103 protein-coding genes and 4 tRNA genes (1 of these 107 running past the window's edge) are annotated in these 115,343 nt (G+C 47.9%); 27 read left to right on the top strand and 80 right to left on the bottom strand.

What is annotated here, in order from left to right; translation table 11 throughout:
- Positions 1–1,073, top strand: a 1,073-nt coding sequence (locus tag PHG53_01710) for a hypothetical protein (GenBank protein MDD5380343.1), incomplete at its 5' end; no start/stop codon positions are given.
- Positions 1,074–1,491: 418 nt separating this feature from the next.
- On the opposite strand, the gene PHG53_01715 is transcribed toward PHG53_01710, so the two are convergent.
- From PHG53_01715 to hflX, 32 genes are all read right to left on the bottom strand, one after another.
- Complete coding sequence (locus PHG53_01715; protein ID MDD5380344.1) at positions 1,492–2,913, bottom strand: DUF4139 domain-containing protein; 1,422 nt, start codon at positions 2,911–2,913, stop codon at positions 1,492–1,494.
- Positions 2,914–3,103: 190 nt separating this feature from the next.
- Positions 3,104–4,690, bottom strand: a complete 1,587-nt coding sequence (locus PHG53_01720) for a secretin N-terminal domain-containing protein (protein MDD5380345.1) — start codon at positions 4,688–4,690, stop codon at positions 3,104–3,106.
- A 40-nt stretch (positions 4,691–4,730) separates the two neighbouring features.
- The gene (locus PHG53_01725) at positions 4,731–5,471 is read right to left on the bottom strand and encodes a hypothetical protein (protein ID MDD5380346.1); all 741 of its coding nucleotides are present in this window, start codon (positions 5,469–5,471) and stop codon (positions 4,731–4,733) included.
- Entirely contained in the window at positions 5,458–6,285 is an 828-nt protein-coding gene (locus PHG53_01730) for an AAA family ATPase (GenBank protein MDD5380347.1), read from the bottom strand. The genes PHG53_01725 and PHG53_01730 overlap by 14 nt, the downstream gene beginning before the upstream one ends.
- 32 nt (positions 6,286–6,317) lie before the next feature.
- A complete protein-coding gene (locus PHG53_01735) occupies positions 6,318–6,890 on the bottom strand; it encodes a GspMb/PilO family protein (protein ID MDD5380348.1) in 573 nt (190 codons plus the stop codon).
- Positions 6,891–6,905: 15 nt separating this feature from the next.
- On the bottom strand, positions 6,906–7,541 hold the full coding sequence (locus PHG53_01740; protein ID MDD5380349.1) for a hypothetical protein: 636 nt from the start codon (positions 7,539–7,541) through the stop codon (positions 6,906–6,908).
- A 1-nt stretch (position 7,542) separates the two neighbouring features.
- Positions 7,543–8,646, bottom strand: a complete 1,104-nt coding sequence (gene pilM, locus PHG53_01745; protein ID MDD5380350.1) for a type IV pilus assembly protein PilM — start codon at positions 8,644–8,646, stop codon at positions 7,543–7,545.
- A gap of 459 nt (positions 8,647–9,105) precedes the next feature.
- Positions 9,106–10,899, bottom strand: coding sequence for a hypothetical protein (locus PHG53_01750; GenBank protein ID MDD5380351.1), 1,794 nt, complete (start codon positions 10,897–10,899; stop codon positions 9,106–9,108).
- A 32-nt stretch (positions 10,900–10,931) separates the two neighbouring features.
- Positions 10,932–11,639: a hypothetical protein gene (locus tag PHG53_01755; GenBank protein ID MDD5380352.1), complete on the bottom strand. Its 708-nt coding sequence runs from the start codon at positions 11,637–11,639 to the stop codon at positions 10,932–10,934.
- A gap of 2 nt (positions 11,640–11,641) precedes the next feature.
- Positions 11,642–12,181 (bottom strand): prepilin-type N-terminal cleavage/methylation domain-containing protein, encoded by a 540-nt coding sequence (locus PHG53_01760; GenBank protein MDD5380353.1) that lies wholly within the window; start codon positions 12,179–12,181, stop codon positions 11,642–11,644.
- 377 nt (positions 12,182–12,558) lie between these two features.
- The gene (locus PHG53_01765) at positions 12,559–14,139 is read right to left on the bottom strand and encodes a pilus assembly PilX N-terminal domain-containing protein (protein ID MDD5380354.1); all 1,581 of its coding nucleotides are present in this window, start codon (positions 14,137–14,139) and stop codon (positions 12,559–12,561) included.
- Between the two features lie 15 nt (positions 14,140–14,154).
- The gene (locus PHG53_01770; GenBank protein MDD5380355.1) at positions 14,155–14,619 is read right to left on the bottom strand and encodes a prepilin-type N-terminal cleavage/methylation domain-containing protein; all 465 of its coding nucleotides are present in this window, start codon (positions 14,617–14,619) and stop codon (positions 14,155–14,157) included.
- A gap of 9 nt (positions 14,620–14,628) precedes the next feature.
- Positions 14,629–15,006 carry a hypothetical protein gene (locus PHG53_01775; protein ID MDD5380356.1) on the bottom strand — a complete coding sequence of 126 codons (378 nt, stop codon included), beginning with the start codon at positions 15,004–15,006 and terminating at the stop codon, positions 14,629–14,631.
- 545 nt (positions 15,007–15,551) lie between these two features.
- Positions 15,552–15,971 (bottom strand): prepilin-type N-terminal cleavage/methylation domain-containing protein, encoded by a 420-nt coding sequence (locus PHG53_01780; GenBank protein MDD5380357.1) that lies wholly within the window; start codon positions 15,969–15,971, stop codon positions 15,552–15,554.
- A 145-nt stretch (positions 15,972–16,116) separates the two neighbouring features.
- Positions 16,117–16,536, bottom strand: coding sequence for a prepilin-type N-terminal cleavage/methylation domain-containing protein (locus PHG53_01785; protein MDD5380358.1), 420 nt, complete (start codon positions 16,534–16,536; stop codon positions 16,117–16,119).
- Between the two features lie 156 nt (positions 16,537–16,692).
- Positions 16,693–17,904 carry a type II secretion system F family protein gene (locus PHG53_01790; GenBank protein MDD5380359.1) on the bottom strand — a complete coding sequence of 404 codons (1,212 nt, stop codon included), beginning with the start codon at positions 17,902–17,904 and terminating at the stop codon, positions 16,693–16,695.
- Between the two features lie 113 nt (positions 17,905–18,017).
- A complete protein-coding gene (locus PHG53_01795; protein ID MDD5380360.1) occupies positions 18,018–19,787 on the bottom strand; it encodes an ATPase, T2SS/T4P/T4SS family in 1,770 nt (589 codons plus the stop codon).
- Between the two features lie 361 nt (positions 19,788–20,148).
- On the bottom strand, positions 20,149–21,324 hold the full coding sequence (locus PHG53_01800; GenBank protein ID MDD5380361.1) for a uroporphyrinogen decarboxylase family protein: 1,176 nt from the start codon (positions 21,322–21,324) through the stop codon (positions 20,149–20,151).
- A 147-nt stretch (positions 21,325–21,471) separates the two neighbouring features.
- Positions 21,472–21,624, bottom strand: coding sequence for a hypothetical protein (locus PHG53_01805; protein MDD5380362.1), 153 nt, complete (start codon positions 21,622–21,624; stop codon positions 21,472–21,474).
- A 37-nt stretch (positions 21,625–21,661) separates the two neighbouring features.
- A tRNA-Val gene (locus PHG53_01810) sits at positions 21,662–21,735 on the bottom strand.
- A 120-nt stretch (positions 21,736–21,855) separates the two neighbouring features.
- Positions 21,856–22,350, bottom strand: coding sequence for a prepilin-type N-terminal cleavage/methylation domain-containing protein (locus PHG53_01815; GenBank protein MDD5380363.1), 495 nt, complete (start codon positions 22,348–22,350; stop codon positions 21,856–21,858).
- A 15-nt stretch (positions 22,351–22,365) separates the two neighbouring features.
- Positions 22,366–22,782 (bottom strand): type II secretion system protein, encoded by a 417-nt coding sequence (locus tag PHG53_01820; protein ID MDD5380364.1) that lies wholly within the window; start codon positions 22,780–22,782, stop codon positions 22,366–22,368.
- Between the two features lie 29 nt (positions 22,783–22,811).
- The gene (locus PHG53_01825; GenBank protein ID MDD5380365.1) at positions 22,812–24,008 is read right to left on the bottom strand and encodes a type II secretion system F family protein; all 1,197 of its coding nucleotides are present in this window, start codon (positions 24,006–24,008) and stop codon (positions 22,812–22,814) included.
- Positions 24,009–24,103: 95 nt separating this feature from the next.
- Entirely contained in the window at positions 24,104–25,198 is a 1,095-nt protein-coding gene (locus PHG53_01830; GenBank protein ID MDD5380366.1) for a PilT/PilU family type 4a pilus ATPase, read from the bottom strand.
- A gap of 80 nt (positions 25,199–25,278) precedes the next feature.
- A complete protein-coding gene (locus tag PHG53_01835) occupies positions 25,279–27,201 on the bottom strand; it encodes a GspE/PulE family protein (protein ID MDD5380367.1) in 1,923 nt (640 codons plus the stop codon).
- On the bottom strand, positions 27,198–27,860 hold the full coding sequence (locus tag PHG53_01840; protein MDD5380368.1) for a hypothetical protein: 663 nt from the start codon (positions 27,858–27,860) through the stop codon (positions 27,198–27,200). Before PHG53_01840 ends, PHG53_01835 begins: the two co-directional genes overlap by 4 nt.
- Before the next feature lie 34 nt (positions 27,861–27,894).
- Positions 27,895–28,431: a type 4a pilus biogenesis protein PilO gene (gene pilO, locus PHG53_01845; GenBank protein MDD5380369.1), complete on the bottom strand. Its 537-nt coding sequence runs from the start codon at positions 28,429–28,431 to the stop codon at positions 27,895–27,897.
- Positions 28,432–28,496: 65 nt separating this feature from the next.
- Entirely contained in the window at positions 28,497–29,207 is a 711-nt protein-coding gene (locus PHG53_01850; protein ID MDD5380370.1) for a hypothetical protein, read from the bottom strand.
- A gap of 30 nt (positions 29,208–29,237) precedes the next feature.
- Positions 29,238–30,266, bottom strand: a complete 1,029-nt coding sequence (locus PHG53_01855) for a type II secretion system protein GspL (GenBank protein ID MDD5380371.1) — start codon at positions 30,264–30,266, stop codon at positions 29,238–29,240.
- A 292-nt stretch (positions 30,267–30,558) separates the two neighbouring features.
- Positions 30,559–31,626 carry an NAD(P)-dependent glycerol-3-phosphate dehydrogenase gene (locus PHG53_01860; protein MDD5380372.1) on the bottom strand — a complete coding sequence of 356 codons (1,068 nt, stop codon included), beginning with the start codon at positions 31,624–31,626 and terminating at the stop codon, positions 30,559–30,561.
- 179 nt (positions 31,627–31,805) lie between these two features.
- A complete protein-coding gene (locus PHG53_01865) occupies positions 31,806–33,335 on the bottom strand; it encodes an alpha-L-arabinofuranosidase C-terminal domain-containing protein (GenBank protein MDD5380373.1) in 1,530 nt (509 codons plus the stop codon).
- A gap of 535 nt (positions 33,336–33,870) precedes the next feature.
- A complete protein-coding gene (gene hflX / locus PHG53_01870; protein ID MDD5380374.1) occupies positions 33,871–35,187 on the bottom strand; it encodes a GTPase HflX in 1,317 nt (438 codons plus the stop codon).
- A gap of 288 nt (positions 35,188–35,475) precedes the next feature.
- On the opposite strand from hflX, the gene rpsU reads away from it, so the two are divergent.
- Positions 35,476–35,664 carry a 30S ribosomal protein S21 gene (rpsU, locus tag PHG53_01875; protein ID MDD5380375.1) on the top strand — a complete coding sequence of 63 codons (189 nt, stop codon included), beginning with the start codon at positions 35,476–35,478 and terminating at the stop codon, positions 35,662–35,664.
- A gap of 59 nt (positions 35,665–35,723) precedes the next feature.
- Here the strand turns inward: rpsU and PHG53_01880 are convergent, their stop codons facing one another.
- On the bottom strand, positions 35,724–37,388 hold the full coding sequence (locus PHG53_01880; GenBank protein MDD5380376.1) for a hypothetical protein: 1,665 nt from the start codon (positions 37,386–37,388) through the stop codon (positions 35,724–35,726).
- A 75-nt stretch (positions 37,389–37,463) separates the two neighbouring features.
- Positions 37,464–37,805 carry a helix-turn-helix transcriptional regulator gene (locus PHG53_01885; GenBank protein ID MDD5380377.1) on the bottom strand — a complete coding sequence of 114 codons (342 nt, stop codon included), beginning with the start codon at positions 37,803–37,805 and terminating at the stop codon, positions 37,464–37,466.
- Between the two features lie 256 nt (positions 37,806–38,061).
- Between PHG53_01885 and PHG53_01890 the strand changes: the two genes are divergently transcribed.
- A tRNA-Ser gene (locus PHG53_01890) sits at positions 38,062–38,147 on the top strand.
- A gap of 26 nt (positions 38,148–38,173) precedes the next feature.
- Here PHG53_01890 and PHG53_01895 read toward each other — a convergent pair.
- The 5 genes from PHG53_01895 to PHG53_01915 all read right to left on the bottom strand — a co-directional run bounded on the left by PHG53_01895 (position 38,174) and on the right by PHG53_01915 (position 44,120).
- Entirely contained in the window at positions 38,174–38,860 is a 687-nt protein-coding gene (locus PHG53_01895) for a hypothetical protein (protein ID MDD5380378.1), read from the bottom strand.
- Positions 38,861–38,897: 37 nt separating this feature from the next.
- On the bottom strand, positions 38,898–40,097 hold the full coding sequence (locus PHG53_01900; protein MDD5380379.1) for an MltA domain-containing protein: 1,200 nt from the start codon (positions 40,095–40,097) through the stop codon (positions 38,898–38,900).
- Positions 40,098–40,282: 185 nt separating this feature from the next.
- Positions 40,283–42,115: a YgiQ family radical SAM protein gene (locus PHG53_01905; protein ID MDD5380380.1), complete on the bottom strand. Its 1,833-nt coding sequence runs from the start codon at positions 42,113–42,115 to the stop codon at positions 40,283–40,285.
- A 373-nt stretch (positions 42,116–42,488) separates the two neighbouring features.
- Entirely contained in the window at positions 42,489–43,256 is a 768-nt protein-coding gene (locus PHG53_01910; protein MDD5380381.1) for a zinc-dependent peptidase, read from the bottom strand.
- A 9-nt stretch (positions 43,257–43,265) separates the two neighbouring features.
- On the bottom strand, positions 43,266–44,120 hold the full coding sequence (locus PHG53_01915; protein MDD5380382.1) for a protein-L-isoaspartate(D-aspartate) O-methyltransferase: 855 nt from the start codon (positions 44,118–44,120) through the stop codon (positions 43,266–43,268).
- Between the two features lie 205 nt (positions 44,121–44,325).
- Here PHG53_01915 and PHG53_01920 point away from each other — a divergent pair.
- From PHG53_01920 to PHG53_01955, 8 genes are all read left to right on the top strand, one after another.
- Positions 44,326–44,397, top strand: a tRNA-Gly gene (locus PHG53_01920).
- A 179-nt stretch (positions 44,398–44,576) separates the two neighbouring features.
- Positions 44,577–46,121: a trigger factor gene (gene tig / locus PHG53_01925; protein MDD5380383.1), complete on the top strand. Its 1,545-nt coding sequence runs from the start codon at positions 44,577–44,579 to the stop codon at positions 46,119–46,121.
- Positions 46,122–46,160: 39 nt separating this feature from the next.
- Positions 46,161–46,814: an ATP-dependent Clp protease proteolytic subunit gene (locus PHG53_01930; GenBank protein ID MDD5380384.1), complete on the top strand. Its 654-nt coding sequence runs from the start codon at positions 46,161–46,163 to the stop codon at positions 46,812–46,814.
- A gap of 15 nt (positions 46,815–46,829) precedes the next feature.
- Positions 46,830–47,462, top strand: coding sequence for an ATP-dependent Clp protease proteolytic subunit (locus PHG53_01935; protein ID MDD5380385.1), 633 nt, complete (start codon positions 46,830–46,832; stop codon positions 47,460–47,462).
- A gap of 25 nt (positions 47,463–47,487) precedes the next feature.
- Entirely contained in the window at positions 47,488–48,075 is a 588-nt protein-coding gene (locus PHG53_01940; GenBank protein MDD5380386.1) for a hypothetical protein, read from the top strand.
- Between the two features lie 692 nt (positions 48,076–48,767).
- On the top strand, positions 48,768–50,285 hold the full coding sequence (locus PHG53_01945; GenBank protein MDD5380387.1) for a hypothetical protein: 1,518 nt from the start codon (positions 48,768–48,770) through the stop codon (positions 50,283–50,285).
- A gap of 3 nt (positions 50,286–50,288) precedes the next feature.
- Entirely contained in the window at positions 50,289–50,564 is a 276-nt protein-coding gene (locus tag PHG53_01950; protein ID MDD5380388.1) for a hypothetical protein, read from the top strand.
- A gap of 265 nt (positions 50,565–50,829) precedes the next feature.
- A complete protein-coding gene (locus tag PHG53_01955; protein ID MDD5380389.1) occupies positions 50,830–61,623 on the top strand; it encodes a glycoside hydrolase family 88 protein in 10,794 nt (3,597 codons plus the stop codon).
- Between the two features lie 33 nt (positions 61,624–61,656).
- Here the strand turns inward: PHG53_01955 and PHG53_01960 are convergent, their stop codons facing one another.
- Together PHG53_01960 and PHG53_01965 are read right to left on the bottom strand one after the other, a co-directional pair.
- On the bottom strand, positions 61,657–63,894 hold the full coding sequence (locus PHG53_01960; GenBank protein ID MDD5380390.1) for an HDOD domain-containing protein: 2,238 nt from the start codon (positions 63,892–63,894) through the stop codon (positions 61,657–61,659).
- Positions 63,895–63,968: 74 nt separating this feature from the next.
- Entirely contained in the window at positions 63,969–64,541 is a 573-nt protein-coding gene (locus PHG53_01965; protein ID MDD5380391.1) for a response regulator, read from the bottom strand.
- A 580-nt stretch (positions 64,542–65,121) separates the two neighbouring features.
- Between PHG53_01965 and PHG53_01970 the strand changes: the two genes are divergently transcribed.
- Both PHG53_01970 and PHG53_01975 read left to right on the top strand, forming a co-directional pair.
- The gene (locus PHG53_01970) at positions 65,122–65,781 is read left to right on the top strand and encodes a hypothetical protein (GenBank protein MDD5380392.1); all 660 of its coding nucleotides are present in this window, start codon (positions 65,122–65,124) and stop codon (positions 65,779–65,781) included.
- Between the two features lie 87 nt (positions 65,782–65,868).
- A tRNA-Phe gene (locus PHG53_01975) sits at positions 65,869–65,941 on the top strand.
- A 386-nt stretch (positions 65,942–66,327) separates the two neighbouring features.
- Here PHG53_01975 and PHG53_01980 read toward each other — a convergent pair.
- Positions 66,328–66,516, bottom strand: coding sequence for a hypothetical protein (locus tag PHG53_01980; protein ID MDD5380393.1), 189 nt, complete (start codon positions 66,514–66,516; stop codon positions 66,328–66,330).
- A 178-nt stretch (positions 66,517–66,694) separates the two neighbouring features.
- Here PHG53_01980 and queA point away from each other — a divergent pair, with 178 nt between their 5' ends.
- The gene (gene queA / locus PHG53_01985; protein MDD5380394.1) at positions 66,695–67,741 is read left to right on the top strand and encodes a tRNA preQ1(34) S-adenosylmethionine ribosyltransferase-isomerase QueA; all 1,047 of its coding nucleotides are present in this window, start codon (positions 66,695–66,697) and stop codon (positions 67,739–67,741) included.
- Here the strand turns inward: queA and PHG53_01990 are convergent, their stop codons facing one another.
- The 3 genes from PHG53_01990 to PHG53_02000 are packed head-to-tail and all read right to left on the bottom strand — an operon-like array spanning position 67,742 to position 71,821.
- Complete coding sequence (locus PHG53_01990) at positions 67,742–68,872, bottom strand: xylose isomerase (GenBank protein MDD5380395.1); 1,131 nt, start codon at positions 68,870–68,872, stop codon at positions 67,742–67,744.
- A gap of 1 nt (position 68,873) precedes the next feature.
- Positions 68,874–70,370, bottom strand: coding sequence for an FGGY family carbohydrate kinase (locus PHG53_01995; protein ID MDD5380396.1), 1,497 nt, complete (start codon positions 70,368–70,370; stop codon positions 68,874–68,876).
- Positions 70,371–70,393: 23 nt separating this feature from the next.
- Complete coding sequence (locus PHG53_02000) at positions 70,394–71,821, bottom strand: UDPGP type 1 family protein (protein MDD5380397.1); 1,428 nt, start codon at positions 71,819–71,821, stop codon at positions 70,394–70,396.
- A gap of 531 nt (positions 71,822–72,352) precedes the next feature.
- Between PHG53_02000 and PHG53_02005 the strand changes: the two genes are divergently transcribed.
- The 6 genes from PHG53_02005 (at position 72,353) to hisD (ending at position 81,193) form a co-directional block, all read left to right on the top strand.
- On the top strand, positions 72,353–73,321 hold the full coding sequence (locus tag PHG53_02005; protein ID MDD5380398.1) for a type II secretion system protein: 969 nt from the start codon (positions 72,353–72,355) through the stop codon (positions 73,319–73,321).
- A gap of 457 nt (positions 73,322–73,778) precedes the next feature.
- A complete protein-coding gene (locus PHG53_02010; protein ID MDD5380399.1) occupies positions 73,779–76,244 on the top strand; it encodes a hypothetical protein in 2,466 nt (821 codons plus the stop codon).
- 345 nt (positions 76,245–76,589) lie between these two features.
- A complete protein-coding gene (locus PHG53_02015; GenBank protein ID MDD5380400.1) occupies positions 76,590–78,557 on the top strand; it encodes an aconitate hydratase in 1,968 nt (655 codons plus the stop codon).
- Positions 78,554–79,072 carry an LOG family protein gene (locus tag PHG53_02020; GenBank protein ID MDD5380401.1) on the top strand — a complete coding sequence of 173 codons (519 nt, stop codon included), beginning with the start codon at positions 78,554–78,556 and terminating at the stop codon, positions 79,070–79,072. The genes PHG53_02015 and PHG53_02020 overlap by 4 nt, the downstream gene beginning before the upstream one ends.
- A 1-nt stretch (position 79,073) precedes the next feature.
- On the top strand, positions 79,074–79,871 hold the full coding sequence (locus tag PHG53_02025; GenBank protein ID MDD5380402.1) for a hypothetical protein: 798 nt from the start codon (positions 79,074–79,076) through the stop codon (positions 79,869–79,871).
- A gap of 11 nt (positions 79,872–79,882) precedes the next feature.
- Positions 79,883–81,193, top strand: a complete 1,311-nt coding sequence (gene hisD / locus PHG53_02030; GenBank protein MDD5380403.1) for a histidinol dehydrogenase — start codon at positions 79,883–79,885, stop codon at positions 81,191–81,193.
- On the opposite strand, the gene PHG53_02035 is transcribed toward hisD, so the two are convergent.
- From PHG53_02035 to gltX, 7 genes are read right to left on the bottom strand one after another with little or no spacing between them, the layout of a single operon-like run.
- Positions 81,190–81,993, bottom strand: a complete 804-nt coding sequence (locus PHG53_02035; GenBank protein ID MDD5380404.1) for a prolyl oligopeptidase family serine peptidase — start codon at positions 81,991–81,993, stop codon at positions 81,190–81,192. The genes hisD and PHG53_02035 overlap by 4 nt on opposite strands.
- A gap of 1 nt (position 81,994) precedes the next feature.
- The gene (alaS, locus tag PHG53_02040) at positions 81,995–84,724 is read right to left on the bottom strand and encodes an alanine--tRNA ligase (protein ID MDD5380405.1); all 2,730 of its coding nucleotides are present in this window, start codon (positions 84,722–84,724) and stop codon (positions 81,995–81,997) included.
- Between the two features lie 28 nt (positions 84,725–84,752).
- Entirely contained in the window at positions 84,753–85,805 is a 1,053-nt protein-coding gene (gene recA / locus PHG53_02045; GenBank protein MDD5380406.1) for a recombinase RecA, read from the bottom strand.
- A 29-nt stretch (positions 85,806–85,834) separates the two neighbouring features.
- Positions 85,835–86,401: an RNA 2',3'-cyclic phosphodiesterase gene (gene thpR / locus PHG53_02050; GenBank protein ID MDD5380407.1), complete on the bottom strand. Its 567-nt coding sequence runs from the start codon at positions 86,399–86,401 to the stop codon at positions 85,835–85,837.
- A 13-nt stretch (positions 86,402–86,414) separates the two neighbouring features.
- Positions 86,415–87,317 (bottom strand): PfkB family carbohydrate kinase, encoded by a 903-nt coding sequence (locus PHG53_02055; protein MDD5380408.1) that lies wholly within the window; start codon positions 87,315–87,317, stop codon positions 86,415–86,417.
- 3 nt (positions 87,318–87,320) lie between these two features.
- Positions 87,321–87,710: a hypothetical protein gene (locus PHG53_02060; GenBank protein ID MDD5380409.1), complete on the bottom strand. Its 390-nt coding sequence runs from the start codon at positions 87,708–87,710 to the stop codon at positions 87,321–87,323.
- The gene (gene gltX / locus PHG53_02065) at positions 87,700–89,337 is read right to left on the bottom strand and encodes a glutamate--tRNA ligase (protein ID MDD5380410.1); all 1,638 of its coding nucleotides are present in this window, start codon (positions 89,335–89,337) and stop codon (positions 87,700–87,702) included. The genes PHG53_02060 and gltX overlap by 11 nt, the downstream gene beginning before the upstream one ends.
- 135 nt (positions 89,338–89,472) lie before the next feature.
- Between gltX and PHG53_02070 the strand changes: the two genes are divergently transcribed.
- Positions 89,473–91,170, top strand: coding sequence for a glutamine--tRNA ligase/YqeY domain fusion protein (locus PHG53_02070; GenBank protein MDD5380411.1), 1,698 nt, complete (start codon positions 89,473–89,475; stop codon positions 91,168–91,170).
- Entirely contained in the window at positions 91,131–91,661 is a 531-nt protein-coding gene (locus tag PHG53_02075; GenBank protein ID MDD5380412.1) for a hypothetical protein, read from the top strand. Before PHG53_02070 ends, PHG53_02075 begins: the two co-directional genes overlap by 40 nt.
- 57 nt (positions 91,662–91,718) lie before the next feature.
- On the opposite strand, the gene PHG53_02080 is transcribed toward PHG53_02075, so the two are convergent.
- From PHG53_02080 to PHG53_02115, 8 genes are all read right to left on the bottom strand, one after another.
- On the bottom strand, positions 91,719–92,078 hold the full coding sequence (locus tag PHG53_02080; GenBank protein ID MDD5380413.1) for a sulfite exporter TauE/SafE family protein: 360 nt from the start codon (positions 92,076–92,078) through the stop codon (positions 91,719–91,721).
- 29 nt (positions 92,079–92,107) lie between these two features.
- Positions 92,108–92,911, bottom strand: coding sequence for an indole-3-glycerol phosphate synthase TrpC (trpC, locus tag PHG53_02085; GenBank protein ID MDD5380414.1), 804 nt, complete (start codon positions 92,909–92,911; stop codon positions 92,108–92,110).
- 1 nt (position 92,912) lies between these two features.
- The gene (locus PHG53_02090; protein MDD5380415.1) at positions 92,913–93,719 is read right to left on the bottom strand and encodes a methyltransferase domain-containing protein; all 807 of its coding nucleotides are present in this window, start codon (positions 93,717–93,719) and stop codon (positions 92,913–92,915) included.
- A gap of 8 nt (positions 93,720–93,727) precedes the next feature.
- Positions 93,728–94,120, bottom strand: a complete 393-nt coding sequence (locus PHG53_02095) for a DUF1844 domain-containing protein (protein MDD5380416.1) — start codon at positions 94,118–94,120, stop codon at positions 93,728–93,730.
- A gap of 39 nt (positions 94,121–94,159) precedes the next feature.
- Entirely contained in the window at positions 94,160–94,645 is a 486-nt protein-coding gene (gene smpB / locus PHG53_02100; GenBank protein MDD5380417.1) for an SsrA-binding protein SmpB, read from the bottom strand.
- 176 nt (positions 94,646–94,821) lie between these two features.
- The gene (locus PHG53_02105) at positions 94,822–95,454 is read right to left on the bottom strand and encodes a hypothetical protein (protein ID MDD5380418.1); all 633 of its coding nucleotides are present in this window, start codon (positions 95,452–95,454) and stop codon (positions 94,822–94,824) included.
- A 347-nt stretch (positions 95,455–95,801) separates the two neighbouring features.
- Positions 95,802–96,404, bottom strand: coding sequence for a LuxR C-terminal-related transcriptional regulator (locus PHG53_02110; GenBank protein ID MDD5380419.1), 603 nt, complete (start codon positions 96,402–96,404; stop codon positions 95,802–95,804).
- Between the two features lie 381 nt (positions 96,405–96,785).
- Entirely contained in the window at positions 96,786–97,142 is a 357-nt protein-coding gene (locus tag PHG53_02115) for a DUF4870 domain-containing protein (GenBank protein ID MDD5380420.1), read from the bottom strand.
- Positions 97,143–97,364: 222 nt separating this feature from the next.
- Here PHG53_02115 and zupT point away from each other — a divergent pair, with 222 nt between their 5' ends.
- Positions 97,365–98,153 carry a zinc transporter ZupT gene (gene zupT, locus PHG53_02120; protein ID MDD5380421.1) on the top strand — a complete coding sequence of 263 codons (789 nt, stop codon included), beginning with the start codon at positions 97,365–97,367 and terminating at the stop codon, positions 98,151–98,153.
- Positions 98,154–98,171: 18 nt separating this feature from the next.
- Here the strand turns inward: zupT and PHG53_02125 are convergent, their stop codons facing one another.
- From PHG53_02125 to PHG53_02220, 20 genes are all read right to left on the bottom strand, one after another.
- Positions 98,172–99,119 (bottom strand): dihydropteroate synthase, encoded by a 948-nt coding sequence (locus PHG53_02125; protein ID MDD5380422.1) that lies wholly within the window; start codon positions 99,117–99,119, stop codon positions 98,172–98,174.
- Positions 99,120–99,122: 3 nt separating this feature from the next.
- A complete protein-coding gene (gene metF / locus PHG53_02130) occupies positions 99,123–100,004 on the bottom strand; it encodes a methylenetetrahydrofolate reductase [NAD(P)H] (GenBank protein ID MDD5380423.1) in 882 nt (293 codons plus the stop codon).
- Positions 100,005–100,556: 552 nt separating this feature from the next.
- Positions 100,557–101,180, bottom strand: a complete 624-nt coding sequence (locus PHG53_02135; protein ID MDD5380424.1) for a hypothetical protein — start codon at positions 101,178–101,180, stop codon at positions 100,557–100,559.
- A complete protein-coding gene (locus tag PHG53_02140) occupies positions 101,177–101,476 on the bottom strand; it encodes a DUF2089 family protein (GenBank protein ID MDD5380425.1) in 300 nt (99 codons plus the stop codon). Before PHG53_02140 ends, PHG53_02135 begins: the two co-directional genes overlap by 4 nt.
- A 30-nt stretch (positions 101,477–101,506) precedes the next feature.
- Entirely contained in the window at positions 101,507–101,950 is a 444-nt protein-coding gene (locus PHG53_02145) for a DUF3887 domain-containing protein (protein MDD5380426.1), read from the bottom strand.
- Between the two features lie 235 nt (positions 101,951–102,185).
- The gene (locus PHG53_02150) at positions 102,186–102,938 is read right to left on the bottom strand and encodes a hypothetical protein (GenBank protein MDD5380427.1); all 753 of its coding nucleotides are present in this window, start codon (positions 102,936–102,938) and stop codon (positions 102,186–102,188) included.
- A 75-nt stretch (positions 102,939–103,013) separates the two neighbouring features.
- Positions 103,014–104,066, bottom strand: a complete 1,053-nt coding sequence (gene thiE, locus PHG53_02155) for a thiamine phosphate synthase (protein MDD5380428.1) — start codon at positions 104,064–104,066, stop codon at positions 103,014–103,016.
- Positions 104,067–104,373: 307 nt separating this feature from the next.
- Positions 104,374–104,748, bottom strand: a complete 375-nt coding sequence (locus tag PHG53_02160; protein MDD5380429.1) for a DUF134 domain-containing protein — start codon at positions 104,746–104,748, stop codon at positions 104,374–104,376.
- A gap of 22 nt (positions 104,749–104,770) precedes the next feature.
- Complete coding sequence (locus PHG53_02165; GenBank protein ID MDD5380430.1) at positions 104,771–105,517, bottom strand: MBL fold metallo-hydrolase; 747 nt, start codon at positions 105,515–105,517, stop codon at positions 104,771–104,773.
- A gap of 80 nt (positions 105,518–105,597) precedes the next feature.
- A complete protein-coding gene (locus PHG53_02170; GenBank protein ID MDD5380431.1) occupies positions 105,598–106,053 on the bottom strand; it encodes a PaaI family thioesterase in 456 nt (151 codons plus the stop codon).
- Complete coding sequence (locus PHG53_02175) at positions 106,043–106,381, bottom strand: NifB/NifX family molybdenum-iron cluster-binding protein (protein ID MDD5380432.1); 339 nt, start codon at positions 106,379–106,381, stop codon at positions 106,043–106,045. Before PHG53_02175 ends, PHG53_02170 begins: the two co-directional genes overlap by 11 nt.
- 16 nt (positions 106,382–106,397) lie before the next feature.
- Positions 106,398–107,294 carry an ATP-binding protein gene (locus PHG53_02180; GenBank protein ID MDD5380433.1) on the bottom strand — a complete coding sequence of 299 codons (897 nt, stop codon included), beginning with the start codon at positions 107,292–107,294 and terminating at the stop codon, positions 106,398–106,400.
- Positions 107,295–108,146, bottom strand: coding sequence for an ATP-binding protein (locus tag PHG53_02185; protein MDD5380434.1), 852 nt, complete (start codon positions 108,144–108,146; stop codon positions 107,295–107,297).
- 1 nt (position 108,147) lies between these two features.
- A complete protein-coding gene (locus tag PHG53_02190; GenBank protein MDD5380435.1) occupies positions 108,148–108,516 on the bottom strand; it encodes a NifB/NifX family molybdenum-iron cluster-binding protein in 369 nt (122 codons plus the stop codon).
- Between the two features lie 51 nt (positions 108,517–108,567).
- Positions 108,568–108,882, bottom strand: a complete 315-nt coding sequence (locus PHG53_02195) for a ferritin family protein (GenBank protein ID MDD5380436.1) — start codon at positions 108,880–108,882, stop codon at positions 108,568–108,570.
- A 59-nt stretch (positions 108,883–108,941) separates the two neighbouring features.
- The gene (locus PHG53_02200; GenBank protein ID MDD5380437.1) at positions 108,942–109,502 is read right to left on the bottom strand and encodes an arginine decarboxylase, pyruvoyl-dependent; all 561 of its coding nucleotides are present in this window, start codon (positions 109,500–109,502) and stop codon (positions 108,942–108,944) included.
- Between the two features lie 124 nt (positions 109,503–109,626).
- Positions 109,627–109,989 (bottom strand): DUF5320 domain-containing protein, encoded by a 363-nt coding sequence (locus PHG53_02205; GenBank protein MDD5380438.1) that lies wholly within the window; start codon positions 109,987–109,989, stop codon positions 109,627–109,629.
- Positions 109,990–110,036: 47 nt separating this feature from the next.
- On the bottom strand, positions 110,037–110,258 hold the full coding sequence (locus PHG53_02210; GenBank protein ID MDD5380439.1) for a hypothetical protein: 222 nt from the start codon (positions 110,256–110,258) through the stop codon (positions 110,037–110,039).
- Between the two features lie 11 nt (positions 110,259–110,269).
- On the bottom strand, positions 110,270–111,148 hold the full coding sequence (locus tag PHG53_02215) for an ARMT1-like domain-containing protein (GenBank protein ID MDD5380440.1): 879 nt from the start codon (positions 111,146–111,148) through the stop codon (positions 110,270–110,272).
- Positions 111,149–111,326: 178 nt separating this feature from the next.
- A complete protein-coding gene (locus PHG53_02220; GenBank protein MDD5380441.1) occupies positions 111,327–112,049 on the bottom strand; it encodes an RNA pseudouridine synthase in 723 nt (240 codons plus the stop codon).
- A 253-nt stretch (positions 112,050–112,302) separates the two neighbouring features.
- Between PHG53_02220 and PHG53_02225 the strand changes: the two genes are divergently transcribed.
- The 4 genes from PHG53_02225 to PHG53_02240 all read left to right on the top strand — a co-directional run.
- Positions 112,303–112,998, top strand: coding sequence for a PEP-CTERM sorting domain-containing protein (locus tag PHG53_02225; protein MDD5380442.1), 696 nt, complete (start codon positions 112,303–112,305; stop codon positions 112,996–112,998).
- A gap of 218 nt (positions 112,999–113,216) precedes the next feature.
- Complete coding sequence (locus tag PHG53_02230) at positions 113,217–113,819, top strand: DUF2179 domain-containing protein (protein ID MDD5380443.1); 603 nt, start codon at positions 113,217–113,219, stop codon at positions 113,817–113,819.
- A gap of 16 nt (positions 113,820–113,835) precedes the next feature.
- Entirely contained in the window at positions 113,836–114,798 is a 963-nt protein-coding gene (locus tag PHG53_02235; protein ID MDD5380444.1) for a glycosidase, read from the top strand.
- A 21-nt stretch (positions 114,799–114,819) separates the two neighbouring features.
- Positions 114,820–115,343: the 5' portion of a PIG-L family deacetylase gene (locus tag PHG53_02240; protein MDD5380445.1), read on the top strand. 97 nt of this gene lie beyond the right edge of the window; only the first 524 of its 621 coding nucleotides appear in the window; its start codon is at positions 114,820–114,822; the stop codon falls past the right edge of the window.

Consider the following 115,343-nt stretch of genomic DNA (forward strand, 5'->3'; position numbering starts at 1 on the left):
CACTTGGAGCAGAAGAGCCGAACCAAGCTGTAAGAATTATTCCAGATGAGGAAGTGCCGGCAATTCTTGAACTGATAGCTAATGCCATCCGCGGGAATTACGAGCAAATCAAAACTTGGTCTGGAGAGATAGACGAAAAAATAACTTGGTTAGACACAGGAGAGAAAGTAAAAGAGATTTTTGAATTGACCGAAGAAACAGGAAAACTGCCAGAGGCTATTTTGCAAAAGGCAGAAGACAAAATTACGTTTGCAGTTGATGCAAACAAAAACCTTGTCTATGTCGATAAATTTCGAGAGAAGAACCAATTTCTTAATCCTGTTACTGGAGTCAATCTTGGAAGGAAGTCATCGCATCCTATTCAGTCGACCAAAATTGCCACGCCTAGTTATATTGTCGAGGCAAGACCCTCTAGTTTTGAAAAAAGTACCGGCCGTCTACTTTATAATAGGGCAGAAAAAAAGCCATTGAAACGTGAGCGGCAGACAGAGTGGTACAAATTATCGGATATTGGGGACCCGAGGAGAGCATTTTTCCCTGGTGCTGATTTTACCTGGGATACTCTCAACAATTTAATCAAAAGAATCAATAAGTATGGAATCATAGAGTTTAGTGGTTACAGATTAAAAATAGAAGAGCACAAAAAAGGTGATAATATCGAATATAAAATCATAGAGCCGGCGGTAGTGAACATGGAGCAAAGCAGGCCTGAGCACTACGCAATATTAACCATGGTATTTTCCAGCCGGGATGGCTTCAATATGACATACTGGGATGCCGCCACCGGAAGCGGTATGGTATTTCTAAAACATACCTGGGAATATGAGCTTGTGGACGGCATCTATTTGCCCAAGAGGAGGATAATAAAAACTTACGACACCAATGGAACAGTAACTGATGAATATGACTTTACTTACAAGAATAATAAAGTAAATCAGGGAATACCGCCCGAGACATTTACCTATAAAAATCTCGGCTTAAAAGACGGCGACAAATTCATCGATAAAATCGCAGGCAAGGAATATAAATATCAAGACGCCAATCTTGTCTTTGTCGCAGATGTAAACAAATAAGAAGCTAAGTACAGCCGCCATTTTTAATTTATCCCTCCACGTTCTCTGTGAATTCTGTGGCTAAAAAATCAATCAAAAACGCAGCTACCTTTTGACAAATCCGCAAATTCCGTAAATTTTTTTTAATCCTTTTCCCACATCGAGTTACGGGGGCCGAGCGACAAGCAACGAGCTCATTTTTCGCATCAATCGCGCAAGTTCCTTCAATTGTAGAGAAGCAGTCTCTCTATAAAGGAATTACTGATGAGCGGTTTCAAATAATCAATTAATACTGTTTGTAATTTGCTTTTCTTTTTTTCTCTGTGCTCTCTGTGGCAGACACGGAGATTTTCTGTTTATAGGAAAAAAATCAATCAAAATTATTAAATTACGCAAAACGAACCCAATTTATGGCGAGCAAACCCGAACCAATTTTTCCTCACCACGTCTGCGTGGCGGTATATTGGAGCGTGGCGGTCGAATCGGCCTCGATTTTCACTTCGAATCTGGCGGTATTGGCATCGCGTTTTTCGTAGTTATGCGTATTTTTGTCGATTGTCCAGTTCACCCATTGCGGAAACTTTTCATCGACAAAAACCGTAATCGGCTCAGCTTTTCTGTTTCTAAGCTCGATTTTATGTGTCTCTCGCGTCATACGTCTGTCGTGCTGGCTATCGACCTGCGTATATTCAGCGACCACGTCGAAGGCATTGCCTATATAAAGCAGCAGCTTTTCCTTGTTGGGCGTATGGTCGATTCTGTCCTCACCAACAAACTCCAGACTCTCATCGGCAGGGTCTTTCTTGAAGACGCGAACCTTGCCCTTAGGCAGCGCGATGCCGAGATTGTTTTCTTTTTTATTTTCAAACTCAAGCTTTATCTGAACCTTGCTGCTTTGCTGTCCCCTGCCATACATCTGCTGCCCGCCGCGTTCATAAATATAAAGCTTCTTTACCGGCACGCCCAAAGCAGGAGTGATAAACTCAACCTGCTTAACCTGATTATTGTTTATGGTGCTCTTTCTGCCGAGAGTGTACATATGGTATTCCATAAACGGCTTTTCCTCGAAGCCGCCCCCCGCCGCTTCCGCCGCCATTTTGAAAACCATATCTCCTCTCGGACGCTGCGGTTCAGCGACTCTTCTGACATCGCCGGCAATCAGTTTTATGGTCGAATCCTTGTAAGTCGCGCCGCTTTTGTTATCGATTGTCACCCAGCCGGTGAAATCAATCTTTGTCTCGTCGGCGTTCAGGACCGCCGAATAATCGGCGTTCCAGTTGATTTGCCCGGTGGTATAGGTTACCTGGCAAAGCTGGTCGCCTTTTTCTTTCGCGTTCGCAAGCCAGACCAGCGTCGGCCTGGTGACCAAATCATCGGGCATTTCTTTCAGTGAAATCTCTTCTATGCTGCTTTTGTCTAAAATCTCGATATCATTTGCCTGGCTTTTCAATATTAAACTGTCGCCCATTGACGCTAAAAGCTGGCCGGTCGATTTCCTGCCCGGGTCGGCGCCGCTGCCCTTTAAGACAGCTGTAACATTTTTATCGATATAGCGTTTGAGCAGACTATCGGTATTGACGAGGTCGTACTCGTAGTTCTGTTCGAGAACAGACACCGCGCCTGGCGCGGAGAGGCAGCGGAAATTTACGCTGGTCGGGTCAATCGCCGAGGCGACATCGGTAAACTTGGCCGTATTGAGGCCCTTCTCGAAAGACATTTGCCGGGATTCCCTTACGACCGCGAAATTGTCGTTATAAATCGTCAGAGCCGTTCCCTGTTCATTCGCTTTCTGCGGTGCTGCGAAACCGGCTGAATAGACCATTATTAAGGCTATTGCTGAAAATATTATTCGCTTTTTCATGTTATTTGCCCCTTAAATTTTAATGAGTGTCAGATTTTCAGATGGCATTGTCGCACAGTTTTTGCTGCGCGTCAAGGCCGTTAGAAATTCCGTAACGAGGTGATGATACGATTTGTGCCGTAAATAAAACCGCCCCTCGGAAACTGCCGAAGGGCGGGGTTAATAGTTCCACTATTGGCTGCTTAGCAGGTCAATCTTCTTCCGGCTTTTTTGCGGCCTTATTGTCGGCTTTCTCGGCTCCGGTATAAGTAATTTTCGGATCACCAAATTCGGTTGCTTTAAAGCATTTGAGTTCGTCCGGCGAAAGAGTCGGCTCGATAACAATCCTCGGCGTTATGAAAATAAGCAGCTCGCTGGTTACAGTTTCTTCGCTTATATCCGAAAACATGCTTCCCATAACCGGCACATCGCCGAGGAACGGTACTTTTTTAATTGTTTGGTTAACCGTCCTCTTGCGAAGCCCGCCAATCACGACAGACTGACCGTCTCTTACCAGCGCTTTTGTGTCAATTCTACGGGTGTCAACAGTAGGCACAGTCCCCAGGGGCGTAGCAGCGGCTTTTGATCCTTTTTCCGTAACAACGCCAAATTCCGGGACTATCTGTAATCTTATCATACCACCTCTTGTAACATGCGGCGTAACCTTAAGTTTAGTACCGACTTCTTTAAATTTGACAGACGTCAGCGAACCGCCGGCGGAGGTATCGCTTTGCTCGGTATAGGGAATTTCACTTACGATCTCGAAATCAGCAACTTCATTATCAAGCACCAGAATATGAGGGTTAGCAAGAAGCTTGGCGCCAACATTTTTGCTCAGAAGGGCCAGCGTTATCTCTGCATTAACCGAATCGAGAAGACCAATGCGTATGGTACCACCGGCATCCACATCAAACGTGCCGCCCACATAGGGATTACTTTTTCTATAGGCGTAATTCTCTACACCGCTCGCAGTTCCGGCGTCACTATCCTGCCAACTCGTGGCCGTTGTTTTAGTATTAACGTTAGTTGTGCTGGTTTTAAGAACTTCGTTAAAGGTGTCCACCTTACTACTCTCCGTTATCGGGTTGTTTCGGCCGAGGCTCCAATCCGGCGAGAGGTCGAAACCTTCTGTGGTTTGTATGTCATAGATTCTTACCTCGACCATTACCTGTGGTGTGATGCGGTCAATTTCGTCGATGAAGGTATCTATGGCCTTGATTGTGCTTGAGGTATCGGTAACGATTATATTACTGGTACCGGGGTTGGATGATATTGAACCTCGCTTTGAAATAAATTTTTTCAAAGCATTTTCGACTTCTGCAACATCTGCGTAGGTAATCCGATAAACCCTGTTATCAAGGATTTCGCCCTTTTGAGCAATTTCATCAACGGGTGCTATTCTTACCATATTTCTGTCTATAACACTGCCATATCCGTGCACAGCAAGAATATTATCCAGCGCTTCTATCAGCGGCACATTTGTAAGTTTAGCGGTTACATTGCCGGTAACACTGGGGCTTTTGATAATATCTACGTTCGCTTGCTCACCCATCATCCTTATGACATCTTCAATAGGTGTGTTGATGCAATCGACGCTTATTGGTTTGAGCATTCGCTGCTGAAGAGTCGTTTGGACATGCTCCAGCGTGGTTTGGTCAACGGGCTGGGTTATTGTGACCTCCATTTTATTCGGGTCCCCATCACCATTCTGGGCAACAGCGATAACGCAGACCACAATAACGAATGCAAGAACCGTTAAAAACCTCAATCCCTTATAATTTGTATCAGGGCTTCTCATAATAATTCCTTTCCAGGTCGGTTGTTAAGCAACACTCTTCCTATCGTTGAACATTTTGTATCCACTTTTTGTTGTTTGCCTCAAATTCAACGCTATTTTCATTTATTTTCGTGACGACTACATCCAATATTTTATCTCCCTGATGCACTATCTGGTTGCCAATAAGCGCAGACGGATTATCCCGGCTATAGACAATTCCTTTCACGACTAACTCACCTGTCCCTGTCTGGCCCGCGACTGAGCCGAATTGCATAGGGTCACGAAGTGTTGTCGGATAGGGACTCGGAATCTGCCAGTCAACTTTACTATTAGAACCGCCAGCAACCCTTACCGGCTCGAATGTTTCAGCCCCAGTTATCTTTCGCGAAGGTACACTAAAAGCTCGAATAAACAAGAAAATCAAGACAATAAAGAGAACAGGAGCCAATATCACCATCATCTTTTGCTTTGCGGTAATAACTCCCTGTTTTGACGCAAAGAGCTTGTTTTGAACCTGCTCGAGGGTCCGCCGCCAGGAGATTTTCTCCACAGCTTTTTTGACTGCTTTTATGATGGTATTGGCCTTAGATTGCTCGGCCGGAGCCGCTTTGGGCGACGGCTGCAAAGGCTGCTCGAATTTCGGCTTCGTTGGAGTCATATGGCTCGGAGCAGGCGGTTTTTGAGCGGGTGGTTCTGGCGCAGGCACAGCAGAAGGCCGCTGCGCGCCGTCGTTCTTTGGAAGTGACACTCCATTAAAAATCGCTGAGACTTCCTTGTGCAACCCTGCCTTATACTCTAACATTGCCTGCCTCCTCAACCAAAGCCCCGCCGATGTTTATCTCCTCGGCTAAAGCCTTACCATTGATTATCTCATCAGCCAAAGCCCTGTACTCAACAGACCCCCTGCCTCCTGGGTCGTAAGCAAAAATGGACTCACCGGTACTTGGGGCCTCAGCCAGTCTTACACCCCTGTGAATAACCGTATCAAATACCAAATCGCCGAAAAACTCCCGCATTTGCTGCTGAATCTGCTTGCTGAAAATAATCCTGTCTTCAACAAAAGTCAGCAACAAGCCCAGGATTTTCACATCACAAGGATAGAAATGCGTTCTGATAATGTTCGCGGTCTCGAACAATTGTTTCAGGCCTTCCATTGCATAGTAGTTGACCTGAACCGGCACAACGACATCGGTGCCGGCCACAAGTGCATTGAGCGTCAACAGGCCAACCGACGGCGGGCAGTCAATAACACACATTTCATATTCGTTGTCTATTGTTTTGAGCTGCTCGCTCAAGACTAATTCTTTTTTGGGTACGTCGGCCAATTCAAGCTCTGCACCCGAAAGCAAGATATTGCTTGGTGCCAGGCCAAGTCCCTCAACGCTGGTGTCTGTTATAACTCCAGAGATTGGGATTTGCGTTTTGGTAAGGACATGATAAATGGTCTTGTCAAGAGTTTCGGGGTTACAGCCAAGTCCAAGTGTGGCGTGGCCCTGGGGGTCAAGGTCAATTATCAGCGTCCTCTTGCCTTTCCCTGCAAAGGCAGCAGCAAGGTTCACCGCAGTAGTTGTCTTACCACAACCGCCTTTCTGATTTGCTATTGTTATTGTTCTCATTTTTACTTTACCTCAAGAACTTACCGATTCTTTTAACTGTCCTGTGTCCTTCTGACAAAAACCACCAAACTCATCTTAACTTGACGGTCTGCACTGTCCTTATATGAGCGAGTTATTGCGAAACTATCTACAAAGATGACCGGCCGATGCCTCTCCAGGGCATTTAGTAAGGCAGCAAACTGGTTAAAATCCGTCGTTAAGAAGTTAACCTCAATCCGACTCTCAAATATGTATTTATCAGACTCTGTCGGGGTTCTGTTGTCCCTTTTATTAGTTTCAATGCTAAATGAAGTAACTTCTTTCGCATTGGCGATTTGACTTATATCGAACGTTACATCAGTCGAATCTTCGAAATCAACAACAAAATCCTTCAATTTATCCCGTAACTGTTCGATTTGTTCATTCAACTGAACCTGTGTCTCCTTCTGTGTTGCTCTCAGCGCGGAGCTGTACATCTGTTTTTTCTCTTCGAGCAGCCTGTTGAGCTGTTCTTTGCTATTCTTCTGCGGCGCCAACATGAGCATATAGGCAAAGAAAAACAATACGAAGCAACTCATCCATGCCAAGGCTACTTTCGTAAGATATTTTCTGTAAACTGACTTCATAAAAACCTGCTACAACTACGGTTTAAAAATGCAATCTATCTCGTAAGAAACAACCTCTTTGCCTTCAAAAGTGTCGGTTTTTTGCGAAATTACGACATCCTCAAGCTTCGGTGCAAGCAAAGCTGAAAGGCGAAGACGGTCCTTGAAATCCCTGACCGCTTTGTCATTGTCGGCCTCCGACCTTCCGCTAACACTCATCTGTAATGTGCTTGCCGGAACGCTGACATCAATCATCGTGTTTGGGTCATCCATCTGTGGAACCTTTTTGGTTGCAGAGCGCTGCTTTACCTCAAGCTTGGTCAAGATCATTGAATCGGGCATACTCTCTACCACAGTCGCCAGAACAGGCGACCATTGAGTATGCCTGCCGGCAGAGGACAAAGCTTCTGATAAACAGTTATTTATGCTGTTTTTCTCCCTCTCGAATGATTCCTGCAGTTTCACAGCGTCCGACAATTTGTCAACGTACCTTTCGCAATTAACTATTGCCTGCCTTCTCGATGAGATGATAATTCTATCACTCATATAAAACCCGAGCATTATCATTGCGGCAAAAATGGGCACTGCAAACGCCACGGCGGCTATAATTAAACCCCAAGGCCCGCTCCTTATCGGAATACCCTGTCCCTTTAATAAATCCATCGTGAACATATCAGACCGCCCTCATCGCAAGACCTGCCGCTACCACCATCTCAGGCCCATTTTTTTTGAGAATGTCTCGACAGTTTTGGTTTCCATCGCAGGACGCTTTCTCAAGCGGATTCCACAACACAGTTCTGGCAGGAAGACGTTTATCCAATAACTCGACAAACCTCTTGACCGGAGCAAAGCCACAGACAAATATTTTTTCAACAACGGTTGATTTCTCCTGAGCCGTGTAGTATCGCAATGTTTCAGTTACATCGACAATCAATTTCTGACAGCCCTTCTCTAAACTGTCACCGAGATCTATTTCTGGTCCCGCCGGATTTTCACTGCCGAGCAGGGTTTTCCTGACAGCGTCCGTTGAAACATCCTTTTCAGCGGCAATATCTCTAACTATTGTCCCGCCGGCGCAGGCTATATCGCGAATAAACGGCACAGCATTAGCCCCCATAATTGCCAGAGTTGTGTAAGTGTTGCCGATGTTCAAAATAGCTGTTGTCCGGCCGGCTTCGGTTTTTTCGTATTTACTGAAGCAATTCAAAAGTGCCAATCCGTCAACATCCATCAAAACACAGTCCAGAGATGCTTCCTTGACAAGTTGTTTCTTTCTTTCTATCAGCTTATTCGTCGCCGCTACTAATATGCCACAGATATTATTCTCTCCACCAGGCACCAATTGGTAATCAACGGCACTGTCGTCAACGTTAAACGGACAAACCTGCGAAGCTTCAAGCATAACCGCTCCCTGGGCTTCTTCGGGCGGCAATGAAGGAAACTTGAAATAGCGTACTGCGACTTCCGGGCCGCTTACGCCGCAAACAGCCAATCGCGTCTGAACCCCGGCTGACTGAAGACATTCGCTAATTGCCCTGACGATGTTTATTTCTTTTTGCTTGCTGTTGGTTTCCGTTCCATTGGCAATGTCAGCTATGCCGGCTGCGGTAACGACGTAGTTGGTATCATCCTTGTGCAACTGGATTATTCTGACCGTGGAAGAGCCAATATCAAGCCCGAGGACTTGCAGCTTCTCAATGTCAAATGCTCGTCTCCAATCCAGGTTTCTGGCTCTTTCAACCGAAAGATTAAATAATCGTTTCAAATCCAAGTTCATAAATCCTTCAACCAAACCCCAGCACTTATCAAGCGTGAGCATAAGCTCAACAGGTGCCAGACAAAAAATCCCGGAATAGAATTTCCCTCAACATCCCTATTTCTCCCACAATATCGCTATAATCCAACTCCGAACGCATAATACATAGTTCTTCATCGGCTTAAAAAAGCGGGTGTTTTACTTAGAAATTACCACACACGGGTTTCCATAGGTTAGTGTCGTGATTTTAGCGTGTGAGGTCTTATAAGTATCGTGGTTTTAGCCTGCAGATAAAGATTTCGAACATCAAGCAAGTCTCTATCGCATCAAGGATTGCAAAATCGAACACCCGCAAGGGACTTAAAGGAGAGCTTTTGAAAAGTTATCGGTCGTGGGGTTTAATGGCACATAGTTTTGGGTTTCCGCCAAGCTGGGCCCTCTTTTTCTACCCGCAATCTGTCAGGATTTCGCTGCTAATTATTAGTCGCCTAGTCGATAATCATGCCAGCCGGCAGGTGCAGGAATATATTTACCTCTCAACCAGATATCGCCCGGCAAAACACCTTCGAGCAATCGTTCATCCGAATAATAATATTTAAGGAAACCATCGTAGCCAATCACACCGACGACCCCTCTCGCAGCTTCGGCAATAGTTCCTCGTACAATAAGGTCGTCCTGAATCCCGCTCTCTTCCTTTCTACCGCCGTAACCGTTCCAATAGACATTTTCAGCCCCCCATCCTCCACCGCCGACCGTCAGAGACGTCTCCACTACCATCGGGTCCGGCAAATGTCTTTCGTATATTTCGGCGTCCTGCCAGACTGTTCGCCGATTTCGTCCTCTGCCGGTTGTTACCCATATGCCGGCATCATGCCGACCAATAGGAACGTAATCATACCCGAAAACTGTCCTGGGTGGGCCGGGATAATCGTTGGTCCAGTCTTGGTCATAACTGGACATACCCGGGTCAACAACTTTTATTACGCCCTGAGCAATCAGTCCCAGTACGTTGGGATTATCCATTGTCGGTCTGCCGTTGGCATCGTGCGGGCCATCAACTACTACAGAGTCAGCAACCCAGATATTGTCTGTTGCTATGACGGTAATCTTGCCTTTTACCACCTGGTCACCACCGTGGGCGGCTTCATCACCACCAATAATTACACTACCGTCAACAAAAATCTGACCGCCCGGTTCAGATTCCACCCCGCCAAATGATTGCGATACGTATGTTTTCTCCACTGGTATGGTGGTCCTCTGGCCGCCGTGAGGCTTATAATGATAGGCGTAAATATCATACCTTTCAGACCGCCTCCCATCGGTGCCGGGCTGGATTTTAAAATCCAATGTCTTGTAGTCTCTATTCCTCTGATAACCACTGACCGTACAATCATCGGTTATACGGATTTTGCCAACACCGTCTTCGACAAAAAATTCGAGCTGAACAGCGGGGTTAGGTCTGCTGACCGGCGCATGTGCCACCGGCGTGAACTTGTATTCGTCTTTTGTGCTGTCTTCGAAGCGATCGACCTTGGTCTGGATGGAAGCTTCATCTGTTATTCTGCTCTCAGGCTGGTTAAAATAAATCCCACCGTCGAAAAGCCCTATTACAGATGTGTATTTATCCGAGCCGCCATCGGTATATCTTGACTCACCCATAGCTACAGATTGCAAAAATTGCGGGCTGCCCGATATATAGATGTCCCTGTAATCCGGATGGTCATGCAGGTTGTTAATGTGCAGCGGCAGGTCAATTATTTCATTGGAAGCGAAGTATACCTCCATAGTGCTGGTACCTCCGCACAGAATTCTCGACATTCCCATATCCCAGCCGCTCGCCGCCTGAAGCACTAAAACGTCCACCGTCCTGTTGAAAGTGCCGCTATGGCCGTTGGAAATAACCCTGTAAACGGGACGGCTTCCTGAAAATGTAAAAAGCGAGATATGATAATCACAATCGCCGTCCGGGAAATTCAGCACACCGGTTGTTCCCGGCACAGCATCCTGCAGCGCACTTAGCATATCCTGCTGCTGGCCCATCCAAAAAATTGCCTTTTCATAACCGGCCTCAGCGGCGAGCATCGCGGCCGTCTCGTTTCTCAGCAGGAGTGCTCTGTGTCTGACTCCGTAAGCGATAGTCAACAGACCCACTCCCAAAGCTGACAAAACAACCAAAGACACGACGACCAGAAAAAGAACCGAGCCCTCTTGTTTCCTCCGGAAGAAGGAAATGGGACAGTTTTGAGTTTTGCGTTTTGAGTTTTGAGTTCTCATGATATCCCAGCTTCGACTAACTTTCTAAATACTTACCTTGGCCATATATTTCGCAACAACGTAGCTGTCATGACCTTGACAGTCTCACCGTCTGCGGGATCTGTCAGAGTAATATTAATTCTGACCGACCCCTGCCCCACGCCGTTTAAGGTTGTGTGGCTGAAAGCACCGATACCAGGATTAGTGCTGACATTTTCTGCAAGAACCGTCGTGGTTATATTCGAGGTATTTCTGCTACCGCCGGCCAGCACGGCCCCCGGCGGATACGGGCCGTAGTCAACCTTCAACAGGCCATCTTTTACATAAAAGAGAGCATAAGCTGTCGCTGTCTTTGCAACATTCATCACCCCGTGGCTGTCGGTTTCGTCGAGATCAACATCCCAGTATTTGAACTCCACCGCATTGCCGGACACCACCTCCTGCGGGTTCCCTGTACTCGGCACGGCGGGTGTAAAAGTGCTACCATTTATGTTATAGATTATGTAACTAAGACGGTTGGCCTTTCTTCCCACACTGCCGAATGCTATCGTAACATCATAGGCTTGCAACCTTATTTCCCTGTTGGCGGAGGTGTAGGCTTTCTGCCAGGTCCGATTGCCAGTAACAAGTAAGCTCCCAATCGCCAACACAATTATCAAGCTGATGACCATAGTAATAGCCAACTCGACCAAAGTAACACCGGAACGGAACCTGTGTCCCATATTTCGTACCTCGTATCCTGCATAAATCCGATTTTGCATTTTTACCCGCCTGATGCATCAAGACGAACATAAGTAGTCAGAGCAAGAGATAAAATATTCTCCAGGTAACTTTCCGGAAACGTCATATTCCCATGGTTGTCGATTTCTCCAAATCTCACTACAACAGCAAGCTGCCGCAGTTTTATTTCTGCTATGGAGTCGTCAGCAACGTCCTCCCATCTGAGCGTAACCAGCATCGGCAAGCCATCAACTACGATAGCATATGCATAATTATGCAGTGGACTGCCCAATCCCCCACCGTGTCCCTGACTCCATTGGGAGGGTATGAATAAGCGGGGTGAAAAGCCCAGTCCCAGCGCAGCCAAGTCATAATCTTCTGAGCCGCCGGTGCTCTTCCAGTCTTCGAGCAGTAACAGTGCGGTGCGCACAGCAATGGTTTCCGCACGGGCTATCCGGACGTGTCCGACGGTATAATATTGACTACCCAAAGCGCCTAAGGCGGCTATGGATAGAATGGCCATAGCCAGCATTACCTCAATCAGGGTACCTGCCGACGCAAATTTGGGTCGCTTAACAGTCATAATCTAACTCCGAACGCACAATGCATAGTTCTTCATCGGCTTAAAAAAGCAGGTGTTTTATTTAGAAATTACTACTCACGGGTTTCCACAAATTAGTATCGTGATTTTAGCATGTTAGGTCCTATAAGTATCGTGGTTTTAGCCTTCAGATAAAGATTTCGAACATCCGGTAAGTCCCTATTGCATCAAGGCTTGCAAAATTGAGCAACTGCGAAGAAATTAAAAAGGGCTTTTGAAAAGTTATCGGTTGTAAGGTTTAAGGGGATGCAGCTTTCTATTTCTATCAGCAATCTGACGTAATTTATCCGTTTATTATCAGTCGCTTGCTCGACAATTACGTCAACCTGGAGATGTCTCGCCGTTTGCATATATTGGCTTTATGGCAATTCTTCCCAGTCTGTTAGTTCGCCGCTGAGAATAATTCCAGTTCCTTTTGGAAGGCCAGGCGGCTGCGTACTCCGGTCCCAGACCCGGTCATCATAATTAACTATCATCTGATAATGCTTTAGAGTGTTAACTTCTGTTGAGGTCAGAACTGCTCCCGTCACGGAGTCATACCATTTGTTGGTTGAAGGGTTATAGCGGGCCGGCCTGCGTTCATCTACCCAACGCCCCCACCTGTCCCGATACCTATCCGTGTACCAGTCCCGCTCAATCGAAACGTTGTTCAATGCGGAAAGGTTACCCATGACCGTAAAGCCGATCTTGGGTTCCTCCAATATGGTGGTGTCAATGGCGGTATTGTAAAGGAAGTCATTGGCTGCGAACATCATTGCCGAGACATAGCCCACAGTTCCATTAACAGGGTCGCCGAAATAGATGTTGCCTCCTTTGATAAGCTTACCCGAACCGTTGTATTTGCCTAACGCCACCAGACCCAGCATGCTGTCTGCATCTGCATACTGCAGATTATCGCAGAGGTGGATATTTCCCGTCGCGACGATTGTCACTTTTCCGTCAATCAAAAACCCTTTTGTCTTGTCGCTGTGAACCCACAAATCGCCATCCACGTAATAGACCCTGTCGGCGCCCATGTGCAGGGGCGTTGCCCCGGTAAAGGGAGTCCCGTCTATGAAGCCGCTGGACGGCTCGAAGAAGTAGTCATCCACGTTTATCGTACTGGCGCATGCGGCCCTTCTAGTTCCGTCGCTTGGATTTATCTCAAAGACGTCTCGCAGTTCATTGCCGGCCGGCAGGTATCCTTGAGTAACGCCTGCGTCTGCAAAGATTTGGCTGACATTATGCGTATTATTTACGGCATAGTCCATACCCACTAAGTCGGGAGAGGCCTGCTGCCCGGAGTGCTCGGCAATATCTCCGGAAATCGTCGCGCTGTCATAGAGATTAACTTTACCAGTGGCGCTAACGTCTCCATTAAGCCCATAGGTATTGGGAGTGGGGGCGTGATCGACCTTGCTTTGCTCGTACAAAGCGACATCGCCGTCAACAAACATATTTCCGTTAACTATATCTTTGCCGCCCTGTGACAAGAGGACGGGCTGTCCCCATTGGTTTACCCCCATACTCTGAACGGGATTGCCTGTTCCCCTTAACATAAGCGTCCACGCCGATCCGCCCGCGCCGCCGGCGTATATGGCGTTTTCGTATGGAGGAGCAAGAAAGGACACCGTTACCTGTATTCTTTTTACCTGTCCCATTACTGTTCCGGTTGCAACAGCACATGGTTCGCTCCCGCTAATGTCAAAATCAACGCGGTAATTTCCTTCTCCCAACGCTGTCTCTGGAATGCTTGCAAATTGTCCACTTGCGGCGAATACTCCCAATCCTGCTTCAGCTAAGTAGAATGCCTTGGCCTTGTTAACATCCTTCCGAGCCAATACTGCCTCACTGTCAGCTATACTAAGCACGGAGAACCCTAAAATGGTAAGGATAAGAATAAAGACTATCACTGCAACAAGCACTATACCCTTGTTGGATTTTGACACTCTGATTTTCATCTCACACCACCATCCCTAATTTCGTATCATTACTGTTGATACAAAATACGTTTGCACATCACCATCTTGCAGCCCGAGGTCTATTGTTACCGTATCATTCACATCATCCACATTAAACTGTAAATTCTGCACATCATCCACTATAGCAGATGGCGGGCCTGGTACCACCTGGCGTTGAAGCGTATCTTGTCCATTGTTCAGCTGAAATCTTGTGGTGTTCCCTGCCGCGTCTGTTACTCTTATGGCCTTGCCGCCGGCTTCCAGTTTCACATCCGCTGCACTTTTAATAGATTGGCTCATTACAAGCATAGCGTACGAAGCGTCCCTTTGCAGATTTACCTTTTTCCAGGCTTCATTCCAGAATGTCTGACCTCTAACTATAATTATGCCGGTTGCGAAAATTATAATAGCGCTTGCTATAATCCCAACCAAAAGTTCTGTAAGAGTGAAACCTTTTCGTGATTTTGTTTTCATTTTCATAGAATACACCTAAGGAGCAATGCAAGTGACTATAGTTACATCACGTGATTTATTTCCATGCAGCCAGCTGACAGTAACTGTGACCTCTTTATAAGGGCCGGCACTCACCGTGTTCACACTCCGGTTGTAAGATGCATCGTCTAAAGCAATAGGACCATCCGTTGTGGTGCCTGCTGGTATGCTGGCATAGTCGCCTGCTTTTAACTCTTCTAATTTCTGAGCAGCCAGGTAGGTGGCTGCGCGATAATGTTTCTGCAGACTAATATCGCTTTTCCCGAAAACAAAGAGAAAAGAACTTCCTGTTATTGCAACCATAGTGATTAAAATGGCTGTCATTACTTCAACTAAAGTAGATGCCGCCATCTGCCTGCGTTTTTTAACGGTCATAATCATTTTGCTTCCACTTTCACAAACAGCAGGGCTTTGTGCCTCCTGTTTTGTTTAATAAGGAGGCAGTGATCGCCCTCTTTCAGTTGATAAGAAAATTAGAATAATGCACACTGAAGGGTTTTCCTCTCTTTATGTCCTTCCTAATTAAAGTATACGCCGGAAAACCATCAAAGCAAAGTTGTTTGTCACAGAGAGCCAATTTTGCCCCAGATGCGTTGAGCATTCTTAACCCCCATCATTGGTTCACCCCTGTGCCGTTATAGGACCCGCCGGAAATAGCGGATTTGTCCGCACCTTTCAGGCAAAAGGGAACCCAGATAAAAACGGCGTCGGAAACACAAGAGTTTTTCATCCTTCGTAATAAAGCCAGCGTGCTATTTAATCAAAGATGGCTATACGACCATAGCCATCATTACTTCAATCAGAGCAACTGCCGCCGCAGATTCGGGCCGCTTAACAGCCCTGTCCTCTCTATCAGTTGCTCTAAAATAAGACCTTATTTATAGGCGCTCACTTATTCAGAATAAATATACAATAAGCCCTTACGGCGTTTCCGTCCAAGTACCTGCCTGATTCAGTGTAATCGCACTAGGACTTGTGATGCCTGTACCAGTATTGGTGGCCCTGATTGTAAATGTCAACTCAGGGTCAGCCCCTGCCGTAAAAGCCGAGGTTGTAACCGAATAATTGGCAATGGTGAAATGCGTCCCGTGAAGGTCGCTGGCGCTGAATCCCAGGGTCGCCAGCGTTGGTAAATTTGCTCCATACGTTCCAGCCGCACCCTTCTCAGCAGAATAGGCACGCAGCGATGCGGCGATGGTGCCCAGCGCGGCCTTTCCTTCCGACCACTTGGCTGAATCAATTCGGCCCCGCATAATCGGAATTGCCACCGCTGCCAAGACGCCGACGATGAGAATAACCACCATCAGCTCTATCAGCGTAAAACCTTTTCTGCTTCTCACTTTGACTTCTCCAAATATCGCTTCACTCACTCTTACTTCGATTTAGAGCAACTGTTGCAGCGGATTTGGACTGTTTAACAGCCCTGTCCTCTCCCTTCAGTTGCTCTCAAATAAGACCTTATTTGCAATTCAAACAGAATAAACCTTACGGCGTTTCCGTCCAAACACCTGCCTGACTCAGTGTAACCGCAGAAGGACTTGTGATGCCTGTACCAGTATTGGTGGCCCTGATTGTAAATGTCAACTCAGGGTCAGCCCCTGCCGTAAAAGCCGAGGTTGTAACCGCATAATTGGCAATGGTGAAATAAGTCCCGTGAAGGTCGCTGGCGCTGAATCCCAGGGTCGCCAGCGTTGGTAAATTTGCTCCATACGTTCCAGCCGCACCCTTCTCAGCGGAATAGGCACGCAGCGCTGTACCTATGGTGCCCAGCGCGGCCTTTCCTTCCGACCACTTGGCTGAATCAATTCGGCCCCGCATGATCGGAATTGCCACCGCCGCCAGGATGCCGACGATGAGAATAACCACCATCAGCTCTATCAGTGTAAAACCTTTTTTGCTTTTCATTTTGATTTCTCCTAAAAAATGTCTCAAGATTATAAGTTTCTACCCTTTAGTTTTTCGCTTCATCTATCGGTCAAATTCACCAGTGACTGTACTAGTTTTTCGACTTTACTTATCGCCTTTTCCCTAACAATGCCAAGGTCCGCTTCTGCTGCCGGGCTAGCTTGCCATGTCCGACATTGTGAAAATCGGCAGATACATCGCAAGAACTACCACCAGCACAATCGCTCCAACAGTTACAATCATTATCGGCTCAAGCATACTCGTCATGAAGGTTATTGTGGAATCAACCTTTCGTTCGTAATGGGTGCTGGTTCTTTCAAGTACTGATGCTAATGAGCCGCTTTCTTCGCCTACCTGTATCATTTTGATGACCATATTAGGGAAAAAGCCGACTGCGGCCATACTCAAGGAGATGTTTAAGCCTCCGACAATACGTTCTTTGGTTCGTGTTACGGCCGACTTTATAATTTCGTTATCGGTCATTCCGGAGAGAATATCGAACACATCAAGCACCGAAACGCCTGCTGCCACCAAAGTCGACATCGTTCTGCAGAACGTTACAATAAATGCCTGTTTGATTACCTTGCCAAATAAAGGTATGGACAGAACGATTCTGCTGAAGAAATGATGGCCTTTTTGGGTCTTGGAGGTTAAAACCGCAAAAACTATCACGAAAAGAATGGAGCCGATAATGTAGTGGAGGTTGTGTTGTAGAATACTGTAAACCGCCATGAAGCCCCTGGTAAAAGCGGGCAGTTTACCGCCTATCTGGTCAAATATAACACGGAATCGCGGAATAATAAAAGCCATAATGAATATGACTATCAGCACTATAAATCCGAGCACAAAAATGGGATAGGCTATTGCACCTTTAACTTTTCTTGCCAATTTATCGCGGCTATCAAAATACTCCGCCAGTCTGCGCAGCACCTCCGAGAGATTACCGCTGGCCTCTCCGGCTAATATCATCGCATAAGCCAGCCGGTTAAAAACCTTCGGATATTCCAAAATACTGTTCGAAAAAGTCTCTCCCTTAAGCATTTTTTCCAAAATCTGTTTTAATATTGTTCGAAGCTGCAAATTGTCCACGTCTTCACTAATGGTCTCCAAGGCCGTGGGAATAGCAACTCCTCCCTCTACCATTGTGGTCAACTGCCAGCAAAGTGCTGCCAAGTCCGCCGATTTGATTCGCTTGCTGAAATCTGTCAGGTGCTTTTTTGGGGTGTCCACCGCTATCTCGTTGACAGAGACAGGAGTAAGCCCCTGTTCACGAAGCCAGCCAAGTAAATCATTTGAGGAAGAAGCATCTTTGAAGCCTTCCTTGCGCTGCCCTGACGAATCCCGAGCGATATATTTGTAGTTTTTCATTTATCAGACCTTACCTAAAATTGCCTGGCATTAATTCGCTGCTTTAAGGCTTCCTCGCAGCTATATATTATCGGCGTCTAAAAACCTCAAGTTCACTAAAAAATAGAGCCTTATTATTTCACTCCTATGTCTTCCGTAAATGCCGTGCTAAGGACTTCTTCTGCGGTAGTTAAGCCATTCATCATATTACTGATGCCGCTTTCAAATAACCCGCCATAACCCTTTTGACGGGCCGCTGCTCTAATTTCTCTTTCATTTTTGCCGTTAATGATCATTTCGCGAATATCTGAATCCATTACGAGGAACTCAAAAATCGGCAAACGCCCCTTATACCCTGTGTTCCCACAGGCGCCGCAGCCCTTTCCGTGATGAAAGACAGTGTTTTTGGCCTGCTCCGGGTCAATTTTCAGGCGTTTAAGAACATCCGGGCTGAGCTCGACTGGCTCTTTGCATTTCTCACAGATTTTTCGAACAAGTCTTTGGGCAACGATTAAGTTGAGCGTTGAAGCCAGCAAATACGGCTCAATTCCCATATAGATAAACCTGCTTATCGCACTGGGCGCATCGTTGGTATGGAATGTGCTCAGAACCAGGTGGCCGGTCAAAGACGCTTTTATTGCGATTTCAACCGTTTCTTTGTCCCTGATTTCACCTATTAAAATTATGTCCGGGTCCTGTCTCAAGATTGCCCGCAAACATGTCGCAAAATCGAGATTGATTTCCGGCTTGATTTGAATCTGGTTAATACCGGCCAGACGGTATTCAACCGGGTCTTCAACCGTGGTAATGTTTTCCGTCGGGTCCCTCAGGTAATTTAACGCCGCGTATAATGTGGTGCTTTTACCGCTGCCGGTCGGCCCGGTGACAACTATGATGCCGTGGGGCTGAGACAATGCGGTTTTAAATTCTTCGAGACGTTTTGGTTCAAACCCCAGCTGGTCAAGGTCATGGCTTGCCGCTGCTGAATCGAGAATTCGCATCACTATCTTTTCGCCGTATATTGTCGGAATTGTCGAGACTCTGACATCTATATCTCTGCCGGAGGCTCTTACTTTTAATCGGCCGTCCTGGGGCAATCTGCGTTCAGCAATATCCATATCTGAGAGAATCTTAATCCTGGCAGTCACCGCGGACTGCATTTTTCTGGCCGGCGGAACCATATCACGAAGGATACCGTCAATTCGCATACGAATCATCATCGACTTTTCCTGCGGCTCGATATGAATATCACTTGCTCTGCTTTTGACCGCCTGGCTTAGTAACAAGTCAACAAAACGAATCACAGGTGCTCTCGCTGCAGCTGCTGCGCTCTCTGCGTCTGCCTCCTGGGCCTCATCTGTAACCGACGTCACCTCGCTATCTTCACTAACTCCGACAATGTCGCGGAGCTGTTGTTCCTCGACATCAGAACCATGATAAATCACCTCTATCGCCTGCCGAATTTCCTTGGGCGAACTAATTACTACTTTAATTTGACGTTTTATTTTCAGCGAGATTGTATCTATCGCTACAACATTAAGCGGGTCTGCCATCGCCACGATAACGTTGCCATCTACCTCACCAATCGCCACAAGACAAAATCGTTTGGAGATAGCCTCAGGTAACATTCGAGCGATACTCATATCTGTCTTGGTAATATCATCGAGGCGGATATATTCCATTGAGAGATGTTCGGCCAGGGCCGTGGTAATATCTTCTTCGCTCAGCATTTTCCGTCGAACCAATACCTCGCCGAGTCGGCCGCCATGCTCTTTCTGTTCGTTTAACACCTCAGTCAGCTCTTCGCGGGTCAAAAGCCCTTTGGATACGAGTAGTTCGCCAAATAAAATGTCGGCTTTAGTTTTAAAGGTAGTGGTACTGGAAATTTCTTGCGCGGGTTTCATTCAATCTCCTCTTTCTGTCGCCATTCAATAAGCTCTTTTCCAGCAAAATAAGTTTTTCCCGATAAATTGCAAATACGCAATCAGCAGGCGTTTTATTTTTACTTAAATCTTCGTGGTAAGAAGCTCAACATAAGAACTGGAAGCTTCTTCCCTGCCCGCCGCTTTATCGTTTAAAGTATAATAAACAAAACATCGGAAGCAAAAAACCGCCGCTTCATCCGAAAATAGCAAATAACCTTGCCGGAAAAAGATTTATCGCCGTTTATGGGCAGGGGACGCTTTTATGGGACAGTTGATACATAATTCTTCGACGCTGATACAATCGATACCACAGTTACTATTGTACTTAAAGGCACAATAGTTACGCCCCCTGTGGTTTCGTTCGCTTTTTTCTCGTTTTCAATTCGCCCCCGATTTCGCCGCGCCGTTTTCTGATTTTTTCCACATCAATTGGATATGTTCCGTATACGTGGACCGTTTCGTACATTGTTACCGTGTTCTCCGGTGGAATCATACCTCCGACTTCGCCGGAAGACCCTATTAATATTCCCCCCTGCGGACCGATTTCTTCTATCAATTCCAATGTTTCATCTTCAACGTCGTAGATGTTCCCCTCCGGCAGTGTAACTGCACAGCACACATTTCCAAAAAGCAGTTTGTCTGGATATCGCCTTCTTATTTCGAAAATATCGTTGCAACCCTTCCTCTCTATCGGCTCAAGGCCGTCAGCCCCGAATTGCTCGAATATTATCGGCAGAAGCTCGCCGTATCTCCCGTCGCTGTGAAACAAAAACTTAAAACCTTTCTCTTTAATCGGTTCGCTAATCCATCTCCACCGCGGCAGTGCCTGCTCTATTATAAACTTCGGGCTGAATATCGGCCCTGTATCGCAGGCAATGTCCTCACCCATAAACAGCATCGGGGCCGACGCATTCTCTGCAAACACCTGTGCGATATAAGCCGAAAACCTGGCGGCGCAATCCATAATCTGCGAAACAAGTTCCGGAGCATCGTAAATCGCCGTCATAAAAAGCTCCATACCGGCATAAGTGTAAGCATCATTCACAGGCCCATCAACTGCTCCGACAAAGACAAGGTCGTAATAATCAAAAACCTCTTTTATATGTTTAATAAATGGTGCATACCATTTCTTGACTTCTTCATATTTCGGAATTCCGGGCATATTTTTCTCGAGCTCTTTCAAATTCGAGAAAGGTCTTCTCGTAATCCAGTCCGCCCCTCCCCTTCGTGTCACCTCCCATCCGTCCGGATTCACCCCCAGAAAGCGTCCCCAGTTCTCAATCTTTGACCTAACCCACGATTTTACAGGGTCATAAATCTGGTGTGTAGCATCCAGCCCCATTCCCTTGAAAGCTTTGGCGTTTATCTCAACTATCTGTTCGAAAGCATACTTTTTCGATTCATCGAAGCCGCCGTATCTTGCCAGCAATTCTCTACTAACCATAAAATCATAAGTTAATATCCTGTCGGTTTCCTCCCGGTTAATCGCTTTCACAAATCTTTCGTAATTACCCATCCTGTCCGCTCTTTCCCCTCACAATACCCCTGACATAAAAAAATATCCACCGTCACCGGCGGTCCGAAACCCTAAACTTCACTTTCCTATCTGCTGGTACCGGCTGTAGCACTAAAGACGCTGGATATTCTTAATTCGATAGTTTTCTTATTTCTTCTCGGGGGCGGGGGCCTTCTCACAGGCCTTTGTCTCCGGGGCCTTCTCGCACTTCTTCTTCTTCTTTTCGCAGCAGCCCGTTGTCATCATTATTCCAAAAGCAATTACCACTGCCGCCAGAATCACAACATATTTCGCCTTCATTTAGTTCTCCTTAAAAGTTTACATTAAGTTTGTTCAATGGGCGGTATTGGACTCGAACCAACGGCCTCCTGCGTGTCGAGCAGGCGCTCTAACCAGCTGAGCTAACCGCCCCTTAAGTCTTTATACTATCATTAAACAAACAAAAAAAATCAAGACTTTTGTTAGAAATGTCCCATTGCAGATTTACCTTGCTGATGTAACACTTGCTATGAAAGCGACTTACAGCAGTCATCACTTCAAATTTCTTCTGACTACCGCCGCCGCTGAAACGGTCCGTTCAATATCACCGCTTGCCACCGTTATGGAAATCTGAACGCTCTTAATATCCGCCCCGTCATCCGTGGGAGTCTTGACAAAAGTCATAGCGGTGATATTGCTGCACAATACATAATCGGCCCCGGTAGCATGGTCGTGGAGATACAGCTTTTTATCAGCGCTATCGTAACGGTATGTCACTTCGGAACCATCGGCACATAACAATTTACATCTGTCCTCGCCCGTAACAGCGGGGTCAACCAAACCCGTCCGAACCTGAGTTGTTATTCGAAAAAGCGCCTGTCTGGCTTTGTTGATTGACTCAAAGACAGCCTCGTTTTGACGATAATTTATGAGCGAGGCGTTAAAAGCCACAACCACAGCAGCAAGCAATATGCCCGCCACCGCCAAAACAACCAGTAATTCCACAAGAGTAAAACCTGCGGCAGATTTAGCCGGCCTGGTTAACATAAACACCCCTCGCCTTTATTCATCAATATCAGCCCGAAGCCATCTCGCTGAGCTAATTTCCTTAGAGTTCAAAAAAACTTTTACAGTTACTCTGATAAAGCCGCTGTCGTAAGCAACAGCTTGTTCGAAGTTGCTTTCGCTTACGTTTTCAATAACAATTTGCTCGCTGAACGCGGCGAAAGCATTTAAACTTCCGCCGGTCGCATTTATCGGCGGCGAAAACGTACCATTCAAGCCGGATAAATTATCGTATCTGACCGAGATAGAACGTTCCCTTACCTGCTCGATTAGAAACTCAGCGGTCGATAAATCCGCCGCACCAGTATTAGCCTTTGTGAATGAACCATTGGCCGCAACCAGAGCCGCTATTGCAACTCCGACCAACAGTATTGCAATCAATACCTCAATAAGTGTAAAACCATTCTTTCTCATAATAGCACACAGGTTAATTGCGCTCTCACCTATCTCCCCATAACAGCGCTGGACATCTTAAATATCGGCAGAATAATGCTCATCGCGATAAAGCCGACCAAAATACCCATCAAGACTATCATTATAGGTTCAATCATTGAAACAGTAGTTTTGATAACGGTTTTGAGCTCTCTTGCGTAATACTCAGAAACATCACTGAGGACCTCTCCCAATGTACCCGAATCCTCACCCGTTTTTATCATTTGTACGACATTGGTCGTCATAAGATTATACCGAACGAGGCTCGATGCGATTTTCTTCCCCTGCCGTACCTGCTCATAGACCGCAAGCCACATATCCCTATAAAGGACATTTCCCGATATTTGAGATGTTATCGAAATAGTATTAAGAATGGGCACTCCGGCCCTGCTCAGGACTCCCATCGTGTGCAGGCTCCTTGTTATATAAAGACTTTTGCAGAGCGTTTTGACGAGAGGTAGCACCAGCTTGGTCTTGTCCCACCAATACCGGCCGGTATTGGTAGTAATAAAGTACCAAAACCCCATAAGCACTCCGCCAACAACCATTAGAATAAAATACCAGTAACCCCGCAAAAATTCGCTGCCGGCCATTAAGACTTTGGTGGGCCCCGGCAGTAAATGTTCCTTGCCTGCAAATATCGCCGTGAACCTCGGCAAAACAAAGCACAGAAGGAAAATAGTCACAAATGCCGCCATAGCCGCTATGATAACCGGATAAATCATCGCCCCTTTAATCTGTGAGCGTGTCTCGGCCTCCTGGTCCAGATACTCCGCTAACTTTTGCAGCATTGTGCTGAGAGAGCCGGAAACTTCCGCAGCACCGATCATATTTATATAAAGATTACTGAATACTCTCGGATGCTCTGCAAGCGCCTGTGAAAAACTTCTGCCCGCTTCAATCTTGGCTTTTAAATCGGCGATTACCGCCACAAATTTCCGGTTCTCAAGTTGGGCGGCTATTAACTCCAGCGAATCCTGAATGCTTATCCCCGCCCGAACCATAATTGCAAGCTGATTAGTGAAGTTCAGAATATCCTTACTGCTCGGTCCGAACTCAACCCTGAAGCCCTGGATTTTTTTCAGTATGCTCTCCTGCAGGTTTGCGGGCTTCCCGTCCTGCTTTCGTTCATGAAGTGTCTGAACGGGCCGAGGATTTTCCACAGCAACCGCTGCACCTTCATAACTTTGCGAAAAATTTCCGGACATGTTCTTCAAGCCCCCATTTTTTAATCTACAAAAGGCCAGCTCGTAAAATGCCGTCCCTCCATTTACTGTGCATTACATAGGCCTAAATCAGCCGCTTATCGCAAAGGCGACTGAATAACTTCAGACCGCTCCATAGGCACGAGCGACTTCTCCATCTTTCCGGGATTAGTCGACTTCGTAATTGCCTCACATCTGTCTATGAGACCTTTGGAGTACATATCAATGATGCTGTTATCCATATTCAGCATACCAAGGCTGCGGGAAGTCTCAATAATATTAGGTATTTCGTAGATTCTGTTTTCACGAATGCAGTTTCTTACCGCTATGGTACACAGCAAAATTTCCGTGCAAGGCACCATCCCCGGCATATCTATCCGCCTAAACAGTGTCTGCGAGATAACGGCCTGCAGCGTATTGGCCAACATCGCGCGAATCTGGTCCTGCTGATTTGCAGGATAAATATCTATAATACGCTCGATGGTCTGAGGCGCGCTCATAGTATGCAGCGTGCTGAAGACAAGATGCCCGGTTTCAGCGGCAGTAATTGTCGAGCTGGTAGTTTCGAGGTCGCGCATTTCGCCGACCATAATAATATCGGGGTCCTGCCGTAACACATGCCGCAGGCCCGATGCAAAATCCGGACAGTCATCGCCGATTTCACGCTGCTCTATCATACTCATTTCGTTTTCCAGCAAATATTCGATAGGGTCTTCCAGCGTAACTATACGTTTTTTATATTTTCTGTTTATCAATCCTACCATTCCTGCCAGCGTCGTGCTTTTACCGGAACCGGTATGGCCCGTCACCAGAACCAATCCTCTCGGCAGGTCTGTTAACTCTTTAACTATCAGCGGCAGATGCAAATCATCTATCGCAGGAACCTGATTTGGAATCACTCTGAACGAAATTGCTATCGTATCGCGCTGGTAATGGGCATTAACACGGAACCTATGGCCGTCCTCAATGGTCGTCGAGAAATCGATGTCCCTCTTATCTTCAAGTTTTTTGAACTTGTCCAGCCCAACCATATCAAGAACCATTTCTTTTGCATCTTCGCTGCTGACAACAGGGAAATCCATCTCTATCAGTTCCGTATTTCTCCGCAATATAGGCGGCATCCCGACGTTGATATGCACATCGCTTGCTCTTTTTCCTATCGCATCCGCCAATATAGCTTTTACATTTGTCATATCACAATCTCCTTTTGATAAACAAACACCGTTTCACTCCCTATACTTCTGTTTTATTACCCGATATTTTTGAAGGAAATCTATTCTCCGCTTTGGCTATACATTTTGGTCACTCGCAGCACCTCGTCTATTGTCGTCAAACCGTGCTTTATTTTTGTCATCCCATCGTCAAACAAACTTGGCTGTTTGCTTTCGTAAAATATCCGTCGCATGTTGCCCAAGGATGGGTCTTTGTTAATTACGTCTCTGAATTTTTCGTCAACAACTAAAAGTTCGTAAATACCCACTCGGCCTGCGTAACCTGAGCCCCTGCAATAATCACAACCGGCGCCGTGAAAAATCTGGTCATGGTCAATCCCTGCACTCTCCATATATTTGCGCATATTTTTCGGGACATGATAAATCTGCTTGCACTTCGGACAAATCTTTCTTACCAGCCGCTGAGCCAGCACTGCATTCAGCGATGCTGCTATCAGGTAAGCATCAATACCGATATCGACCAGTCTTGTAACACTGCTGGCTGCATCATTTGTGTGCAGCGTCGAAAGCACTAAATGTCCCGTCAAGGCCGCTCGCACGGCTATTTGAGCCGTCTGGCTATCTCTAATTTCGCCTATCATTATGACATCCGGGTCCTGACGTAGCAAACTCCTCAGTGTCGAAGCAAAATCGAGACCAATTTTCTCGTTGACCTGCACCTGGTTGCAAAAACCAAGCTCATATTCCACCGGGTCTTCGACCGTTGAGATGTTCAATTTATCACCGTCCATCTGGCACAGAGCCGAGTACAGCGTAGTACTCTTGCCCGAGCCTGTAGGACCTGTAACAAGCAAAATCCCGTTGGGCAGCAATACTTGCGCATTAAAAGCAGCCATTACTTTAGGCTCCATACCCAACTGCTCAAGACCGTGTAGAATCGATTTGCTGTCAAGTACGCGGATAACTACTTTTTCTCCGCGATTTGTCGGCAGTATCGAAACCCGCAAATCAATCCCTCTGCCGCCGACAATAATTGAAATTTTCCCGTCCTGCGGCAGCCGCCTCTCGGAAATATCGAGATTGGACATAATTTTAATGCGCGAAACAACCGCGGAATGCATCTTTAGCGGCGACTGCATTATCTCGAAAAGCACTCCGTCTATACGGCATCTTATTCTCGTAAACTTGTCCTTCGGCTCAATATGAATGTCACTGGCGCCGTCACTTACAGCTCTATTAATCAGATAATTAACAAACTTAATGACAGGTGATTGACCTGCCATTTTTTCGAGGTCTTCAAAATCTTTCTCCTGGTCCGCAACGACCTCCACATCCGTCATATCACTAATGATATCGTCAAAATTGTAATCGATTTTTTCATCCTTGAACGAGTCGCACACCGCCTCAATAGCTTCGGAGCTGCACACTACGACCTTCAGCTCCATACGTGTTTGCCTCTTCACATCTTCTATCGCAAAAACATTCGCAGGCTCGGAGGTTCCAACAACCAAAATCTCTCCTTCGGCTGAACCCTTTTCTATCGCAATCGGGCAAACATAATTATCCCTTATGAAATCGATGTCGAGCTTCTCGAAAGCTTCTTTATCCACGTCTTCCGGCTTTATATGCCGAAACTCCAGACCATACAGCGAAGCCTTTGCTTCCAAGATATCATCAGCGCTGATTAGCCCTGTTTTCAGTAGTATCGCTTCGGCATCGGAAGCCGATTTTATTCCGTTAGAGACAAACTCCTGCCGCAGGCTGCTGTGCACCTCAGGCGTAAGCTTACCCATATCCAGCAGGACATCCGCGATATCGCAAGCATGTGATTCGCCGGCCTCTTCCGGGCTGTAAAGATTGCTTAGCCCGCGTATCAGATCGTCCGCACTCCCATCCTGCGACTTATCGCAAGAGCGGGTCTGTCCATCTGCGGTTTCCATATCCAATCCGTCGTCGGCAGATTGTGAATTGGTTTCCGGCCTTTTAGAATTCCGTTTTCTCTCAAATGTAAAAGGTGGTTTCATTCCGACAACTTCAATATTATTTCCACACCATCCGATTCAAGTAAAACCGTACTATCACCGATTTTGCAAACTTTGAAACCTCTTATTGAATCTCCCTCGTAAAGTCGTTTATCGTCAATCACACAGCACTTTCCATTGTCAGTCGCCAGAATGCTCAAAAGCTGCATATCCCTTGTTTGTTGTCTCAACTGCTCCTGCCTCATACCGAAACTTCCATCTTCAGTATCGGGCTTTTCCTCTAAGCCGCTCAGTAATACCTCATGCTTAAACGGATTTTTTACCAGTTCATCGACTCTTATTTGCTGCACGTCCGAAAACTCATAAAATTTCTTAACGACCTCATCCATCCGGTTAAACATTTCTGACCTAATGCCTGTAAGCTGTGCAATTGCCGTCTCAATCTGCGCCCCTTCAGTGTCAACCTTTCCCGTGGATGCTGCCGCTGTTTGGGGTGAGCTCTTTTTTATCATAAACCATAGGAAAAACAGGCCTAAGACAAACAGGCCCCCAAGCAATATCGTACTTCTGCGAACACTTTTTTTGTCCCGGGCCTCTACAGTAAGATACTCCTGCTGCGCCCCTGACGCATTCCCATCCGCTTGAGGACTCTCCTGCCCTGACGGTTCCCCTCGCCCATTTTCTCGCATGAAAGACAACATAGAAAACTCCACTCCGCCTGCGGCGGACAATTTTTTAACCGGTTTTACTCTGGAAAAATATGCTCACTACAAAATCAACTGCTATTTGCCCCTCGCTTTTCTCCTGTTTCACCAACTCAAGCTTGCGTACTTTCATTATGCGGGGAAGTTTCTCAAGCTCTAAAAGGAACGAATAAAACGAATCAAAATCTCCCTCCAATTTCATTTCCAGGAGCTGCTCGACGTACCCGCTATTATCTTTTTTCTCCAGCCTCCGGATTGTCCTGCACTTTACCCCCTGCTTTTCCCCGATAACGGTTATGTCCCCAAGAACCTTGTCGATTTCAATCGTAGGCGGCAGCTTGCTTTCAAAAAATTCTACCGCCTCTTGTAATTGTTCAAGCTGATGACTTAAGTCTTCTGCCGCCGCGGTGGCCTTTTCAAATTCGGACAAATTGGCCAATTTCGTCGCAAGCCGGGCTTTCTGCTCGGTCAAATGCCTGTTGGCCGGCTTAATCATATATTGGTACGCAGCGTAAGCCACCCCGACTAACAAAACGAAAAACACAGCTTTTCTTAAACCGCTCGTCATAATTTTGCCTCTTCGCAACTGTTATCGATAACAGGTCTGCACAAAACAGCAGCCCGCTTCAACAATCAATAAACCGCCTCCTCACGTTTGGCCCTGATCCCATCGACATCTTCTGTGGTAGGATGGATGTCTTTTCTAAGCATTGCCGTCAGCTTAAATTGTCTGAATACGATGCCTCCGATTAGGCATTCTTTCGATTCCACCAGCGCTACATTGTCCAGCAATCCGTCGGAAGCGGACAACTGCTCAATATAGGCCGCGACCTGAATGTCACTGGGAGCAATGCCCTCAATATCTATCCATGTCTCCAGCAATTTTTCCGGCGACACCTCCGGCTGAACCTCCGCTGCCTGTTTAGCTTTTGCCTGCTCGTATTTATTAGCTCTTGCAGAGCGATTTACTGTCTTAGGCGCTTTTTGAACAACGTTCAGCCGCAAAAGCGATACCCCCCTCGGCAAGTCATTCGTCAACGACGCCAGCAGAACGCTTCGCGGCACCGGCTCAAGCAATTCCGCCGTAGTAAGGGCCGTCTTTATCATTGCTTTGCGATTTGTTTGAAGCTCTTCGAATTGCTTTATGGCTTCTTTGGCACGGGTCATCTTGGCATTTACAAGTTTTTCCTTTACACCAAGAGCTCCCTGCCGCACCTTGATAGTCATAAAAACACCACCAAATGCTGCCATCACCACCGTGAACAGCACAAGATACATCAGGTTTGTTCTCCGGCATTCCCCGCTTTGAATGTAATCATCAGGTACAAGATTTACGTTCAGCATTTTTTACATCCATCTTCTCTTATCAGGTTCTTAAGATAAGCTAAGCCCAAAGGCGGTGGCCCAATTAACCTCGCATCCCCTTCTGTCTATCACTAAGCCGTCGACATTTGCCTCTTCCACTGCCGTCAGACAATCCCCCATCTGTGCCGGCATTTCCATTTGCTTCGCTATCGTCGTACACACATCTCTATCGATAGTATGACTAAGGAAAATCAAACGCTCTATGTGAGCATCTTCGTACATCAAGCCGAAACGCCGCCTGCAGCCGGTCAATTCCAGCACTAATTTTGCTGTCATTTCATCGGTAGCGCCGCCGTTGGAAGCCGGCCGAAGCTGCTTTGTCCCTACTGGTATCGAACAGGCAAAAAGCGGATTCTTATGACGGCAAATTACAACATTCGTATAACTCGTATCTATATTGAGCAGCATCACTATCGCTTCGACATCAGTTTTACGTCTGCCGAAAAATCTGACATAGTTGTTCGTCAGTGCCGTCGGCCAAACAGCAATAGACTTAATTTGAAGATTCGCCTCTTCGTATATCGCCAGATGCCTGTCAATTTTCTTCCGCTCGACTGCTACTACCATAACATTATCATCCTCAGCGGGAAGGTACTTTATCATCGCATCATCAGCCTCGAACGGCAGTTTCTGTTTTATCTTCGAAAAGAGAGCGTCCTCCAGTTTGTCCTTCTCTATCTTCGGCATTTTCATATGGTCAATAAACACCTCGCTTGCCGGCATAGCCGCTATTACGTCTCTACCGTGAAATCTGCCGCCCGTTGTCAACTCACGTATAGCTTCGATTGCCCATCTTTGCCAATTGCTGCTGCCGAACTCTATATTCACCGGCCGATTCTTACTGCCGGCCGCAACCAAAATTGCGCCTCTTTTGTTTCGTTCAAATTGGACCGCTGTCAGAGCGTCGTTTCCAATATCCATACCAATCGGGGTCCATTTTGCGGAACTCAAAATACGGGAAATAGCGCCCGGCAGCTCTGCAATACGTCGCAGAACAGGAACGCCTGAACCCGAACTGTTTTTCAGAAACCTGAACATATATATAAACCTCTCCCGCAAAAACTGACCGCAACCTTATTCGCAGAGTATTGCGAAACGGAAACCAGCCCAACCCCTATTTTTGGCCAAGATATGGCCAACTAAAATATATGAAACAGACCCCCTTCAGCCAAACAGCGGCAAAAAGTTAATTCTACGCCCTATAAAATGTGCGTTTTCAACCGCGTTCTTTCCAAAACAGCGCGCAGAAAAATCATAAAAATTTAAAAAATTAAAATAAACGTTATAGGACGTGTTTTTGTGTGTCTGTTTTTCGGTTGTTACAAAGAAGCTATTCGGCCTTGAGCTGACGCTTCATTAAATCAGCAATCGCCGCCTGCACCGATTTGCCCTCAAACAGTATTTCATAGATAGCGCAAGTAATCGGCATCTCAACATTCTTTTGCCTGCCGAGAGCAACGACAGATTCGCAGGTAGCGATACCTTCAATAACTGAATCAGTTGCTTTTTTGGCCTGCTCTACGGTTTGGCCCTTACCTATTCTTTCGCCGAACGAGCGGTTTCTCCCGCTGAGAGAAATGCAGGTTGTCACCAAATCGCCTAGCCCTGCTAACCCCGCGAATGTCTGCGGCCTTGCTCCGCAGGCAACACCCAATCTGGTTATCTCGGCAAGTCCCCTGCTCAATAGCGCAGCCTTCGCGTTATCGCCGAGCCCCATCCCGTCCACAATTCCCGCGGCGATAGCGATAATGTTCTTCATCGCGCCTGCTAACTCAACGCCGACAACATCTGTGTTGGTATAAACGCGCAGCCAATTAGTTGAAAAGGTGCGTTGAACCGCCTTGGCCAACTGCTCATCGCTGCACGCAACACAAGCCGTCGCCGGTAGTTTTCTTGCTAATTCATCGGAAATGGTCGGCCCGCTCAGCACGACACATCGCACATCCCCGCCCAGCACATCAGCTAAAATCTCACTCGGCCGCATCAGCGTATCATTCTCAATGCCCTTGGTTACCGAGACAATAGGAACTCCTTTGGGGACATAATTTTTGAGCCTGCCCCAAACTTCACGCATAAATTGACACGGCACAGCCGACACAATCAAATCGGCATCGGCCATTATGCGATTATCATCGCTCTCGAATACAAGGTTTTCCGGCAGTTTATAGCCGGGCAGGAATTTTTTGTTTTCACGGCCTGACTCTATCTGTTTTAACTGCTCACAGTCATAACCCCACATCCGAACTCGTATTGCGTATTGCGTATTGTGTATATCGTCTGACTTTGGTTTTTTCTCGGCGGTCTTTGCGAACTCTGCGGTTGATGCTTTTTCGCAGAGCAGCATAGCCAAAACAGTGCCCATCGCACCATCACCGATTATGGAGATATTCTTGAACATAGAGGGAATTATACGGCCAAACGCAGGAATTGCAACGTAGGTGTTCGTATTTAGCCCCGCAATTTATTGCGCGGGTTACAGAGCCGCGCACGTAAGTAAGTGGCCTTGCCACATCAAAGGCGCGGTAAATTCTAATTTCCAAAAGCCCCCTTATCAAAAAAATAGGTGGCTGTTCCTGCTTACTTCTTTATTTTCACCTTTATTTGCACAAATGAATGTGCCGGGAAAGAGTAGGTTATCTTTTTCCCTTCAACCGACAATTCCGCTGTTTTCGGAATGTATTCTTCCTTTTTATCAAAAATAAAATCCTCATAAATATCTTGTCTATTAACCACACTTGCCGCAGCCTCACCGGAAAATGTTCCGGAAGTGCTGAGAATTTCAGTCTCGATTGATTTATCTTTATGCCTGTTTACGACATTAATGAATAGTGTATCATTTACATCATTAAAAACGGCTGTTGCATCGAGGTAGGCAATACCCTTACATTCATTTGTATCATAGGTATCGCAGTCTGTGAAAACGTCAACTGACCTGCCGTGACAATTGTTTGAAAATAATTTGAAAGTGTGGAATAACGGAGTTTTAAACAAACCTTTATCTTTGTCAAAACTCAATAATGAGGTAAAAAGCGTATAGTTTGCCATCTTAACGACATCGGCATGACGGATGAATGCGTTAAAGTATTGCCCGGCTGCGAGCACCGGAAGCATACCTTTTCCAAAGGCGCCGTATTCATCCACTGACAAATAAATCGGCTTATCCAGCCCGTACCGTATCCTGACTGTTTCGATTTGCGAGGCGACCATAGAAATCTTCTCTTCGAGGTCTATCGCCCGCTGACCGACATAAACATAATAATCGTCCGAAGGGTCCCAGTAGCGGTGAACGGAGATGTAATCTGCAAAGTCTCTCAATTCATTTATAACTTTCCAGTTCCAGTCGACATATTTCCCCGTCGCTTCATAATTGGATGCCCCGCAGGCGACCAGCTTTATACTCTTATCCGTATTCCGCATCGCTCTGGCCGCCACTTTCGCGATTTTGCAATAGTCCTCCGCGTTCTTATACCCTATAATCCACGGCTCGCCGTCCACCTCGTTGCCAAGGCACCAGTACTTCACGCCGAACGGCTTTTCATTTCCATACTTTTTCCTCAGGTCCGCATAGTAAGTGCCCGGCTCACAATTACAATATTCGACCCAGTAGCGGGCATCGTCGACGGTTCCCGTTCCGAGATTGATGCAAACGACATTTTCAGAGCCGATGGACTTGTTCAGCGCAATCCATTCATCGGTCCCCACATGGTTGTTTTCAATACCGTCCCATGCCAGTTCTTTGCGCACCGGCCGGTTTTCTTTAGGCCCTATCCCGTCCTGCCAGTTGTATCCCGCAACGTAATTTCCGCCAGGCCAGCGCATATTGGTTATCCCAAGTTCCTTCGCCGCTTCGATGTATTCCCTATTGAATCCGTTTTCATCAGCAAGGTCGGATTCGGGATTATACAGCGGCCCATAAAGCGTATTTATTGGTGTGTTGCCTTCCAGACCAAGCATTTTAGGGGAAAATGTAATGGGTTCCATAAAGACCCCGTAGATTTTCGGGTCAATCTCTCCGATTGTTCTGTCAACATCGATTTTGATTTTTGCTGCCTGAGCGAATGAAGAAAAACCAAGGATAAGCAATAAAATAAACAATACTTTTTTCATATTTCCTCCGAAAGAATATATTTCCCCCCATTTTACCCGCAAATTTTTCCCCCGCAAACATTAAAATTTGCTGTTGCGTCCTCCAGTTCGGCTACTTTACGCAATACTAAAAAATCAATCAAATGCGCAAGTAGTTGTTTGGTAAAATCTGAAATTTCGTAATTTTTTCTATCTCTTTAACTGCAACGACTTAGCCAAAACCGCACATCCAAAAACCCCACAATTTTCGCATCAAACGCGCATGTTCCTCCAACAGTAGAGAGATAGTCTCTCTTGAAAGGAATTGCTAATGAGCGGTTACCAATAACCAAATAATACTGTTTATAATTTACTTCTCTTTTTTTCTCTGTGCTCTCTGTGGCAGACACGGAGATTTTCTGTTTACAGCAAAAAAATCAATCAAAACAACAAAATTATGCAAAACGAACCCAATTTCCAAAATGCCAGAAATGAACCTAACCCCCTGTTCGACAATAACTAACAACTACGAACAACGAACTACCAACTTCGAAAAACGAACCCAAACGAACCCAATTTATCCAGAGATAGTTTCAATGGTTTCGGGGTGTAGTCTTTGCAGGCCGGGCATCTGGTTTCGGCCAAGTCTGACTTCAATCAGAACAGAACCCTCGTTATATTCCTCTTTTAAGACCTGCCCGTATGCCCGCAGAAAACTCTGGACTTTGCCGTTCGACTGGCTGCAGCAGACCCGCAGCAGAATTTCTCCGCCTCTATATTTCACCGCTACGGCCTCGCTTAATTCTTCCAGGCCGAAGCCAGTTTTAGCTGATATGCAGACCGCATCAGGAAAAAGCGTCTGGAGCATTTCAACATCGCCGATTTTTCTGACGGCATCGACTTTATTGAGGGCCTTCAAAATCGGCTTTTCCCCGCAGCCGATTTCCGCCAGAACTTTATCCACAGATTCAATCTGCTTGAGCACCTCGGGACTTGCCGTATCGACGACGTGGATAAGCAGGTCGGCGTTGACGGCCTCTTCGAGCGTCGCCTTGAATGATGCGACTAACTGGTGGGGCAGATTTTTCACAAAACCGACCGTGTCGCTGATAAGAACATCCACGCCTTTGACCGGCGTCCATTTTCTTGTCCGCGTATCGAGTGTCGCAAAGAGCCGGTCCTCGACATGGACGCCCGCATCGGTAAGGGCGTTGATAAGCGTGCTTTTGCCGGCGTTGGTATATCCGACGATACAGGTTTTGAACATTCCTTTTCGGCCGTCAATCTCACGGACTCTGCGCTCGTCGATATTATCAAGCTCGCGCTTGAGGTCTATGATCCGTTTGGAGACAATACGCCTGTCGATTTCCAGCTGCTGCTCGCCCGGCCCTCTTGTCCCTATGGCGCCGACCGCGCCGGCGGCAGTCGCTCCGCCCACGCCCGCTACGCTGTCTAAGTGCGACCACATACCAGCCAATCTCGGATAGGTATATTCAAGCTGAGCCAGTTCAACCTGAAGCTGAGCCTGTTTGGTTTGTGCCCTGGTGGCGAAGATGTCCAGAATCAGCTCGCTGCGGTCGAGGACCTTGATATGGATAATCTCCTCAAGCTCGCGAATCTGGGCAGGCGACAGGTCGTTATCGAATATAATAACATCAGCCTTGAACCGCTTGACCCGCTCGGCAAGCAGGTCGGCTTTGCCTTTACCTATGTATGTAGTCGGATTGATTTTCCGGATTTTCTGCTGAAATCTGTCTACGACAACCGCACCGGCACTTTCCGCCAGCGCCGTAAGTTCAACCAAATCATCCGAATCGCTGCGATGGTGCAGGACAGCGGCCACTAAAATAGCCCGTTCTTTCCTGACTCTCAGCGTCTCGCGCAATTTTTCCAATTAAAAACGCCTCCAAAACCACTTTTGCACATTATTTTAGCACATTTGCCAATATTGCTCAATAATATCACGGCACCCGGCAGATTTGCACGTTTTTTGAGCGTATAATCGCCGTTTTTAGCCCAAAAAGGCCGTTTTTGCATAAAAAACCGCTGACAAACATTTTTTGGCTTGAAAAAAACCAAAATCTAAATTACAGTAACAATTCTTATTAGTTTTGACGAATTAGAAATACGATGTTTTTTTCCCTTTGTTTGGATTTTTAGGGATTGAAAGGGTCCTTTTGATATGCTCAAAGTAAAATCGCGTACAGGCGAATCAGTTCAGCAAATGATGAGACGCTTTAAAAAGCTGTGTGAAAAAGAGGGTCTAATCAGAGATATGAAGCGTAATGCTTACTACGAGAAGCCCTCGGAAAAAAACCGCCGGCGTATGCGAAAGGCCCAGCGAACTGCAAGCTTCAACACTGATTACTAACGCAATTCCCTTTCACAAACTCCTACCGCAGTGATAAACCCAGTCTGCTTGTCTGTATTTTATTTTTGCACCGGCCAGAATACAGCATCGCCTTCATCGGCCCATAATTTGACTTTACCTTTTTCATCGCGATACACCTGCCCACTGTCATCTTCGAAATTAAAGCCCACACTGTATAACGTGAAAGTGTCCGCAGTCCTTTTGTAAACCAGCGGCTGCTCGGTGAATGGGTCGATTGGCATTTCTTTGATATACCCGGACTGCTGAAGCTCAGCTAAATTCTCCGGATATTGTCCTTTGTCGATTTTGAATCGCAGTGCCGCAATAATGACCGGTGCTGACTGGACGTTGGCCTTGACACGATAACTCGTTTTATACACCGAGCCCAATGCCGGCGCCCAGATATTCAGGAAAAGGTTTCCTTTAATCATAGATTCAATCTGCTTGTTTAAGTCAATCGATTTAAGTTTCAATTCAGCAGGACTCTTTTTTGATATCTTTTCAAAAAAGTCATAATACTCATCGGCTTTCTGCTTTGTCTGAGCCTTATTCGGATGGAAAAACAAAACTCTCGTTACTTCCGAAATTTCACTTAAGATATCCTGTGAACTTTCAGAACTATCTTTTCCTCCCGCTAAAGCTTCCATAACAGGCAGGCGTCGAAGATAGAGGTGCCCACCGCCAAGCCGGTCTTCGGTAAAGCACCGCTGGATTTCGTCATCTACCGCCAATTTCTCAAATAGCAGCCGTATCCCGAACTCCTGGCCAGCCTGGGCCTCGGCAAAATCCGTTTGTAAAACAGCTAATTCTTCATTGCCGACAGGGTAAAGGCTTAGTATTTCACGGATGTTATTAGCGGCCTTCGCCTGAATTCCCATACCAACAAGTTGTTCGACAAGAGTCTTTTCTCCCTGACCTGCGAGCCTGCCGAACTTATAGCAGATTATCAGGTCGTCAAAGGCCTGTGAATATTCTCCTTTGATGGCTTGAATCTGCGCCCGGAAGCAAAAAGCTGCGGTTAGATGGCGAAACTTTATAAGATTAGGGAAGAGAACCTCCACCATTGAGTTGTCGTTGTCCTGGCTGTCACTTGTCTTGTATTGCTGCCAGAAATAAGGCTTTTCAGTGCCTTGAGCAATGAGATTTAAACTGTCGGAACAAAGCTGTACCCAATCCTTGATTGCTTGACGCTCAGTTTCATTTGCATCAAAGAAACTTTTTTGCCGAAAGCCGCTTTCATCCTCCGGCATGTTCGGACATGTGGCTGCCGCCTGCTCAAAAAGCGGCGCTGCGTTCAAACTCTCATCGGCAACGGGAGGGGTGAGGCGATTAAACTCGGCAACGTAATCAACAGTTATCGCCGGTTTGCCGGTAAGGAACCATATAGTATAGACGGCCAAAAACAAAATCAGCACACCTATAGTCTGTAATGTCCTTGCGACAACCGTTCGCCAGAGAGGCCGGCAGCGTTTTTTGGCCCGGCGGAGTAAAACAGCAAGCAATTTCGCATCGCCGAAATCTTCGATTAGCCGCCGGGCCTTTTGTTCTTTTTCCTCATCTGTTTTGCAGTCTCGCAATTCATCCTCAAAATGCGCCGCCAGCTCCGCCTGAACATCCAGCCGGACTTTTTTGCGATACCGCATCTTTTTTATTACGAGCTTTATATACTCCGCAGCACAGGCAGGAAGATTTTGCAATTCGCTGTCTTTAAATTTATTTGCCATCGTGAACCTCTCCATAGAAAAATTAAATCCGCCTTTAGCAAGACCTCACCAAGGGTGGGACGGCAATCCGCAATTTCAGGCAGGGGAAAGCACCCGGCCGAAGACAAGCTTCAGGCCAGCGTTCAGCTCCTTTAATTGCCCTCTTTGCTCCGCAAGCTGGGCTTTGCCCTTGCTGGTGATGGAGTAATACCGCCTCTTCCGGTCGGAGCTGGTTTTCTCCCACCTGCCCCTGATAAGTTTTTTTGCTTCGAGATTGTAAAGCAGCGGATACAGCGTCCCTTTACCAAGAGACAATATTTCGCCGCTTCGCTGCTCGATGGCCTTACCCAGCTCGTAGCCATACATTGGACCGCGGGAGAGAATCTGCAGGACGACCACCGGGGCGATACCTTTTAACAACTGAGCTTCAAATTTCATTCCCGGACTCCTTTCTTCAGCCATGTCTTTTACGGTTTTACACTTAGCTTTGTTTCGATTAGTATGTTATACAAACTATGTAATGTCAACTAAAAAATAGGAAAATATTTATAATTCTTCAAAAATTGGCTTTGGGCGGGTTAGGCTTAATTTGCTTGCAAAACAGCTGTTTTTTCATAGAATAATCGAAAATCTGCCGATTAGTTAAGTAGAATCACACCAAATGAGATGCAGGGCACAGGCGGCAGGTTATTGTGGAGCAGTGGCTGAGCGGCTGAAAGCGACGGTCTTGAAAACCGTTTTACCCTTAGGGTAACGGGGGTTCGAATCCCTCCTGCTCCGTTCTTCACTGCTGTTTTGCCTTGTTGCTACTCGTACATATCCGGCACAGTTTCCGGATATAGCTGCCCGCTCGGACTTATCTTAAAAACATAAATAAGTCCTTTTCTAAGCTTGGAGTACACAACGTTACCGTAAACTGCTTTGATATCGTATTCCCTCAGCCTGTCTGAGTTGTTCGCCAGCTCCCACACATTAGTCCAGAACAGGCTTTTTTCTTTTTCCGGCAGCAAATTCAGCAAGTCTTTGTATCTTTGAGGTTCTTCGCCCGGCTCTTCTATCATCAGGCCGTTCTCCGGAGCGGTATTTTCACCATATACCCTCCGCCACAGGTACAGCGCCTTTTCCTCCCCGTCCATTACCATCTTGTCGCCGAATTTAACAACCAGTGCATCGAAATGCACTATGTCGCCTTCGATTGCGTAAGTTTTTTCGAGCACCTTCTTTAGCTTGTCTTCTCTGGCGGTTTCAACGAACTTTATATTTGTGAACAATTTGCCGTCGCGGTTTTCCTGGGAAATTACTTTTGCATAACCGATTTGGTCTTCGAATGTCAGGTTGGTTATCGCTGTTTTGAGCTGTTTATTCTCAGTTAAAAGCTCGCGTATAGTAGCGGCCCCGTAGAACCAGCCGCGTCCCACATACACTATTGCAGCAAGGCACGCCAAAGCCGCTATATAGAAAGTAACTTTCCTTATGAGCTTAATAACAGCCATTGATAATGCCCCTTTTCAGCCTGGCTTTGACGCTTTATTATTTGGATGCCTGCTTCAAAAACAGGTAATACAGCTTTCCTTCCTGGTACGTCTGCCCCGCAAGCTTGCCTGCCGTATCTCCAATGCCCATATAAACATCACATCGCCCGGGCGCGCGGATTGCGCCGCCCGTATCCTGGTCAAGCATAAACCCGGTGAAAGGCCGCATAACAACACTGCCTCCCTCCTCTCTCGGCAGCGTAGTAGATATAAAGGTCAGGCTGCCGCGAGGAAAGATTGATTTGTCCGTAGCAATTGTTCTCATCGGTGTTACAGGCTCGTTCAAACTGCCGCGGGGGTCTCCCTCCTGCTTACTGAAAAAGACGAATCTCGGATTCAGGCGGGTATAATACGAGACCTCGTCGGGATGCTCCTTGAAGTACTTTATAATTGCGGCCAGGCTCAATTGCGAGCTGGATATCTTGCCGTCTCTGACCATAGCTTGCGACATACTTTTATATTCGTGGCCGTTATGTGCAACATAGCCTACCGTCACCAAATTACCATCCGGCAGTCTTATTTTGGCTGAGCCCTGTATGTGCGCTATGTACGCTTCGAACGGGTCGGTCAGCCATATTAACTCCCGCCCCCTGAGCAGCATCGCATCTTCAATAACGGCCCGCGGCGGGTACGGCGTAATACTGCCGTCAGCCTCGCGCCGCCCGAGCACTGTGCCGTTAGCATCTTTGACCAGATTCTCCGGCTGTTTATACAGAGGATACTTGAAACGGTCGCCGGGTGTGAACGACCCTTCAAAAATCGGCGTATAATAACCGGTGAATAGCACTGTGCCGTTGTCGTCGCAACCTACCGACATATAAACATCAAACTTGTCCCTGATGGCTGCGTTCAAATCCGAACCTTTCACACCCGAACCCAGCAACGCCGAGAATTCTTTCAAGCTGTCCACTGCTATTTGATGGCTTATATCGCCGACAGGGAAGAACCCCTGACTCGACGGCTTGCCGAGGTAATTAAGACTCCTTTCTGCTGCCGGCTTTAAACCCTCAACATTAAAACAGGCTAAAGTAAAATCGGGTATCTCCGACGGATTTGTTATCTTGCGCAGCGCCGGCTGACCCGGCAGCAGGGGTTTATTGTATGGCGGCTTAACTGCCTCTTTCTTCATGGGGGCTTTGCACCCGGTTATGACTATTGCCGCTGACAGCAGTAAATAAAGCAAAACTTTGGTTTTCATAGTCTTCTGACTCCAACTACCGTATGTAATGTAACAGTTTACTCCAGAACCATAATATTCGACCATATTGACCGAATTTGAGCAAGTTTTTCTTGGATTTCTTACAGCTTCCTGAATATTGCTTTTTTAAGACCGATTGCTAAAATCCTGCTCTTTTATCTTTATCTTTTAAGAAATGGTAACAATCAAAATTCGTAATCTTTTTGGCCGGATTCGCAGCGCCTTCTATGTTTTTGCAGAGAATCAATTTTGCTGATTAACTCGGCCCGGCCCTGATTCCGAAGAAAACCGGCTACCCTCTTTTCGTTTTTCTCTTCACAGTATTGCAGCAACGCCGCCTGAAGTGTCTTTTCCCTGTGCCCCTTCGGGATAAAGATTTTTTTGCCTTTTGTGTCGAGCCCTGATACATACATCGCTGTCGAGGTAGTCAGCGGTATGGGGCTGAAGTCCTGAACCTGGCGGGGACACCACCCTCGCGAGACTAAATATTCCGTAAGTTTAATCGCGTCATCGGCCGTGCATCCCGGATGCGCGCTTATAAAATACGGCACAAGGTATTGCTCTTTGCCCGCCTGGCGTGACACCTCCTGAAAATATACCTCGAACTCTTCTAAAAGCTCGAACGAGGGTTTACCCATCAGCTCAAGCACCCTCGGACAATAATGTTCCGGAGCGACCTTAAGATGGCCGCCCACAAAATGCCGGGCCAGCAGCTTGATATATTCCTTGTTCTGAAGCGCCAAATCGTGACGGATACCTGAAGCAACATATATATTCGTTCGAGCAGACTGACTGGCCTGCCATTTCAGAAAAGATTCCATCATTTTTATTAGTTGCCCGGCGTCGGCTTTAAGATGTTTGCATACAGAGGGAACAAGGCAGCTCGTCCTTCGGCAGTCACTACCCTGTTCGCATTTCATTCCATACATATTGGCCGTCGGACCGCCTATATCGCTGATGGTGCCGCGAAATTGTTTGTGCTTTTTCAGGCAGTCCGCCTCTGCCAATAAACTGCCGATTGAACGGCTGCTGATATATCTGCCCTGGTGGAAATAAAGGGCGCAAAACGAGCAGCCGCCGAAACATCCTCGATGGGCCGTTATCGAAAAACGTATCGGCTCAAGGGCGGGTACGCCCCCCGCTTTGTCGTAACTCGGATGCCAGTTCCTCGCAAAAGGCGCATCATACAGCTCGTCCATTTCGAACTCGCTCAAAGGTTCGGCCGGCGGCATCACGACAATCTCACCGGGTTCCTGGTCTTGTATTACGGGAAGTCCTTTCGGATGCGCCTGCGACTGGTATGACTTTTGGCACGACATTACCAAACTATGGTCGGACTCCTGCTGCGACAACGAGGGCAGACGAACGGCGTTCTCCGGCATTGTCGTGTCACGCCTGACCGGATATGCCGTCCCCGCAATTCCTGCTAAATCATTAATCGACCCGCCGCTGCTCAGCCGTTCCGCAATTTCTTTAATTGCTCTTTCCGCCATGCCGTGAACTAACAAATCAGCTTTGGCATCGATTAAGACGGACCTCTTGAGTTTGTCTTCAATAAAGTCGTAATGGGTAAGTCTGCGAAGACTGGCTTCGAGACCTCCTAAAATCAAAGGAATCCCCTTAAACGCCTCGCGCACCCGCGCCGAATAAACAAACAGCGGCCGTCTCGGACGTAACCCCAAGACCCCGCCCGGACTATACACATCCCTTTTTCGCCGATGCCCCATCGAAGCATAGTCATTGAACTGCGAATCTATCGTCCCGGACGTAATTCCCCAAAACAATCTCGGCGGCCCCAGGCTCCGAAACGCATCCGCGCTCCGCCAGTCGGGCTGTGCGAGTATCGCTACTTTGTAACCCAGCTTCTCCAGCCATCTGCCTATCAGCGTAACCCCGAAAGAGGGATGGTCAACATAAGCATCGCCGGTAACAAGAATAATGTCCGCCTGTTTCCACCCGCGCTGACGCATCTCTTCAGGAGTAGTTGGAAGAAAAAGATTTGAATTATTAATGCCCATTTCAAATATATAATAGCATTTTCGGCTGTTTGTTCAAGATTTGCAAGTTTGACGTGCGGCTTCGACCAGGCCGGGCCGAAGCCCGCGGCTAAGGAATCACAGCGATTGTTTTATTGCTGATGAGGGATACATAAAATAAGTGGTTTTACATATTCCTGAAAAGAGTTCTGACGTTGGTCCGACGTCCTGCCCGGCGTTTATTGCCGATTGTCCTGCGGCCCTTACTGGTCCGCATCCGGGCCCTAAAGCCGCTCTTCCGTAATTTCTTGATTTTGCTCTTGCGATGGTTTTGCATAAGTATTTCCTATATGAACGACGATTTATTTTATCTTATTTTTACAGGTGCGACATTATAACGTTATTTAATTTTGTTTCAAGTTAAATAGCTGACAGGGTCCTGATGGTAAAACTGCTTTAACTCGTTATAAAGCTGCGGATGAATCTCTTTCAGCTCTCCGGGTTTTTCAAAAAAGAACTCCGTTACGACTGCGAAAAACTCCGCCGGGTTAGTTGCGCCGTATTTATTTAAAAAAGTCGGCTGGCGCTGAGCAGCCGCGCGCCTGAGCTTTTCGTAATCTTTTTGCAGCACGCGCGCCCACGCAATATAGCTCGATCTGTTTTTAAGAACGGCCGTGCCGTCTCTTTTGCCGCCGCAGCTTTCGATTTGATGCGCGAACTCGTGAAACACGACATTGTGACCATCGTTGACATCGGCAGTATCGTGCTTTATGTCATCCCACGACAGGACCACCGGCCCCCGGTGCCACGATTCCCCTCTAAGCGCCTGCGGCTCCTCAGATACTACCCCGCCCGGTAAATGTTCGACCCGCCGTGCTACAAAAGCCCGCGGATATACCAGTATCGTGGAAAGCCCCGGATAATAATCGGTTTCCCGATGCAGAAGCAGTATGCACGCCTGCGCAGCTATAGTAACTTTTACCTCATCGGTTATTTTGAGTCCCCGGCAGCCCTCGAACCGCTTCTCGCCCATAAATACAAGTATATGCCGCCGCAGCTCAGCTTTATCTTCGGACGGCAGCCTGCCATATAGCGGCACGTTCTTTTCAATAATCCGCAGCCACCCCTCAGGAAATTCCCGATTGCCGAGCCGCTTTCGTCGCCATCTCTTAAACAAGAACATACGATGTGATTATTTCTCCGGCTTTGTTACCTCGCCGGTCATCGGAACAAATCTAACCGGCAAAACATTCTTCCTGCTGAGATTGCCATTGCCGTCCTTTGTTATCAGAACCAGATATTGAAAACCTGATGCGGTCTCATAAGGCAATATCATCCTGCCGCCCGGGGCCAATTGCTTTATCAGCGGCTCAGGAATGCGCTCTGCCGCCGCCGTACCGATAATGGCGTCAAAAGGCGCCTTCTCCGGCCAGCCGAAATACCCATCGCCGGCCCTGACAAACACGTTCGGGTAACCCATCTCTTTCAGTTTTTCTTCCGCCCGTTTAGCTAATCCTTCGACAATCTCAATGGTATAAACTTCCGCGGCAATCTCGGCACAAATCGCCGCCTGGTAACCGGAGCCGGTGCCGATTTCTAATACCCTCGAAGCAGGTTCAAGCCTCAACGCCTCCGTCATAAATGCCACGATGTATGGCTGGCTTATCGTCTGGTCGAAACCTATCGGAAGCGGATGGTCGGCGTAAGCAAAGTCCTGCTTGCTGCCTGCTACAAATGCATGTCGGGGCACAATTCGCATCGCCGTCAAAACGTTTGGTTCTCTGACGCCCCTCGTCTGAATCTGCTCCGCAACCATTCTCTCCCGCTCTTTTACCCGTTCCGCAAAAGCAGGATGCGTATGCGTCGGCCGCGCCGCCTTCTTCTCTTCTGCAGTTTCCTGCTTCTGGCTTACACTAATCGGCGCCTGGCTTGGCACAAAACCTTTGTTTTGCGAATCACAGGCGGTTGTGAGAAAAATAACCGCCCCCGCCAAAGATAGCCCCGCATAAACCCCTGCCTTGAACAATCTCACATACTTTGTGCTCATTTTACTGCCGATTCTTATTTCATAACCCGTATAGACAGCTACTTTGGTTATAACGACGAGTTAATTATCCCCTCAATTTCCCCCAAACTCAAGCCGGAAATTTGCCGGTTTTCTCTGCTCTAACCCTGTTTTTTACGCCTAACTTTCGCCAAAAAGCCCTTGCAGACCCGGCAAACCTTCTCTATAATAAATAAAAACAACGAACGCGGGTGTAGCTCAGTGGTAGAGCGTCACGTTGCCAACGTGAATGTCGTGAGTTCGAGCCTCATCACCCGCTTTACGGAACTTTTCAGTAAAGGATTATAGAGTTATATAGTATCGGCGAGTTATCGGCTAATAGTAGTTTGGCGTCGGTCGCCGGTATGTTTGAAAAATACTGAAATCTGGCTAAGGGAAATCGTTTTCTCGATGCCTTTTTTATTTATTATTTTAAGCTAGTTGTGCGGGAGCATTGGAATGGCCAAAGAGCAGGAAACCACAGAATTGAAAAACACGGTTAAAATCGAAAACGCGGGACCTTGTAAGAAAAAAATCACCATAGAGATTCCGGAAGAGACGGTAAAAAAAACCACGGACGAGCAGTATGAGACTTTGCGCAAGGAAATTACGCTGCCGGGCTTTAGAAAAGGCAGGGCGCCGCGCCGGCTTCTGGAAAAAAGGTTCGGCAAGGAAACAACAGAGCAAATTAAACTGAAATTATTGGCCGACGCAAGCGAGTCAGCCCTTAAGGATAATAAGCTGGATATTCTTCGCGAGCCGGATATTGATTTCAAAAAGGTAGAGCTGCCGGCCACGGGGCCGCTGAAGTTCGACTTCGAGGTCGAGGTAAGGCCGGAGTTCGATTTGCCGAAGCTCGATGGCATCCCGGTAGAAAAGCAAAAGCTGAAAGTCACAGACGAGCAAATCGAAACGGAGATTGAGCAGCTGCAAAAGTGGTCGGGTATATGGACGCCGAGAGACGGCGGAAAGGTTGAGCTCAACGACCAGATAATAGCTGATGTAGTGCTGAAAACTGAAGGCGTCGAGGAAGAACAGAAACTTAATAATACCGAGATATATGTCAGGCCGAGTGGTTTTGTCGGAGCAATCCCGGTAGAGAAGCTGGACGAGCTTCTTGTGGGCGCCAAGACCGGCGATACAAAGAAAACGAGTGTAGAGGTACCAAAAACATATTTCCAGCAAGAGTATCGCGGCAAAAAAGTGGATGTCCAAATTGCAGTCAAAGAAGCGAAATGGCTCAAACCGGCGGCGATGGATGAAAATTTCTTCCAGAGAGTCGGCGTCAAAGATGAAACCGAGCTGCGGGACAAACTGCGGGCCAGTCTCCAGGCCCGGCTGGAGCAGCAGGTCAGAGGCGAGATGGCTGAACAGATTTACAAATATATGCTCGACAACACCAAACTTGACCTGCCCGTAGATGTAGTTGCAGAACAATCTAACGCACTGCTGCAGAAACAGTATTCCAACCTAATGATGAGAGGGATTGGCCGCGAGCAGATTGAAGAGCATATGGAACAACTCAGGGCAGGCAGCGAACAGCAGGCAAACGAGCAGCTCAAAACATTATTCATAATGGCTAAAGTCGCCGAGAAATTCGAGATCGAGGTAACCGACGAGGAAATTAACGGCCATATCGCACAGATGGCTGTTCAGCGGGGACAGCGACCCGAAAGAATGAGGGAAGAGATGAATCGTGACGGCTCTCTGGCGCAGTTTAAGCTGCAGGTCAGGGAAGATAAGTGCATCGCCAAACTGCTCGAATCAGCCAGGATAACGGAAATCGAACCCCGAAAAGTAACCAAAAAAGCCGAGAAACCGGCCAAGGCGGAGAAGGCGGCTAAGCCGGCGAAAACAACTGCGGAAGAGAAACCGGCTAAAACAGTTGCTAAGAAGCAGGCCAAGAAACCAGCACCAAAAGCCCATGCACCGGAGAAAAAACCGGCTCAAAAGCACAAAACTACTACCCAAAAAAGCAAACCGAAGGGCAAAAAAAACCGATAAGGTATATGGGTATTGATAATCAATTGAAGGAAGCAATAAATGTTCATTGAACGTCCCGAAAAAAGGGTCTTGAAACCCCAGGAAGTGCTTGACCAGTACGGCCCAGGCAGCCAGTACCAGCGATATCGCCAGATGAGTCTCGATGATATGCTGCTGGATAACCGCATCGTTTTTCTCATCGGCGAGATATCATACGCCCGGGCTGCCGAGGTCATCATGAAAATGCTCTACCTCGACAACCTCAAGCGCAACAGCGAAATCAGCTTATACATAAATTCCCCCGGCGGCAGCGTTGACGACACGATGGCTATTTACGACACCATAAGTTTCGTCGGCTCTCCCGTTGCGACTTACTGCATCGGCAGGGCGCAGTCCGGCGGAGCAGTCGTCCTCGCGGCAGGCACAAAGGGCAGACGTTTCGCGCTTCCGCACGCAAAAGTTATGCTCCATCAGCCGTGGGGCGGCGTCAGCGGACAGGCGGCCGATATCAAAATCCAGGCGGAGGAAATCGGCAAGGCCAAAATTATGATTAATGAGATTCTTTCGAAGCACACCGGCCAGCCGGTTGAGAAAATCGCCGCTGAGACCGAAAGAGACAGATATATGACCGCAGATGAAGCTCTGAAGTACGGCCTTGTTGACGAGGTCCTCCACGAAGTTGAAGATGATAAGAAAGAAAAAACTAAAAAATAAAACGGAACACCAGATATGACAATGAATCAAAATTTAGTGCCAATCGTAATTGAAAAAAGTGGGCGCACCGAACGTGCCTACGATATTTATTCCAGGCTGCTCAAGGATAGAATTATCTTCCTCGGCGGAGTGATTGATGACGACGCCGCGAATTTAATTGTCGCCCAGATGCTGTTTCTAAGCAATGAAAGCAGCAAAACAGACATCCATTTTTATATCAATTCGACAGGCGGCTCAATCACCGCAGGCCTTGCGATATACGATACGATGCAGTTTCTGCGATGCGATGTCTCAACTTACTGCATCGGACAGGCGGCGAGTATGGCGGCGGTGCTAATGTCAGGCGGCAAGGCCGGCAAGCGGTTCGTTCTTGCCAATAGCCGTGTTCTTCTGCATCAGCCGTTAATCGCGGGCGTACTGGAGGGCCCCGCTACCGATTTGGAGATTGAAACGAAGGAGATATTGCGTCTGCGCGCCAGGCTTTATAATATAGTGGCTAAGCATACAGGCCAAAGCCCGGAAAAAATAGAAAAGGATTGCGACCGAAATCTCTGGTTGGAAGCGGAAGAAGCAATCAGCTACGGATTGGCCGATAGAATACTGCAGAAAGCGCCTGAAATCGTCAGGAACCCGGAGCAAAACGGTTAAAAAACGGATTGAAAGGTATATGCAGGTGAGAAAAATAATCTTGGTCGGATGTCTGTTCGCTATCGCCGCCGGCTGCGAGGGCAGCAAGCCGGCAAAAGGGGCCAAAACACTCCAGCAGGAAAACGCGGAGCTGAAAAGCCAAATCGAGCAATCCAAATCAGAAAACGAGCAATTAAAAAGCCAGGTCCAGATTCTCTCTAAATTGCCGTCTGAGGCCAGGATTGAAGACCTTTACGACCTGCAAAAAATCAAGATTACCAGGTACACTAATCTTTATGATAAAAATAAAGACGGCAAGAAAGAAAAGCTGCTTGTTTATATACAACCTATTGATGAGCAAAGAGATATAGTAAAGGCAACCGGCGCGGTGGATGTCGAGCTTTGGAACTTAGACAAAGAGGCTGGCGAGGCAAAATTGGGCGCCTGGCACGTAACGCCGGATGAGTTGAAAACCCTTTGGTGTGCGACACTTATAACAATTAATTACAGAATGAGTTTTGACGTGGGCGATAAAATCACCGGCAAGGAGAAGGAGCTGGTAGTTAAAGTAACCTTCACCGATTATACGAGCGGGAAAGTATTTAAAGAGCAAAAAATAATCCGGCCACGCTAAAAAAACACAATTTCTAAGGGGGGTCATTTCTGGCAATTTGGGGGATTTGGGAAATTTAGGGTAGCACTAAACGCGCAAGTTTGCGTTTTTTGGCAGGTAGAAAGTGGTAGAAATTGCTAAAAATTGCTAAAAGCGCGCGCAAAAGTGAGACAAAATGCGCGTAAAATGGTTGAAAATTGCAGGGAATTTTTACCCCCCTGCGCGAATTGTTCGAAGTGAACAATCCGCGGAAAATTTCAAAAAACAAGCGACAAAATTCAAATAAATTCCAATCACCAAGATACAAAATTCAAAACAGAAATTAGCCGTGAAGATAAATTAGGTGTAGATTGCCCAAATTAACATTGGGGCTTTTTAATCACAGATTACACGACGTTTCTCAAGAATTTTTTTGGCAACTGGGGACAAGGGCGCATAATATATATAGAGCGATTGCGATAATGCTCGTTGTTTTCATTTAAGAGCAGGAGGCGATAATGAAAACATACGGCGTAACACTTCGATTTTTCAAAATTCCACCGCGGGGAAGTTGCTACACACAATGTCTGCGCATTTTGGAAAAAAAGTTTACTGTGCAGGCAGTGGGTGGGTTTAAAAGGAGGCGAGGCCAATGAAAAAACAAGCTGTGATTGTGAAAGAGTATTGTATGGGCATTAAAGATTATCAACAGTTTGTTTTGAAAGGGTGGAAAAATGGAAACTGTAAAAAGACTGACAATTTGTTTTCTGGTATTGGGCCTTTCGGCCTATTCAGTGCAATCAGCCGGCGCGGAGCCGATGGGGACGGCGTTTATCTATCAGGAGCAACTCTACGATTATAATTATCCTGCCGACAGCAATTATGATTTTCGGTTCACGCTGTATGATGCAAATAGCTACGGCAACCAAATAGGTGATGACGTGAACGTGGCTGATGTGAATGTAATCGATGGTTACTTTGCAGTTAAACTGGACTTTGGGGACGATGCGTTCGATGGCGATGCTCGCTGGATAGGGATTGGTATTCGGCCGAGTGAGCAGAATGACCCCAACGGCTATGCCGTCCTTGAGCCAAGGATGGAAGTGATGCCTACGCCGTATGCGCTTTATGCAAAGAGTAACGCGGGCAGTGATAACGACTGGATGGTCTCGGGGAACGATATGTATTCAATCCCCTCAGGCAATGTCGGCATCGGGACTACAAACCCTGTCTCCAAGCTGAGTGTCAACGGAGACATCAGAGCGGCTTCCGTTTACAAGATAGGCGGCAGCACGGTCCTGTCAGTTCCAAACTCGAATACGCTCGTAGGTGTTGGTGCTGGTCGGGATACCACAGGCAATTACAACACATTCTCAGGATGCCTGGCAGGCTTCCGCAACACGGCGGGCGGTGGAAACACATTCCTGGGATATATGACGGGATTTTTAAACGACACAGGGAATGGAAACACATTCTCAGGATATCAGGCGGGCAACTCCAACAAGACAGGCAATTACAATACATTCTCAGGATATCAGGCAGGATATAAAAGCACAGGTTCTGGAAATGTCTTCATTGGGCACAAAGCGGGATACAACAACGAAACCGGCTCGGGCAAACTCTACATCGCCAATTCAGATATTAATCCCCCTTTGATTTATGGCGATTTCAGCACCGGCAACGTCGGCATCGGGACAACGGAGCCGGGAGCAAAATTAGAGGTGGCAGGACAGATTAAGATTGCCGGCGGCACTCCGGGAATAGATAAGGTTCTCACATCTGATGCCAGCGGTCTTGCAACTTGGCAACCGATCCCTGATTCAGGCATACCTTCAGGAGTTATTGTGATGTGGTCAGGATCAATAGACAGTATCCCGACTGACTGGGTTCTTTGCGACGGCAAAAATGGTACGCCTGATTTAAGAGAAAGGTTTATTGTAGGTGCAGGCGGAGATAATCCTGACGTGAATGGTCCCACCGATGGTTACTCGCCTGGGGCACATGGCTGTGATGATCAATGGAAACATAAGTTAACCGAAGCCGAAATGCCAGCACATACACATACATATACATACACGACGTATTATACTCTAGCTGATAATGTTAAACGTGATGGTGGAGAAGGGTATTGGAGATATACGAATTCTGCTGGTGGAACAACGTCGAGTGTAGGTGGAAACCCTGACGGCAGCACCCAGCCACATGAGAACAGGCCGCCGTATTATGCGTTGGCGTATATTATGAAACTGTAAAGTTTGGAAGCTAAAAAAGGCAAAAGGGCTGCGATGGGTATGCTCGCAGCCCTTTGTTCAACAGCACAAATTCGGCTTATGTCCTGCGTTTTCGCAGCAAAGCCAAGCTACCTAAGCCGAGCAGGGCAGGCCGGTGGGCTAACCATTTTTGAGATTGCCACGGCCTTCGGCCTCGCAATGACAATTCTGCGCTGCGCCAGCCGGAGGCGGTGTGAGCAGCGGCGGGGAATATATTCTTCGCGGGACAATGGGTCAGTCGAACGCTGGCCGTTGAGGTAAGAGCAGCGTTTAGCGGATAAACGACGAGAGATTTTATCCGCCTTCGCTAAAGCTGCGGCGAGACAAGTTTGCTTGGCAGAAGGACTGAGACTGTGGTTTCGGAGCCGGGGGCACCTGTTATGGGAAGTGAGCCGGTGTTTAATTAAATCCGGCTGGCAGTGTGAAAAAGGCCTATTCCGCAGCCAAAATCAGCAATTTGGGGAAAATCCTTGTTATTTGCGAGAAAACTACGTATAATTTGTTAATAAACCAATAAGGAGGTAAAATGATGAAAAGTGTAACACACTCCAAGGGAGCTATCGTTTCAATAACAATCTTAGTAACCATCCTTTGTCTTAGCCAGCCGGCGTTTCCCGCTGACCGTGTAGCGGGTAATATGATGCTGATAAACGATAACGGCGGATGGTGCTGGTATCAGGACGACAAGGTTGTTTACGATCCTGTCGGGCGCAATGTCCTCGTGAGCACGGCGGCGGAAGAGCATGGTTTCGGCGGAGTCAGCGGAACACGCCTCAATGATATGGATGCCACTACATTTAATATCGACACAGGGACGCGGACGCGGACACTTGCGCACGAGTTCGGCGGCGACGACCATAATATGGGGGCATTCTGGATACGGCCTGACGGCAGGTATCTGCATATATATTGTCAACATTACAATGACCCGCAGGTAACCTACCTGCGCCTGGCCGACAACCCGCACGACGGAAGCAGCTGGGGCAGCGAGTACACCTATAACTGGGAGACCATCAGCGGCCTGACTGATACTCAGTCCAGCAGTTATACCAATGTTTACTATCTTTCCGGCGAGGGAACCCCCGGAGTTGGACGATTGTATAATATCATTCGAGTATTTACGCGAACTCCTTGCATCTCTTACTCGGACGACCTGGGCCAAACGTGGCAGTATATGGGGCAGCTTTGCAGTCCGGCAGGAGGTTCGACTTATTCCAATTTCTATCACAAGTTCAGAAGCAACGGCGTTGACCGGATAGACTTTATAGGCGTTGAGAACCACCCGCGTGACAACAATAACAATGTCTATCACGGCTATATCAAGAACGGCAAGAGCTACAACTCTTACGGGGTTGTAGTAGACGACAACCTTTACGACCAGAGCGCTCCCTCCGTGCAGGCATTTACGCCGATATTTATCGCTGATACGACTATAGACGCCGATTCATATCACACAGGCTGGAGTAATGAGATGGAGCTTGATAAAGACGGGCATCCTGTTTGCCTGTATCAGACCCGCCACGGCACAGAGCCATGGGGTAACAACAGCGGCAGCTGGGGCAACATCGGCGCTGCAGACCACCGTTTCTTTTACGCACGTTTCAACGGCTCAACCTGGACTTCTACAGAGTTATGCAAAATGGGTGGAGGGCTTCACCTGCCCGAACAGGATTACATCGGCATGGGCTGTATTCATCCTGACGACGCCAACATTGTCTATGTCGCAACACAGTTCGACCCTCGCGACGATTCAGAAAATGAGTATCGTGAGATATTCAAAGGCGTGACTTCTGATAACGGCTCGACGTGGAACTGGACACAACTCACATTCGATTCAACAATTAATAATACCCGTCCGGCAGTTCCTCAATGGGACGCCGACAATACAGCGGTTGTCTGGACAAGAGGTAATTGGGGACAGGACAATTATGAAGATTATGACCTTGTAGCTGTTGGAATGATAGAGGAAAAAGATGCGACACTAGGTTTAGTCAATTATATCGACGCCGGCACGAGCAATACAACAGAGTCAGACGGTTCGGCATTTTCGCCGACCGGTCCGAGCGGCAGCGCAGGGACAGCGGACAGCCAGTGGCACGAATACACAGGATACGGCAACGGAGGAAGCTGTTTCACGGCCGGTGACGGCGGGACGGAAAACGTTCCAACGATAAAGACCACAATAACAGGTTTGTCAGACGGGACGTATGACGTGTTCGCATACTTCTGGTGCGACCCTGCCCAGGACTGGGGAATAAGAGGCGGATTTGCATCTGATGTGGATAGTATGCTGTGCTTCAGCAGGCAATCGGCTCAATTTGCCGAGGCATCGCAATTCTCCGGTTCTGTAACAGTTACGGGTACCGGGGTCCAGCTTTACCGGGTTTATATCGGCCGCAAGACAGTGAGCGGAGGCACGCCGGTCGTTGTTTATCTTGATAACTACGACAGTGTTTACAATTCCAATGCACCTACCCGCACGACATACGACGGGGTTGGAGTGGCCAGCATCAGCTATGTGGAAGATGTTAGCCCGCCTGAGCCGAATGTTATGACATGGGCTTCTGTGCCTACGACAACGGGCCCAAGTACAATTACAATGACTGCAACGACGGCTACGGACACCAGCCCGCCGGTGCAGTATTACTTCGAATGCACCACTGACGGCGACGCTAATAGTGATTGGCAGACAAATCCGACCTACGTTGCTACAGGTTTGACGCCGAGCACTGAATATTCATTCAGGGTCAAGGCACGCGACAGTTCTGCGGCCCAGAATGAGACGGGCTGGTCGAGCACACAGTCTGCAACAACCGACTCGCCGGACACAACGCCGCCTACGCCTGACCCGATGACATGGGCGACGGTGCCGACGGCAACAGGGGCGTATTCGATCACGATGACGGCGAGTACCGCCACGGATGTCTGCAGTCCTCCCGTGCAGTATTACTTCGAATGCACTACCAACGGCAGCAAAACAAGCGGGTGGCAGACGAGCGCAACTTATTCACCGAGCAGCCTTAATCCATCAACTTCATATTCATTCAGGGTCAAGGCACGCGACAGCGCCGCCGCCCTTAATGAGACGGGCTGGTCGAGCACACAATCAGCAACTACGCAGGCACAGCCTACAAACATCACACTGCTCGGTTCGTGGGTGACTGGCTTATCTCATACAAAAGAATCAGGCAGTAACCGTGCTTTGATATTCATCGCACATGGTGAACGCTCCGGTACAATGAACCTAACCGCTGTAACATACGGCGGGCAATCAATGACAAAGGTCGTTGACAGGTACTACTATTCCGGAAACGGCGCTTATGCCGCAGCATATATTCTTAAAGAGGCTGGTGTTGCCGCCGCAACCAACAGTAATTTTGTTGTTACCTGGGATACTACGCCGACGGAAGTTAAATACGCCAGCGTATTCCTTTCTAACGTTAATCAAACAACCTCTACCGGAGCAACCGGCTACGGTGAAGGTACAAGCAACCCAGTAACGACCCCTGCACTTGCAACAAACAGCGGCGATATGGTTCTTCTCGGGGCCACCTGCGGCAACTTAGGCACATATACAATGAACAACAGCTTTACTTTAGGTGTTAATCAGTCCTCCACTTCGTCTACCGGGGCAACCGGTTATAAATCTGCTACCGGAGCATCTGAAACGCCCAGTGCAACACATAGCAGCTTGAACCGCCAGGTGCTTATCGGCTTCGTAGTTCAGGGAGGAACACCTCCTCCATTGAATATTGCCAGTAATCCGTATCCGGCTAACGGGGCAAGTAATGTTTCTATTTCCACCAGTTTATCGTGGGATGCTCCTACAGCATATACGCCGACCAGCTACGATGTTTACTTCGGAACCGACACTACTGCTCACAATAATCCTAAATACACAGTTGGTACGAATAGTTACGACCCGCCCGACGACCTTTTAGAAGGGACAACATATTACTGGGCGGTCGATTCGAACAACGCAGGGACGATATATACCGGCGATGACTGGAGTTTTACGACTTATGAACCAATAGAGATTGGTGACCTCGTGGCAAATTATATATTAAGCCAGACGCTTTCAACATATTATGCATCCGCTTGTTCATACTATGGAGTGATGATATATTCTGAAGTAACAGGGGATACCGATCTCAAGAATAGCGTCATTGCAGCTTTCCCTTCTACTTATTACACAGGTGCAACACTGCCGCCGGAAGGCAGCGTAGACGAAAATATCTACGGGATACTTCCATTTGAGCTATACCGCCAGACGGGCGATGCCAACTATCTTACATCGGCACAATATTTAGCTGACGAGGAATTTAATCCTCCACGTACTGACGGTCTGAGCGAATACTCACGATTCTGGGTAGATGATTTGTATATGATTGGTTCACTTCAGGCCCAGGCATATAAGTCCACAGGAGATCCTAATTATGCCAACCGTGCTGTTACCCAACTTTTGGGGTATATGGGAGAGGTGGAACAGTTACAACAGTCTAACGGTCTTTTTCATCATACCCTAAGCGCTCCATTTTTCTGGGGACGAGGTAATGGCTGGGCAGCAGCGGCTATGACAGAGGTCCTTTTGAGTATTCCAGAAGACCACCCGGATCGCGCACAGTTGCTTACTAAATATCAGAACATGATGGCCGGCTTGGTTGCGTGCCAGGGTCCGAGCGGGATGTGGTATCAGGTTCTTGATATGGGCAGTGACCCGCGCAACTGGTATGAATCATCTTGTACAGGTATGTTTGTCTTCGCACTGGCAACAGGAGTAGAAAAAGGATGGCTTCCTGAGGTTCCATATAAGCAGGCCGCTTTGGATGGATGGGCCGCACTGGCAAATTATGTGGACGAACAAGGTCGTGTTTTACAAGTCTGTCCAGGAACAGGTGCAAGCTCCGATGTGGCGGTTTACTTAAACAAGGTACCGGATAATACTGGCAATCCTCATGGTCAAGCAGCGGTTATCTGGGCAGCGAAAGCAATGGAATCTACGCCCAGCGACACAACACCTCCTGCGCCCGACCCGATGACATGGTCCTCGGTTCCTGCGGCAACAGGACAGACTACAATTACGATGACCGCGACGACCGCTACAGATGCCAATAGTCCACCGGTAGAATATTACTTCGAATGCACTAATGACGGCAGCAAGAGCAGCAGCTGGCAGACAAATCCGACATATGTTGCTTCCGGTCTTAACGCGGGTACTTTGTATTCATTCAGGGTCATGGCACGTGACAGCGCTACCACCCCGAACGAGACGGGCTGGTCGAGCACACAATCCGCGACCACCGATCCGCCTACACCTGATACAACACCTCCGACACCCGACCCGATGACCTGGGCAACGACACCAACAGCAACGGGCTCGAGCACAATTACAATGACTGCGACGACCGCCACCGATAGTGAAAGTCCGCCGGTAGAATACTACTTCGAATGCACTAATGACGGCAGCAAGAGCAGCGGCTGGCAGACAAGTGCAACATACGCAGCTTCAGGTCTAACCCCGGACACTCTTTATTCATTCAGAGTCAGGGCACGTGACAGCGCTACCACCCCGAACGAGACGGGCTGGTCGAGCACACTATCCGCTACCACCAATCCTACACCCGATACAACACCTCCTGCGCCCGACCCGATGACATGGTCCTCGGTTCCTGCGGCAACAGGACAGACTACAATTACGATGACCGCGACGACCGCTACAGATGCCAATAGTCCACCGGTAGAATATTACTTCGAATGCACTAATGACGGCAGCAAGAGCAGCAGCTGGCAGACAAATCCGACATATGTTGCTTCCGGTCTTAACGCGGGTACTTTGTATTCATTCAGGGTCATGGCACGTGACAGCGCTACCACCCCGAACGAGACGGGCTGGTCGAGCACACAATCCGCGACCACCGATCCGCCTACACCTGATACAACACCTCCGACACCCGACCCGATGACCTGGGCAACGACACCAACAGCAACGGGCTCGAGCACAATTACAATGACTGCGACGACCGCCACCGATAGTGAAAGTCCGCCGGTAGAATACTACTTCGAATGCACTAATGACGGCAGCAAGAGCAGCGGCTGGCAGACAAGTGCAACATACGCAGCTTCAGGTCTAACCCCGGACACTCTTTATTCATTCAGAGTCAGGGCACGTGACAGCGCTACCACCCCGAACGAGACGGGCTGGTCGAGCACACTATCTGCAACTACCGACTCGGCGCCCAGCGTATCCATTGACCTTGTAGCCGGTAATATGATGCTGATAAACGATAACGGCGGGTGGTGCTGGTATCAAGACGATAAGATTGCTTACGACCCCACTGCCGGCAATATCCTCACGAGTACCGCTGCAGAAGAGAACGGTTTCGGCGGAGTCGGCGGAGCAAGATTAAATGATATGGATACCACTACATTTAACATAGCCACAGGAAAGCGCACGGTGAGACAAGCGCGTGATTCCGGCGGCGGCGACGACCATAATATGGGCGCCTTCTGGATAAGGCCTGACGGCAGGTATCTGCATTTGTATGCACCGCATTACAGTTCTTCAGGTCAAACCTTCTACCGTCTGGCGACCTATGCGAATGACGGCAGCGTCTGGGGCAGTGAGCAAAACTATGACTGGGATACTATCAGCGGCATTAGCGGGGGCACGCTTTCTTATACGAATGTTCACTACCTTTCGGGCGAGGGGACCGGCAACGGCCGATTGTATAATATCGTGCGCTGGAATGAGGTCACTCCTAACATTTCTTATTCGGACGACCTTGGCGTTACGTGGCAATATATGGGCAGACTTAACAGTCCCGTAGGAGGCGCGACTTATTCCAACTTTTATCACAAATTCAGGGGCAACGGGGTTGATCGGATAGACTTTATCGGTTGTGAGCAGCATCCTCGCAATTACAATAATAGTGTCTTTCACGGCTATATCAAGGGAGGGAAGGGATACGACTCTTACGGTAATGTAGTAGATGACGATCTTTTCGACACGGATGCTCCCTCCATACAAGCATATACGCCGGTATTTACTGCTGCTGATCCGCAGTTAGCCGACACATATCATACAGGTTGGACTAATGAAATTGAGATAGACAAAGACGGTTATCCGGTTTGCCTGTATCAGACCCGCTACGGAACGGACCCATGGGGTAACGGCAGCGGCCAGAATACCATCGGTGCGGCGGACCACCGTTTCTTCTATGCACGTTTCAACGGCACCGCGTGGACTTCTACAGAGCTATGCAAAATGGGAACCGGGCTTCATGAGCCTGAACAGGACTACCTCCCAATGGGCTGCATACATCCTGATGATGCCAACATAGTTTATGTCGGAACACCCTTTGATCCTCGTGACGATTCGCCGCTCGAGCACATTGAGATTTTCAAGGGTGTAACGAGCGACAAAGGTCTAACCTGGGACTGGACACAAATTACAACCAATTCAACAGAAGATAATATCCGTCCTGCTATTCCCAAATGGAACGCCAACAACACGGCGGTCTTCTGGACGAGGGGTGAATATCCCGGCCAGGAAAACTACGACTTTGTAGTTGTGGGAATGCTTGAGGAGCAGGACATGACATTGGGTTTAGTCAATTATATTGATGCGACCGAGAGTAACACCGAAGAGTCGGGCGGTTTGCCGTTTACACCGACGGGCCCAAGCGGCAGTGCCGGTTCTGCCGATAACGAGTGGCACGAATACACAGGCTACGGCAACGGAGGCAGCTGTTATACAGCCGGCGACGGCGGAACCGAAAACGTTCCCACGATAAAGACAACAATAACCGGTCTGGCAGACGGGACGTATGACGTGTTCGCATATTTCTGGTGCGACCCGGCCCAGGACTGGGGCGTGAGGGGCGGCTTTGAATCAGATGTGGATAGTATGCTGTGCTTCAACAAGCAATCCTCTCAGCACGCAGAGGCATCTCAATTCTCCGGTTCGGTCGACGTTGTTAACGGCGACTACATTCTTTATCGCGTTTATATCGGCCGAAAGGAAATAAGCGGAGGCGGTTCGATTGATGTTTATCTTGACAACTATGACAGTTCTTATACTACTAATATACCAACCCGCACAACGTATGACGGTGTCGGAGTAGCCAGTGTTTCCTATATTGAAGACGTTACGCCGCCTGAGCCGAACGCTATGACATGGGCTTCTCTACCTAGTGCAACCGGTCCGATGACAATTACAATGACGTCAACCACAGCTGTAGATGACAGCCCGCCCGTGCAGTATTATTTCGAATGCACCACCGACGGTGACGCTAACAGCGGCTGGCAAACAAATCCGACATATGTGGCTTCAGGTCTAAACCCGAGCACTCTATATTCATTCCGGGTCAAGGCACGTGACAGTTCGCCTGCCCAGAATGAGACGGGGTGGTCAAGCACACAATCAGCAACGACTGATCCACCTGATACTACACCGCCGACGCCTGACCCGATGACGTGGTCTTCGACGCCAACGGCGACAGGACAGACTACAATCACTATGACTGCAACAACTGCTGCTGACAGTGAGAGTCCGCCGGTGCAGTACTACTTCGAGTGCACTAACGACGGAAGCAAGAGCAGTAGTTGGCAATCGAGCACGACATACGTTGCCTCCGGTCTCAACGCGGGCACTTTATATTCGTTCAGGGTCAAGGCACGCGACAGCGCCACGGCTCAGAATGAGACGGACTGGTCTACAGAGGAATCTGCAACAACCGACCTTCCGGATACAGTACCGCCGACACCTGACCCGATGACGTGGTCTTCAGTGCCAACGGCGACAGGTTCGAGCACAATCACGATGACAGCATCGACTGCTACGGATGCGGATAGTCCGCCTGTTGAGTATTATTTCGAATGCACCAATGATGGCACCAAAACCAGCGGCTGGCAGTCAGGTACGACATACGTCGCTTCAGGCCTGACGCCGAGCACTTTGTATTCGTTCAGGGTCAAGGCACGCGACAGTTATCTTATTCCCAATGAGACAGGCTGGTCGAGCACGCTATCAGCAACTACCGACCTGCCTCCGACAGATATTGAAATCCTCGGCTCGTGGGCGACAGGTTTATCCCATGCAAAAGAAGCCGGCAACAGCCGGGCTTTGATTTTCATTGCTCATGAAGAATCTGCCAGTGGTCTTGACCCAAGTTTGACTTCCGTAACATACGGCGGGCAGGCAATGACCAAGGTTATTGAAAGGAGTGCCGTCACCACTGGCTACGGGAATTACGTTGCGGCATTTATACTCGACGAAGCCGGCGTAGCTGCTGCGAACAGCGGCACGTTTACTCCCACCTGGAGCGCTTCGACGAGTTCTATCTCGTATGCAAGTGTATTCCTTTCCAATGTTGACCAGACAACTTCCATAGGAGAATCCGCAAGCAATGGAACGACAAGCGGTACGGACCCAATCTCGACAAGTCCGCTTGCTACAAATGACGGGGATATGGTTATTCTCGGTGCGACCAACGCTAATAACGGCTCATATACATTAGGCGGCGGCTTTACAGAAGGGACCGACCAGTCGGTTGGGACTAGTGGGCACACAGGTGTAACCGGCTACAAGTCCGCAACGGGCGCAGCCGAGACACCAAGCGCAGATCACTCGAGCACAGTTACCCGTCAGGTTATTATTGGATTTGTGCTCCAAGCTTTGTCAGGCGGCGGACCTGTTACCCGGACGCTGGCGGTTTCTTCTTCAGCGGGCGGCACAGTAACCACGCCCGGCATAGGTGACTTCGACTACACGAACGGTACCAACGCAAGTATCGTTGCGTCTGCTAACGCCAATTATCATTTCGTGAACTGGACGGGCACCGCGGTAACGGCAGGCAAAGTAGCCAGCCCGACTTCGGCCAGTACCACTGTTTTAATGGATGCATCTTATAATGTGGTAGCCAACTTCGCTATAGACACATTCACTCTTGATTACGCGGCAGGCGCGGGCGGAAGCCTGACAGGCGATACCTCACAGGTGGTCAATTACGGCGGCAATGGAACTGCTGTAACAGCGGTACATAATATCGGCTACCACTTTGTCAACTGGAGTGATTTATCTACGGACAATCCGAGAACAGACCTGAATGTAACAGCCAATATAAACGTAACGGCCAACTTCGCTATTGACCAGTATACGGTCTCCGCTTCAGCGGGCACCAACGGCAGTATCGTTCCTTGGGGCGATGTCACGATAAACTACGGAGGCAACCAGATGTTCACGGCCAACGCGGACCTGGGTTATGAGGTCGACGAGTGGACTGTGGACGGCAATCAGGTCCAATCCGGAGGGACTACCTATACAATATATAACGTCACGAGCAACCATACAGTAGCCGTGACATTCAACCAGATTATCCTCTCGATTTCCGGCTATGTGGTAGAGCAGGACGGCAGTACGCCGGTCGAAGGGGTGCTGATGGAGACAGGCGATGTTAATACTTTAACCAACGCCGACGGCTTCTACGAACTGCCGGTCAATTACGGCTGGTCGGGCCAAGTCACTCCTTATAAAGAAGGATATATCTTCGCGCCGGACAGCACTATATATACCAATGTCACACAGAACCAGAGCAGTGACGATTACACAGCGACACTGATAACCTTCAGGATTGCGGGCATTGTGCTTGCCGACGACTATATCACGCCCCTGAGCGATGTAAACGTATCGGCCGAAAACGGCGGCGGGCCGTGGACAAGCAGATACGGCGGCGGGGCAACGCTGACGGACGCAGACGGCTATTATGAAATCGTTGTGGACTACAACTGGTCGGGCAATGTCACGCCCGCCAAAGAGGCCTACGTCTTCGCGCCGAACAACAGAAGCTATGCAAACGTAAAAGAGGACTGGATGACGGACCAAAGCTACACCGGGACTCTGCTGACTTATAAGATCAGCGGTTACATAAAGAACGAATGCGACGAGCCAATAGAAGGGGTTATGGTCGATGCCAACAACGGCGGCAACCAAGATACGACCGATTCAACCGGCTTATATGAGGTATGGGTCGATAGTTTCTGGTCCGGAACGGTAACACCGCACAAGCAACATTACATATTTGACCCGAACCAGATGGATTATTCTAATGTACAGGCAGATATAGCCAACCAGAACTACGCCGCATATAACGTTTATGACCTCGATTGCGACGGCTTAATCGGCTGGGGCGACGTCGGCGTAATGGCTGATAACTGGCTGTCGAGCGGCCCTGACATTCCGGGTGATTTATACAAGGATGAATACAACATTGTCGATTTCCTGGATTTTGCCGAATTCGGTTCAGTCTGGCTGGCAAATTAATAATCCATTAGAATCGACGGTAACGATACTAATTTATAATTTGCAGGGCAGGAGAATTGTTACGGTGGTACCGCTGCCGGGGCTGCTTGTTATGGAAAGGGAGCCTCCGTTTAACTGGATGAGCCTGGCAGCGTGAGCAAGGCCCATCCCCCGCTTTCGGCCGGCAGGTAGATTAGAGAAAAAGGGGAACATCGCCTTTTGAAGCGTCTGCTCATCCATTCCGCAGCCGAAATCAACGATTGTCAATTTTACAAAGCCGCCGGAGGGGTCTGCAGAGGCAGAGATTTTTACAGGGCCGTAACTATCGGCGTAAGACTGGATAGAATTACAGATGACATTCGCGATAGCCGATGCAACCTGAGCGGAATCGGCGAAAATGTTTTTGATGTCCCCAACAACTTCAATCCTCGCATCGATGCGCTCCACACCAGTTTTGCGCGATGCCAACTGTATGGCTTCATCAAGTATCTGCCTGTGAGACGTCCAGGTCTGGTGAGGCGCCGGCGGGCTGGCAAAGACAAACAGGTCATCGATAATCGCGGTAATTTGGCCAGCGTTTTTCCGGATTTGTTCGAGTATTTGTTTTTTCTGGGGGTCGGTCTCGCCGGCAGCGAGCATCTGTGCCCTGCCTGATACGACCGAGAGCGGATTATTCAATTCGTGGGCAGCGCCGGCGGCCATTTCAGCCAAGGCATCCAGAACATCCGTGTTACCCGCAGTCAAGCGAGACGGCGTCTGTATGTCGGCGGGCGGGCCGGCGAGTGACTGCGCAAACTGCTCAGCAAACCGCTGCCAGCTTGCGGAGGCAAAAGCCAAGCCTAACACAGCCCCTGCGATGGAGGCGGTAGTCTTAAACTTTTCCTCGAACTGCTCCGTTTCCACGGGATAGTGAAGCTCGAAGACAATCGCTCCAACTGCTTTATTGCCGGCGAGCAGAGGGAGTAATTTCGTATGGCCCAGGTCGAACTCGACATTCAATTGCTCAAACAGCCAGCCGGTGTAATCGGCAGCGTTAAGAATTGCGAAGCTATTTGAAATTGCCTGCGGTATCGCCGATGCATCAGTTGGGGCTTTCAGCAAGACGACCTTTGTCCGCGACGGACTTTCCACAACAACGGCTTTGAGGTACTGAGGATTATCCGGCGGGACTAAATATAAGCAAACCGAACCAGCCTGGTAAAACTTCTGCCAGCGGACGGCGAAATTTTCCGCTACGTCAACCGGACTATCATTCGAATCCAGGCTCAGCAGAAACTCTTTTGTAAACTCGAAATGGTTTAACGCGGTCTGCAGGAAACTGTTTTCGAGCGCCAATTCCGACTGCTTCTGCGCCAGCTGGTCGGCGGCAGCGTGAAGGGCGCTGCAATATTCATCGGCGGTAACCGGCGAATCCAGACCCAAAGCCTCTACTTTTTCTGCGATCTTATCCGCGAGAGGACTACGGATTTGCTCTAACTGGTCGGGGGTTATCGCCAGAAGCTGCGCTATTTTGTCCACTGAATCAGGCGTGTCGAAACTTCCCGACAGGCCGATGCCACACTGCCGGGCGATTAAATCGGCCAACTGAACCACCTGTGCGATTTTCGCTTCGGGCATACTTTGAGAGATTAGATTAACGTCGCTGTGGTGGAGCCAAATTGCGAGCATAATCTGATTGGGCAGGCGCCACTTTGCAGCGAGTCGTTTGCCGAGGATTGTATGGTCGAGGCCGAGATGTTTTTGCTCAAGCGTTCGTGAGCAGGCCTGCTGCGATTGCGCCTGTTCGACGATGGCGGCAAAACTTCTCGGCATTGCCTCATCAAGGGCGAGCTTTCCGATATCGTGCAGCAGGCCGGCCGAATACGCCAACTGCAAATCCATTTGAGGGGACAAAATCGCGGCGATATCTTCAGCACAACAGGCGACGGCAAGGCAATGTTCCACAAGCTGTTCTCTGAACGATACCCTGCGTTCATCCCTGCTGAAAGCCGGATAAACCCTGACAGACAGAAGGGCCTGACGAACGGCGTGGGCAGGCAGTTTGTCAATCGCCCGGCGAACTGAGAAGCCCTCGCCGGGACTGTTTAAACCCTTTTTGTTCATAAGTGAAAGAATGGCGGCAGCAAGAGCCGGGTCTGATTCGACTGTTTCAGCCAAGTCCGAGAGCCGGGCCTGTGAGAGATGCGAAAGAAATCGTGCCGCAATGCAAGGCAAGGCCGAAAGGGAATTGAGGCGATGAATGACTAATTCAACCTGATGAGCAACTGTTGGGTCAGCGATTTTCCCCGGCATTTAGTTATATCCTCGTATTCAACTATTAATTTTAATCACTAACCCGTAACCACCAACTAAATACCATTTAACCACTATTGGCTTTTCAACTGCAGAGCAGCCGCGATTTTACCGGTAAGCTCATCTATATTAAACGGTTTTTTTATGAAATCCTCGGCGCCTGATTTCAATAACTGGTCGATTTCATCCCGTTTTACAACGCCGCTTACGATAATAATTTTGATGTCCTCGAAATCAGGATTCTTTTTTATCGTCTGGCAGACAACGTTGCCGTTGATATCCGGCAACATATAATCGAGCAGTATCAGGTCGGGGCGGAACAACTGGGTGGATATTCCCGCTTCGTAGCCGCTGGATGCGGTTTTGGTTTCGAACCTGCCGTCCCGAATGAGAACATCGACTATAAGCTCAATTATTTCAGCATCATCATCAACGATAAGAATTTTCTTTTTGCCGGACTCGAGATTATCGAGGGGGATATCGTTTCCCTTCATAAATTTGATGAGACTCTGACGCGGAATCCTGCGGAATCTTGAGCCTGGAACGCGAAAACCCTCTATCTTGCCAGCATCAAAACATCTGATGACTGTCTGCTGACTTATTCTGCAAATATCGGCAACATCGCCGGTTGTAAACAACTCCTTCATGTTATCTCCTCCTCTTTTTGACCAAACCTGCCGGCATAAAACCTCTCTAAATTGCCTTAATATCCTAATTTAACTATCAGAACATAGGTTTGTCAAGCATAAAAAACACTGAAAAACCCAATTTTCTGCTATTAAAGCCTAAATATTATCAGCCGTTGGCATACCCGCATTATTTTTTATTGACGGAGGTTGTGTTTGTTGGTATATTGTAAATGTTGCGAAGGCGACTATGCCATAACCAATATAAGGCTGATAAGCCAATAAAGGAACATCGCAACAGGGAGACGGGCGATGAAAAGCAATATATAAAAGCCTAAGTCTCCCTTTTTATGCGCATCGCATTTCCCAAAGGCGACCAAAGCACAAATATAAGTCCGAAAACACAAACAAATCGAAACGCCAAGACATTTATCAGCAACCAGCTTTAACAATCTCAACGGCCCTGAAACTTAAACCAATTGCTTATAGGGCTACGCTGCAGCGGGCTTTTTAATAAGTTTCTGACCTTAAAGGCAGCCTTTTATTAAGCCGAATTAAACCGTGGAGTCGTCGTAAACTTAACTATTTAAAGTAAATTCCAATGGACCATAAACAACGATACAGAAGGTTGCGTCTGCTTATCAGTAAACTCAACAAAGAACGCAAAAAGCAGGCGAAAAAAACTGACATACTCTGCAATGACCTGATTGCAGCCCAGAGAGACTTTATCAAGAGATTAGATACCATCGGTTTTACGGCGAATTTCTACGAGGCAATCGCCGGGGCAACCGAGATGAGCAACCTAATACTTCTGGCCAGCAAGCTCATTAAAGACGAAACCGCCGATGCAAATGTTGCTTTCTTCCTGCTTCAAGCAGACCCGCTTCGACCCGCGTCGAGCGAGGCAGGCAACTTTGAGCTGCATATATTCGAAAGCACCCAGCCGATACTGCTGGAAAAACAGGGAGTGGAGAATTGTTTCACGCCCGAGGTGGTGGACAACATCTGCAAGTCAAATAAAATATGCACTCTCGAAGATATGTTCGCAATGGGGCTGCAGGGTAACCTAACCCGCCTAAATGAAATCTCAGCGGCTACAATCCCGCTCAACCAGGCGGGGCCATCGCTGGGTTTTATACTGATTTACCGCCCTGTGCAGAACAAACTGACCGCCGGGGAGCTAAACAACATAGCGGCCATATCGCCGGGACTGTCCCAGGCAATCGCCTCCTGCCGGGCGCTCTGTCCATCAGCCGATTAAAATTTCGCCGGAGACAGCCGGTTTTCCGGCAGTTCACCTCTAATTTTCTTGCAATATCAGTTTTTTATGCTAAATTCAGGCGCAACCGGGTAGGTAGCTCAGCTGGTAGAGCAACGGACTGAAAATCCGTGTGTCGGCGGTTCAACTCCGCCCCTGCCCATTGCCAGCTACAAGACTGAGAATTTGCCTGGTAGTAACTTGGGGCAAAATCGGCCTTGGCGAGGCTAAAAATGGGGTAAATTAGCGATAATTTTGAAAAATTACAAAAAAAACTTGCAAAAATACCGCCGGGAGTTTATAATAAGTGGCGTAAGATATATAGTTCTTTTCTTCTTATTGCATCTTGGCTTGCTGAGGCAGTGTAGATTTTTATAACCTTGTTCTATATTCTTTTAATGGACAGCTGCCTCATAAAAGCTGGAGTTTTTAAAAACTCCAGCTTTTTTTATTGGTTTATGGTAAAGGGCACTCGGCATCTGCCGGTAGATATGCAACTATCTCTTTAAGAGGATTAGACAACAAGCAACCATCGTAGCGAGACTTTAATCACGCGGATTTGTTTATCAAGGCGGCCAAAAGGATATGTCTTAATCTGTCAACGCCGAGATCGTCGAGGTAGCCGTCGGTAAAATCCAGCTTAAATCGACCATCGAAATTTCTGATTCGTCTTTTAAGCTCGTCCCTGTCTAACGAGGCGATTGAAGTTGCTGTCTGTTCAAATCTTTCCGAAGCCATTGGCTCAAACTCCTGAAAAACCGTTTTCTTAAGATTGGATTCGCTGCTATCAGCATCGTCAATAATGCAGGGCCACTTTTGCAGGAAATGCAACGAGTACTATACAAATATACGAACCGGTTCATTAATTTGACTGAATTTTTTTGTCATTTTGCCGACGGTCTGATAATCTTCAGTTATGAAAACGGATAAGCTGGATTATTACCTGCCCGCCGAATTAATCGCCCAACAGCCGGCGGATGTTCGAAGCGAGTCGAAACTGCTGGTTTTACAACGCTGCAGCGGCGAGCTTACAGACAGCGTTTTCAGCAAAATCGGTGATTTTTTAATAAGCGGCGACTGTCTTGTGCTCAACGATACAAGGGTCTTGCCTGCCCGGTTTTTCGGCCAGCGCGGCAGCGGGGGCAAACTCGAAGCACTATTTTTAGCTGAGCGCGGCGGCGTGTGGGAAGTTATGCTAAAAGGTGCCGGCAAAGTCAAACAAGGCGAAACTATTTGTCTAAAAGACAAAATGGAAAACAATTTTTGCGAAGCAGAAATACTCGATAAAGGAAGCGAAGGCAAATGCCTGCTGAAGATAAAGGCAGACGCAAATGCCGAGGCTATCCTTGAAAAAATTGGTTTTCCGCCGCTGCCGCCATATATCAAACGTGGCAGAGACCGAGAGCAGGCAGCGATAGATAATCTTCGGTACCAAACGGTTTACGCACGGCATAACGGCGCCATCGCGGCGCCGACAGCCGGGCTGCATTTTACAGATGAGCTAATCGAGCAATTGAAACAGGCCGGCATCCGCTTCGCGTATATAACGCTGCACGTCGGCGAAGGAACGTTCAAGCCGGTCACCACAGACAACCTTGAAGAGCATAAAATACATCAGGAGCAATTCAGCATCGACGAAGAAAATGCGCAACTAATAAATGCCGTGAAAGAAAAAGGCGGAAGGATAATCGCGGTGGGCACGACTTCTGTGCGAGTTCTGGAAACAATTGGAGGCGGGTCAAAAATCAAGGCCGCCGCAAGCGCAACGAGCTTGTTTATCAAGCCCGGTTATACATTCAAAGCAGTCGATGCGATGATAACGAATTTTCATCTGCCAAAATCGACGCTTATTGCGCTTGCGGCGGCCTTTTCAGGTCTGGAAAATATACTAACCGCGTATCAGCATGCCGTTGAGCAACGATACCGTTTCTACTCCTACGGCGACGCAATGCTGATAATTTAATTACTTATACATATTGTCAAAATGCTTCTGGGCGTTTACCACCGCGCCGCGCATCATATCTTCGGCTTTGGCGGTTTCTCGCTGGGCAAGAGCAGCCATCAAGGCCTTCGTGTCAAGCTCTTTCGCAGCTTTCTCGCAGGCTTCCCAGCTCAATAAGCTTCTAATTACTCTGTCGATTCCCTGTTTGGTATTGTCATAGGCGCGGGTCTGCATATCGTGGCCCATCCAGCGATTGAAGCCGGCCTGCTGGAGAAGCCCGGCAATGGCGATATTAAAACCATTTATTCTGGCGCCGTTATCGATATCATACTTGCCTGGGCCGCCGAGAATTATGCCGTCGTTGTAACCCTGGCTGTTCAGATGCATATGCACCATCATACCGTTGTCCAATTCCTCGACGGTGTCGTAAACGTGGTCGAGACCAATCATTTCCGAATGGCCGAACTCCTTGTTCACGCCTTTTTTCTCTACGGAGACGCCGAACTCCTTTTCTATTTTCCTCCAGAACGCTATCGCGCTTGCCACTGTAGGAATCAGCATCGCGGGATGTCCCTCATTGGGCTTGGGTTCGAAACCTATGTGAAGGTTACCGCCCTTTTTCTGTTCGTATTTGCACAGGCCGGCAACACTTTCCTTGAGGTTTTGATACATCTGCCTGATGCCTACCGTAGCGATGTCGTATCCGAATGAGCCGTTCCAGATTACAAATGCCGGCGCCTTTTTGATGTCCGGGTGCCATGCCTTTTTCAAAGTACCGTATGCCAAATCTACTGTTTTTGTACCCAGCTCTTCTGCTGCTTTGCGCTCACTGGGGTCGAGCGAAGCGATACCGCCGTAGGCGAAATGACTGTGCGCGCCCGGGGTTATCATCGCCAGATACAACTTGTTGTCCACCAGCGCATCAGCGACAGCGGCGGCGTTTTTATCATTGACCTCGGAGTCGTAGTGCATTTCGATACCGAGCTCGATATTGTCCGGAATATTGGGCCGAATTTTGTCAGCCACCAGCTTAATCATTTCCGGTGTGCCGAACTCGCCGCCCCATTCAGGTCTCATATCGCCGGGAACAAAACCGCCTTTGCCCGGATTAAACGTCCATCTGCAAATACTGTGTAAAGATTTACCTGCCATTTTAACTGCTCCTTTCCATTTGATGTTTCAAAACAAGCTCCCATTTCTCGTAAGCCTGTTTATACGCTTCTGATAATTTATTGTTTGGTTCAATTTTCTTAACCGGTTTAAGCCCTGCAAAAGCGGCCTCCGGACTCTTATAAATACCAGCGCCTATTCCAGCACCTCTGGCGGCGCCCTGCGAACCGTCAGTATTGTAAAGTTCCACAACTGATCCGGTAATGGTCGCAAAGGCCTCTGAAAAAATGGGGCTGAGGAACATATTTGCGTGACCTGCCCTGACAGTTTTTGCATCGACGCCGACCCGACGCATTATACCAACACCATAGTTCAAAGCAAAGACAATTCCTTCCTGTGCCGCCCTCAAAAGATGTGCCCTGCTGTGGAGGTTAAAGTTCAGGCCGTGAATAGATGCGCCCGGGTCTTTGTTTTCCAGCGTCCTTTCAGCCCCGTTTCCGTATGGCAGGACCACAAGTCCATCGCTTCCAACTTTAACGCCGCCGGCCAATTCATCCATTTTCGGGTAATCCAATCCATCGGTTGCATTATGTTTTAGCCAGCTATTCAGGATTCCTGTGCCGCTGACGCACAATAGTACGCCATATCTTGGTTTTTGCTGGGTGTGAGTAACGTGAATAAAGGCATTGACTCTCGACTTGCTGTCGTAATCGCTTTTTTCGGTGATTCCATAAACCACGCCGGAGGTGCCCGCGGTTGCCGCTATCTCGCCTGGGTTGAGGACGTTCAGCGATAACGCGTTATTCGGCTGGTCGCCCGCCCGATACGATATTTTGGTGCCTGCTTTTAATCCAAGCTCATCGGCGGCAGCTTTCGCCAACTCGCCCTGCACGGAGAAAGTCGGCACCGCCTCGGCAATCAAATCTTCTGAAATTCCATAGTAGTCCAGCAGAAGTTTGGCAAGTTTATGTTCCTTATAATCCCATATTATCCCTTCGGACAGGCCGGAGAAAGTCGTCTTTATTTCGCCTGTCATTTTCATCGCGACATAGTCGCCGGGCAGCATCATTTTGTAAACTTTGGAATAAATATCCGGCTCATTTTCCATAACCCATTTTAATTTCGAGGCGGTAAAATTGCCGGGCAGGTTAAGCATAGTCTCGAGGCACTTTTTCTCTCCGATTTCCGCTGCCGCTTTTTTAGCGAGCTGCACGGCCCTGCCGTCACACCAGATTATCGACGGCCTGAGCACCTCTTTATTTTTGCCCACGATGACCAATCCGTGCATTTGATATGAAATCCCGATTGCCTTAACATCAGCCGCATTGAAATCGGTCTGGGATTTAATCATCTGTGTCGCCTTGACGACGTGCTCCCACCACATACTCGGGTTTTGCTCGGCCCAGCCGAACTTCTTGGCGATGATTTCCATTTCTTTCTTTGGCGAAGTTGCCGCCGCCAGGGCTTCCCCCGTTTCAGCATTCATCAACGTGGCTTTAATCGAGGAGCTGCCGACATCGTATCCTAATAATAACGTCATTTATATAACCCCTTTCTTTAAAATCAGGCCAGGTAAACCCTGTCCATCGGTTTAATTTCGGGTATTTTACTCAGCTTCGTTTTAATGTCATCTTTTTCCAATGCGAAACTCGGCGCAATCTCGATAAGACAATCAGCCTCGCCATTTGGCTTTCTTGGAACAGCTACGCCTGCCGATTCGAGCCAGGCGGCACTACGGGCCACAATCATTTCTCTGGCACTTTCGACACTGTCAACGCCGGCGTCGTTCTTGACAGGAGCAAACTCCTCACTTCGCAGGGTCTCTAAAATTATCGACTTTGAGGCCAGAGACAAGGCATCAAAAACAAAGCTTTCCAATTTTACACCATTTGGCCTATCAGGTTCAACAAAATTCCCCTGCCGGTCGATATGCGGAATTTCCTTTACGGCCTTGTGCAGGGGCAAGGCAAAACCGCCTGCATTGAGCTTTTCAACGAAATCGCGATTGATAATATGGATGGCGATACTGCCGAGTCCGAAGACCAAAGAGCCATCGGGGTTCCGTTTTCCCGCGAGCTCGTCGGGTAAATCGCTATATTCGATGACAGTTACCCTGCCGTCAACCAAAGCGAAGTTGCCCACCTTCTCTTTCGGCATGGTTTTTATCACCGCCTTTGAGGACATCTCGGCCTTGTCGAGGGCATGCAGGCCAATAAAAAGCGGGTCGAAAATATTTATGAGGGGATTATCGACCTGGAAATAGCTTATGAACTCTACGCCGCGTCTTTTCATATCCTCGACAGCCCCGCTTTTATAAAGCGCTTTCAAGCTTCCGCCATGCCCGTCAGGTGCGCAGGCAATAGTATCCTTTTCAGCCAGGAGGATTTCGCCGTCGAAATTAAAACTTGGCAACGTGTCCTGCTGAAATATAAAGACATCTTTCTCGTTCAAGCCGTAATAATCATTTGAACGAAAGATTTTTTTAATCTCGGCGCAGTTCATCGGGCTGGCCATAATATACCAGGGGCAGGCGGTTCGGTATCTTTCCGAAGCGGCGGCGAGCATCTCGGCGAAGATTTCGAACAGCGTTTTGTTTTTAACAGGGGTGATGGGAAAATTTCCCTTTGGTCCGTCAAATCCGAGTCTTGTTCCCTGACCACCTGCAACGACAAAGGCAGCGACCTTGCCGGCCGATATCAACTTTCCACCTAATTCTTTGGCTTTGCTATAGTTACGTTCCTGCTTTTGGCCAGCCGGAGTGAAACTATAAAATGGGGCGGGGGTAAAATCCGTAGATTCGACAGCAGAAGCAGGGTTTTTAATGTATTTAGCCACCCATTGGTCTATTTCCGAAAAATCGAGCCTCTCAATTTGCGCAAGCAAATTCTGCCTCTGGACCGGGTTTATCTGCTCCCAAAACGCCAAAAGATGGCCCTGGTTGTGCTTTTTCAGCAGTTTCTCTGTTTTTTCAAAAACTTCCTTGTTATTCATATCTACAGTTCCAAGCCTAAAAACAGGGATTTTAAGCGAATTGTGGAAAAATTCAAGAAAGTTAAAGAAATTGACGAAATTAACTTGACAAAAAAGTTATCGGGTGTTATTGTTTAAACAGAGGTAAGTAGGTTTGAAAAACCTTTTATCATAACTTAAAAAAGCTATCATAATTTATGTCGTTCATCATACCTCAAACCTACCTGCCAAGAAAGATTCTTGTTTCAGCTTGATTTGCGCCATTGAACGTGAAACAACCTTGAACGCAGAAAGAAATACCTTGTAATCTTTGTTGGTAACATTCGGTTTTATAAATGTGAACCGGTTGCTCTCGAGCAAAAAATAAATAGTAAACCAAGGAGATTCGCAAAAACAACGTCTTTATACTTTTACATTGCAGGGGCCGGTGTTTTGAGACCTGATGCAAAACGCGGACCCAAAAGTCAGCTGCATTTATTTATTAAGATATAATCCAAGCGGGCTTAAGAGTGACTGGGCTCGTGAATCTCAAAAAAGTGAAGGAGAATAAAAATGAAAAAGAAAGGTTTTACATTAGTTGAGCTGCTGGTCGTTATCGGCATTATAGCAGTGCTGATGGGCATTCTGCTGCCCGCTCTTAGTGCGGTGAGACGAACCGCCCAACGAGTGGTCTGCGGATCGAACCTCGCCGGTATTGGCAAGGCCATGCTGCTCTACGCCAACGAGTACAACGGAGATTTTCCGCGTGCAGGCGCTGTAACCGAGTTCTGGGGCGACGCCGGAGTAATAGACTTATGGCTCGACCAAGAGGGTGCCCAGTATGGCGGAGATATGGGAGTAACCATTACAGCCAGCCTTTATCTTTTGGTAAAGTATGCGGATGTGACACCAGCCCAGTTTAACTGCAAGGGCGACGGTGGAAACAGAGAGTTTAAACTTTCTGACGTTAAAGATACTCTGCCTGAGGCTGTTGATGATGTTACCGATGCCTGGGACTTCGGCGGACAGAATGATTATGCCACCGGCGACTACTGGCCGGGCAATTATAACAGCTATGCTTATCAACACCCCTATTACAACGATACTATCACCCCCGCCATGTCATTTCCACTTCGTGCGGATAGTAGCCCAGCCTGCCCCACGGCCGCAGACAGGAATCCTTACTGGGACAGGAATGCTACTTCTTATATTGGCGGCAGTGCTTGTATAGGAGATGATGCAGGACCAGACTGCGAAGACGGATACAAAGATGATTTAAAGACGGGTAATTCGGCGAGTCACCAACGGGATGGGCAAAATGTCCTGTATGTTGACACCCACGTCAGGTTTGAGAGATTTCCTAATGTCGGCATCGGCAAGGACAATATCTGGAAAACCTGGGATACTCAGGAAATTCCCGATACTCCCGATAAAGAGTGCGGTGAAACACCTGAATGCAACGAAGATGGCGGCACAGATGGATCTCATGCACCAAAGCATGAAGAAGATGCGTTCCTCGTGAGTGAGACTAACGCTAGATAAGATCAACAACTGACTATGGTTATGAGCGGCCTTGTGCGGAAGCACGAGGCCGCTTTTTTATTGGGTGAAGATGGTGTTAAAATGGGTGGTTTGAGCAAGATGGGGTAGCACCAAACGCGCAAGTTCGCGTTTTTAGGTGGGTGTAAAGTGGTAGAAATTGCTAAAAATGTACTTAAAAGTGTGAAAAATGCGTAGAAACGGTCAAAAAATGTATGAAAATATGCGATAATTTTGCACCCCCCTTGCGCGAATTGTTCGAAGCGAATAATTCGCGGAAAACTTCAAAAAACAATCGACAAAACTCAAATAAATTCCACTTGCCAAATTGCAATATCTAAAAATAAAAATTTACCTAAATTAACAGGAAGTTTTAGCATTAGCAGTCAACCTTTTGACTGCGATATATGCTAAGGAAATTGGGATGAGGGGCGTTTAACTGACTGTTTATTGGCAGTTAATGGAGAAGGAGGAAATTTTTAAGAAAACGGTTGCATTTTGGGGGATCGGTGGGTACAATATTAGCAGAGCGTATATATTATGCAACAATTGGCAAGAAGCTTTCTTTCGTATTAGCTGTGTTGTGATGAAAGCAGGAAGAGGCGTTCCGGCTTTTTCAGACAAGGATTTCCAGGAAATAGCAGTTTTTCTAAGCCTTTGCCATTTTGATAAAAGGAGGCAGATTATGAACTATGATGAGCAAAACTTTTATGTCAGACGGCAAAAGAAAAGACACGACAGAACGTTTGCGCCCTTGATTAGTGCTAAAAAGGCCATGTCTATTATTGATGTGGTTTTCGACTCTCAACAAGCAGCTTTTGATGGTCCCGGCAGATTGATTAGATTAGACAAGTTAGATTATAAAGATGGGAAGTTTAGCGATAAGGAAATTATCCATGCATTGTTCTATAGGGATTATTATGTAGACCCAAATATTTATGCCGGTATAGATGCTGATCCGAAAAGCAAAGTAACGGAAGATGAGTTTTGTGCCCGCATGGTAAGTGATGTAGGTTTGAATGAGAATCAGCTATATTTTCTCTTGGGGGAAATTGGGTATGGTAAGAGTGCTTTTGTAAATAAGCTTTTGACGAATTATGGAAGAGAGTGGTTTGTTAACAAAAACCTTTTTTTTATACGAGTAAGCGCTTACTACCTACAGGAAGAACACGAACAAAGCTACGCTTATTTGTTTGAGGAGTTTGTAAGGAAATTAATTGGGAAAACCATAAAGGTTGTGAGAGATGCCGGTTGGGCATCCACTATGGGAGAACATTTTACAAAACTTTCAGAGGTACAGGATGGTCCATTAACACCTAAGTTGGTTGCCTTGAGAGAGTTTATAGAGAGAAGCCAGAAGGAATATGGTCTGCGTTTTTTGTTTGTTGTGGATAATATCGATTATATTTTTCATTTGGACGATGAAAAATTATTCTTGCCTGAATTTAAGGATAACCCTCCGGCATTCAACAGTATTACCCATTTCTTGAATTTATTTAAGGATGGCACTAAATTGGGCAAACTGGGGGTTAACGTTCTTTTGGTTTTGCGCCCTGATAGTTATAGCGTGCTTAAAGAGACCAGCATAACAGATAGTTACGAGCCATTCCCGGATTTATACCAGGATAACCATGCTTACTTTTTGGATAAACCAGAATTATCGAAGGTTGTTCAAAAGCGGATAGAGATGACAAGACGTATCTTGGATATTGTGCCTGCTGGGGTCAGCAAAGCTGTATTCGCATCTATTGTGGCACCGCTTAGAACATTCTTTCTTACCAACAAACCTCAAATAGATTACAAAAGAGCATTAATGGATGTTTTACCAGAGTTGGGAAGCTATGGCTTGAGGGATGTCGTGGAATTTTGTGCCAGATATGCTTGGGTTCGAGGAAGGGCTATTCAATGCGAAACGGCGATAAATAGATTTTTGGAACATTTTCACGCCGGCTTGATTGCATTTATATTGAAAGGGTATAGTCGGTTTAGCCAAGCACATACGCGCTTTCCGAACATTTATCTTACCAAAGAAGTTGTCTATGGTCCGATGGGTACGGAAGTAAGTATACCCAATTATTACTGGATAAAGTTACTGCTGCTGAAATATATAGAATATAGGCGTTCCCGTGGTGTGGTTGTAACCGTGAGAGATATATTGAATGTTTTTGCCGGTGACGGTGGGTATCCAGAAGAAGTGATATATCATGCTCTCGGGTGTATGGGACGAGTTCATGGGCCAAATATTATATGTATGGATTTGGAATGTGGTAACGAACGATTTGTTGGGGTGAATAATATAGGCCTCACAGACCGTGGGAAAGCGTGCCTAGGAAAAATATTCAATACGTTTGCATATCTTCAGCTAATTATTGAGGACAACCAATTGCCTCTTCCAAATGACAGCGAAATATTAGAGCTAATGGCTTACTGTAAAGAAGATTACAAATATCTGGTTGATAGCGCTGAAGACTATCATAAAGTGTTGATGACTTTGCTGCCTAAGAAGGCCGAACAAGTTCTGTTGTTTTTTGAGATACTAAAATATGAGCTTGAATTTGAAAAAGAGCTTTTTCATGCGGCTTTTACAAGAATGGGGAATGAACATATCGAGATAAATGTGACTGAAATGCGAAATAAGATTTTTGGGGAAATACGAGATCTATTTGAATCCCTTAAGGTTGATGATTATGAGACAATGTTGGATATGATAGATAAGAAGGTTAAAGAAATAGGCATAAGGGTGATTTCTAAATCATATAAAGAGCTTACAAAACAGGTTTTATTACAAAAGGACGTACTTGCCGGGCGTAAAGAGGTTCCTTTTGAAGTAAAGGAGTTAATGCCACAGAAGGGTAAGTGGAAAAGTATTTCTCAAAAGGACGAGAGAGCTACGTCTGGCGAAGAAAAAGCGAAGGACGAGGCATAAGGCCTGATTTAGAGAATTGGTGATTGTCCAGTTGAGCGGGTGGCAGTTTAAATATGCCATTCCACTTTGTTGTATTCGGGTTAGGGTGATGCTTTTGCATTAATTGCCTCGCGGAGTTTTCGAGGTTGGGGGAAACATAAAGCAATCCTCGCCCCAGTTAGATAGCAAACGGCGCATCTCACGGGGTAAACTCATGCAACCCACGGCGATAGTAACCCCTGCCGCGAGCGGCAGGGCTAACCAAACCCCGGCATACAAGATGACGGGGCTAACCGAGCGTTTTGCGGCTTGACGGAAAATGCAAGTCCTGTTAGATTATGCCTTTAATTTCAATGGAGAAGAAAATTGGGGCAGACACTTGTCTATAAGATATTAGCCAGTCATTTGGTCGAAGGCAAAATCGCCAACGGCGAGGAAATAGGCATACGGATTAACCAGACGCTAACGCAGGACGCTACGGGAACGACGGCGTTTCTACTGTTCGAATCAATGGGGGCAGGCAGAGTTAAAACGCAGCTTTCGGTAAGCTATATCGACCACAATACAGCGGGGTTCGGCCCTGAAAACCATAACGACCATCTATACCTGCAAACGATAGCAGCTAAGGCAGGGGTTTACCATTCGCGGGCAGGAAACGGCATCTGTCATCAGGTCCATTTGGAACGATTCGCTAAGCCGGGCGCGACGCTATTGGGAAGCGATTCGCATACGCCTACGGCGGGCGGGATAGGCGCGCTTGCCATCGGGGCAGGCGGGCTGGACGTGGCGGTGGCTATGGGAGGCGGGCCTTTCTATCTTACCTGTCCGAAGGTGCTCGGGGTAAAGCTTACGGGAAAACTGGCAGACTGGGTGGCGGCGAAGGACGTGATATTTAAGCTGTTGAGTGAACTTTCGACAAAAGGCAATGTCGGGTGGGTAGTCGAATATTTCGGGGAAGGGGCTGCGGGATTGACTGTACCGCAACGCGCGACGATAACAAATATGGGGGCGGAGCTTGGCGTGACGACGAGCATATTCGGCAGCGACGAGCAGACGAGGAAATTTTTAGCGGCCCAGAAACGGGAAGAAGATTATCAGCCGATGGCGGCGGACGACGATGCCGAGTATGACCGGATTATCGAGATAGATTTGGGCGAGCTTGAGCCGATGGCATCGTGTCCATCTTCGCCGGACAACGTAAAGGCCGTCGCGGAAATCGCGGGGGTGCAGACGGGACAAATTATAATAGGCAGCTGTACGAACTCGAGCTTTGCCGACTTGATGATGGTCGCAAAGGTGTTAAAGGGCAGACGCATAAACAATATGGTCGAGTTCGCAATAGCACCCGGCAGCAGAGAAGTATTGGGTATGCTGGCGGAGAATGGGGCGATGGCGGAGACTATTTCGGCGGGCGCGCGAGTTCTGGAATCGGGGTGCGGGCCCTGCATCGGCCAGGGGCTTTCGCCGGCCAACGAATTGGTAAGCCTGAGGACATTCAACAGGAACTTTTCGGGGCGAAGCGGAACAGCAGGCGATAAGGTTTATTTAGTCAGTCCGGAAACGGCGGTCGCTTCGGTGCTGACGGGGCGAATCACCGACCCGCGGGAGCTGCCGAAACTATTCGGGATAGAATATCCGAAGATAGAGCCGCCGGCGGAATTCGCGATTAACGATAATATGATAGAGGCGCCGCTGAACGAAAAAGAGGCAGCTAAGGCGGAGGTCATACGCGGGCCGACGATAGTCGTGCCGGAGGCGCCAACACCTCTGCCGCAAAAGCTCCAAGGGCAGGTCCTGATTAAATGCGGGGACAAGATAACAACCGACCATATTATGCCTGCGGGGCGTTTTCTGAAGATGCGGTCGAACGTGCCAGAGTATGCAAAAGTTGTTTTCCACTATCTCAACGAAAAAGGCGAAGCGACATTTGCCGAGAAAGCTTTGGAATTAAAGAAAAAGGGGACAGCAAGCATTATCGTAGCAGGGGAAAGTTACGGGCAGGGGTCATCGCGAGAGCACGCTGCGCTTTGCCCGATGTATTTAGGCGTGCGAGCCGTGATAGCCAAGAGTATCGAGCGAATCCACAAGGCGAACCTGATAAATTTCTGCATCGTGCCGATAGTATTTGACGAGCCTGGTGATTACGAAAGAGTCAAACCCGGCGATCGGCTGCAAATCGACGACCTGTTAGAAGCGATAAAAAGCAGCGATGACGTTGTGATTGTCGATAAGACAAGCTCGTTCGAATTTACCGGCGGGCTGGAACTTTCCGAGCGGGACAGAAGGATTTTGCTGTCGGCGGGATTACTAAACTATACCCGCAATAAGGCATGAAGAATAAGACGATAACCATCTTCGGCACAGCCAAAACGAAATCCGGCGAGACAGCTTATGAACTGGCACACCAGACAGGCAAGTTGCTGGCCGAGGCAGGGTTTGCGATTGCCAACGGAGGGTACGGCGGGACGATGCTGGCGGCGGCCAAAGGGGCTGTCGAGGCAGGCGGGGAGACAATCGGCGTTACGTGCTCGGCTTTTAAGCGCAGCAAGGCGAACGAATATATAAAGCGTGAAATTATTACCAAATCGCTGGACGAACGGCTCGATACACTGATAAAAATTGGACAGGGGTACGTTGTGCTGCCGGGCGGAACGGGGACGCTGCTGGAACTGGCGAAGGTCTGGGAATTAAAAAACAAAGGCTTTATCGAAACGGAGAAACCGATTATACTTGTAGGCGGATTTTGGAAGCCGGTGGTCGATTTAATCACAGCCGATGACCCTGACAGCGGCCGATATATCCGGCAGGCAGACGGGCCGGAGCAGGTTGTAGAACTAATTGGCGATTGATATGAACAAGAGAGCTGTAATTTTGATTTTAGCGTTTTTAAGCTGCACTGCACTTTGCGCAGGTGCGGCCCGTAAAACTCTGCTGCGGGACGGCTTCGGCCTGATGGGCGTCGACGGCGAATTAAGCAACATCGGCGACAGGTGGTTCTTCAAATTCGATTCTGAGGTTAGCGACGATGTCGGGGAAATCGACGCGGGGACGGTTGTCGAGCTTCTGCCGTCGAGCGCGCTGGAGAAGATAATCACTGACGCCCAGAAACGAACCGAGGCAAGCTACCGGCTGTGGGGCAATGTTACAAAATACAAGGGCAACAATTATATATTCCCGATTTATTTTCTGCCCATCAGCGCGGCCGAGAGCCAAACCAAACCGGAGAGGTCTTCAACACCGCAGAAACAAAAGGCCAAGATAGCCATCAATGAGCCGAACGACGAATTAGCCATGCCGGAAGAGATAGTAGGCAAGTTGAAAAACAGGCGAGTGCTCCGCAACGAGCAGGTGAAAGAGGGAATGCAACTAAAGCAGGACTCTATTCTGGCAGGCAGAACTGCGCTTTTGGGCAAACGCGCAGACGGCCAGAGCGAAGTTACCCTTGATGCCATCGGCAGAAATATTCCGCAAATATCGTTTCGGCTGCTGCCATGCGGAGTGCTGGAGCAGGCGCAGCAGGTGCAGTCTGTTGAGGCGGACCCTGTGCGATTCAAAATAGCGGGGATTCTAACACAATACAAAGGCGAACATTATCTGCTGCTGCAGAAGGCAATACAGGCTTACAGTCACGGAAACTTCGGAAGGTAAAGGACAGACCAATGCCTCACGAACTCGATAAGATTCTGATTGAATACGACCAGCCAGATTTCAAAAAACGATTTGAAGAAATCCGGGTAGCCGTTATTCAAGCCACTTATTTCGATGATGAAAAAGAGAAACAATTAAATGTTATTTTTGACGAAGTGTCACAGCGCGGCGATGAAGCTGTTGCTGATTATACGGAGAAATTCGACGGCGTAAAACTTACTCCGGAGCAGTTCAAAATATCAGAGGCGGAGCTAAATGACGCCAACAAAGCAATCGACAGGAAACTTTTGAAGTCGATTCGGCAGGCGATAAGGAACGTAAAAGAGTATCAATCGAAAATTTTTGTCGGTAAAGACAAAAACTTTAAATCGACCGGCATAAAGTATACACCGATTAAACGAGTGGGGATATGCGTTCCTGGGGCGTCTGCGCCGCTGCCATCGACAGTGATAATGTGCGCGGTTCCAGCACAGGTTGCAGGGGTGAAGGAAATCGTTGTTGTCTCACCGCCACGATACAACGGAAGCATTCATCCGGTGATATTAGCAACCTGCAAAGAGTTAAAGATTAAAGAGGTTTACAGGATAGGCGGGGCACAAGCAGTTTTCGCGATGGCTCTGGGGACTAAAAATATACTCAAGGTTGAGAAGATTGTCGGGCCAGGGAATGCCTGGGTTCAGATGGCAAAAAAGAAAGTCGCAGGATTCACCGTTTCTATTGATTCTGTTGCCGGGCCGAGCGAGGTATTGATAATAGCAAACAAAAACGCTACTCCTGCCTGGGTAGCAGCGGATATGCTCAGCCAGGCGGAGCATAGTCCTGGTTCGGCAGTTTTATTTACGGATTCTGAAAAAATTGCAACGAATGTTTTGATTGAAATTAAAAAGCAAATCGAACAACTGGGTCGGTCAAAGGAAACCGTTGACTGTTTGTTGAAATGCGGCGCCATAGTCGTTTTTAAAAATATGGCGGATATGGTGAAATCTGCCAATTATTTTGCCGCGGAGCATCTGCAGATACAATGCGGGAAACAGAGCGGGCAGATTGCCAAGAAAATAACAAATGCGGGAGCTATATTTATCGGGGATTATTCGCCGGTTGCAGTTGGTGACTACTGGGCGGGGCCAAGCCATACATTGCCTACCGGCACAACCGCAAGATTCTCAAGCGCTTTAAGCGCTAATGATTTTATAAAGGCGACGAGTATTATCGAATACGATAAGAAGAAACTGGCGGCGAGCGCGGAGGACATAATCCGGCTGGCCGAGGCGGAGGGGCTTGACGCGCACGCAAGAAGCATCCGGCTACGGGTCGGCCGTTAATTCTTTTCGCCGGATTGCGTATCTTCCACGGAGCTATTTGAGATAAGCCAGTTGTACAGTTTTTGGCGGTTGGGCGGGTCACAGATGTGTCCTACCCCCTGAAACTGCTCAAAGGTAACGTTTGCGCCCAATCTTTGATAATACGCCTGGGCTTTTCTGGCAGCAGCGAGATTGGCATCTCTTTCGCCCGCGCCGATATAAATGGGTTTTCCCCGCATCGCCATTCGGCCTACGTCGGCGGCAACCAGACGGATGTTTCGGCTCCGGCCGGCAGCAAGGATAACAACGCCCGCCCAAGCCTTAGGGCTGCTTTCAAGAATGGATGAGATGTACCAACCGCCCATGCTGCAGCCCGTGATAAAAAGGCGTTTCTCGTCGATTCTGAGGTGCTCGGCAACGTATTTCTTGACTTCAAGGGCGCTTTTTCGCAGGCGTTTAATATAGCTAATATACTGGCCTTCGTTCATCGGGCTTTGACTGCCGGGGACATAGGCCATACCGATAACAATGAAACCACAGCCTTTGGTAAGGTATCTGAACAGTCCTGTCGCCGGCTCGCCGCCCATCCCGTGATAGAAGAAAATTACAGGCCAATCCCGATTATCGTTATAATCGGAGGGGACATATACCATAAAGTTATCGATGCCAAAGATTTTTCTATCGACGTTAACGTTTGTCTCTTCGCCCGGGGTAAAATTGGGTTCAGCATTGTCCGCCGCGGAGAGCGGCCCTGCAATACAAAAGAGAAAGAGGTAAACAAGTACCCACGAAGTCGAAAGCGGACGGCTATTAAGAGTCATCTTATTTAGCGCTACCCAATTTTTCTTTTATTATTTCAGCGGCTTTTGCGAGGGCGACATCAATTTTTTCCGGTTTTTTTCCGCCGGCCTGCGCCATTTGCGGCCTGCCGCCACCACCGCCGTCAATCAACGGAGCGATTTGCTTTATTATATCGCCAGCGTTGAGACCATTTTTAACAAGGTCATCGGTAACACCTGCGAGCAAGGTCGCATTTTCATCGTCAGCAAAACCGATAACCACGACGGCGGATTTGGCCTTCTTTTTTAGCATATCGACCGCCTCGCGGCCCTGCTCGACTGAGACAGCTGAGAGCCGGCCGATGATTACCGACACTGACCCGATTTTTTCAGATTTGTCGAGAAGCTGCTTTGCCTCAGCCATAACATCAACGGCAGTCTGTTTCGAGGCGGACTTGAGCTGTTTGGCGAGTTTTTTGTTTTCATCTACCAGTTTGCTGACTTTGGCAACAAGGTCGTCGGCAGATACTTTCAGGGTTTCACACAAACTCTCGACGATTTCGCTCCGCTTTTCCAAAAATTCGTTTAGTTTTTCGCCTGTCAATGCCGTTATCCTCCTAACGCCAGATGAGATACTTTCTTCCTTTATTATTTTGAAACCGCCGATAGAACCGAGCCGGTCAACATGGGTGCCGCCGCAGAACTCCTTGCTGAAGGCGTCGGCGAGGCGGGTTTCGTCATCTGTGCCGATGGCTATTACCCGGACTTCGCTGCCGTATTTCTCGCCGAACAGCGCCATTGCGCCGAGTTTTTGCGCCTGCTCTCTCGGTAAAACAGAACAGGTCACCGGGTAGTCGGCTGCGATTTTTTCCCTGACGAGGCCTTCAACTTTTTTAATCTGGTCATCCGTCAGGGCCCTGGGGCAGGTAAAATCGAAGCGCAGGTATTCGGAACAGACGAGACTGCCCTGCTGTGCGACGGAACTGCCGAGCGTTTGCTGGAGGGCCCACTGAAGCAGGTGCGTTGCGGTATGATTTTTCATAGTTGCCCTGCGGTCGTTGTCAACAATCGCTTCAACCTGCTCATTCACAGTAAACGTTCCGGAGTTGGTTTTGCCGCGGTGGACGATGCAGTCGCCGATTTTTTCCGTGCTTTCGACGATGAAGTGACCATCCCGGCCTTTAATCTCGCCGATGTCGCCGACTTGACCGCCTGACTCGGCGTAAAAGCAGGTCTTTTCCAGCACCAGGCCGACCTCGCCATCGGAGGCCTTCAATTTGCCCGATGAAATATACTTACCATCCGAAACAATCCAGCCCGAAACGCCGGATGCGCATCTGTCGCTTTTGTATTTAGGAGAATCATCAGTGACTGGAAGTTTTGTGTTCGCAGCCAGCGAAGTGAAACTGCTTGTTTTTTGAGCCGCACGCGCCCTCTGTCTCTGCTTATCCATAAGATTATCGAAGCCGGTAGTATCGACTTTGAGATTTTTTTCCCTTGCCATAAGCTGAGTCAAATCGAGGGGGAAGCCGTAAGTGTCGTACAACTCGAAGGCGTCTTCGCCGCTGATAGTTTTATTCTTCGAGCTTTCGGCCTTTTCGGCGGCGGTATTGAAGATTTCCAGGCCGCGGTCGAGTGTCCGGCCGAAGCCGGCTTCTTCGGATTCTAAAACGGTCTGCACCAATTCCTGTTTCGAGCGAAGCTCGCCATAAAAATCACCCATCAAATTCACGACGGTCGGGACTAAATTAAAGATGAATGGGTCGTGCAGATTGAGGACACGTCCGAAGCGTGAGGCCCTGCGCAGAATTCTGCGAAGGACGTAGCCGCGGCCATCGTTGCTCGGCATACAGCCATCGGTGATTGCGAAGACAAGGCAGCGAAGATGGTCGGCGATGACGCGGAGGGCGATATCTGTTTGTTTGTCGAGAGTGCCGGAGTATTTTTGTCCGCAAAGGCCGCTTATCTTATCGAGTATAGGTGTGAAGAGGTCGGTATCGTAATTGGAACTTTTGTTCTGCAAAACAGCTGTAATTCTTTCGAGCCCCATTCCGGTATCGACGTGTTTTGCCGGCAGAGGCAGGACACGGCCATCTTCGAGACGATTATACTGAATAAAAACAAGGTTCCACAATTCGATGAACCTGCTGCAACCTGCGTTAACAGCACATTTATGCCCCGGAATATTTTTTTTGTCACACCTGTCAGGACCGAGGTCGATATGAATTTCGCTGCAGGGTCCGCAGGGGCCGATGTCGCCCATTTCCCAGAAATTGTCTTTTCTGCCGAACGCGAGGACGCGCTGCCTCGGCAGAGACGTAACCCTGGGCCACAGCTCAGCGGATTCCTTGTCGAATTCAAGGCTGTCCGATTTGTCGCCTGCGAAGACGGTTGCATATAGCTTGTCTGGTTTTATACCCCATTTTTTTGTTATCAGCTCCCACGCCCATTCGATAGCTTCAGCTTTGAAATAATTGCCGAACGACCAGTTGCCTAACATCTCAAAAAACGTGTGATGGTATGTATCGGCACCAACGTCTTCAAGGTCGTTGTGCTTTCCGCCGGCGCGGACACATTTCTGGCTATTGGCAACTCTTGGATATTGCGGGTCAGACAGGCCCAGGAAAATATCCTTGAATTGATTCATTCCCGCATTGGCGAAAAGCAACGTATCATCGCCGATTGGCACAATGGGCGAGCTTGGGACAAATTCATGTCCCTTGCTTTTGAAAAAGTCTATAAAGTCACGTCTTATCTGCCCGGCAGTTAACACTTGTCAGTTTCCTAAAACAGAGGGGCAATCAAGATTGCACCAGCCCTTTTGCGACGAGGATTTTGCTTTTCAACTCATCCCGCAGGTCTTTATTTTCGACCAGGTATTTTTTAGCGTTTTCTCTTCCCTGGCCGAGTCGGACACTTCCGTAGTTCAGCCACGCGCCGACTTTTTCGACCACTTTGCATTCGACACCCAAATCGAGCAGGTCGCCTTCGTAGCTGATACCGCTATCGAACATAATATCGAACTCTGCATCACGGAAAGGCGGGGCGATTTTGTTCTTAACCACCCTTGCCCTGACCCTGGAGCCGAGTGCGTTGCTGCCTTCTTTAATGGTTGCCAGCCGTCTTAAATCGACGCGGACGGAGGTGTAAAATTTCAGCGCCCTTCCGCCTGGGGTAGTTTCGGGGTTGCCGAACATCACGCCGATTTTCATACGGATTTGATTTATGAAGACAAGCGCGGTTTTGCTCTTATTAATGACGGCGGTGAGCTTTCTCATCGCCTGGCTCATTAATCTCGCCTGCAGGGCCATATGTGAGTCGCCCATTTCGCCTTCAAGCTCCGCCGCAGGGGTAAGCGCGGCAACCGAGTCAACAACTATAATATCAACAGAATTGGATTTAATCAGCATCTCGGTGATATCGAGGGCCTGTTCGCCGGTGTCGGGCTGGCTGACCAGCATACTGCTGACGTCGACGCCTAATCTTTTGGCCCACGTAGTATCGAGCGCGTGCTCGGCATCGATGAACGCGGCGACGCCGCCGAGGTGCTGGGCATTGGCAATGACGTGAAGCGCAAGGGTAGTTTTGCCTGACGACTCCGGGCCGAACAGCTCGGTGACCCTGCCGCGGGGAAGACCCTTGCCGCCAAGGGCGATGTCCAACGATAGCGAGCCGGTAGGAATGCCCTCAATCCTGGCATACTTGTGCTCATCCATCTGCATTATAGAGCCCTGGCCGTATTGCTTTTCAATCTGCGCAATCACGCGCTCCAAGGCGGCTTCTTTGCCATCGGCCTTCGGTCTTAAAGCTTCGACTTTGCCCTTGTGTTTGCTTTCTGAAGTTGTCTTGGTCATTTTACTTCCTCCAATTTTCCGTGACTTATTTATTGCAGTTTATAATTTCCTAATACGGTATAGACAGGTCCACTCGGTTTCAGCTCACTTTGGTAAACCGAAACAGAATCAGCCGACAGCGTTCCGAGCTTAAAATCCTTATAATCAACACTGGCCTGTGCCAGTTTCATACCCGCTATCGGATGCCTTATCCTGCAGAGGGTCAGGTGACCGGCAAATTCTCTTGTTTCCTCCGGCCAGCCGGCCAAGGCTAGCGATTCTTCAATATCCTCCTGTAATTTCAACAGGTCGTCTCCTCCTTTGCCGGTGCCGACCCACAGGACTTTCGGGCTCCTGCCGCCGAAATTGCCTACCGATTCTATGTCCAGCTCGAAATCTTTATGCCTGCCGGCGGCGGCCTCTACTATATTACAAATTTCGGCGACTTTTTCATCTTTAATTTCGCCCAAAAATTTCAAAGTCAGGTGTATATTATCCGGGTTCACCCAGTTGATATCGCCTTTTTTCACGTCAATGCTGCCACGCAACTTCTGCTGCAAATCGCCCAACGCAGCCCTGATTTCCTCATCAATATCTATCGCTATAAAGCATCGCATTATACATTTGCCATTAAAACTGTGTTATTTCCCGCAAGGTTTTTAATCTGCCGTCTATATCAGTCCTGCTTATCGAGGATAGACCCGCCAGCGAGAAATCGGCAATAGTAAAAGAGGCCGCCACCGTGCCGCAGGCGACTGCCTGTTTTAATGATTCAAAATCGGTCTTCCCGGCCTTTGTGAGATAACCCATAAATGCGCCCGCAAAGCTGTCACCTGCGCCTGTCGGGTCTTTGACGTCGGCGGATGGATATGCAGGCAGAATAAATTTCTCATCTGCACTGCAAAGGAGCGAGCCGTGTTCGCCTTTTTTGATGACCGCGACAGCCGGCCCCATATTCAAAATGGCACCGGCCGCTTTTATCAGGTTAGTTTCCCCGGCCAGCATTTTCGCCTCGTCTTCGTTGATAATAAGGCAGTCAATTTTTTTAAGCAGGCGGTCCAAATCGTCCCGTTGTCCCTGAATCCAGCAATCCATCGTATCAGCAGCCACGAAAGAGGGGTCATCAACCTGTTCGAGCAACTGAATCTGAAGGGCCGGCGCGGTATTGGCGAGAAATACAAACTTGCTGTCTCTGTATGCTTTCGGCACCTTCGGAGGCTCTTCCGCGAGGACGTTTAATTCGAGCTTGTCGGTTGTCCTTTTGTTAATGTCTTCGTGATACGTGCCTGCCCAGCGGAAGGTCTTACTGTTTTTTCTGATTTCCATGCCCGTTAAATCGACGTTTCTGCCGGCGAAAACTTTCGCCAAATCGAATGGACAATCCGGGCCGATAACGCCGACAAAACGCACAGGGCAGAAGAAACTTGCCGCCATACTGAAGTATATCGCTGAGCCGCCGAGACAATTCTCGCTTACCCCGTAAGGCGTCTTAACACTATCTATCCCTATCGAGCCGGTGACTAATAATGACATTTACTATTTACACTCCTTAGTTTCTGAAAATTTTCTGTCTTGGAAAATTCTGAACGCCATCGATAGTGCTCCTGCTAAAAATATCGACACTCCCAACAATCGATGCCAGCTTGGCCAAACATTATAATCATAACAATTAACACGATATAACAACGCCGTAACACCGGCAAAAATAAAGAGAACCACCATCAGAAACATGAAAAATATACTGACCTTTCCATACGGATACCTCACGTTGAAATTCCTCTGTATTAACTCTTTTAAAATCAGCAACGGAACTACAAAAAAGAGAATAATCGTCAGTGGCCATTTCATTAACACCACTAAGGCCGGAAAAACACTAACTAGCAGCAAGAACACATCACCAAAAATCAACTTAGTTTTAACTGTCATTTTTTTTGCCAAATTCTTTCAGCGTATTATCTATTCTCTGCAGGGTTTTTTCTTTGCCTAATATCTGGGCGGCGTCGAAAATCGGCAGGCTGATGGTACATCCGCATAAAGCGACACGCAACGGCTGGGCGATTTTGCCAAGGCCGAGCTTTTTCTCCTCGGCCAGGCCCCGCAGCGAGGACTCGATATTCTCCACGGTAAACTGCTCGGCCGCAGCAAATTTATCACGAACAATTTGCAGGATAGCCAAGCCGTCATTTTTCAGCAAAACATCTTTGACCGCCTTGGGGTCGTATTTTATCTCGCTGTTATCCAGGAAGAGGAATTTGCTTTTACGTTCGATATCAGCCAGTGTCCTTGCGCCCGCACACAGCTCTATGATTTTCGATAGTATCCCGTCGTCTGCCTCTGCCACAGGAGATTTAATAACCTCCAGGTACTTTTTAAAATGGGGAAGTACTCTTGCGCCACCCTGCATCCGAATGTGCTCGGTGTTGAAGGCGAGGAGCTTCTTGCGGTCGAACAAGCTGTTAGTTTTTGTCAAACGCGAAATATCGAAAGAATCAATCAGCTCCTTGATAGACATAATTTCGCGTTCGTCCCCCGGATTCCAGCCAAGTAGCGCGAGGAAATTCACCATCGTCTGCGGCAGATAGCCACTCTTGAAAAAATCAACAACGTTGATTTCCGGCAGTTGGACGCCGAGGAACTCAGCCATCGCGTCAACGTTGGGCATATCGGGCATGGTCTTATTCGCTATGAAGTCTTTGACTTCTTCAACAGTTATGCCGCCGACCTTGGCAAGTTTTTCCAAATCGATGCCGGGCTTGGCCTTGATGGCGTTGCGGAGGGCTTTGGGGCGTTCGCGTTTTGAAAGCTTTCCGCCGCTGTCGCTGACGGTAACGGACATATGGGCGTATTTCGGAAGCTCGCCGAAGCCGAGGGCTTTCCACAATTCCTGCTGGCCGGGCGTATTCATAAGGTGCTCCTGGCCGCGAATGATATGTGTAACCTTCATCAGGTGATCATCTACCACGCAGGCAAAGTTATACGTCGGGAAGCCGTCACTTTTCTGTATGATGAAATCAGCCATTTCGCCTGCTGCGAAGGTAACCTCGCCGCGGACAATGTCCTCTACTACAAGAGCTTTGTCCTGCGGGACAGCAAAGCGAACGGTTACAGACCTGCCTTCAGTTCGGGCCTTTTTTACATCACTCTCATCTGGGAATTTTTCGGGACGGGAATATACAAAACCTTTTTTTTGTGCCTCGGCTTGCTTTCGGAGCTTATCAAGCTCTTCGGAGGTGTCAAAGCAGTAATACGCCTTTTGCTCATCGAGCAGGTTTTTTATGTATTTATCGTAGATATCCATACGCTGCGACTGCAGGTATGGCCCGTTCGGGCCGCCGACTTCGGGGCCCTCGTCCCATTCGATGCCGAGCCAGCGAAGGTCGTCTATGACCTGCTGCATAGCCGTCGGGGTATTGCGCTTGAGGTCGGTATCTTCGATGCGGAGTATGAACTTGCCGCCCATCCGTCTGGCAAAAAGCCAGTTAAAAAGAGCGGTCCTAGCCCCTCCAACGTGCAGATACCCTGTCGGCGAAGGTGCGAAACGGGTTATTACCATTATAAACCTCAAGAAAAACGTGAAAACGACGAGAGATTAAGTTATATCTGCCTTATTGTCAAGAATAGATGAGTGGTCTGACAAGGCATTTTCCCCTGTTAATTTCGCTTCGGACAGCTATAATCTGCTAAAAATATGAATACAAACGATTCAACAGCTAAACTCGATTTCATCCGGTCGATTGTCGCGGATGACCTAAAAACAAATAAATGGGAGGGGCGCATTAACACGCGTTTTCCGCCTGAGCCGAACGGCTATCTGCACATAGGACACGCCAAAGCAATCTGCCTGAATTTCGGCATCGCGAAGGAATTCGGCGGCAAGTGCAACCTGCGCTTCGACGATACCAATCCCGAAAAGGAAGAGCAGGAATACGTCGATTCGATTACCGAGGACGTCCGCTGGCTCGGCTGGGACTGGGAAGGCCGCCTGTTTTTTGCGTCCGATTACTTCGAGCAAATGTATAACTGGGCGGTTGACCTTGTCAGGAAGGGGGCGGCATACGTCTGCGACCTCTCGGCTGATGAAGTTACTAAATACCGCGGGACATTAACCGCACCCGGCAAAAACAGCCCTTATCGCGACCGCAGTATCGATGAGAACCTGGATTTATTCACACGGATGCGGGCGGGCGAATTTCCCGATGGAACAAAAACGCTTCGCGCGAAAATCGATATGTCGCACCCGAATTTTAATATGCGCGACCCGGTTATGTATCGCATCCTGCACGCCAGTCATCATCGCACGGGCGATAAGTGGTGTATCTATCCGACTTATGACTGGGCGCACGGCCTCGAGGACTCAATCGAGAAAATTACCCACTCGATTTGCACACTGGAGTTTGAAAATCATCGGCCTTTGTATGACTGGTATCTCGATGCGCTCGGAATCCATCATCCGCAGCAGATTGAGTTCGCCCGGCTGAATCTAACATACACCGTGATGAGCAAAAGAAAGCTGCTGCAATTAGTGCAGCAGGGAAAAGTCAGCGGCTGGGATGACCCGCGGATGCCGACAATTTCGGGAATGAGAAGGCGAGGTTATTCGCCGGAAGCTATTCGCAGCTTCTGCACGCTGATAAGCGTCAATAAATTCAACAGCACGATTGATATTGCTCTGCTGGAACACTGCCTCCGTGAAGATTTGAACAGAACCAGCCCACGCGTAATGGCCGTGCTTCGGCCGCTTAAGGTAATCATTGATAATTTCCCGGCCGACAAGGTCGAGGAAATGGACGCGGTCAATAATCCCGAAGACCCAGCCGCAGGCTCACGCAAGGTCCCCTTCTCACGGGAATTGTATATCGAGCAGGAAGACTTTATGGAGAACCCGCCCAAGAAGTTCTATCGTTTGACCCCCGGCAGAGAGGTCCGCCTGCGATACGCATATTTCGTTACCTGCACAAACGCCGTTAAGGATAAAAATGGCAATGTCGTTGAATTGCACTGCACTTATGACCCCGCTACTCGCGGCGGCGACGCACCCGACGGCAGGAAGGTCAAATCTACTCTACACTGGGTTTCGGCAAATCACTCACTTCCGGCAGAGGTGCGATTGTATGACCATCTCTTTATAACTCAAAATCCGGATGATGTCGAAGAAGGCAAAGATTTCACATCGAATTTGAATCCAAACTCGCTGGAAGTGCTAAAGGATTGCCGAGTCGAACCGTCTCTTGCTGGCGCGAAGCCTTCGTTTCGTTTCCAGTTTGAGCGCCTCGGCTATTTCTGCATCGACCCCGACAGCTCCGCCGGCAAACTCGTATTCAATCGAACAGTATCCCTCCGTGACGAGTGGGCAAAAATCCAGAAGCAACAACCGCCAAAAAGATAGCCATGCAGATGGATGAATATTACCAGCTAATGGGAACCCTCGTGGCAAATTTACAATCATTGGAGTTTGCCTTGCGTGCTTTCTTGTACAATAAAGAGAGTGGTCCGAAACCCGCAAATCCTGAATTTGGTAAGAATATATATGATTTCAAAGTAGGCGACTGCGTGGAAGAAACCGCTTTTACTAACCATGACACACTGGGCCAGTTAATAGACAAATACAATGAGATAGTAAAGTCCAAGGATAGCACCGTATGCGTAGATAGAGGCATTGTGGATATTAGAAATGCTCTTGCGCACGGACGAATTGCAAGTGAATCTCCAGCACCCGAGGTGCCCCTAAAGCTGATTAAATATGGCAAACCTCAAAATGGTCAGGTGTGTGTTACCCACTATGTCACGTTGACCAAGGATTGGTTTGATAAGCAGATAAAATTGGTACACGATAATATTTTTCACGTCAAAAAAGCTAACGAAAATAACAATGCTTAATAAGGATAAGATTGCTTCGCTTCGCTCGCAATGACTCACGCTTCAATTCAGCGTGAGTCATTTCCCGAGAATCATTTTTACTGAAACCGCGAGGAGGACTATCCCGAAGATTTTTTTCAAAACCATTTCGGGGATTCCAACAGCGAATTTAGCACCGATTAGCCCGCCGACAAAAAAACCTATACATACAAAGGCAGCGATTTTGAGGTCGACAAATCCCTGTTTGTAATACGCCAGCGCAGCGAGCAGGCCGATTGGCGGCACCATCAAAGCCAGAGTTGTTCCCTGTGCGGCGTGCTGCGATAAGCCGAATAAAAGCACCAGTGCAGGAACAATAATTATTCCCCCGCCTATACCGATTAGTCCGCTAAAAATACCGGCAATCACACCCAACAAAATGTAAAGAAATATATTCATAATTTTGACCTCACTCTATCTAACATTTTTTAGCCGAAGAGTTCTTTGAATTTTTTCTCGATGTCGTCACTTTCACAAAGCACCTGGCCGACTAAGACAGCGCCAATGCCAACGGATTTGAGCTTTTCGACGTCTGCCCGCGATTTTATCCCGCTTTCAGCCACGAGTTCACTTTTATTATCGACAAGCTCGGCCAGCCGGCCGGTTGTCCCCAAGTCCACCTTCATTGTGGTTAAATTCCTATTGTTAATTCCGAGGACGCTGTAGCCTTTCTTCGGGAAACCTATGATACTGCGGACGGCCAGCAGGGAATCAGCCTCGTGCACTTCCAGTAGGACTGTCAGCGTTAGCTCGGCCGCGGTTATCATTAAATCCATCAGCGTTGCGGGTTTTAACGCCTCGGCTATCAATAGTATCGCATCGGCGCCGGCGGCGCGGGATTCGTAAACCTGCCACTGGTCGATAATAAAATCTTTGCGCAAAACCGGCAAATCCACCGCCTCCTTGATTTGATTTATATATTCGAGTTTGCCCTGGAAATACTTTTCATCAGTAAGGACGCTGACCGCGTCAGCACCGCAATCCTGATATGTCTTCGCAATCGCAACAGCGTCGAAATCTTTTCGGATGACGCCGGCTGACGGCGAGGCCTTCTTGACCTCCGCGATAACATTCAGTCCCCTGCCGCTGTGTTTGGTGACGGCTTTGTAGAAATTGCGGCACTTGGGCATAGAGGCAATCTCGGCCTTGAGCTGCTCCATAGTTTTTTCACCGCAGCGACACTTAACTTCGGCCCTTTTATCTTCTATTATTTTTTCGAGGATATTCGCCAAGCTATTTCACTCCTACGGCCTTAAAGAACGTGTAGTTAAACACTCCATCACTTTCCGCTGTCCGGTATAAATCAGCAATACCTTTATCCCAGCTTTTTTCGTCAATCATTCCGCTGCCAAGGGCCTGCTCCCTGACTCCTTCGACCATCGCGGTAAAAGTGTTTTTGGTGAAACCCTCGACCATTTCCGGCCTGCTCGAATCAGCATAAACTGCTTTCGGCGTCACTCGAACATCCTTAAAACCGCATTTTGTGAGCAGCGGATACAGCTGCCTGCCGATTAAAGAATTACCACCCGTTTTGGCCTGCAGGCTGATTAAGCACTGGATATTTCTTTTTGCGTATTCGCTATCGGGATAGAAATAAGCCGAGCCGTGGTCGCCTTCGATTGCCGTCAGCGTCCCGCCGGTGCGCAATACTTTCTTCAGCCTGATTAGGGCTTCGTCAGGAGCTTCGAGGTGTTCGAGAACAAAACAAACGAATATATGGTCGAAGCTCTCCTCGGCAAAGGGCAGGTTAAAAATATCGGCCTGCTGAAACTGGACGTTTGTCAGGCCTTTACTTTCAATCAGCTGCCGCGCCTTCGTGAGCGATTCTTCCGAGATGTCTATACACAGGAATTTCGCCTTCGGGCTATTGGCCGCCAGGGTTACGGTTTTAGCACCCGTACCGCAGCCGGCTTCGAGCACCCTGCTACCGGGCGGGAAAACTATGTCCCCATGAAGCAGCTCCGCCAGAGTTTTCGCCTGGTCTTCGAGTCTCCTGGCCTCGCGCACCGAGTATCCGTGAACATAGTTTGTTCGTTTCATAAGCGGTCTCAACCGGCCAATTTGACGTAGGCCATCCTAACCTGGCCAAGAGTATCTTCGAGTATTTTTGCTTCCTGCTCGGTGAGATTGCCTTTTGTTTTTTCTTCAATTGCTTCGAGCATATCTATACTGTATTTGGCCAGCTCCAAATCCGGCTCTTTGTCCTTCTGCCCCTCGACCTGTATAAGCCCCAAGGCAAACAATGCCTGCGTAACGAGCATACTTATCAGGGCGGCAAAATCGCCCCTCGGCAAAGGCCCGCGGCCGGATTTATCCGGCGGAGTTTTTTCCTTCTCCGCTTTTTCCTGCGCAGCTAATATGTCCTTCTCCTTTTGGGCCTGCTGCTTCCAGTCTTCGTCAATTATAATCTTCTTCTCTTCCTTTTTTTCTTCTTTAGCCATTTTTAAGACCTTTCTGTTCGTATAACTCCGGTCAGGATATCATTTGTGATATTTTTTCATATCTCTGCTTATGTCCCGCTTCTGCTGGCGCTCGGTGATTTTTCTGCGCTTGTCGTATTGCCTTTTACCTTTAGCGAGCGCAAGCTCTATTTTTGCAAAACCTCTATTATTAAAATAAATCCGAAGCGGCACAAGCGTAAAACCGCGAAGCTCGAGCTTTGTCGTTATCCTGCGAATCTCGCTTTTGTGCAGGAGCAACTTTCTTTTCCTGGTCGGCTCATGATTGTTTGCGCCGGCCTGCTTATACTGGGTTATGGTCGCTCCGACAAGCCAGCACTGGTCGCCTATAATTCTGGCGTATGAGCCGTCAAGATTAGCCTGGGCCGCGCGCAGCGATTTTACCTCCGTTCCAACAAGCGACATCCCAGCCTCGAGCTTATCGACAATCTCAAAATTGTGATAGGCCTTTTTATTAACCGCCGCTGAACTTTGGCTATCCTTGCTCTTTCGCGATTTTGCCGCCATTTAAGCCATAATAGCCGGACAGGACCGATTTTGCAAGATTGGCTTTTATTCAGGATAGAAACGCAGGGGTAACCGGCATATTTGAGTATGAGTTATGCAAAAAAACGACCGCCTCCGGCACTTTTTTGCCCGAGGCGGTCATTCAGATTAAGGTTTCCGGATTAACCCGAAACGCCTTATAACTTCCATTTTGCACGCCGGATTATTAATCCTCCAAATACCAGCAACCCAATCATCGCCGGCTCCGGAGTGCATATCGTATCAACGTGGATGTAATCCAGAACTGCAGGTCCTCCCGTCGCCGACATCACAACGAAATTGACCTTCTCAACATACGGGTTCGGCCTTATTATGACACCGAATTCAGCATCACCCTGTCCCGGCAGGATCTCGTAGGTAAAGGTGGTGCTGCCGCCGTCGGTCGCAGATATTGTTATGCCGCCCACAATCCCGCTGCCGATGTCGACCCAAAGCTCCTTGTATTCATTGAGATTCTCGTAATTCGGAATCTCCAGAGCCACTTGAATCCAGCCGCTGCCAGTGATAGTGCTGATGCCGTCCCATGAGCCTGCGGGTAACGGCGTGATTGTTGCCGCAACCCTATTAGGGCTCGGATTAAAAACTACTTCCGGGTCGGCTGTATATCCGCTGCCGGAAGGTATAATATATCCGGGGGTAAAATCCCAAAATTCGTGTGTGGTACCAAGCGCTTCCTCTTCCCACCATCCCATGCTGGGCACCGCCAATCCATTTCCTGGACATGCAAAAAGAAACACTGCTACGAATAAAATTAAACCCCATCTCTTCATTACTCCTCCTTCTGCCCCATTTTTTCCGAGACTTAAAAGTTTCCCGGGAGTAAGTGGTTCTGACACGGAATACAGGTATGCCTCAAGTGTGCCCCGAGACATTTTATGCGAAGCTCGGCTACCCACGATGCCCTGCTCTCCACTATTCCTCTCCCTTCGGCCATCCTTCTCCTTATCGCGGGGTTCCATCGCCCGCAAGAGAACAGCTGATATAGCGGCTCTTAGTCTATATATCAGGCAGCCTTTGCTCTACTGTGGAAACCCGCAAGGTTTTGCAGATTTTTCTAAGAACATCCCTTCCGCGATTAAAACAGCCCCCAATTACTTTGAATTTCCATACTTCAATTTTACTGTTTGTTGTTGCCGGGTGTGAACATTGCAATTGCCTTTTTAGTCAAATCGACGACGTTATTGACGCCGAATTTTCGAAAAATGTTGCTGCGGTGAAACTCGACCGTTCGCAGTGCGATATGCATTTTGTAGGCAACCTCTTTGTTGCTGCAGCCATCGAGGATAAGCTTTAACACCTTCTTTTCGGTTTTAGTCAGCTTTAATTCGTCGGAGGAACTGTCAAACGCGTGGCGGTGCAAAATCTCATTCACTTTAGTTACAAACAGCGTTATGTTAAGCGGCTTTTCCATAAAATCCGCGGCGCCAAGTCTCATTGCCTCGACCGCCTTGGACACATCTCCGAGTTCGCTAATCATCATTACAGGCGTCCATGGCGCTATTTGCTTGGCTTTGCTTAAAAGCGTCATCACGTCCATACCAGGTGCTTTTGTGTCGGCAATAAGAAGATGACAGCCGCCCCGCTCAAGCTCTGACAGGCATGCCTCGGCGTGTGCAAAACATGTAACATCGTAGCCGCTCTCATCCAAAGCGTTGAACACAGACGCCCTCGTTGCGGTTCCATCATCAACCAGAAATATCTTTCGCGACGGTTTTTTCATGACCCGTCCCCTTCCCGTGAATGCACGACCTCCGCCGGACATAACTTGTCTGCCTGAATAAATAGACAAATAACCGAGATGATTTCTGTAATCTTCATTTTTCCTCTACCCTTAAAAAAACAAAAAGCATTAAAAGGTATGCTCTGCAAATTACAACTACAACATCTATTTACTAATGTCAATATTATTTATCTTAAACTTCGGGGATTTTTCTACAGGTTTGCTCGGCGGAGCTGCTATACCGGAAAAAGAATCACGCAGGCGAAAAATTTACAGGAAAACGGGGCGTTGCGGGTTTAGGACGGCCCAACCGGAGAACAAACCGGCCGGACCGTTATCTATCTAGCGGTCATTGATGTGCCGGTGCCGTCGGCTAAATTTTTACTTAATGAATCGGATAGTCAGCGGATAGCGATAGTGTTCGCCGTTGTTTGCCGCGATACAGGCCATAATACAAAAAATCAAGTCCACAACCCCGACTGCGGGGAACAGCAGAAAGCCGATACACAAAAAAGACAACAATCCTGCGACAATGTATGCAATTGCAACCGTAATCTGAAAGTTTAGCGCCTCTTTGCCCTGCTCATCAACAAAGGGATGCTCGTCCTTTTTAACCAGCCAAATGACCAGCGGTCCAACAAAGCAGGTAAAGATGGCTAAAAGATGCGCCAACATCGCAAACGTCCGGGCGTCTTTACTTGTCTCTGTCGGCTTAGGCGTTTCTTTTATTTCTGCCATAACTGAACTCCCTTCAATGAAATGTATGTTCTCTCGATAACCTTTTGATATTTTCTTAACAAAGGGCGCTTAAGGGGTCAAGAATAAAATCCGGCGCTGAGATTCGTTAGGAACACTACCCTGTCGGCTCAAACTGGAAAATGGATTTGCCAAAATCGAACGGCCTTATTAGAATGCTTGGCGAAAAACCCTGGATTTTATTTCGTCGTCGTGGAATTACTTATGAACATACCGGAAAATATCATTCCGGCATTATTGCTTACGGTTGCTGCCGGCCTTTGCACAGGAGTGGGAAGCGCTATTGCCTACTTTATCCGGAAACCGAAGATGGCCTATCTGGCCTTCCTGCTGGGCTTTTCTGCGGGCGTCATGATTTACGTATCTTTTATGGAGCTTCTGCCTAGCGCCCTGCAGGCTGTCGGCAAACTCCGGAGCCTCGCGGCTTTCTTTGCGGGAATAGCTGCTATGGGACTGGTAGATATACTGGTACCCGAATTTGAACATCCGAATCAATGGCAGACCGCCGACTGCGCAGACGAACCTGCGGCTAATCTGGAAAAAAGCCGCCTTATGAGAACGGGATTGTTTACAGCGCTTGCCATCGGCATACACAACTTTCCTGAAGGCCTGGCCACATTTACATCAGCGCTTAGCGATGTGCATCTGGGGGTATTCATTGCCATAGCGATTGCCATTCACAACGTTCCGGAGGGAATCGCGGTGTCGGTGCCTATTCTTTATGCTACAGGAAATAGAAATAAAGCATTCTTTTATTCTTTTCTCTCCGGTATGTCCGAGCCTGCGGGAGCTATCGTTGGTTACCTTGTACTGCTGCCTTTTTTGACGCCGGCCCTTCTTGCGACCCTTTTGGCGTTTGTTGCAGGCGTGATGGTGTACATATCTCTGGATGAGCTGCTGCCAATGGCCCATCGTTATGGTCACGGACACCTGGTAATTGCAGGAATAATTTTGGGAATGCTTGTTATGGCAGTGAGCCTGATGATGCTATGACGGCCGCGTGTTGTCTGGTCAGGATGGTTTTCTGCTATCCCTGCAGAACTGGCCCATCAGCATCATCGCTTCATTCATTTTATCCGCAGAGCCGTCCATCTTTGCGTATGCCTCGACCAGTGCTAACAGGTCCGGTGCCGGCGCCGCATCGGAAGTACCGTAATGGTGCGAAACGTTAACGATTCCGCCGTCAAGGCCGTACTCCATCGCCTTGGCGACAAAGGCCCTGCAGACGCCGATTTTCCGGCACGGCAAATCGCGCACGCAATTGCTTATGCCTCCGGTAAAATGAACACCTTTCATTTCCGGGTCGTTCTTTATCTTCTTTATGGTTTCGAGTGTCTTGTATGTATAACTTTGCTGGCCGGGCTCCATCGGCATATCTATCGCTAAGGGAAATATGGTCGGGTCGAAAAATATCTCTCCGGGCTTAAAGCCGTACTTGTCTGTGGCTTCTCTGAAAATTTCCTTCGCCACCGAATAAAAATCGTCAATCGAAGGCTGACTGGATTCCACCATCAAAAGGCCGACAAAGGCGTAGTCGTAGTCTTTTTTCAGCGGCAGCATATTATTCATCGTGTAAACCTTTATCGAGTTCACAAGCGGCTGGGCGACTTTCTGGTCCGTATTGTACCATTCCTTCAGCCCGGCCTTGAGCACGTTATCGTTGCTGCTGTCGATGCAAATCGGCACGCCCCTGCCCCAATTGCGGACCATTTTGACGTATTCGACCATCATATCGACCGCAATCTGCTGGTCGTCTTCGCCGAAGGCGTCGAGATTGACCGCGATATAATCAGCCCCCTCTGCCGCCTGAGATTCAATCAGGGCCTTGATATAATTCAGCGGTTCCGAAGGCTTCGAATATGCGTCAGGCCCAAGCTCCATTAACCGCTTCATCTGCTCTGCCGTCTTTGGTATCGACGCATGCACCGACTCGCCAATCGAAATAAATTTTTTTGTCATCGCTTAAATCCTTACCGCGCTTAAAATCTCTCTTACTGGTTCAACTTTATTCAAACTATAAAAATGCAGCCCCGGTGCACCGGCTTCAAGCAGCTCTTTGCATTGATTAACGGCAAACTCTACGCCTTTTTTGTATGTTTCTTCCGCGTTGCCGTCAAGGGGTTTGAAAATATCGTGGACTTTCTGCGGAATGGTTGCGCCGCAGGTCTTACAGAACCTAAGCAGAGTCTGGTAATCCGTTATCGGCAGAATCCCCGGCAGTATAGGCACAGTCACCCCCACCTTTCTTATCCTGTCCACATATTCGAAATAGTCCTTGTTCTCAAAGAAAAGCTGGGTAATTACAAATTCGCCGCCGGTGTCAATTTTAATCTTCATATATTTGGAATCGGTGGGCTTGTCCGAGCAATTGATGTGCCCCTCTGGAAAACCGGCCACGCCGATACTGAAGAAATCCCCGAAACTGCGAATCATTCCAATCAATTGATAACAATACTCGTAGCCGTCCGGTGCGGGCTTCCAATCCTCGCCCACGGGAGCATCCCCGCGAAGGGCAAGAATATTGCAGATATTTCTTTTTTTCATTTCCGTCAGGATTGTCTTTAGTTCATCCCTGCTGTGCCCGACGCAGGTAAAATGGTGCATCACCGGAATATCGGTATTCTTCTGTATCTCGTCGGCGATTTCCATTGTCATCGCCCGCGTTGTGCCGCCCGCTCCGTATGTTACCGAAAACCAGTCCGGCTTCAAGTCGGCATAAATACCCGCCGTTTCAAAAAGCTTCAGCTTGCCCTTATCCGTCTTGGGCGGGAAAAATTCAAAAGAATATGTGCGCTCCTTAGCTTTGCCCTTCTCTTCCAAAATATCTGCAATTTTTCTTATCATTTCGTCCTTTCCGCCGCAGAGCAGCAAGACCCCGCTGAAGGCGGGCTTGTCATTTCAGCAATAATAACACCTTGTTTTATAACTTTTATCTATAATGACTTATATAAACTATTTGCAAAGACTTCTACAACACAGAAGTCGTTTTTTCGCACTATATTGCTACGAAAATACTCAACAATGTGTCGTTGCGAAGATTTCAACGCTGTGGATAACCTGTTGATAACCAAAATTCCGTCCTTTCAAGGAATTTCCAGCGGCACCAAATAAAACCAACGTGTTTTTTGCCGCCGCCCTGTAATCCTGCTCACTGTCAAAATCACAACCTTTAACTCACGAATAGCAAAGAAGTTATGAGAGTCTGCTGCAAATATTTACAAAATCAAATTGGAGCCCAGAGTATCATATTACCAATTTTACCGAAACAGCCTAATTTAACACAGTCTCCAAACAAAATCAGCCTTTAGTGGATAATTCTTAGAAATGCCCGCGGACTTAAAAATGCTCCTTAATCCATAATCCTGCTGATTTTATAGATTTCGCAAGGCTATAGAATCAGGAAAATGTTCGAACAAGCAACAGTATGGCAAATTTAGACAGCACCTCCGCCCCTATTAAGCTGACAACGAATGTTACAATCGCTGCCGCACCTTTGATATTACACGATACCGTGTATGCCCGGTACATCAACACTACCATCCAAATCATCATAAGAATAAGTACAATCATCGCAAACCCGAATACAAACACATCTATAGAGCTAATTGCCGCCGGTGCAGTTTGCGCAACCTTGGACACTATATGCTCAAGGACTCTTCTGTTGGCATCCGGAATCATCGCCACAGCAGCTATCAGGTAAGGCCATCTCGCCAGAGCCTGCGTCCCGAGAACATCTATCACTCTGAACGATGACCGCGACACAATCAAACCGAAGAAAAATAGCGGAATCACCATACATATCCAATCTATCATACCCTCAACTAAGAAAAACCACATCGGAGCCGCAGCGCCTGTATGAACATCAAGAACTCCATCGAAGTGAGTATTGCTGATTGAGCCGATAAACGAGCTTAACAATATAATCGCCAAACCCAACAGTAAGGCCTGAAAACCTGCCATGAACCTGAAAGGATTAAACAGCCGCTGGCTAAGACGACTACTATTTGCTGTATCAGTCATAATTTCTTCTCCTTACCTTCTTTCCCGCCTTTTTCAGTGAATTTAATTCGTTCGATAACCTCATCGAGCCGGTTGCGGACCGTCGGATAGCTCAGTCCCAACAGCTTCGCCATCTCTTTCAGCGAACCACTTGCCTTGATAAACTCCAGTACGAAACCCTCATCGTCGGTCGAGAGTCTCGCCAGTAAGGGCAGTTCATATTGGCCTTGGATTTCCGTCTGGCACCGCTGGCAAACAAGACTTTTCACATTTAGCAGACTGCTGCACGATGGACATATCGCAGGTAACACTTTCATACAGCTATTTCCTTCTACTCAATAAGTTTTTTATTTAGCAGGCTGACTGGGAACGAAAAACAGGCCCGCCACCTGCTGCTTGTCATTGAAAACAACTTTGGCGTCGAGTGGGCCTTTTTCAAATTTGCAGGTCACGAAAATTACATCATACCGCAGAATCTTCCCCCTTCTGGTTCCAGCCTGCTCGACAAAAGGCCCCAACTGGGCGATTAAAGAATTCCAAAACTGCTGCAGTTTTTCCGCAGTCAGCGTCTTTTTCATAATTCTGTCGAAATTCTCCGTCGCCTTCTCGCAATCACCGCTCGAAAGCGCGCTCACCAAATCCTTCGCCAGAATTTCGATAGATGTGGATTCAATGCCCGATTCCTGCGGGACTGTTTGGGCCGGCCCGGCACCTTTAAATCCCCATATAACCGCAGCTATGATTAGCGCCGCCCAAATACTAATGCCCGCTATGCCTATAATCCGCCTCATTAACAGCCTTTCTATTTATCAATAAAATTCAACATCTATTTAATAATATTAAACTATTATTTACTTTTTGCAAGTAAAAAATTGATATTTTTTAACATTTTTTACATCCTAAAACCAGCTTTCAACCCCAAAAACAGGTGCAAAGAACAGGTATGGCTATATAGAAATGAAGGGTTAGAAAGTCAGATAGCAGTTGATTGATGTAGATTTCGGGATTTTCAAAACGCTATTCTTTTCATTTCTGCTTTTTCAAAACATTATCATCCAGCCATCGCTTCAGGCCGGGCAGACGAATTCCATATTTATCTCCAAGAAGCTTACCGAGCTTTGGAATCTTCAATATAACGTCATCTTCATTGCCCGCTACAGTAAAGCCTTCGTATTCAAAGGTATTATCTCTTGATTGAATTTTGATTTGAACAGTAGGCATATCAGACTTTAGCTCTTCATAATAAATCTCAGCATCGGCGAACAAACTTTTAATCGCGTTGAGATCATCCAAGTTAGTTATACTTGCTCTCTTAAGTCCTTGAAAATCAACGTCGACTTGCAGAATGTCCCTTTTGCTGAAAGATTGTACAACCAATAACTCTTTTTGCTGTTTCTGAAATAGAGGAATTGCCAGAAAGGTGCATACACCTACCCCAATAGCGGTACCGAAAACAAGTCCCACTATACCTTTGAAACGAACTTTCAAGATACGCCTTTTTGAAATAACATACCAACCACATCCCAAAAGTATTCCAGGGAAACAACCCAATGCGCCAGCTAATGAAATTTGTAAGGATAATCGACTGTAAGGAAAAGCCAGATATACTGCTATCGCTGCGATTACCCATCCAACCAGCCCAGTTGTCCAAATTCGCCAATGTTCCCTAAGAGCAAATCGCATATACTTCTCGTCTCCGGCGATTCCATAGCGGCAAAAAGTGTAGCCGAAAAAGTGTATACCTATCAGGGCCACTACTACATTAAATATAGCACCCATGGCAAATTTTTACCTTCCTACGATAGCACAGTATCAAATATCAAATCGATACTTCTGTAGCAGCATCGTTTAAAATTATTTTCCCTTGAAAGCGGTGATTTTTTCTTTTAATGCCTTGCAGGCGGCTGTCGGGTCAGCAGTTTCGGTAACAGCCGAGCAGACGGCAATCGTATTTGCGCCTGCTTTTAAAACATCTTCAACGTTATCGAGCGTTATACCGCCAATGGCGACGTGGCCGATGCCGGTGTCAGCAAGTTCTTTAACGCCCCGCTTTACATAATCAAGGCCGACCGGTTTGACTCCCGGCTTTGTGCCGGTAGAAAAGACAGGGCCTAAACTTACATAAGTCGGCAGCTCCTCGCAGGCAGCGCGCAGCTGCTCGATGGAATGAGTGCTTCTGCCGATGATTAACGGCGCCAGTTGCAGCTTGCGTGCCTGGTCGAGAGGCAAATCATTTTGTCCGAGATGCACACCGTCTGCGCCGGCGGCGATTGCGATATCGACCCTGTCGTTTATTATGCTCAATACGCCGGCGTCTCTGCAAACCTTTACGAATTCAGAGGCAAGGGCAAAAAGTTTATCGTCATCGATTCCATTTGCCCGCAATTGAATGCAATCTGCTCCGCCTGAAATACATTGATGAGTCAAAGAAAACGCATCAACAGGCAGAGCATTGCTGATTATTACGTATAATCTGACGGGTTTGAATTTTTCGGCTGTGTCGGCAAATAAAACAATGTCTTTCTCGAGCGTATAAGCGGAGAAGCGAAGCTTTTCGATTGTCTGTGCAACTTCGGGATTGAGCGTCTGCGTCATTTCGGCAAGAGAGCGGAGGGATTCGGTAAGTCTTTTACAGCCGGCGGTGAAGCAGTCTCTTAAGTCACTGCGTTGAAGCTGGTTATCGACAGTAGCGCCAGCACCAACGTCACCTAAGCTGTCCCTGTTGGCGATGAGCTGAGCGGGGTCGAGTTTGGCTATGCAAGCGGAAAGGGCATGGCGAAGCTGCTTAGCGCAAGTGGTTAAAGGCGCGGAGTTTAGGGAAAAACGGCAGAAGTCCTCGATGACGCGGAGGGCTTCACGGGCACGATTGAAATTGGCATCGATAATTCTATAAACGGGATTAGCCATAACAGCTTTGATTATACGCTCTTAGGACAATATTGAACAGCGAAAACAAAAATGAGGGTGCGGTCAAAAGGTGTAGAAAAAGTGGTACAAATTGCTAAAAATGTACAGGAAATTGCTACAAACGTAAATAAACATACTAAGAATGTACGGGAAATGTCAAAAATTTTCTGAAATTTTTGACACATCGTTCGTGAAGCGTAAGGCATATCTCGTCAGAGAAATTATGGCCACGAAGAGGCACAAAAAACATCCGCCTTAGCCAAGGCTTCGGCGATACAGGCGAAGAAAAATTGGGCACGAATCCATCTTAACGTTCTCCTCCTCGATGTCCTCGGCGGTGTCGGCCATGGCGAAAACGATGTGGTGGCGGTGGAATCATTTCTGCAGGGACATCGAGTTTGATGGTTCCTCCCTGGATTGAGAGGGCCTTTCCGTTAACGAGAGCGTCGGCAATTTTTTTATGTGCGGATTCAAGGATTCTGCCGAAGGTCTGGCGTGAAACGCTCATTTTCTCAGCGGCCTGCTCCTGATACAGGTCCTGCAGGTCGGCTAATCGGACTGCTTCAAGCTCATCTACAGTTAGTGTGGTACACTGCAGTAACGACAAGGGAATCCCCCGTGGTTTGTAGTAGTTGACCTGCGGCAGGCAGCCAACTCGTCTGCAATGTCTTGGTCTTGGCATATCAGATTTCCGTCTTTATTTTCTATAAATTAATTCGAGCCCCTACAGAGCAGATAAAACACCTATCAGGAAAGGTCTCTTTAAATTTTGTTATAGCTTTAACGCCTGTGCAATGCAACGGAGTAATTTTTTCGATTCCATATTTTTTAAAAGCCTCAATTGTAAGTTCCATTCTGTCTTTGCCTGCATTAACAAGATGCATACCGCCGATGACGGCATATATTTTATTTTTGCCTGTTAATTTACAGATATAATCGAGAGTATTAACTGCGCCAGAATGAGCACAGCCCAAGACAACAATTAATCCGTTGGGTGATTCAACGAATAATGCCTGATCATCCAGAAGACTATCCGGAGTATGACAGTTTTCGTCAACGAAGAACGCTCCGCCAACATTTTCAAAGTTACTTATGCGCGGCACTTGCCCTGTTACTGCTATTCCGGGAAATAATTTAGCTGGCGTCACCGTCCAGACAATATGACGGTCTCGAATAGCCTTTTTCGCGGAATCTGACATCCCAATCGATTTCACCCCGGAAGGTTTTTTGCTGAATTTTGGTTCAGTCGCGGCAGGGTGCAAATAAATCTTTGCTTTGGCTGCCATATCAAGCACAGCAGAGAGGCCACCTGTATGGTCGTAATGACCGTGACTTAATATGATAGCATCTGTTCGAGTTAAATCGACGCCCAGCTTTTCTGCATTTTGGATGATCGCATCACTCTGTCCGGTATCGAATAGGATTGTTTTCTCTTCGTATTCAATCCACAACGACAATCCATGTTCGCTGTTCAGGTCGGCCTTCGCCGCGGCATCGTCCGTCAGAATTTTAATACGAATATCCGGCGACATTAAAACATCTCTAATTTATAGGCAAGTTCAGGTTTGTCAAAAAATTTGGCTTTTGCAACAGCTTTGGTTTTTCCATCCTGAATAATTTCGGCCTTTAAGAAATAAAGGGGATGGCATATTTTTTCAATTCGAGCGGTAACTGCTGCCGGTTTATTAATTTGAACGGGGAGTTTGAATTTTGTGTTCATTTCAACTGTTACTGCCGTCAGTCCTCGAGCGAAAAGGCAATTGCCCATAGCACCATCCAAAATTGACGATATTATGCCGCCGTGCAAAATACCTGAATATCCTTCGTAAGCTTTGTCGCATTCAAAGGAAGCTTTTATGGTTTTATCGTCGGCAATTTCAAATTCAAGGTGCAGCCCTTTTGTATTGTTCAAACTGCAAACTATGCAGTTTTGATGTAAGTTTTTACATACAGAGCATCTGGCAAAAACTGATTGCTTAGTGGTCACAGACATTTTCTCCGGCCTGAAGGGTTTTATTGAGATAAGCAGAAACAAGGTTTTCCGGCGTATCAACAGAAGCTCCTACGACCACCTCGATTTGATTCTGTGTGAATAACTGCTGAGCGCGTTGGCCCATTCCGCCGGTAATAACTAATTCAACATACAAACCTGCCAACCATTTTGGCATAACGCCCGGCTCGTGAGCCGGCGGCGTTACCAACTCCTGACTTTTGATGGTTTTGCTGTCGGTGTCCACGTCGATGATGGCGAACTGTTCACAATGGCCGAAGTGCTGCGATAATTTTCCTTCTGTTAATGGTATTGCGATTCTCATTTTATTTTGCTCCTTATTATTTCTTATGTGACAAACTTAATATCCTTTGCCAAAGCGATACTATCTGCTCCCTTGGCCGGCCGTTTGAATATTCTACGACACTTTTGGCGACGAGCTGTGCCCTTGTTACTTCGGTATCGTAAGAAATTTTACCGACCACATCCAGATTTCTTTCGCCTGCCTTTGTTTCAATTGCCTCTGCAATTTTTGTATTGATATCATATTTGTTGATGCAAATTGCTGTAGGGATTCCGAAATGCCCTGTTAGTTCAACGACTCTGTCTAAATCGTGCTGTCCCGAAAGGGTTGGCTCAGTAACAACTAATACTAAGTCTGCTCCGGTGATTGATGCGATTACCGAACAGCCGATGCCGGGCGAGCCGTCCACGATTACGAAGCTTTTATCCTGCTCGGCTGCGATTCGTTTTGCTTCTTTGCGAATTAAGCTAACGAGTTTTCCGCTGTTTTCCTGTGCGATTCCGAGCTTGGCGTGCACCATAGGGCCAAACCTTGTATCCGATACGAACCATTGGCCGTTAACGGCATCTTTGAATTCTATGGCGTCGACCGGACAGAATTTTACGCATACTTTGCATCCTTCGCACGCAATAGGGTCAATTGTATAAGTTCTTTCAGCCACTTCGTTGGCTGGGCCGTTGAATAAAGGGGCGTTGAAATTGCAAACCTCTTCACATCTGCCGCAGCCGACACATTTTTCCGTAATTACCGATGCCCGCTTGCCACCGCTGAAATTGCTGGTCTGTTTAATATCAGGCTGCAAAATCAGATGTAAATCTGCGGCGTCCACGTCGCAATCAGCCAGCACAGCATTTTTCGCAAGTGCTGCGAATGAAGCGACAATACTTGTTTTGCCGGTTCCGCCTTTACCGCTTATGACAACAATCTCTTTCATTTATGAAACCTTTATTGCTTTTGCCAGAGCGGCAAATTGATTCTTATATTCCGGTAACGCTTCAATTATCATCATGCCGGTTGAGTATGCCTCGGCGATGCGTCGGTCGTCAGGCAGTTTCAAAACAATCTCTATTTCCTCAGCTTTGCAATATTTTCCCACATCATCGTTTCCGAGGCCATAGCGGTTAATGGCAACAGCAAAGGGCAAACTCATTGTCCTGACTAAATCAACCGCCAGTTTCAGGTCGTTTAAGCCGAACGGCGTCGGCTCGGTAACAAGCAGGACGAAATTTGCTTCCTTGATTGCCTCGACCACCGGACAGGATGTACCTGGCGGGACATCAATTATTGCCAGACTGTCTTTTTTTATGTGCTTTTTGACTTCTTTTATCAATGACGGCGTCCTGACATTGCCGATACATAACTTGCCGCTGATAAAATCGACATTTCCTGCTTTGCCGAACTCGATATCTCCAATACGAAGCAGCTTTGGTTTAATTGCATCGGCTGGGCAAACTCGCATACATCCGCCGCAGGAGTGACACAGTTGTTCGAAGGTCAGCACATTTTCTTTTATGCAAACAATGGCGCTATACTGGCAGATTTCGCCGCATTTGCCGCAAGCGATACATTTTTTCAAATCGACTTCGGGTATGTCTATGGTAACCTGTTGGCTGCGGTCGATTTTAGGCTTTAAGAAAATATGTCCGTTCGGCTCTTCAACGTCACCGTCAAGATATTGAACCGGCCGGTCTGAAGTAGCTATGTATTGAGCAAGATTGGCGGCGATCGTTGTCTTTCCCGTGCCGCCCTTTCCGCTGGCAACAGCAATAACGAAACCGTCCGGCATATTATTTGTCCATTCCAGAATGCGATTCCACGTTCGGGCCTGAGGCCGCGGCCAACTTACCTTTCTTGAAAAGCTCTACGGCCCCCGCAACTGTTCCTGCTGCACCGGTATACAATTTGACGCCTGCGGCAGTTAAAGTACGTTCGGCATTTGGGCCGCAGCTACCTGTCAAGACTGCTTCTGCGCCGGCGTCGATTACGACTTTGGCGGAACTAATTCCGGCCCCGCCGGCAGCAGCAATATTTTCATTATCGATGACGCTGAAGTCCATTGTTTCGGCATCAATAACGATGAAACAAGCCGCTCTTCCGAAACGCTGGTCAACTTGCGAATCCAATGTTTTTCCGGTTGACGTAACTGCAATTTTCATAATTTATCCTTTCTAAGATGGAGGACAGGCTCTCTGTCTGCGGGACGAAGATTAACTGTCAGCCTTTTTTAACTTGTCTATCATTTCCTGGACTTCTTCGGCGCCATCCTCATATAATTTTTTCTCATCCGGAGCAAGCTCATACAGAAGGCGCAGAAACTCGCCGGCATGAACACGTTCCTCGTCGGCTATATCTAAAAGCACATCCCCAGCCAGTTTATTGTTTGTGGATTCCGCCAACTGCGTATATAACTGAACCGCTTCATATTCAGCGGAAACCATAAAACGAATTGCTCTAACCAATTCAGAGCCTGTGAGTTTGCGGTCTTTCGCAAGCCCGCTGAATGGATTTCCAAATTCCGGCATAACATACCTTCCTTTCACAATATTTTTTCAAAAACCTTATCCACGAAATTATCTGCAGATCAGTCAAACAAAAATACTGCCATCGCAAGCGTAGTTGTCCACGCGTCTTTTTTGCCATAAGCGGTCTGGGTTATATTTGTGGTTTTTATAATCAGTCCGCTTGACTTATACACCTGCTCCTTTTCTGACCATGCCTTGTTAGGGTCAACCTCAAGACCGAGTGTTGTGCCGAGCATACCGGCGGCTAAATCTTCAGCCATATCAGCCGCTTTGTCGTGATTCATTCCATGTCCGTGAACTTCACTTAGATAACCCCAGTTATTATCATCTTTAGGCAGAGCAACTCCAATTGATGTAGCTATAAGCCTTCCCTGTTCATTTGTATCGGCTCTTGCCATTACACAATAGCGGATACTTCCAATTACAAGCTTCGTTAGACCTTTTTCTCTGCTTATAACCCTGCATTTAGGAGGAAGAATCGATGAGACCTGGACCAGATTCTGATGTGCTACTCCAGCTTGGCGCAAGGCTTCCTCAAAAGATTTCAGCTGGTACCTGTGGCGACCAACTCCTTTGGTTAAAAATACCTTACTGGGTACAAGGTCGAACCTTTCATACACTATTGTGACTCCTTCACATATCAACTCTAAAATCTTTTGTCGAAAAACAGATTCCGTCCTGCGTCGGCGAGGATGAGAAATTATCCCCTGCTTTATCGGCTGATAGACACAGTCTTTCGACGGCTTAGTCCACTTTTTCTTTTTCCAGTTCTTCGATGCGTTTATTAACAGCATCGAGAGAATCCCGAAGGTATTGGGCCTGTTGTTTCAGGCCGGCGAGTTCCTGTTCCTGTGTTGGCGCTTGAGCAAACGGTTCAGGGTAAGGCGCATAAGGGTATTCAGCAGTAGGATAACCATAACCGGCTCTTGCCCAGCCGAAACCGCGTCCAAAACCTCGGCCTCGACCACCGCCTCGCCCCCTGCCCCAGTAACCTCGTCCGCCGAGGGGATTCATAAAGCCGGGCACCTGGTAGCCGGCACAGAAACCGGCGGCCCTTCCTGTCATCGGTCCTAACCCAGCAGGACCTGTTCGGTCTCCACGTGGCATAATAATTCTCCTTTCACAAAATAGGTTAATAAATTATTGTCTTGTCATTACTGTTCCGCACTTGGGACAACTTCTTTGATTACAAGGCTGTCCCACAATATGAGGAACCACCTCACTGCAATTCGGGCACACACAATTACCGCCTGGACCTGCGGCAAACGGTCCTCCCATTCGGCCTCTACCCTGTCCCAGACCTCGTCCCATACCTCGACCACCACCACGTCCCTGACCGCCCGGCCCTGTTCCATTTCCTCTTGGCATAATATCAACTCCTTTTTTCTTAAATTTTTTTGTTATAGGCCGTAACTTTACTTTTTATTAAAACCATCTCGCCGACTTCACAACCCAAGTCTCTGGCAATAACAGTGCATTTAGCTTTCAGTATGAAGAATATATTCTTATCCATATCGCTCAGAGTTTCGTAGTTACCTTGTCCTTTGGCTATTACTAAATCTGCTTTATCGAATTGGTGTCGAAAATCCTGCGAGCAGCTTTCCAGAATAGTACCCGGTGCATCTGAGCCGTTATTAATGACTTCTACAAGTTGAGGTAAGCCGGCAACAATAGCATCTTCCATCGTCGCGTCATTTATGACAGGGGAACCTTTGACAACCACAGTAAGTTTTTCGATGGGAATCTGCTCAATCAACAAACGGTCAAAAACAATCTCACCGGCATTATCAGCAAGGTAAAGAATATCTTTTGCCTGGTTTGTTGCGTTCCTGAATTCTTTAAGTGCCTGCGCATCCAGCGGGTCTGTTAAAGACTGAGCAATGGTTTTTTCAATATGGGATTCTGTCAATCCGGTTTTGACACCTAAGTCGATGATATTGCCGGCTATCGCTAAGCGGATAGCTGTTTCAAGCCGATCGTCAGAGTCTAAGACCTGCTTTCGCAACTCTGGATACAGTCTCAAAGCCAGATTGTTAAATCGTTTCTTTATCCCGCAGTACGGGTCATTTTTACCAACCAGTTTCCGGATTAACCGATGTATTTGTTGGCCAATGGAAGGAGGGCTCTGGCTCATATCCAAATCCGCCGCTAAACGAAGAACCTCTCGCACAACCTTTTCATGAATTTGTTTGTCATCTGTTGCCAGCCTTGCCGCATCAAGTGCCTGGTGAACAAAACACGGAATACAGTCAAAATAAGTTCTCATAAGCAATCAGCTATCCTTGTCCTCTTAGATTTAGAGGCTTATTTATATTATACGGCAATTATGGGCATATGCCCATAATAAATCCAGTAAAAATTTGAAAAAACACAAAAATTTTTTAGTTTGTGGGATTTCGAGAGAATTAAGGGGGTTACAAAAAGAAAAAATGTGTGCAATCCAGCTAAAATCGGTTCGCCAACAGTTGGGAGAAATAAGCGGGGGTTTTAGTTTGAAAAGTCAACCGCCGGCCGGTCACAGGATGTTTTAACGAGAGCGATTTGGAATGAAGGGCGAGGCGTCTGAACTTATCGCCGGCCTTTCCATACTTTCTGTCGCCAACAACGGGATGTCCATAATCTGCCAGATGGACACGGATTTGGTTTTTCCTGCCGGTCAAAAGGTCAATTTCCAAGAGACTGAATTTGGGGGTTTCTTTCAGCACCTTGTAGGCGGTTTGCGAGAGTTTTCCTTTTGCGGGGTCCGGGGTGGAATAGACGACGAAGGCCTTGTTCTCTGCGAGGTATGAAGAGATGACTGCCTGTTTTTGCGTCAGGCGGCCGTGAATGACCGCAAGGTATTTCTTTTGCGTCTCTTTCCACTGAGCCTGGAGGCGGAGTTTAATTTCCTCACTTTTCGCAAAGACCATGACGCCCGAGGTCCACTGGTCAAGGCGGTGGACGGTGAAAAGCCGGTTGCGAGATTTCGGGAATCCTTTGCGGACATAATCGGTCAGGATGCAGTAAGCGGTCCGTGTTTTTTCGGCAGCGGTCGCGACCGAGAGCAATCCCGCAGGCTTATCGGCTACGAGGATGTCTTTATCTTCGTAGAGAATTTTCAGGCCTTTCGGCAAATTTTTATTAGTCGAACGTCTCTTTTTAGCCATAAGGGATTTATATTTAATCATAGATTCCGCGGAAAACAGAGGAAAATATCACCTGTCCAATGTGTCCCAAAAAGAATTGTCTTTTTGCAATGAAAATAAGATTTTAGCCGGGAAGGTCTTATAATAATCTGCGGTTTATACGGGGGAAACCAACATTTTCTATTTTTCTGTTGACCTTCTGATCTCATTTATGTATTATAAGGGAGTAAGGTATAGGCGCATCCCATACAAGGGGGCGAAAAGTTTCAGTTTCAGGAAGGGGAAGGAGTATATAGTGAGAAGGGCGAGTCTTTTAGCAATAATTTGTGTGCTTGGTTTGTTCGCAGGTCCGGTACTTGCAACTCCCTGTCCCACCATTTCCATAGAATACGGCGATGGTTCGTGGCAAAAGATTTATCAGGCCGGCGATCTTCAGGCAATGGGCGGAGACGCTTTTTATCTGGCGGATTCGGCCTCCAACGGGACCTTCGATGCCGAGTGGGAATTTACGTTCGAGTCAGATCCATACGTTATATCGTGGGTATCAATTAAAAACACAACGAGCGCAAGTCAAACATACACGGTGACATTTACAGAGCCGGTAACACCTGCCATAAGCCCATCATCAATTTACGGCGGCTCGGTGAGCGGCTCGCTTACAACCGACCCTCTGGGCGGATACCTTTCCACAATAGCTCCTCAGCCGTTATTTGTGGGGATAATAGACGGCATCGATATTTTGCCGTTTTACCCGCACCCATCTTCGTGGAGCAAGGCCGGCAGCGGCACGACAGTTATCGGCCTGCAAGAGGCGTGGGACCTCGCCGGCGGGGCAGTAAACAACAGCATCAGCATCCGACATACGTTCGAGCTCGGAGCGCACGATGCAGTGGCCCTGACGGGATATTTCCAAGTGGAACTTCCGGAGCCAGCGACGATTGGACTGCTCGGCCTCGGCGGGCTGGTTTTCCTGAAGAGACGCAGGGCATAAAACAAGAATCAGAAGTTTTGCGGCATATTAAAAGGCTGTGTTTTTCACAGCCTTTTTTATTTGCGCCCAATATGGACAAGGGCCGGGAAATTAATAAATTGTGGCCTGGGGGAGTTGCAGGATTTAAATTTGGGGGTAGAATAGGGAGTTGGTTAATTGGTTAAATGGTTAATTAGTAAAATGGGAACTGAATCTTTTTAGAGTTTTGCGGGAAACAGATGGAAGATATGCTACTGTCGAATTCTGGTTTTTATACGTGGTTCGTGCTGCCAGCTTTGATTTTTGCCGCCAGGGTGGCGGACGTAAGCATCGGGACGGTGCGCGTGATATTTATCTCCCGCGGTTTAAAATACATAGCCCCCATAGTCGGTTTTTTTGAGGTGCTAATATGGCTTCTGGCTATGAGCCAGATTATGAAGCACCTGTCGAATCCGGCCTGCTATATTGCGTTTGGAGGCGGATTTGCGATGGGTAATTTCGTTGGGATATGGATTGCTGAGAAGCTATCCTTAGGGCTGGTTCTGGTGCGGGTTGTTACTCAAAAAGACGCATCGGTGCTGGTGGAACACCTGAAGTCCGCTGATTACGGAGTTACCAGCGTTGATGGGCATGGCTCGACAGGAGAGGTAAAAGTAGTCTTTACAATCGTACCAAGGCAAGAGGTCGGGAGTATAATCAAACTGATAAAAAAGTTCAATCCGAAGGCGTTTTATTCGATAGAGGAAGTGAGCATGGTCAAAAGGGGCGTGTTTCCAGCTAAAAGAAGCCGGAGTTTCTTCAGCTTGGTGAATCTTTTTCGGCCATTTCGAAAAGGCAAATAAACTTAGGGAGAGGTCTATGAGCAAAAACTCAACTCACGAGCTTTTTCAGCGTCATCCGGACAATCCGATTTTGTCGGTTGAAGACTGGCCATACAAAGCTAATTCTGTTTTTAACGCAGCGGCAGCGGAAATAGACGGCAAAACCGTTTTGCTTGCCCGGGTCGAAGACTTCAGGGGCATTTCACATCTGACTACGGCGATAAGCGACGACGGTATCGGCAACTGGCGAGTACACAATGAACCTGCTCTAAAACCCGAACCTAAAGAGCATCCGGAAGAACTCTGGGGCATAGAAGACCCACGGATAACATGGATCGAGGAAATGAACAAGTGGGCCATATGTTACACGGCCTATTCAAAAGGCGGGCCGCTTGTGTCCCTGGCTATGACGGCTGATTTCAAATCATTCGAGCGCATAGGGCCGGTCATGCCGCCGGAGGACAAAGACGCTGCGCTTTTCCCGGTTAAGTTCAACGGCCTCTGGGCGATGCTGCATCGCCCAGTTGCGAAATCGCCACTTCTCGGCGCCCATATATGGATATCTTTTTCGCCTAATCTTAAACACTGGGGTGAGCATAAGGAGATAATCCATGCCAGAGAAGGCGGATGGTGGGACGCAGGCAAGATAGGGCTGTGCGCACCACCTATGCAGACTAAAGAGGGATGGCTGCTTCTTTATCATGGGGTTCGGACGACCGCTTCCGGCTCAATCTACCGGTTGGGACTTGCATTGTTAGACCTCCAAAACCCAACCCAAGTCATCCGTCGGACGGATGAATGGATTTTCGGGCCGAAGGCACATTACGAGCGCGAGGGCGACGTTGATGACGTTGTGTTTCCGTGCGGATGGATAAAAAGGGGAAATAAGATTTTTATGTATTACGGTGCGGCGGATTCGCGTATATGCCTTGCGACGGCCGAGTTCGACGAAGTGGTCGAGGTTATTCTTAAATGTCCCAGCGGGGATTATACAGATTAGGCAGGGAAGAAAACAAAACTTATGTATCAGAGTCATATAAAGGACGACAGCAGGTGTGCGGTCATTGTCGCTCATCCTGACGATGAGACGCTGTGGGCGGGAGGATTGATGCTGATGCATCCAGATGTCAAGTGGACCGTGGTAACAATCTGCAGGAAAAGCGATGCGGACCGGGCGCCAAAATTTTTCAAGGCCCTTGAAGAATTCGGCGCAAGCGGTTATATGGGAGACCTCGACGACGGCCCTGAGCAGAAGACGCTGGATAACCACGAGGTCCAGCGAACCATAATGGAGCTGCTGCCTTTTGACAGATTCGAGGTGGTTATTACGCACGGTACGGTCGGTGAATACACGCGGCACTCAAGGCACGAAGAGACAGCAAGGGCGGTAATGAGACTGCGGGAAGCCGAGGAACTGGGTACAAAAGAAGTATGGTCTTTCGCATACGAGGACGGGGGCGGCAAGTATCTGCCGCGAGCCGACAGAGGAGCTGATTTGCAGATAAACCTGCCGGAGCATATATGGGAGAGGAAGTATGATATTAT

This window comes from Phycisphaerae bacterium (assembly GCA_028714855.1).
In the GTDB taxonomy this organism is placed as follows: domain Bacteria; phylum Planctomycetota; class Phycisphaerae; order Sedimentisphaerales; family Anaerobacaceae; genus CAIYOL01.

Bases quoted from the DNA above. Each gene is read 5' to 3' on its own strand.
- PHG53_01775 (MDD5380356.1), bottom strand. From the start codon at position 15,006: ATGACCGTTAAAAAACGCAGGCAGATGGCGGCATCTACTTTAGTTGAA.
- PHG53_02105 (MDD5380418.1), bottom strand. From the start codon at position 95,454: ATGAAGAGATGGGGTTTAATTTTATTCGTAGCAGTGTTTCTTTTTGCA.
- PHG53_02010 (MDD5380399.1), top strand. From the start codon at position 73,779: ATGGAGAAGGAGGAAATTTTTAAGAAAACGGTTGCATTTTGGGGGATC.
- PHG53_02090 (MDD5380415.1), bottom strand. From the start codon at position 93,719: ATGAAACGAACAAACTATGTTCACGGATACTCGGTGCGCGAGGCCAGG.
- PHG53_01765 (MDD5380354.1), bottom strand. From the start codon at position 14,139: ATGAAAATCAGAGTGTCAAAATCCAACAAGGGTATAGTGCTTGTTGCA.
- thiE (MDD5380428.1), bottom strand. From the start codon at position 104,066: ATGGCTAATCCCGTTTATAGAATTATCGATGCCAATTTCAATCGTGCC.
- PHG53_01955 (MDD5380389.1), top strand. From the start codon at position 50,830: ATGATGAAAAGTGTAACACACTCCAAGGGAGCTATCGTTTCAATAACA.
- PHG53_01945 (MDD5380387.1), top strand. From the start codon at position 48,768: ATGGAAACTGTAAAAAGACTGACAATTTGTTTTCTGGTATTGGGCCTT.
- PHG53_01770 (MDD5380355.1), bottom strand. From the start codon at position 14,619: ATGAAAATGAAAACAAAATCACGAAAAGGTTTCACTCTTACAGAACTT.
- PHG53_02025 (MDD5380402.1), top strand. From the start codon at position 79,074: ATGAACAAGAGAGCTGTAATTTTGATTTTAGCGTTTTTAAGCTGCACT.
- PHG53_02220 (MDD5380441.1), bottom strand. From the start codon at position 112,049: ATGATTAAATATAAATCCCTTATGGCTAAAAAGAGACGTTCGACTAAT.
- PHG53_01730 (MDD5380347.1), bottom strand. From the start codon at position 6,285: ATGAGAACAATAACAATAGCAAATCAGAAAGGCGGTTGTGGTAAGACA.
- PHG53_01900 (MDD5380379.1), bottom strand. From the start codon at position 40,097: ATGAAAACCAAAGTTTTGCTTTATTTACTGCTGTCAGCGGCAATAGTC.
- PHG53_02160 (MDD5380429.1), bottom strand. From the start codon at position 104,748: ATGCCAAGACCAAGACATTGCAGACGAGTTGGCTGCCTGCCGCAGGTC.
- tig (MDD5380383.1), top strand. From the start codon at position 44,577: ATGGCCAAAGAGCAGGAAACCACAGAATTGAAAAACACGGTTAAAATC.
- zupT (MDD5380421.1), top strand. From the start codon at position 97,365: ATGAACATACCGGAAAATATCATTCCGGCATTATTGCTTACGGTTGCT.
- PHG53_02140 (MDD5380425.1), bottom strand. From the start codon at position 101,476: ATGAAAGTGTTACCTGCGATATGTCCATCGTGCAGCAGTCTGCTAAAT.
- PHG53_01895 (MDD5380378.1), bottom strand. From the start codon at position 38,860: ATGGCTGTTATTAAGCTCATAAGGAAAGTTACTTTCTATATAGCGGCT.
- PHG53_01815 (MDD5380363.1), bottom strand. From the start codon at position 22,350: ATGTTAACCAGGCCGGCTAAATCTGCCGCAGGTTTTACTCTTGTGGAA.
- rpsU (MDD5380375.1), top strand. From the start codon at position 35,476: ATGCTCAAAGTAAAATCGCGTACAGGCGAATCAGTTCAGCAAATGATG.
- PHG53_01820 (MDD5380364.1), bottom strand. From the start codon at position 22,782: ATGAGAAAGAATGGTTTTACACTTATTGAGGTATTGATTGCAATACTG.
- PHG53_01735 (MDD5380348.1), bottom strand. From the start codon at position 6,890: ATGAAGTCAGTTTACAGAAAATATCTTACGAAAGTAGCCTTGGCATGG.
- PHG53_02180 (MDD5380433.1), bottom strand. From the start codon at position 107,294: ATGAAAGAGATTGTTGTCATAAGCGGTAAAGGCGGAACCGGCAAAACA.
- PHG53_01865 (MDD5380373.1), bottom strand. From the start codon at position 33,335: ATGAAAAAAGTATTGTTTATTTTATTGCTTATCCTTGGTTTTTCTTCA.
- PHG53_02135 (MDD5380424.1), bottom strand. From the start codon at position 101,180: ATGACTGATACAGCAAATAGTAGTCGTCTTAGCCAGCGGCTGTTTAAT.
- PHG53_01980 (MDD5380393.1), bottom strand. From the start codon at position 66,516: ATGGCTTCGGAAAGATTTGAACAGACAGCAACTTCAATCGCCTCGTTA.
- PHG53_02145 (MDD5380426.1), bottom strand. From the start codon at position 101,950: ATGAGGCGGATTATAGGCATAGCGGGCATTAGTATTTGGGCGGCGCTA.
- thpR (MDD5380407.1), bottom strand. From the start codon at position 86,401: ATGCGATGCTTTATAGCGATAGATATTGATGAGGAAATCAGGGCTGCG.
- pilO (MDD5380369.1), bottom strand. From the start codon at position 28,431: ATGACGAGCGGTTTAAGAAAAGCTGTGTTTTTCGTTTTGTTAGTCGGG.
- PHG53_01880 (MDD5380376.1), bottom strand. From the start codon at position 37,388: ATGGCAAATAAATTTAAAGACAGCGAATTGCAAAATCTTCCTGCCTGT.
- PHG53_01850 (MDD5380370.1), bottom strand. From the start codon at position 29,207: ATGCTGAACGTAAATCTTGTACCTGATGATTACATTCAAAGCGGGGAA.
- PHG53_01855 (MDD5380371.1), bottom strand. From the start codon at position 30,266: ATGTTCAGGTTTCTGAAAAACAGTTCGGGTTCAGGCGTTCCTGTTCTG.
- PHG53_01725 (MDD5380346.1), bottom strand. From the start codon at position 5,471: ATGTTAGAGTATAAGGCAGGGTTGCACAAGGAAGTCTCAGCGATTTTT.
- smpB (MDD5380417.1), bottom strand. From the start codon at position 94,645: ATGGCGGCAAAATCGCGAAAGAGCAAGGATAGCCAAAGTTCAGCGGCG.
- recA (MDD5380406.1), bottom strand. From the start codon at position 85,805: ATGACCAAGACAACTTCAGAAAGCAAACACAAGGGCAAAGTCGAAGCT.
- PHG53_02070 (MDD5380411.1), top strand. From the start codon at position 89,473: ATGAATACAAACGATTCAACAGCTAAACTCGATTTCATCCGGTCGATT.
- PHG53_01830 (MDD5380366.1), bottom strand. From the start codon at position 25,198: ATGACAAATGTAAAAGCTATATTGGCGGATGCGATAGGAAAAAGAGCA.
- PHG53_02035 (MDD5380404.1), bottom strand. From the start codon at position 81,993: ATGACTCTTAATAGCCGTCCGCTTTCGACTTCGTGGGTACTTGTTTAC.
- PHG53_01885 (MDD5380377.1), bottom strand. From the start codon at position 37,805: ATGAAATTTGAAGCTCAGTTGTTAAAAGGTATCGCCCCGGTGGTCGTC.
- PHG53_01835 (MDD5380367.1), bottom strand. From the start codon at position 27,201: ATGAAACCACCTTTTACATTTGAGAGAAAACGGAATTCTAAAAGGCCG.
- PHG53_01755 (MDD5380352.1), bottom strand. From the start codon at position 11,639: ATGCAAAATCGGATTTATGCAGGATACGAGGTACGAAATATGGGACAC.
- PHG53_01970 (MDD5380392.1), top strand. From the start codon at position 65,122: ATGGACCATAAACAACGATACAGAAGGTTGCGTCTGCTTATCAGTAAA.
- hisD (MDD5380403.1), top strand. From the start codon at position 79,883: ATGCCTCACGAACTCGATAAGATTCTGATTGAATACGACCAGCCAGAT.
- queA (MDD5380394.1), top strand. From the start codon at position 66,695: ATGAAAACGGATAAGCTGGATTATTACCTGCCCGCCGAATTAATCGCC.
- PHG53_01825 (MDD5380365.1), bottom strand. From the start codon at position 24,008: ATGTCCGGAAATTTTTCGCAAAGTTATGAAGGTGCAGCGGTTGCTGTG.
- PHG53_02005 (MDD5380398.1), top strand. From the start codon at position 72,353: ATGAAAAAGAAAGGTTTTACATTAGTTGAGCTGCTGGTCGTTATCGGC.
- PHG53_02095 (MDD5380416.1), bottom strand. From the start codon at position 94,120: ATGGCTAAAGAAGAAAAAAAGGAAGAGAAGAAGATTATAATTGACGAA.
- PHG53_01740 (MDD5380349.1), bottom strand. From the start codon at position 7,541: ATGTTCACGATGGATTTATTAAAGGGACAGGGTATTCCGATAAGGAGC.
- PHG53_01805 (MDD5380362.1), bottom strand. From the start codon at position 21,624: ATGAAGGCGAAATATGTTGTGATTCTGGCGGCAGTGGTAATTGCTTTT.
- PHG53_01760 (MDD5380353.1), bottom strand. From the start codon at position 12,181: ATGACTGTTAAGCGACCCAAATTTGCGTCGGCAGGTACCCTGATTGAG.
- PHG53_01860 (MDD5380372.1), bottom strand. From the start codon at position 31,626: ATGTTCAAGAATATCTCCATAATCGGTGATGGTGCGATGGGCACTGTT.
- PHG53_02115 (MDD5380420.1), bottom strand. From the start codon at position 97,142: ATGGCAGAAATAAAAGAAACGCCTAAGCCGACAGAGACAAGTAAAGAC.
- PHG53_01720 (MDD5380345.1), bottom strand. From the start codon at position 4,690: ATGAGAAGCCCTGATACAAATTATAAGGGATTGAGGTTTTTAACGGTT.
- PHG53_02020 (MDD5380401.1), top strand. From the start codon at position 78,554: ATGAAGAATAAGACGATAACCATCTTCGGCACAGCCAAAACGAAATCC.
- PHG53_01795 (MDD5380360.1), bottom strand. From the start codon at position 19,787: ATGAAACCCGCGCAAGAAATTTCCAGTACCACTACCTTTAAAACTAAA.
- PHG53_01910 (MDD5380381.1), bottom strand. From the start codon at position 43,256: ATGTTCTTGTTTAAGAGATGGCGACGAAAGCGGCTCGGCAATCGGGAA.
- PHG53_01990 (MDD5380395.1), bottom strand. From the start codon at position 68,872: ATGGCAGGTAAATCTTTACACAGTATTTGCAGATGGACGTTTAATCCG.
- metF (MDD5380423.1), bottom strand. From the start codon at position 100,004: ATGATAAGAAAAATTGCAGATATTTTGGAAGAGAAGGGCAAAGCTAAG.
- PHG53_01840 (MDD5380368.1), bottom strand. From the start codon at position 27,860: ATGTTGTCTTTCATGCGAGAAAATGGGCGAGGGGAACCGTCAGGGCAG.
- PHG53_02205 (MDD5380438.1), bottom strand. From the start codon at position 109,989: ATGCCACGTGGAGACCGAACAGGTCCTGCTGGGTTAGGACCGATGACA.
- PHG53_01965 (MDD5380391.1), bottom strand. From the start codon at position 64,541: ATGAAGGAGTTGTTTACAACCGGCGATGTTGCCGATATTTGCAGAATA.
- PHG53_02110 (MDD5380419.1), bottom strand. From the start codon at position 96,404: ATGAAAAAACCGTCGCGAAAGATATTTCTGGTTGATGATGGAACCGCA.
- PHG53_01750 (MDD5380351.1), bottom strand. From the start codon at position 10,899: ATGAGAACTCAAAACTCAAAACGCAAAACTCAAAACTGTCCCATTTCC.
- PHG53_01960 (MDD5380390.1), bottom strand. From the start codon at position 63,894: ATGCCGGGGAAAATCGCTGACCCAACAGTTGCTCATCAGGTTGAATTA.
- PHG53_01800 (MDD5380361.1), bottom strand. From the start codon at position 21,324: ATGGGTAATTACGAAAGATTTGTGAAAGCGATTAACCGGGAGGAAACC.
- PHG53_02235 (MDD5380444.1), top strand. From the start codon at position 113,836: ATGAGCAAAAACTCAACTCACGAGCTTTTTCAGCGTCATCCGGACAAT.
- PHG53_01785 (MDD5380358.1), bottom strand. From the start codon at position 16,536: ATGAAAAGCAAAAAAGGTTTTACACTGATAGAGCTGATGGTGGTTATT.
- PHG53_02055 (MDD5380408.1), bottom strand. From the start codon at position 87,317: ATGTCATTATTAGTCACCGGCTCGATAGGGATAGATAGTGTTAAGACG.
- gltX (MDD5380410.1), bottom strand. From the start codon at position 89,337: ATGGTAATAACCCGTTTCGCACCTTCGCCGACAGGGTATCTGCACGTT.
- PHG53_02230 (MDD5380443.1), top strand. From the start codon at position 113,217: ATGGAAGATATGCTACTGTCGAATTCTGGTTTTTATACGTGGTTCGTG.
- PHG53_01935 (MDD5380385.1), top strand. From the start codon at position 46,830: ATGACAATGAATCAAAATTTAGTGCCAATCGTAATTGAAAAAAGTGGG.
- PHG53_02215 (MDD5380440.1), bottom strand. From the start codon at position 111,148: ATGAGAACTTATTTTGACTGTATTCCGTGTTTTGTTCACCAGGCACTT.
- PHG53_01715 (MDD5380344.1), bottom strand. From the start codon at position 2,913: ATGAAAAAGCGAATAATATTTTCAGCAATAGCCTTAATAATGGTCTAT.
- PHG53_02185 (MDD5380434.1), bottom strand. From the start codon at position 108,146: ATGCCGGACGGTTTCGTTATTGCTGTTGCCAGCGGAAAGGGCGGCACG.
- PHG53_01930 (MDD5380384.1), top strand. From the start codon at position 46,161: ATGTTCATTGAACGTCCCGAAAAAAGGGTCTTGAAACCCCAGGAAGTG.
- PHG53_02150 (MDD5380427.1), bottom strand. From the start codon at position 102,938: ATGGGTGCTATATTTAATGTAGTAGTGGCCCTGATAGGTATACACTTT.
- PHG53_02175 (MDD5380432.1), bottom strand. From the start codon at position 106,381: ATGAGAATCGCAATACCATTAACAGAAGGAAAATTATCGCAGCACTTC.
- PHG53_02125 (MDD5380422.1), bottom strand. From the start codon at position 99,119: ATGACAAAAAAATTTATTTCGATTGGCGAGTCGGTGCATGCGTCGATA.
- PHG53_02060 (MDD5380409.1), bottom strand. From the start codon at position 87,710: ATGACAGTTAAAACTAAGTTGATTTTTGGTGATGTGTTCTTGCTGCTA.
- PHG53_02195 (MDD5380436.1), bottom strand. From the start codon at position 108,882: ATGCCGGAATTTGGAAATCCATTCAGCGGGCTTGCGAAAGACCGCAAA.
- PHG53_02080 (MDD5380413.1), bottom strand. From the start codon at position 92,078: ATGAATATATTTCTTTACATTTTGTTGGGTGTGATTGCCGGTATTTTT.
- pilM (MDD5380350.1), bottom strand. From the start codon at position 8,646: ATGAACTTGGATTTGAAACGATTATTTAATCTTTCGGTTGAAAGAGCC.
- PHG53_02190 (MDD5380435.1), bottom strand. From the start codon at position 108,516: ATGAAAATTGCAGTTACGTCAACCGGAAAAACATTGGATTCGCAAGTT.
- PHG53_01995 (MDD5380396.1), bottom strand. From the start codon at position 70,370: ATGACGTTATTATTAGGATACGATGTCGGCAGCTCCTCGATTAAAGCC.
- PHG53_01915 (MDD5380382.1), bottom strand. From the start codon at position 44,120: ATGAGCACAAAGTATGTGAGATTGTTCAAGGCAGGGGTTTATGCGGGG.
- PHG53_02000 (MDD5380397.1), bottom strand. From the start codon at position 71,821: ATGAATAACAAGGAAGTTTTTGAAAAAACAGAGAAACTGCTGAAAAAG.
- PHG53_01790 (MDD5380359.1), bottom strand. From the start codon at position 17,904: ATGAAAAACTACAAATATATCGCTCGGGATTCGTCAGGGCAGCGCAAG.
- PHG53_01905 (MDD5380380.1), bottom strand. From the start codon at position 42,115: ATGGGCATTAATAATTCAAATCTTTTTCTTCCAACTACTCCTGAAGAG.